The sequence below is a fragment of the Mesorhizobium sp. B2-5-3 genome (assembly GCF_006441005.1).
Taxonomy (GTDB): Bacteria; Pseudomonadota; Alphaproteobacteria; order Rhizobiales; family Rhizobiaceae; genus Mesorhizobium.
On the sequence record NZ_VFUS01000001.1, the window covers coordinates 721533 to 832798 of the forward strand.

Annotated in this window: 112 protein-coding genes, 1 tRNA gene and 1 pseudogene (2 of these 114 cut by a window edge); 55 read left to right on the forward strand and 59 right to left on the reverse strand. The window is 64.0% G+C overall.

What is annotated here, in order from left to right; genetic code table 11:
• The 5 genes in view from FJ867_RS03725 to FJ867_RS03745 are tightly spaced (at most 9 nt apart) and all read right to left on the reverse strand, a layout consistent with a single transcriptional unit that may run on beyond the window.
• A protein-coding gene (locus FJ867_RS03725; protein WP_140685621.1) for an NAD(P)/FAD-dependent oxidoreductase crosses the window boundary here: on the reverse strand, window positions 1-258 show its 5' end (the start). 855 nt of this gene lie to the left of the window's left edge; 258 of the gene's 1113 nt are visible here — the first part of the coding sequence; it begins with the start codon at window positions 256-258; its stop codon lies beyond the left edge, outside the window.
• Between the two features lie 9 nt (window positions 259-267).
• Window positions 268-1446 carry an N-acetylglucosamine-6-phosphate deacetylase gene (nagA, locus tag FJ867_RS03730; protein ID WP_140816584.1) on the reverse strand — a complete coding sequence of 393 codons (1179 nt, stop codon included), beginning with the start codon at window positions 1444-1446 and terminating at the stop codon, window positions 268-270.
• A complete protein-coding gene (locus tag FJ867_RS03735; RefSeq protein ID WP_140491611.1) occupies window positions 1443-2495 on the reverse strand; it encodes an SIS domain-containing protein in 1053 nt (350 codons plus the stop codon). The genes nagA and FJ867_RS03735 overlap by 4 nt, the downstream gene beginning before the upstream one ends.
• Complete coding sequence (locus tag FJ867_RS03740; RefSeq protein ID WP_140491609.1) at window positions 2492-3274, reverse strand: GntR family transcriptional regulator; 783 nt, start codon at window positions 3272-3274, stop codon at window positions 2492-2494. Before FJ867_RS03740 ends, FJ867_RS03735 begins: the two co-directional genes overlap by 4 nt.
• Window positions 3271-4149: an N-acetylglucosamine kinase gene (locus FJ867_RS03745; RefSeq protein WP_140491607.1), complete on the reverse strand. Its 879-nt coding sequence runs from the start codon at window positions 4147-4149 to the stop codon at window positions 3271-3273. Before FJ867_RS03745 ends, FJ867_RS03740 begins: the two co-directional genes overlap by 4 nt.
• A gap of 199 nt (window positions 4150-4348) precedes the next feature.
• Here FJ867_RS03745 and FJ867_RS03750 point away from each other — a divergent pair, with 199 nt between their 5' ends.
• The 6 genes from FJ867_RS03750 (at window position 4349) to FJ867_RS03785 (ending at window position 11201) form a co-directional block, all read left to right on the forward strand.
• The gene (locus FJ867_RS03750) at window positions 4349-5299 is read left to right on the forward strand and encodes an N-acetylmuramic acid 6-phosphate etherase (RefSeq protein WP_140816586.1); all 951 of its coding nucleotides are present in this window, start codon (window positions 4349-4351) and stop codon (window positions 5297-5299) included.
• 117 nt (window positions 5300-5416) lie between these two features.
• Window positions 5417-6676 carry an ABC transporter substrate-binding protein gene (locus FJ867_RS03755; RefSeq protein WP_140491603.1) on the forward strand — a complete coding sequence of 420 codons (1260 nt, stop codon included), beginning with the start codon at window positions 5417-5419 and terminating at the stop codon, window positions 6674-6676.
• A 246-nt stretch (window positions 6677-6922) separates the two neighbouring features.
• Window positions 6923-7852, forward strand: a complete 930-nt coding sequence (locus tag FJ867_RS03760; protein ID WP_140524307.1) for a sugar ABC transporter permease — start codon at window positions 6923-6925, stop codon at window positions 7850-7852.
• A 226-nt stretch (window positions 7853-8078) separates the two neighbouring features.
• Complete coding sequence (locus FJ867_RS03770) at window positions 8079-8918, forward strand: carbohydrate ABC transporter permease (RefSeq protein WP_140551691.1); 840 nt, start codon at window positions 8079-8081, stop codon at window positions 8916-8918.
• Window positions 8915-9976, forward strand: coding sequence for a Gfo/Idh/MocA family oxidoreductase (locus FJ867_RS03775; RefSeq protein ID WP_140514220.1), 1062 nt, complete (start codon window positions 8915-8917; stop codon window positions 9974-9976). The genes FJ867_RS03770 and FJ867_RS03775 overlap by 4 nt, the downstream gene beginning before the upstream one ends.
• 226 nt (window positions 9977-10202) lie before the next feature.
• Entirely contained in the window at window positions 10203-11201 is a 999-nt protein-coding gene (locus FJ867_RS03785; RefSeq protein WP_140816588.1) for an ABC transporter ATP-binding protein, read from the forward strand.
• 187 nt (window positions 11202-11388) lie between these two features.
• On the opposite strand, the gene FJ867_RS03790 is transcribed toward FJ867_RS03785, so the two are convergent.
• The 5 genes from FJ867_RS03790 to FJ867_RS03815 form a co-directional block, all read right to left on the reverse strand.
• Entirely contained in the window at window positions 11389-12234 is an 846-nt protein-coding gene (locus FJ867_RS03790) for a fumarylacetoacetate hydrolase family protein (RefSeq protein WP_140514225.1), read from the reverse strand.
• 169 nt (window positions 12235-12403) lie between these two features.
• Window positions 12404-13135: an SDR family oxidoreductase gene (locus FJ867_RS03795; RefSeq protein WP_140514227.1), complete on the reverse strand. Its 732-nt coding sequence runs from the start codon at window positions 13133-13135 to the stop codon at window positions 12404-12406.
• A gap of 179 nt (window positions 13136-13314) precedes the next feature.
• A complete protein-coding gene (locus tag FJ867_RS03800) occupies window positions 13315-15687 on the reverse strand; it encodes an aldehyde dehydrogenase family protein (RefSeq protein ID WP_140655207.1) in 2373 nt (790 codons plus the stop codon).
• Window positions 15688-15910: 223 nt separating this feature from the next.
• The gene (gene deoC, locus FJ867_RS03810; protein WP_140655210.1) at window positions 15911-16951 is read right to left on the reverse strand and encodes a deoxyribose-phosphate aldolase; all 1041 of its coding nucleotides are present in this window, start codon (window positions 16949-16951) and stop codon (window positions 15911-15913) included.
• Between the two features lie 199 nt (window positions 16952-17150).
• Window positions 17151-17978 (reverse strand): ferredoxin--NADP reductase, encoded by an 828-nt coding sequence (locus tag FJ867_RS03815; protein WP_140816590.1) that lies wholly within the window; start codon window positions 17976-17978, stop codon window positions 17151-17153.
• 222 nt (window positions 17979-18200) lie between these two features.
• Here FJ867_RS03815 and FJ867_RS03820 point away from each other — a divergent pair, with 222 nt between their 5' ends.
• The 5 genes and pseudogenes from FJ867_RS03820 to FJ867_RS29350 all read left to right on the forward strand — a co-directional run.
• Complete coding sequence (locus FJ867_RS03820) at window positions 18201-20285, forward strand: hydantoinase/oxoprolinase family protein (protein WP_140816593.1); 2085 nt, start codon at window positions 18201-18203, stop codon at window positions 20283-20285.
• A gap of 1 nt (window position 20286) precedes the next feature.
• The gene (locus FJ867_RS03825) at window positions 20287-21972 is read left to right on the forward strand and encodes a hydantoinase B/oxoprolinase family protein (RefSeq protein WP_140685615.1); all 1686 of its coding nucleotides are present in this window, start codon (window positions 20287-20289) and stop codon (window positions 21970-21972) included.
• A gap of 105 nt (window positions 21973-22077) precedes the next feature.
• Complete coding sequence (locus tag FJ867_RS03830; RefSeq protein WP_140514236.1) at window positions 22078-22284, forward strand: hypothetical protein; 207 nt, start codon at window positions 22078-22080, stop codon at window positions 22282-22284.
• Window positions 22285-22288: 4 nt separating this feature from the next.
• On the forward strand, window positions 22289-22498 hold the full coding sequence (locus tag FJ867_RS29345; RefSeq protein ID WP_318013800.1) for a hypothetical protein: 210 nt from the start codon (window positions 22289-22291) through the stop codon (window positions 22496-22498).
• Window positions 22499-22513: 15 nt separating this feature from the next.
• Window positions 22514-22861, forward strand: a pseudogene (locus FJ867_RS29350) (Fic family protein); the annotation flags it as partial.
• Window positions 22862-22870: 9 nt separating this feature from the next.
• Here the strand turns inward: FJ867_RS29350 and FJ867_RS03840 are convergent.
• From FJ867_RS03840 to FJ867_RS03850, 3 genes are all read right to left on the reverse strand, one after another.
• Window positions 22871-23527: a methionine ABC transporter permease gene (locus FJ867_RS03840; RefSeq protein ID WP_140524291.1), complete on the reverse strand. Its 657-nt coding sequence runs from the start codon at window positions 23525-23527 to the stop codon at window positions 22871-22873.
• Entirely contained in the window at window positions 23508-24596 is a 1089-nt protein-coding gene (locus FJ867_RS03845; protein WP_140491567.1) for a methionine ABC transporter ATP-binding protein, read from the reverse strand. The genes FJ867_RS03840 and FJ867_RS03845 overlap by 20 nt, the downstream gene beginning before the upstream one ends.
• Window positions 24597-24667: 71 nt before the next feature.
• Window positions 24668-25522 (reverse strand): MetQ/NlpA family lipoprotein, encoded by an 855-nt coding sequence (locus tag FJ867_RS03850; RefSeq protein WP_140491565.1) that lies wholly within the window; start codon window positions 25520-25522, stop codon window positions 24668-24670.
• 748 nt (window positions 25523-26270) lie between these two features.
• Between FJ867_RS03850 and FJ867_RS03855 the strand changes: the two genes are divergently transcribed.
• The 7 genes from FJ867_RS03855 to FJ867_RS03885 all read left to right on the forward strand — a co-directional run bounded on the left by FJ867_RS03855 (window position 26271) and on the right by FJ867_RS03885 (window position 34333).
• Entirely contained in the window at window positions 26271-27365 is a 1095-nt protein-coding gene (locus FJ867_RS03855; RefSeq protein ID WP_140816595.1) for a transporter substrate-binding protein, read from the forward strand.
• Window positions 27362-27979, forward strand: coding sequence for an ANTAR domain-containing protein (locus FJ867_RS03860; RefSeq protein WP_140491561.1), 618 nt, complete (start codon window positions 27362-27364; stop codon window positions 27977-27979). The genes FJ867_RS03855 and FJ867_RS03860 overlap by 4 nt, the downstream gene beginning before the upstream one ends.
• A 19-nt stretch (window positions 27980-27998) precedes the next feature.
• Complete coding sequence (locus tag FJ867_RS03865; protein ID WP_210239460.1) at window positions 27999-28865, forward strand: ABC transporter permease; 867 nt, start codon at window positions 27999-28001, stop codon at window positions 28863-28865.
• Window positions 28862-29782, forward strand: coding sequence for an ABC transporter permease (locus FJ867_RS03870; RefSeq protein ID WP_140491557.1), 921 nt, complete (start codon window positions 28862-28864; stop codon window positions 29780-29782). Before FJ867_RS03865 ends, FJ867_RS03870 begins: the two co-directional genes overlap by 4 nt.
• Before the next feature lie 34 nt (window positions 29783-29816).
• On the forward strand, window positions 29817-31460 hold the full coding sequence (locus FJ867_RS03875) for an ABC transporter substrate-binding protein (RefSeq protein ID WP_140816597.1): 1644 nt from the start codon (window positions 29817-29819) through the stop codon (window positions 31458-31460).
• Complete coding sequence (locus FJ867_RS03880) at window positions 31450-32394, forward strand: acetamidase/formamidase family protein (RefSeq protein ID WP_140491553.1); 945 nt, start codon at window positions 31450-31452, stop codon at window positions 32392-32394. Before FJ867_RS03875 ends, FJ867_RS03880 begins: the two co-directional genes overlap by 11 nt.
• Before the next feature lie 163 nt (window positions 32395-32557).
• The gene (locus FJ867_RS03885; protein WP_140816599.1) at window positions 32558-34333 is read left to right on the forward strand and encodes an ABC transporter ATP-binding protein; all 1776 of its coding nucleotides are present in this window, start codon (window positions 32558-32560) and stop codon (window positions 34331-34333) included.
• A gap of 85 nt (window positions 34334-34418) precedes the next feature.
• On the opposite strand, the gene ggt is transcribed toward FJ867_RS03885, so the two are convergent.
• From ggt to FJ867_RS03910, 5 genes are all read right to left on the reverse strand, one after another.
• A complete protein-coding gene (gene ggt, locus FJ867_RS03890; RefSeq protein ID WP_140563703.1) occupies window positions 34419-36005 on the reverse strand; it encodes a gamma-glutamyltransferase in 1587 nt (528 codons plus the stop codon).
• A gap of 48 nt (window positions 36006-36053) precedes the next feature.
• The gene (locus FJ867_RS03895) at window positions 36054-36854 is read right to left on the reverse strand and encodes an ABC transporter permease (RefSeq protein ID WP_140559092.1); all 801 of its coding nucleotides are present in this window, start codon (window positions 36852-36854) and stop codon (window positions 36054-36056) included.
• Complete coding sequence (locus FJ867_RS03900; RefSeq protein WP_140524273.1) at window positions 36851-37777, reverse strand: ABC transporter permease; 927 nt, start codon at window positions 37775-37777, stop codon at window positions 36851-36853. Before FJ867_RS03900 ends, FJ867_RS03895 begins: the two co-directional genes overlap by 4 nt.
• A complete protein-coding gene (locus tag FJ867_RS03905; protein WP_140524271.1) occupies window positions 37777-38859 on the reverse strand; it encodes an ABC transporter ATP-binding protein in 1083 nt (360 codons plus the stop codon). The genes FJ867_RS03900 and FJ867_RS03905 overlap by 1 nt, the downstream gene beginning before the upstream one ends.
• 69 nt (window positions 38860-38928) lie before the next feature.
• Window positions 38929-39969, reverse strand: coding sequence for an ABC transporter substrate-binding protein (locus FJ867_RS03910; protein ID WP_140559090.1), 1041 nt, complete (start codon window positions 39967-39969; stop codon window positions 38929-38931).
• Between the two features lie 218 nt (window positions 39970-40187).
• On the opposite strand from FJ867_RS03910, the gene FJ867_RS03915 reads away from it, so the two are divergent.
• Window positions 40188-40889, forward strand: coding sequence for a GntR family transcriptional regulator (locus tag FJ867_RS03915; protein ID WP_181168309.1), 702 nt, complete (start codon window positions 40188-40190; stop codon window positions 40887-40889).
• Window positions 40890-41030: 141 nt separating this feature from the next.
• Entirely contained in the window at window positions 41031-41588 is a 558-nt protein-coding gene (locus FJ867_RS03920) for a TMEM175 family protein (RefSeq protein WP_246670963.1), read from the forward strand.
• A 158-nt stretch (window positions 41589-41746) separates the two neighbouring features.
• Here the strand turns inward: FJ867_RS03920 and FJ867_RS03925 are convergent, their stop codons facing one another.
• The 5 genes from FJ867_RS03925 to FJ867_RS03945 form a co-directional block, all read right to left on the reverse strand.
• On the reverse strand, window positions 41747-42487 hold the full coding sequence (locus tag FJ867_RS03925) for a carboxymuconolactone decarboxylase family protein (RefSeq protein ID WP_348640072.1): 741 nt from the start codon (window positions 42485-42487) through the stop codon (window positions 41747-41749).
• Between the two features lie 63 nt (window positions 42488-42550).
• The gene (locus tag FJ867_RS03930; protein ID WP_140514268.1) at window positions 42551-43009 is read right to left on the reverse strand and encodes a cupin domain-containing protein; all 459 of its coding nucleotides are present in this window, start codon (window positions 43007-43009) and stop codon (window positions 42551-42553) included.
• 56 nt (window positions 43010-43065) lie between these two features.
• The gene (locus FJ867_RS03935; protein WP_140514270.1) at window positions 43066-44082 is read right to left on the reverse strand and encodes a zinc-dependent alcohol dehydrogenase family protein; all 1017 of its coding nucleotides are present in this window, start codon (window positions 44080-44082) and stop codon (window positions 43066-43068) included.
• 15 nt (window positions 44083-44097) lie between these two features.
• Window positions 44098-44448, reverse strand: a complete 351-nt coding sequence (locus FJ867_RS03940; protein ID WP_319023022.1) for a cyclophilin-like fold protein — start codon at window positions 44446-44448, stop codon at window positions 44098-44100.
• Window positions 44449-44561: 113 nt separating this feature from the next.
• Window positions 44562-45752, reverse strand: coding sequence for an MFS transporter (locus tag FJ867_RS03945; RefSeq protein WP_140816601.1), 1191 nt, complete (start codon window positions 45750-45752; stop codon window positions 44562-44564).
• A 167-nt stretch (window positions 45753-45919) separates the two neighbouring features.
• Here FJ867_RS03945 and FJ867_RS03950 point away from each other — a divergent pair, with 167 nt between their 5' ends.
• Entirely contained in the window at window positions 45920-46813 is an 894-nt protein-coding gene (locus tag FJ867_RS03950; RefSeq protein ID WP_140554653.1) for a LysR family transcriptional regulator, read from the forward strand.
• Between the two features lie 61 nt (window positions 46814-46874).
• On the opposite strand, the gene FJ867_RS03955 is transcribed toward FJ867_RS03950, so the two are convergent.
• The 4 genes from FJ867_RS03955 to FJ867_RS03970 all read right to left on the reverse strand — a co-directional run bounded on the left by FJ867_RS03955 (window position 46875) and on the right by FJ867_RS03970 (window position 50220).
• A complete protein-coding gene (locus FJ867_RS03955; RefSeq protein WP_140491522.1) occupies window positions 46875-47306 on the reverse strand; it encodes a nuclear transport factor 2 family protein in 432 nt (143 codons plus the stop codon).
• 27 nt (window positions 47307-47333) lie between these two features.
• Complete coding sequence (locus FJ867_RS03960; RefSeq protein ID WP_263496401.1) at window positions 47334-48290, reverse strand: alpha/beta hydrolase; 957 nt, start codon at window positions 48288-48290, stop codon at window positions 47334-47336.
• A gap of 142 nt (window positions 48291-48432) precedes the next feature.
• Window positions 48433-49422, reverse strand: coding sequence for an alpha/beta hydrolase (locus FJ867_RS03965; protein ID WP_210242304.1), 990 nt, complete (start codon window positions 49420-49422; stop codon window positions 48433-48435).
• Between the two features lie 393 nt (window positions 49423-49815).
• Window positions 49816-50220: a hypothetical protein gene (locus tag FJ867_RS03970; protein WP_224680503.1), complete on the reverse strand. Its 405-nt coding sequence runs from the start codon at window positions 50218-50220 to the stop codon at window positions 49816-49818.
• 201 nt (window positions 50221-50421) lie between these two features.
• Here FJ867_RS03970 and FJ867_RS03975 point away from each other — a divergent pair, with 201 nt between their 5' ends.
• The 3 genes from FJ867_RS03975 to FJ867_RS03985 all read left to right on the forward strand — a co-directional run bounded on the left by FJ867_RS03975 (window position 50422) and on the right by FJ867_RS03985 (window position 53658).
• Complete coding sequence (locus FJ867_RS03975) at window positions 50422-52335, forward strand: DUF4396 domain-containing protein (protein ID WP_140816603.1); 1914 nt, start codon at window positions 50422-50424, stop codon at window positions 52333-52335.
• Window positions 52336-52488: 153 nt separating this feature from the next.
• Window positions 52489-52863 carry an avidin/streptavidin family protein gene (locus FJ867_RS03980; RefSeq protein WP_140628607.1) on the forward strand — a complete coding sequence of 125 codons (375 nt, stop codon included), beginning with the start codon at window positions 52489-52491 and terminating at the stop codon, window positions 52861-52863.
• A 141-nt stretch (window positions 52864-53004) separates the two neighbouring features.
• On the forward strand, window positions 53005-53658 hold the full coding sequence (locus tag FJ867_RS03985; protein ID WP_140491514.1) for a hypothetical protein: 654 nt from the start codon (window positions 53005-53007) through the stop codon (window positions 53656-53658).
• Window positions 53659-53723: 65 nt separating this feature from the next.
• Here the strand turns inward: FJ867_RS03985 and FJ867_RS03990 are convergent, their stop codons facing one another.
• The 4 genes from FJ867_RS03990 to FJ867_RS04005 all read right to left on the reverse strand — a co-directional run bounded on the left by FJ867_RS03990 (window position 53724) and on the right by FJ867_RS04005 (window position 55908).
• Window positions 53724-54017, reverse strand: coding sequence for a muconolactone Delta-isomerase family protein (locus FJ867_RS03990; protein ID WP_140662461.1), 294 nt, complete (start codon window positions 54015-54017; stop codon window positions 53724-53726).
• 73 nt (window positions 54018-54090) lie between these two features.
• Window positions 54091-54363 (reverse strand): DUF1127 domain-containing protein, encoded by a 273-nt coding sequence (locus FJ867_RS03995; RefSeq protein ID WP_224519053.1) that lies wholly within the window; start codon window positions 54361-54363, stop codon window positions 54091-54093.
• A gap of 93 nt (window positions 54364-54456) precedes the next feature.
• A complete protein-coding gene (locus FJ867_RS04000) occupies window positions 54457-54696 on the reverse strand; it encodes a DUF680 domain-containing protein (RefSeq protein ID WP_140554644.1) in 240 nt (79 codons plus the stop codon).
• A gap of 300 nt (window positions 54697-54996) precedes the next feature.
• Entirely contained in the window at window positions 54997-55908 is a 912-nt protein-coding gene (locus tag FJ867_RS04005; RefSeq protein WP_140514286.1) for a LysR family transcriptional regulator, read from the reverse strand.
• Between the two features lie 121 nt (window positions 55909-56029).
• Between FJ867_RS04005 and FJ867_RS04010 the strand changes: the two genes are divergently transcribed.
• Together FJ867_RS04010 and FJ867_RS04015 are read left to right on the forward strand one after the other, a co-directional pair.
• The gene (locus tag FJ867_RS04010; RefSeq protein WP_140816605.1) at window positions 56030-57184 is read left to right on the forward strand and encodes an HlyD family secretion protein; all 1155 of its coding nucleotides are present in this window, start codon (window positions 56030-56032) and stop codon (window positions 57182-57184) included.
• Between the two features lie 131 nt (window positions 57185-57315).
• Complete coding sequence (locus FJ867_RS04015; protein WP_140816668.1) at window positions 57316-58899, forward strand: MDR family MFS transporter; 1584 nt, start codon at window positions 57316-57318, stop codon at window positions 58897-58899.
• 270 nt (window positions 58900-59169) lie between these two features.
• On the opposite strand, the gene FJ867_RS04020 is transcribed toward FJ867_RS04015, so the two are convergent.
• Window positions 59170-59246: transfer RNA gene (locus FJ867_RS04020), tRNA-Arg, on the reverse strand.
• Between the two features lie 225 nt (window positions 59247-59471).
• Window positions 59472-60959: a HAMP domain-containing sensor histidine kinase gene (locus FJ867_RS04025; RefSeq protein ID WP_140551653.1), complete on the reverse strand. Its 1488-nt coding sequence runs from the start codon at window positions 60957-60959 to the stop codon at window positions 59472-59474.
• Between the two features lie 301 nt (window positions 60960-61260).
• Between FJ867_RS04025 and rpmH the strand changes: the two genes are divergently transcribed.
• The 5 genes from rpmH (at window position 61261) to yihA (ending at window position 65137) form a co-directional block, all read left to right on the forward strand.
• The gene (rpmH, locus tag FJ867_RS04035; RefSeq protein WP_008833937.1) at window positions 61261-61395 is read left to right on the forward strand and encodes a 50S ribosomal protein L34; all 135 of its coding nucleotides are present in this window, start codon (window positions 61261-61263) and stop codon (window positions 61393-61395) included.
• Window positions 61396-61409: 14 nt separating this feature from the next.
• Window positions 61410-61763, forward strand: a complete 354-nt coding sequence (rnpA, locus tag FJ867_RS04040) for a ribonuclease P protein component (protein WP_140816607.1) — start codon at window positions 61410-61412, stop codon at window positions 61761-61763.
• 14 nt (window positions 61764-61777) lie between these two features.
• Entirely contained in the window at window positions 61778-63598 is a 1821-nt protein-coding gene (yidC, locus tag FJ867_RS04045) for a membrane protein insertase YidC (protein WP_140816608.1), read from the forward strand.
• 244 nt (window positions 63599-63842) lie between these two features.
• Complete coding sequence (locus FJ867_RS04050; RefSeq protein ID WP_140582794.1) at window positions 63843-64481, forward strand: CatB-related O-acetyltransferase; 639 nt, start codon at window positions 63843-63845, stop codon at window positions 64479-64481.
• On the forward strand, window positions 64478-65137 hold the full coding sequence (yihA, locus tag FJ867_RS04055; RefSeq protein ID WP_140491494.1) for a ribosome biogenesis GTP-binding protein YihA/YsxC: 660 nt from the start codon (window positions 64478-64480) through the stop codon (window positions 65135-65137). The genes FJ867_RS04050 and yihA overlap by 4 nt, the downstream gene beginning before the upstream one ends.
• A gap of 17 nt (window positions 65138-65154) precedes the next feature.
• On the opposite strand, the gene FJ867_RS04060 is transcribed toward yihA, so the two are convergent.
• Entirely contained in the window at window positions 65155-65889 is a 735-nt protein-coding gene (locus FJ867_RS04060) for a TetR/AcrR family transcriptional regulator (protein WP_140514299.1), read from the reverse strand.
• Window positions 65890-66016: 127 nt separating this feature from the next.
• On the opposite strand from FJ867_RS04060, the gene FJ867_RS04065 reads away from it, so the two are divergent.
• Window positions 66017-67201, forward strand: a complete 1185-nt coding sequence (locus FJ867_RS04065; RefSeq protein WP_140816610.1) for an HlyD family secretion protein — start codon at window positions 66017-66019, stop codon at window positions 67199-67201.
• 22 nt (window positions 67202-67223) lie between these two features.
• Window positions 67224-68816, forward strand: coding sequence for a DHA2 family efflux MFS transporter permease subunit (locus FJ867_RS04070; RefSeq protein WP_140491487.1), 1593 nt, complete (start codon window positions 67224-67226; stop codon window positions 68814-68816).
• A 181-nt stretch (window positions 68817-68997) separates the two neighbouring features.
• On the opposite strand, the gene msrB is transcribed toward FJ867_RS04070, so the two are convergent.
• The 4 genes from msrB to FJ867_RS04090 all read right to left on the reverse strand — a co-directional run bounded on the left by msrB (window position 68998) and on the right by FJ867_RS04090 (window position 71708).
• Window positions 68998-69501, reverse strand: a complete 504-nt coding sequence (gene msrB, locus FJ867_RS04075; protein WP_140662448.1) for a peptide-methionine (R)-S-oxide reductase MsrB — start codon at window positions 69499-69501, stop codon at window positions 68998-69000.
• Window positions 69502-69693: 192 nt separating this feature from the next.
• Window positions 69694-70251 (reverse strand): fasciclin domain-containing protein, encoded by a 558-nt coding sequence (locus FJ867_RS04080; protein ID WP_140551640.1) that lies wholly within the window; start codon window positions 70249-70251, stop codon window positions 69694-69696.
• 222 nt (window positions 70252-70473) lie between these two features.
• The gene (locus FJ867_RS04085; protein WP_140524237.1) at window positions 70474-71172 is read right to left on the reverse strand and encodes an anti-sigma factor; all 699 of its coding nucleotides are present in this window, start codon (window positions 71170-71172) and stop codon (window positions 70474-70476) included.
• On the reverse strand, window positions 71169-71708 hold the full coding sequence (locus tag FJ867_RS04090) for a sigma-70 family RNA polymerase sigma factor (protein WP_140662446.1): 540 nt from the start codon (window positions 71706-71708) through the stop codon (window positions 71169-71171). Before FJ867_RS04090 ends, FJ867_RS04085 begins: the two co-directional genes overlap by 4 nt.
• 146 nt (window positions 71709-71854) lie before the next feature.
• Here FJ867_RS04090 and FJ867_RS04095 point away from each other — a divergent pair, with 146 nt between their 5' ends.
• Both FJ867_RS04095 and argB read left to right on the forward strand, forming a co-directional pair.
• Window positions 71855-73348, forward strand: coding sequence for an amidase (locus FJ867_RS04095; RefSeq protein WP_140524235.1), 1494 nt, complete (start codon window positions 71855-71857; stop codon window positions 73346-73348).
• 166 nt (window positions 73349-73514) lie between these two features.
• Window positions 73515-74408: an acetylglutamate kinase gene (argB, locus tag FJ867_RS04100; RefSeq protein WP_140816612.1), complete on the forward strand. Its 894-nt coding sequence runs from the start codon at window positions 73515-73517 to the stop codon at window positions 74406-74408.
• Between the two features lie 25 nt (window positions 74409-74433).
• On the opposite strand, the gene FJ867_RS04105 is transcribed toward argB, so the two are convergent.
• Together FJ867_RS04105 and FJ867_RS04110 are read right to left on the reverse strand one after the other, a co-directional pair.
• Window positions 74434-74892: a RidA family protein gene (locus FJ867_RS04105; RefSeq protein WP_140559074.1), complete on the reverse strand. Its 459-nt coding sequence runs from the start codon at window positions 74890-74892 to the stop codon at window positions 74434-74436.
• Between the two features lie 323 nt (window positions 74893-75215).
• Entirely contained in the window at window positions 75216-75692 is a 477-nt protein-coding gene (locus tag FJ867_RS04110; RefSeq protein WP_140491470.1) for an Lrp/AsnC family transcriptional regulator, read from the reverse strand.
• 137 nt (window positions 75693-75829) lie between these two features.
• On the opposite strand from FJ867_RS04110, the gene phhA reads away from it, so the two are divergent.
• On the forward strand, window positions 75830-76666 hold the full coding sequence (gene phhA / locus FJ867_RS04115) for a phenylalanine 4-monooxygenase (protein WP_140728795.1): 837 nt from the start codon (window positions 75830-75832) through the stop codon (window positions 76664-76666).
• Between the two features lie 41 nt (window positions 76667-76707).
• Here phhA and FJ867_RS04120 read toward each other — a convergent pair whose 3' ends face one another.
• A complete protein-coding gene (locus tag FJ867_RS04120; RefSeq protein WP_224519054.1) occupies window positions 76708-77328 on the reverse strand; it encodes an Lrp/AsnC family transcriptional regulator in 621 nt (206 codons plus the stop codon).
• Window positions 77329-77643: 315 nt separating this feature from the next.
• Here FJ867_RS04120 and FJ867_RS04125 point away from each other — a divergent pair, with 315 nt between their 5' ends.
• From FJ867_RS04125 to FJ867_RS04135, 3 genes are all read left to right on the forward strand, one after another.
• A complete protein-coding gene (locus FJ867_RS04125) occupies window positions 77644-78408 on the forward strand; it encodes a transporter substrate-binding domain-containing protein (RefSeq protein WP_224519058.1) in 765 nt (254 codons plus the stop codon).
• Window positions 78409-78586: 178 nt separating this feature from the next.
• Window positions 78587-79891, forward strand: coding sequence for an FAD-binding oxidoreductase (locus FJ867_RS04130; protein ID WP_140816613.1), 1305 nt, complete (start codon window positions 78587-78589; stop codon window positions 79889-79891).
• On the forward strand, window positions 79888-80862 hold the full coding sequence (locus tag FJ867_RS04135) for an amino acid ABC transporter permease (RefSeq protein ID WP_140559070.1): 975 nt from the start codon (window positions 79888-79890) through the stop codon (window positions 80860-80862). The genes FJ867_RS04130 and FJ867_RS04135 overlap by 4 nt, the downstream gene beginning before the upstream one ends.
• A 212-nt stretch (window positions 80863-81074) precedes the next feature.
• On the opposite strand, the gene FJ867_RS04140 is transcribed toward FJ867_RS04135, so the two are convergent.
• The 3 genes from FJ867_RS04140 to FJ867_RS04145 form a co-directional block, all read right to left on the reverse strand.
• Window positions 81075-82514 carry a GMC family oxidoreductase gene (locus FJ867_RS04140; protein ID WP_140816615.1) on the reverse strand — a complete coding sequence of 480 codons (1440 nt, stop codon included), beginning with the start codon at window positions 82512-82514 and terminating at the stop codon, window positions 81075-81077.
• Complete coding sequence (locus FJ867_RS28650; RefSeq protein WP_181165184.1) at window positions 82511-82681, reverse strand: hypothetical protein; 171 nt, start codon at window positions 82679-82681, stop codon at window positions 82511-82513. Before FJ867_RS28650 ends, FJ867_RS04140 begins: the two co-directional genes overlap by 4 nt.
• 189 nt (window positions 82682-82870) lie before the next feature.
• Complete coding sequence (locus tag FJ867_RS04145; protein ID WP_140491457.1) at window positions 82871-83632, reverse strand: GGDEF domain-containing protein; 762 nt, start codon at window positions 83630-83632, stop codon at window positions 82871-82873.
• Window positions 83633-83792: 160 nt separating this feature from the next.
• On the opposite strand from FJ867_RS04145, the gene FJ867_RS04150 reads away from it, so the two are divergent.
• Window positions 83793-84503, forward strand: coding sequence for a pyrimidine 5'-nucleotidase (locus FJ867_RS04150; protein WP_140491455.1), 711 nt, complete (start codon window positions 83793-83795; stop codon window positions 84501-84503).
• Between the two features lie 116 nt (window positions 84504-84619).
• Here FJ867_RS04150 and FJ867_RS04155 read toward each other — a convergent pair whose 3' ends face one another.
• Window positions 84620-85465: an LOG family protein gene (locus FJ867_RS04155; protein ID WP_140491453.1), complete on the reverse strand. Its 846-nt coding sequence runs from the start codon at window positions 85463-85465 to the stop codon at window positions 84620-84622.
• A gap of 143 nt (window positions 85466-85608) precedes the next feature.
• Between FJ867_RS04155 and dapD the strand changes: the two genes are divergently transcribed.
• The 3 genes from dapD (at window position 85609) to FJ867_RS04170 (ending at window position 87228) form a co-directional block, all read left to right on the forward strand.
• Window positions 85609-86463, forward strand: coding sequence for a 2,3,4,5-tetrahydropyridine-2,6-dicarboxylate N-succinyltransferase (gene dapD / locus FJ867_RS04160; protein ID WP_140491451.1), 855 nt, complete (start codon window positions 85609-85611; stop codon window positions 86461-86463).
• Window positions 86464-86534: 71 nt separating this feature from the next.
• Window positions 86535-86858 (forward strand): DUF805 domain-containing protein, encoded by a 324-nt coding sequence (locus tag FJ867_RS04165; RefSeq protein WP_140491449.1) that lies wholly within the window; start codon window positions 86535-86537, stop codon window positions 86856-86858.
• Entirely contained in the window at window positions 86851-87228 is a 378-nt protein-coding gene (locus FJ867_RS04170; RefSeq protein WP_224646216.1) for a DUF805 domain-containing protein, read from the forward strand. Before FJ867_RS04165 ends, FJ867_RS04170 begins: the two co-directional genes overlap by 8 nt.
• Window positions 87229-87301: 73 nt before the next feature.
• Here FJ867_RS04170 and FJ867_RS04175 read toward each other — a convergent pair whose 3' ends face one another.
• Window positions 87302-88339, reverse strand: coding sequence for a 2-dehydropantoate 2-reductase (locus tag FJ867_RS04175; protein WP_140491444.1), 1038 nt, complete (start codon window positions 88337-88339; stop codon window positions 87302-87304).
• Window positions 88340-88468: 129 nt separating this feature from the next.
• On the opposite strand from FJ867_RS04175, the gene dapE reads away from it, so the two are divergent.
• Both dapE and FJ867_RS04185 read left to right on the forward strand, forming a co-directional pair.
• Complete coding sequence (gene dapE, locus FJ867_RS04180; RefSeq protein WP_140816617.1) at window positions 88469-89662, forward strand: succinyl-diaminopimelate desuccinylase; 1194 nt, start codon at window positions 88469-88471, stop codon at window positions 89660-89662.
• Between the two features lie 5 nt (window positions 89663-89667).
• Window positions 89668-90297: a transporter gene (locus FJ867_RS04185; protein ID WP_140816619.1), complete on the forward strand. Its 630-nt coding sequence runs from the start codon at window positions 89668-89670 to the stop codon at window positions 90295-90297.
• Here the strand turns inward: FJ867_RS04185 and truA are convergent.
• From truA to def, 4 genes are read right to left on the reverse strand one after another with little or no spacing between them, the layout of a single operon-like run.
• On the reverse strand, window positions 90285-91034 hold the full coding sequence (gene truA, locus FJ867_RS04190; RefSeq protein WP_140524228.1) for a tRNA pseudouridine(38-40) synthase TruA: 750 nt from the start codon (window positions 91032-91034) through the stop codon (window positions 90285-90287). The two genes, FJ867_RS04185 and truA, sit on opposite strands and share 13 nt — an antisense overlap.
• 23 nt (window positions 91035-91057) lie before the next feature.
• Window positions 91058-91564 (reverse strand): N-acetyltransferase, encoded by a 507-nt coding sequence (locus FJ867_RS04195; protein ID WP_140514323.1) that lies wholly within the window; start codon window positions 91562-91564, stop codon window positions 91058-91060.
• Window positions 91561-92496: a methionyl-tRNA formyltransferase gene (gene fmt / locus FJ867_RS04200; RefSeq protein WP_140816621.1), complete on the reverse strand. Its 936-nt coding sequence runs from the start codon at window positions 92494-92496 to the stop codon at window positions 91561-91563. Before fmt ends, FJ867_RS04195 begins: the two co-directional genes overlap by 4 nt.
• Window positions 92497-92502: 6 nt before the next feature.
• Entirely contained in the window at window positions 92503-93033 is a 531-nt protein-coding gene (gene def / locus FJ867_RS04205; RefSeq protein WP_056573548.1) for a peptide deformylase, read from the reverse strand.
• Between the two features lie 103 nt (window positions 93034-93136).
• Between def and FJ867_RS04210 the strand changes: the two genes are divergently transcribed.
• Complete coding sequence (locus FJ867_RS04210; protein WP_140554631.1) at window positions 93137-94423, forward strand: DNA recombination protein RmuC; 1287 nt, start codon at window positions 93137-93139, stop codon at window positions 94421-94423.
• Window positions 94424-94442: 19 nt separating this feature from the next.
• On the opposite strand, the gene FJ867_RS04215 is transcribed toward FJ867_RS04210, so the two are convergent.
• Entirely contained in the window at window positions 94443-94847 is a 405-nt protein-coding gene (locus tag FJ867_RS04215) for a GFA family protein (protein ID WP_140491431.1), read from the reverse strand.
• 123 nt (window positions 94848-94970) lie between these two features.
• Complete coding sequence (locus FJ867_RS04220; RefSeq protein ID WP_140524219.1) at window positions 94971-95924, reverse strand: cation diffusion facilitator family transporter; 954 nt, start codon at window positions 95922-95924, stop codon at window positions 94971-94973.
• Window positions 95925-96197: 273 nt separating this feature from the next.
• Here FJ867_RS04220 and FJ867_RS29260 point away from each other — a divergent pair, with 273 nt between their 5' ends.
• Both FJ867_RS29260 and sugE read left to right on the forward strand, forming a co-directional pair.
• On the forward strand, window positions 96198-96323 hold the full coding sequence (locus FJ867_RS29260) for a hypothetical protein (RefSeq protein ID WP_140491427.1): 126 nt from the start codon (window positions 96198-96200) through the stop codon (window positions 96321-96323).
• Between the two features lie 233 nt (window positions 96324-96556).
• Window positions 96557-96871 carry a quaternary ammonium compound efflux SMR transporter SugE gene (gene sugE / locus FJ867_RS04230; protein ID WP_140491423.1) on the forward strand — a complete coding sequence of 105 codons (315 nt, stop codon included), beginning with the start codon at window positions 96557-96559 and terminating at the stop codon, window positions 96869-96871.
• Window positions 96872-97053: 182 nt separating this feature from the next.
• Here the strand turns inward: sugE and FJ867_RS04235 are convergent, their stop codons facing one another.
• Window positions 97054-97482 carry a DUF6481 family protein gene (locus FJ867_RS04235; RefSeq protein ID WP_140491421.1) on the reverse strand — a complete coding sequence of 143 codons (429 nt, stop codon included), beginning with the start codon at window positions 97480-97482 and terminating at the stop codon, window positions 97054-97056.
• 220 nt (window positions 97483-97702) lie between these two features.
• Here FJ867_RS04235 and FJ867_RS04240 point away from each other — a divergent pair, with 220 nt between their 5' ends.
• The 4 genes from FJ867_RS04240 to FJ867_RS04255 all read left to right on the forward strand — a co-directional run bounded on the left by FJ867_RS04240 (window position 97703) and on the right by FJ867_RS04255 (window position 101426).
• Window positions 97703-98761 (forward strand): LLM class flavin-dependent oxidoreductase, encoded by a 1059-nt coding sequence (locus FJ867_RS04240; protein ID WP_140816623.1) that lies wholly within the window; start codon window positions 97703-97705, stop codon window positions 98759-98761.
• A gap of 151 nt (window positions 98762-98912) precedes the next feature.
• Window positions 98913-100079: an AI-2E family transporter gene (locus tag FJ867_RS04245; protein ID WP_140554629.1), complete on the forward strand. Its 1167-nt coding sequence runs from the start codon at window positions 98913-98915 to the stop codon at window positions 100077-100079.
• A 73-nt stretch (window positions 100080-100152) separates the two neighbouring features.
• The gene (locus tag FJ867_RS04250; RefSeq protein ID WP_140655300.1) at window positions 100153-100401 is read left to right on the forward strand and encodes a hypothetical protein; all 249 of its coding nucleotides are present in this window, start codon (window positions 100153-100155) and stop codon (window positions 100399-100401) included.
• A 23-nt stretch (window positions 100402-100424) separates the two neighbouring features.
• Window positions 100425-101426 carry an LLM class flavin-dependent oxidoreductase gene (locus FJ867_RS04255; RefSeq protein WP_140554627.1) on the forward strand — a complete coding sequence of 334 codons (1002 nt, stop codon included), beginning with the start codon at window positions 100425-100427 and terminating at the stop codon, window positions 101424-101426.
• A gap of 48 nt (window positions 101427-101474) precedes the next feature.
• Here FJ867_RS04255 and FJ867_RS04260 read toward each other — a convergent pair whose 3' ends face one another.
• Window positions 101475-102494 (reverse strand): LacI family DNA-binding transcriptional regulator, encoded by a 1020-nt coding sequence (locus tag FJ867_RS04260; protein ID WP_140491411.1) that lies wholly within the window; start codon window positions 102492-102494, stop codon window positions 101475-101477.
• Window positions 102495-102715: 221 nt separating this feature from the next.
• Between FJ867_RS04260 and FJ867_RS04265 the strand changes: the two genes are divergently transcribed.
• Genes FJ867_RS04265 through FJ867_RS04275 form a run of 3 tightly spaced genes read left to right on the forward strand, consistent with a single transcriptional unit; the run spans window position 102716 to window position 106571 of the window.
• Window positions 102716-104299 carry a sugar ABC transporter ATP-binding protein gene (locus FJ867_RS04265; RefSeq protein WP_140816624.1) on the forward strand — a complete coding sequence of 528 codons (1584 nt, stop codon included), beginning with the start codon at window positions 102716-102718 and terminating at the stop codon, window positions 104297-104299.
• Window positions 104296-105606 carry an ABC transporter permease gene (locus tag FJ867_RS04270; RefSeq protein ID WP_140673668.1) on the forward strand — a complete coding sequence of 437 codons (1311 nt, stop codon included), beginning with the start codon at window positions 104296-104298 and terminating at the stop codon, window positions 105604-105606. Before FJ867_RS04265 ends, FJ867_RS04270 begins: the two co-directional genes overlap by 4 nt.
• Window positions 105603-106571, forward strand: coding sequence for a substrate-binding domain-containing protein (locus tag FJ867_RS04275; protein WP_140491405.1), 969 nt, complete (start codon window positions 105603-105605; stop codon window positions 106569-106571). Before FJ867_RS04270 ends, FJ867_RS04275 begins: the two co-directional genes overlap by 4 nt.
• A gap of 200 nt (window positions 106572-106771) precedes the next feature.
• Here the strand turns inward: FJ867_RS04275 and FJ867_RS04280 are convergent, their stop codons facing one another.
• The 5 genes in view from FJ867_RS04280 to FJ867_RS04300 are tightly spaced (at most 2 nt apart) and all read right to left on the reverse strand, a layout consistent with a single transcriptional unit that may run on beyond the window.
• On the reverse strand, window positions 106772-107233 hold the full coding sequence (locus FJ867_RS04280) for a MarR family transcriptional regulator (RefSeq protein WP_140493433.1): 462 nt from the start codon (window positions 107231-107233) through the stop codon (window positions 106772-106774).
• The gene (locus FJ867_RS04285; protein WP_140554625.1) at window positions 107230-107814 is read right to left on the reverse strand and encodes an amino acid synthesis family protein; all 585 of its coding nucleotides are present in this window, start codon (window positions 107812-107814) and stop codon (window positions 107230-107232) included. The genes FJ867_RS04280 and FJ867_RS04285 overlap by 4 nt, the downstream gene beginning before the upstream one ends.
• A complete protein-coding gene (locus tag FJ867_RS04290; RefSeq protein WP_140628833.1) occupies window positions 107807-108688 on the reverse strand; it encodes a UPF0280 family protein in 882 nt (293 codons plus the stop codon). Before FJ867_RS04290 ends, FJ867_RS04285 begins: the two co-directional genes overlap by 8 nt.
• A 2-nt stretch (window positions 108689-108690) precedes the next feature.
• Window positions 108691-110232, reverse strand: a complete 1542-nt coding sequence (locus FJ867_RS04295) for a 6-hydroxynicotinate reductase (protein WP_140816626.1) — start codon at window positions 110230-110232, stop codon at window positions 108691-108693.
• Window positions 110229-111266, reverse strand: partial view of a molybdopterin-dependent oxidoreductase gene (locus FJ867_RS04300; RefSeq protein WP_140816627.1) — the 3' portion only. Its footprint extends 1788 nt past the window's final position; the window shows 1038 of its 2826 coding nt (coding positions 1789-2826); the start codon falls outside the window, past its right edge — the gene reads right to left on this strand; the stop codon is at window positions 110229-110231. The genes FJ867_RS04295 and FJ867_RS04300 overlap by 4 nt, the downstream gene beginning before the upstream one ends.

Sequence of the window (111266 nt, forward strand, 5' to 3'; positions counted from 1 at the left end):
GCGTCGATGGCCGATGCCACGCTCGCGGCAATAGGCATAGAGCCGTTCGCGTCCTTCGACGCAGAAACGCGTCTTCAGGCTTCCGGGCGCGTAATAGAGCCCGGCATGAACGACTTCCGAATTGCGCGAACTGGTAACGGTGCCGATCGAAGCGGCCTTTTCGACCACCAGCACTTCGCGGCCCGACAAGGCGAGCGCCCTGGCAATGGCGAGCCCGACGACGCCGGCCCCGGCGACGACGCAATCGACGTCAGCCATGGCCGGCTTTCACCGTTGCCCGCCGGCGCTGGTCGAAAAAACCCTGTCGCCGCCGATCCAGACGGTTTTGATGTCGAGATCGTTCGAAAGCGAAACGATGTCGGCGGCGGTGCCCTTGGCGAAGCGGCCGAGCCGGTGCGATTGGCCGATCGCCTGCGCCGGATAAAGAGAGGCCATGCGCAAGGCCTCGGAAAGCTCCACGCCCACACTGCGGTGAGTGAAGCGCACAGCCGAGATCATGTCGAGATCCGCGCCGGCCAGCGTTCCATCGGCAAGCCGCAGGCTGCCGTTCTTGCGGTAGATGGTGCGGCCGTTGAGCGTGAAGGAGGTCATGTCGGTGCCGATCGTCGCCATGGCGTCGGTGACCAGCACGATCCTGCCCGGCCCCTCTTTGGCCCGCAGCGCTATTGCGATGGTGGCGGGATCGACATGGATGCCGTCGGCGATCAGTCCCGCGGACAGGCCGCCGATGTCGATGGCGGCGCCCGCCAGTCCCGGCTCCCGGTTGCCGATCTGGCTCATGGCATTGAACAGATGCGTGACCACGCTGGCGCCGGCCTCGGCGAAGGCTTTGGCCGTGGCGTAGCCGGTGTCGGAATGGCCGAGGCTGACGATGATGCCAGCCTTGGCCAAGGCGGCCACACGGGCCGCCTCGACGGATTCGGGTGCGATCGTGGTGAGCAGCACCGGGAGCTTGCCTCGCGCCGCGATCAGCATCGCCTCGTCCTTGTCCGTCATCGGCCGGATCAGCGCCGGGTCATGCGCACCCTTGCGGGCGATCGACAGATGCGGACCTTCCAGATGCAGCCCGAGAAACCCCGGCACTTTCCGCAGTGCCGACGCCTCGCCGGCGGCGATCGCCGCGGCGGTGATATCAGCCGTATCGGTGATCAGCGTCGGCAGCAGTGCGGTGGTGCCGAACGGCGCATGCGCCCGGCAGATGGTCTCGATCGAGGCGACATCGGGATGATCGTTGAGCATGACGCCGCCGCCGCCATTGACCTGGATGTCGACGAAGCCCGGCGCCAGCATGCCGCCGCCGGTGTCGACGCGGCGCATATCCGCGGCAAGCGCGCCGGTGGGCAGGATGGCCTCGATCAGACCGTCGCGCACGACGAGGGCATGACCGTCATGCCAGTCGTCGCCGTCGAAGATACGGGCGCCAGTCAGGGCGAAACGGTCGCTCATACGGTCTCCGTCACCTTGCGAAGGTTGCGCGGCGTATCCGGGTCGAGGCCGCGGTGGCGCGCAAGGGCCTCGACGAACACGTAGAAGGACACGATCAGCGTCAGCGGATCGGTCAGTGGATGGCCGGTGGCGACATGCGGCAGGCGTGTGGCCTTGTTCGCCAGCATCGAGGTGACGAAGACCGGCGCCCCCTTGGCCGCCAGGCTGTCGGCGGCTTCGGCCACGGACGGTTCGGATGCGTCGCGCGCGGCCAGGGCCAGCACCGGAAAATCGGGGCCGATCAGCGCCAGCGGGCCATGCATGACTTCGGCAGCACTGTAGGCCTCGGCATGCATGCCGCAGGTTTCCTTGAATTTCAGCGCCGCTTCGTTAGCCATCGCCGCGGATGGGCCGCGGCCGAGGATGAACAGCGACTTCTGCTTTTCGATCGTTTCGACGAGCACGCTCATCCAGTCGCAAGCGATCGCCTTGCCGAAATGCTCGGGCAAGCGGGCAAGCGCCTTGAGAAGCGCTTCGTCGCCGGTGGAATGCGCCATCAGAGCAAGGCCGGCGACGGCGGAATTGACGAAGGTCTTGGTCGCCGCGACGCTGCGCTCGGGCCCGGCCAGGATGTCGATCGCATGGTCCGAGGCGCGCGCCAGCGGTGAATCGGCGGTGTTGGTGACGGCGATGGTCAGCGCGCCACCTGCCCGTGCGGTTTCGGCCATGGCGACGATGTCGGGGCTCTTGCCCGACTGCGAGATGGCCAGGCACGCGGAGCCGCCGAGCCTGAGCTTGCGGCCATAGATCGAAGCGATGGAAGGGCCGACCGAAGCCACCGCAAGACCGGCGGTGAGTTCGACCGCGTATTTCATGAAAGTAGCGGCATGGTCGGACGAGCCGCGCGCCACAGTGACGACGAAATGCGGGTCGCGCTCGCGAATGCCGCGGCCGGCTTCGGAAAGTACGGCACCGGAACCGTCGAGCAGGCGGGCGACGGCTTGCGGGATCTCCTCGATCTCGCGCCGCATATGGGTCGGCTCCGTCGATTTGTTCGGCTCGGTCGTCATGGGCGGCCCTCTTCGCTCGGCCCTGTCAGCCGCAGTTCGGCGACGAAATCATAAGCGTCGCCCCTGTAGATGGAGCGGGTGAACTCGATCACCTTGCCGCTCGCCAGATAGGAAATACGCTCGATGTGCAGGCCGGCAATGCCCGGCGGCACTTCGAGCAGGCGCGCGTCGCCGTCGCCGAGATTGGCGGCCGAGATGCGCTGCACCGCGCGCACCGGCCTGTTGCCGGTCAATTCCAGGGCTGCGTAGAGCGAGGAGCCAATTCCAGCGGGGTCCGGCAGCACGCTGGCCGACAGCGAGGCGCGCTCGATCGCCAGCGGCGTGTCGTTGGCGATGCGCAGGCGCGCCACGCGCGCCACCAGTTCGTTCGACGAAAGGCCGAGCACCATCATCTCGTCGGGCGAGGGCGCGTAAAGGCCGCGGTCGAGCCAGGCCGAGCGCACAACCATGCCACGCCGCGCCATGTCCTCGGTGAAGGAGGTCAGCCGCGACAGCGACTGCTCGACCCGCTCCATGCGCGGCGCCACGAAGGTGCCGGAGCCGTGGCGCTGGACCAGGATGCCGCCCTTGACGAGGTCCTGCACCGCCTTACGCACGGTGACGCGCGAAATATCGGCCTTGATGGCGATGTCGCGCTCGGAAGGCAGCGCGTCGCCGGGCCCGATCAGGCCGCGATTGACGGCATCCTCAATGCTTTTGCGCAGTTGTAGGTAGAGCGGCGCACCGCTTTGCGAGGACTGTTTCAGCGCGGCGAAGATCTGGTCGGCGGCGTCGCTCATCGAGCCGCTCCCCTCGGCGCGAACAGGCGGACCGCCATCTGCACGGCGCCGCCGAGCGCATCGTCGAGCGGCTCCCGAAGCAGCGCCCGATAGCGTGCAGACAAGCGCGGCGCGTAGAGCGGCGCCAGCCCGCCGAGCAGGCAGAGCGGCGCGTCTGCCGCCAACTCCAGCGCGCCAAGCGAGGCCTCGACATCGGCGACCGCCTTGTCGAGGATCCAGTTGGCGACCGCGTCGCCTTTTTCGGCATGTTCGAACACTTTGGGGGCGAAGCCGCCGAAATCGCCGGGCTTGGCATTGGTGGTGAACTCGACCACATCCTCCGGATTGTCGCGGAACACGGCCATCATGCTATCGGTCAGCGGCGTGCGCGCTCGCACGCCATCATGGGCAAGCAGGGTCTGTTCGAGCAGGTCGCGGCCGATGCGGGCGCCGCTGCCCTGGTCGCCGACCTGGAAGCCCCAGCCGCCGATGGCACGCGACTTGCCGTTCTTGCGCGCCATGTAGGCGGTGCCGGTGCCGAGGATCGCCATGGCGCCGTCGCCGGAACCGACCGCGCCTTCCAGCGCGATTTCGGCATCGGTTTCGACGCGGCTGGTGCTGAACGGCAGGATCGCCTCGAGCTGCTGCCGGTAGGTGCCGACATTGGCGCCGGCGAGGCCGAGAATGGCCGGTGTTTGCGGGATCAGGTCCGGATCCTGGCCAGCCGCGACAAAGGCTTGCCGCGCCGCCTCGACGATGTTCGACCGGGCGCCGGTCAGGTCGGTGCGGATGTTGGCGGCGCCGCTTTTGGCGCGGCCGAGCACCGTGCCGTCCGCCATTGCCAAGGCCGCCCTGCAGCTGGTGCCGCCGCCATCGATGCCAAGCACGAATTTCACGTGATTTCTCCTCCAGGCCGATAATACCAATAAAATACCAATAGCCAAGGGTTAATTTCCGCTGCAAAAAGATTAGAGCGTATTTCACTGAAAAACTTGGCCATTTACCTGCGCCAGCGATTTCGGTGCGGCGAATTCGTTAATGCGTGTGGACAAGTGGTATTTTTTTGGTATTGTTTTCCGAATTGGAGGAATTGGGATGGCCGAAACGCGCACCGAAGCGCTGCACAGGAATGCCGAGGGGCTGGATATCCAGGCTCCCGAAGCGATCCTTGCTTCGCTGGCCGATGCGCAGGTCGAGGCGGCGAAGACCGTGCGCAACGCCATTCCCTCCATCGCCGAAGCGGCCGAGATCATCACCGGTAGCCTGAAGGGCGGCGGCAAGCTCGCCTATGCCGCGGCCGGCAGCTCCGGCCTGATGGCGCTTGCCGATGCGCTGGAACTGCCTGGCACCTTCGGCATCCGTCGCGACCGCATCGCCATCCTGATCGCCGGCGGCGATGAGGCCTTCAGAACGCTGGCCGGCGGCCCCGAAGACGATAAAGAGGAGGCCGCGACAGCGGTCGCCAACGCCGGCATTGGCAAGGGCGACTGCCTGATCGCAATCTCGGCCAGTGGTACGACGCCCTATGCACTGCGGGCGATCGAGGAAGCCGCCCGTCGCGGTGCGGCCACCATCGGCATCGCCAACAACCGGGACTCGGCTCTGCTGCGTCTGTCTGGAACCGCCATCCTGCTCGAAACGCCGCCGGAAGTGATCGCCGGCTCGACGCGCATGGGCGCCGGCACGGCCCAGAAGATCGCCCTCAATATGCTGTCGACGCTCGCCGCCATCCATCTCGGCCATGTCCATGACGGCTACATGGTCAATCTCATGGCCGACAACAGCAAGCTGCGCGACCGCGCGGCGCGGATCGTCGCGGCCATCAGCGGCGGCAGCCGCGACGACGCGGCCCGCCTGCTCGAAAAGAGCGGCGGTGCGGTCAAGACCGCCATTCTGCTTGCCGCCGGCGCCGACAGCGCCGACACGGCGCAGAAGATACTGGAAGAGGCCGGCCAGAAGCTGCGGCCGGCCCTTTCCGCGCTGGGGCATGATCCCGAAAAGTGGAGACCGCTTTTCGGAAAAGATCATGCTCGAACAAAGAAATAGAGCCTGTTTCATCCCGGTGTCCATCGGGGTGAAACAGGCTTGCGAGGGGAGCAAGGGGCGCAACGCCTCTGTTCTCATCAAAACCGAACCTGAAAAAGGTCAACAGGGAGACTGAGCATGACAACGAAACTACTGACGGCACTGCTTCTGGGCACCAGCATTCTCGGCTCCGCCGGGGTGGCTTACGCCGAGGACGTAACGCTCAACATCGAAAGCTGGCGCGGCGACGACCTTGCCATCTGGAAGGACAAGCTGATCCCGGCTTTCGAAGCCAAGAACCCCGGCATCAAGGTGGTGTTCGCGCCCTCGGCGCCGACCGAATATGACGCGGCTCTCGGCGCCAAGCTCGCCGCCGGTTCGGCGGGCGACCTCATCACCTGCCGCCCGTTCGACAAGTCGCTCGAGCTGTTCAAGAAGGGCAATCTCGCGGACCTCTCCTCGCTGCCGGGCATGGACAACTTCTCGCCGGTGGCCAAGTCCGCCTGGCAGACCGACGACGGCAAGGCGACCTTCTGCGTGCCGATGGCGTCGGTCATCCATGGCTTCATCTACAACAAGGACGCCTTCGACAAGCTCGGCATCAAGGTGCCGGAGACCCGTGACGAGTTCTTCGCCGCGCTCGACAAGATCAAGGCCGACGGCACTTACATCCCGATGGCGATGGGCACCAAGGATCTCTGGGAAGCCGCGACCATGGGCTACCAGAACATCGGCCCCAACTACTGGAAGGGCGAGGAAGGCCGCGCGGCCCTCATCAAGGGCGAGCAGAAGCTGACCGACAAGGACTGGGTCGCGCCCTATGAGGAACTGGCCAAGTGGAAGCCCTATCTCGGCGACGGCTTCGAGGCGCAGACCTATCCGGACAGCCAGAACCTGTTCACGCTCGGCCGCGCCGCCATCTACCCGGCCGGCTCGTGGGAAATCGGCCTGTTCAACACTCAGGCCCAGTTCAAGATGGGTGCCTTCCCGCCGCCGGTCGAGAAGGCCGGCGATACCTGCTACATCTCCGACCATACCGATATCGGCATGGGCCTGAATGCGGGCTCCAAGCATGCGGATGCGGCCAAGACCTTCTTGTCCTGGGTGGCCTCGCCGGATTTCGCCACCATCTACGCCAACGCGCTGCCGGGCTTCTTCAGCCTGAACTCCTCGCCGGTGAAGATGGAAGACCCGCTGGCGCAGGAATTCGTCTCCTGGCGCGGCAAGTGCAAGTCGACGATCCGCTCGACCTACCAGATCCTGTCGCGCGGCACGCCGAACCTCGAGAACGAGACCTGGGTCGAATCGGCCAATGTCATCAACGGCACCGATACGCCGGAAGCCGCTGCCAAGAAGCTGCAGGACGGCCTCGACAGCTGGTACAAGCCCGCCAAGTAAGGCTCTGGCAATGAGCTGGGCCGTTCCAGTGGACGGCCCAGCGTTTTTCGATAGCATCGACTGCGAAGGACGGCGCCGCCCCTTATCCGCCTGCCGGCAGCTTCTCCCCGTACAGTGACGGTGAGAAAGGGAGTTGCCGCAACGCTGGCGACCCCTCTCTCCGTTCTTCACCGGGAGAGGGTCGGGATGAGGGGCAGCGCTGTGGTCGAAAGCATTTCCCAGACCTGATCGGCGGGGACCGAACTCATGGCCGCACAAGCACGACCGAAAAGACCGATCCGCTGGCATATCGCCGTCTTCCTGGCGCCGGCGGTGCTCGTCTATACGGCGATCATGATCCTGCCGCTCGCCGGCACTTTGCAGCTGTCGCTGTTCCGCAACATCGAGCAATCCCAGGTCTTCGTCGGGCTGGCAAACTTCCGCACCCTGTTCGGCGATCCAAACTGGTCGGTGAATTTCTGGAACGCGCTGCGCAACAATGTCTGGTTCTTCATCATCCACATGCTGGTGCAGAACCCGATCGGCGTACTGCTGGCCGCACTTCTGTCCAGCCCCAGGCTGCGCTTTTCGGCCTTCTACCGCACGGCGATCTTCGTGCCGACCATCCTGTCCTTCGTCATCGTCGGCTTCGCCTGGAAGCTCATCCTGTCGCCGCTATGGGGCGTGGCACCGCACATGATGGACCTGGTCGGCCTTAAAAGCCTGTTCACGCCATGGCTCGGCAAGGAGCAGTATGCGCTGACCGCGCTTAGCCTGGTCTCGGTGTGGCAGTTCGTCGGCATCCCCATGATGCTGATCTACGCCGCGCTGCTGTCGATCCCCAATGAGGTCATAGAGGCGGCGGAATGCGATGGCATCACCGGCCTGTCGCAGTTCTGGAAGATCAAGCTGCCGCTGATCCTGCCCTCGATCGGCATCATCTCGATCCTGACCTTCGTCGGCAATTTCAACGCCTTCGACCTGATCTACACCGCGCAGGGCGCGCTCGCCGGGCCGAATTATTCGACCGACATTCTCGGCACCTTCCTCTACCGCGCATTCTTCGGCTTCCAGCTGCAGGTCGGCGACCCCAACATGGGCGCGACCATCGCCACGATCATGTTCCTGATCATCCTCGGCGGTGTCTGCGTCTACCTCTTCCTCATCCAGACGCGCCTGCGTCGATATCAGTTTTAGGGGGCGATATGTCGAGCTTGAGCACCCCCCTCTGTCCTGCCGGACATCTCCCCCGCAAGGGGGGAGATCAGCTGTTGTCACGGCCTTCGCCAGCCACCAGCGATGCAGGAGATGTGTCGGCGCCAAAGCTGCCAATCTCCCCCCTTGCGGGGGAGATGGCCGGCAGGCCAGAGGGGGGTGGCTGGGTGCTGTTCCTCGGCAAAGTAGCTCCTCAGGAGACCATCCAATGAGCACCGCCACCCGTTCGCTGCCCCGCACGATCGGCGCCCATGCGGTCCTGTTGACCTACACGGCGATCGCGCTGTTCCCGGTGATCCTGGTCATCATGAATTCGTTTAAATCCCGCGCCGGCATATTCGGCGCGCCGCTGACACCGCCGACGCCAAAGACCTTCGACCTGATCGGCTATACCACGGTGATCGGCCAGGGCGATTTCATCCACTACTTCCAGAACAGCCTCGTCGTCACGGTCGCCTCGCTGTTCTTCGTGCTGCTGTTCGGCGCCATGGCTGCCTTTGCGCTGTCGGAATACCGCTTTCGCGGCAATACGCTGATGGGCCTCTATCTGGCGCTGGGCATCATGATCCCGATCCGGCTGGCCACCGTCGCCATCCTGCAATTGATGGTGGCGAGCGGGCTGGTCAACACGCTGACGGCGCTGATCCTGGTCTACACCGCGCAAGGCCTGCCGCTGGCTGTCTTCATCCTTTCGGAATTCATGAAGCAGGTGTCCGACGACCTGAAGAACGCCGGCCGCATCGACGGCCTGTCGGAATACACCATCTTCTTCCGGCTGGTGCTGCCGCTGGTGCGGCCATCGATGGCGACAGTCGCAGTGTTCACCATGATCCCGATCTGGAACGATCTGTGGTTCCCGCTGATCCTGGCGCCGTCGGAAGAGACCAAGACTGTGACCCTCGGCGCGCAGCTCTTCCTCGGCCAGTTCGTCACCAACTGGAACGCCATCCTGGCCGCGCTCTCGCTGGCGATCATGCCGGTGCTGATCCTCTACGTCATCTTCTCGCGGCAGTTGATCCGCGGCATCACGTCAGGAGCCGTCAAGTGAATTCGCAATCGCCCCTTCGCGTCGTCGCCGCCGGCCTCGGCAATATGGGCCGCAGCCATGCGCTCGCCTATCACACCAATCCGGGCTTCGAGATCGCCGCGTTGATCAACCGCTCCGACGTGCCGCTGCCGGATGGGCTGTCGGGCTACGGCATCAGGCGCTCCTTCGACGATGCGCTGCGCGACGAAAAGCCCGATGTCGCCTGCATAGCCACTTATTCCGACAGCCACGCCGACTATGCGGTGAGGGCGTTCGAGGCCGGCTGCCATGTCTTCGTCGAAAAGCCCCTGGCGACGACGGTGGCCGACGCCAGGCGCGTCGTCGCGGCCGCCAAGGCCAATGGCAGGAAACTGGTGATCGGCTACATACTGCGCCACCACCCGTCCTGGATCAGGCTGATCGCCGAGGCGCGCAAGCTCGGCGGCCCTTATGTCTTCCGCATGAACCTCAACCAGCAGTCCTCTGGCCATACCTGGGAGACGCACAAGCAATTGATGCGCACGACCTCGCCGATCGTGGACTGCGGCGTGCATTATCTCGACGTCATGCTGCAGATCACCGACGCCAGGCCGGTCGAGGTGCGCGGCATGGGCGTGCGGCTGACCGAGGAGGTGGCGCCCACGATGTACAATTACGGCCACCTCCAGGTGCTGTTCGATGACGGCTCGGTCGGCTGGTACGAGGCCGGCTGGGGACCGATGATTTCGGAGACCGCGTTCTTCGTCAAAGATGTCATCTCGCCGACGGGCTGCGTGTCGATCGTCATGAAGGAAGGCGTTAAGTCCGACGACATCGACACTCACACCAAGACGTCGACTATCCGCCTGCACAGTGCGAAAACCGGCGCGGACGGCAAGTTCGCCAAGCCAGACGAGATGCTGTCGATGGAGGGCGAACCCGGCCACCAGGATCTCTGCGATCTCGAACAGGCTTTTGTCCTCAAGGCGATCCGCGAGGATATCGATCTCACCCGCCATATGGACGACGCCGTGAAATCGCTCGCCGTCTGCCTTGCCGCCGACGAGAGCGTGCGCAGCGGGAAGGCGGTGCGATTGTGAAAAGGGAGCTAGCGGCAGGGGTTGCGGTCTACGGCGCCCCCCTCTGGCCTGCCGGCCATCTCCCCCTCAAGGAGGGAGATCAGCTGTCGGCATGGCCTTCGCCAATCACAAACGTCAAAAAGAGTGTTTCAGCGTCAAAGCTGCCAATCTCCCCCCTTGAGGGGGAGATGTCCGGCAGGACAGAGGGAGGTGCCCTGGCGCCCACTCATCAATTTGGAGGACTGCCGTGGGCTCGCTGAACATCGAGAATGTGAAGAAGGCCTTCGGCCCGGTCGAGGTGCTGAAGGGCATCGACCTCGAAGTGACGGATGGCGAATTCGTCGTCTTCGTCGGCCCCTCGGGCTGCGGCAAGTCGACTTTGCTGAGGGTGATCGCCGGGCTGGAGGATTCGACCTCGGGCCGGGTGGTCATCGATGGCGCGGATGTCTCGGCCACGCCGCCGGCCAAGCGCGGCATCGCCATGGTGTTCCAGACCTATGCGCTCTATCCGCATCTGACGGTCAAGAACAATATGGGCCTTGGCCTCAAGCAGGCCGGCACGCCGGCGTCCGAGATCGACCGCCGCATCGGCATCGCCTCGTCCATGCTGTCGCTTGAGCCCTATCTGGAAAGGCGTCCCGCGGAACTCTCCGGCGGCCAGCGCCAGCGCGTCGCCATCGGCCGCGCCGTGGTGCGCGAGCCAAAGCTGTTCCTGTTCGACGAGCCTTTGTCCAATCTCGACGCGGCACTGCGCGTCAACACGCGGTTGGAAATCGCGCAGCTGCATCGCCGCCTCAAGGCGACGATGATCTACGTCACCCACGACCAGGTCGAGGCGATGACGCTGGCAGACAAGATCGTGGTGCTCAATGCCGGGAAAATCGAGCAGATCGGCGGACCGATGGAACTCTACAATTCGCCGGCGAACGAATTTGTCGCGGGCTTCATCGGCTCGCCGAAGATGAACTTCATCGACGGCGCCAGGCTTGGGGAAACCGCCAAGAGCATCGGCGTGCGGCCGGAGCATCTGACTGTCGACCCGAAATCCGGCGCCTGGAAAGGCACGGTCGTGCATGCCGAGCACCTCGGCGCCGACACCAATCTCTATCTCGACTGCGAGAAGGCCGGGCTGATCACCGTGCGCATTTTCGGTGTTTATGACGCCGAGCCGGGGGCGACACTTTATGCAACGCCGGATCCAGCGAAGACCTATCGGTTTGGCGCGGATGGGAAGGTGCTGAAGTAGTATCGCAACATAGGTTGGCGCTGCCCCTCATCCGCCTGCCGGCACCTTCTCCCCGTATAGTGACGGGGAGAAGGAAGATAGCTCCAGCGCCGGCGATTGGCGAAAGCAGCAACGACAGCGTCCTTCTCCCCGTTCTACGGGGAGAAGATGGCGGCAGCCAGATGAGGGGCGGCGCGACTCGTGAAAGTTATGCGTCAGCCCTGAACGTCTGCTTCTGCTGGCCCAACCCTTCGATGCCCAGCTCCACCACGTCGCCGGCCTTCAAGAACACCGGCGGCTTCATGCCCAGGCCGACACCGGGCGGCGTGCCTGTCGAAATGATGTCGCCAGGATGCAGCGACATGAACTGGCTGAGATAGGACACAAGATAGGCGACGCCGTAGACCATGGTCTTCGTCGAGCCGTTCTGCATGGTCTTGCCGTTGACGGTCAGCCACATCTTCAGGTTCTGCGGATCCGAGACCTCGTCCTTGGTCACCAGCCATGGGCCGGTCGGGCCGAACGTGTCGCAGCTCTTGCCCTTGGTCCATTGGCCCTGGCGCTCGGCCTGGAAGGCGCGCTCGGAGACATCGTGCGCGACGCAGTAGCCGGCGACATAATCGAGCGCATCGGCCTGGCTGACATATTTTGCCGTTTTGCCGATGACCACGCCCAGCTCGACCTCCCAGTCGGTCTTCTCCGAGCCGCGCGGGATCAGCACGTCATCGTCCGGTCCGACGATGGCCGAGCTGGCCTTCATGAAGATGATCGGCTCCGGCGGCACGGTGGCGCCGGTCTCGGCGGCGTGGTCGGAATAGTTGAGGCCGATGCAGATGAACTTGCCGGTGCCGGCAACGCAGGCGCCGAGCCGCGGCTTGCCGGAAACCGCCGGCAGCGACTTTGCGTCGAGCTTGGACAGCATCTCCAGCGAGGCCGGGTGAAGCGTGGTGCCGGCAATGTCGGCGACATGGGCGGAGAGGTCGCGGATCGTCCCATCCGCATCGAGCAGGCCGGGACGTTCGCTCCCCACCTCGCCATAGCGCAGCAGTTTCATTTAGACCCTTCTCCTGGTTGCGGCCTCGCGGCCTTTTGCAAACTCTTCACCGAAACGAATGGCTCCCGTTTGGGAAGCCGGCGGACCGTACCACCGGCCTGATCCAGGGCAAGCGCGGACACCATATAGTGATCGCCGGTGAGCGGGATTTTCAGACTCCTCGATCCGGTCAGATCGACCAGCCACCATCGATATTGTAGGCCTGCCCGGATGTGTAGGTGGCGCCGGCCAGATAGACGGCCAGATCGGCGATTTCCTCCGGCGTGCCGAGCCGGCCCATCGGCTGGCGCGCGATGAAGGCGGCGCGCGCGGCTTCATAATCGCCCTGCGCGTGCATGCGATCCTGCAGCGACGGGCTTTCCACCGTACCGGGGCAGATGGCGTTGCAGCGTATGCCCTTGCCGACATAGTCGGCCGCGACTGCCTTGGTCAGGCCGATCACCGCAGCCTTGGTGACACCATAGGCGAAACGGTTCGGCACGCCCTTCTGCGAACTCGCCAGCGAGGCCATGTTGATGATCGACCCGTCTGCGCGCTCCAGCATGCCGGGCAGCACGGCGCGGATGGTGCGGATCATGGCGCGAACGTTGAGGTTGAGAGCGAAATCGAGATCGCTGTCCTTCATCTCCAGGATCGAGCCGGAGTGGACGAAACCGGCGCAGTTGAACAGCACGTCGACGCGGCCGATCCCGGCGAAGGCGGTGTTGACCGCCTCGTCATTGAGCACGTCGACCTTGCGTGTCTTGATCCCGGCAGTCTTGGCGAGTTCCGCCAGCAGCGTTTCGTTGATGTCGGTGGCATGGACGGTAGCTCCTGCCTTGGCGAAGGCGAGCGCGCTTGCCTTGCCGATGCCTTGCGCCGCTGCCGTGATGACGACGACCTTGCCTGCCAGATCCGCCATGCTGTTCTCCTCCTGGGTTAACTGCCTTTATCGGCGGCCTGCGAAGGCGTCATGTGACAGTCACAGGCCATGATGTGGCCTGCTCTGTCAGTTCACAGATAAAGATGTTTTTTCTCGTTAAAGAACATAAGCCCGAGCGTCAAGCCCGAACCCGATCTCCATCGTGACAGCATGGAACGTCAGTCGCCGTAGGGCACCCAGACGTTCTTCACCTCGACGGCGCGGCGCAGCAAAACATCGCCAGCGGCTTCTTCCGAGGCCCAGTCGAGGCTACGGCCATTGCCGCTCCAGATACGTTTGAGGTTGCCGACGGACTCGACCTCCGCCTTGGCGCAGGTGTCGGCATCGGCGAACAGCCAGAGCCCATCGACATCGTCATGCTTGGCCAGCACGCCGGCAAGTTCGGCCGTGCGTCCGGTGACGATGTTGATGGCGCCGGCAGGCACGTCGGAATATTCGATGACCTGATACAAGTCGGTGGCGAGCAGCGGATAGCGCTCCGAAGGCACCGCGACCACCGTGTTGCCCATCGCCAGCGCCGGCGCGACCAGCGAGATAAACCCGAGTAGCGGCTGACTGTCGGGCGCGACGATGCCGACGACGCCAACCGGCTCATGCAAGGCCAGCGTCACCGCCCGTGCCGGCGGCTGGTGCACGCGCCCCTCGAACTTGTCGGCAAGTCCGGCATAGAGAAACAACCGCTCGATCGACTGGTCGACCTCGTCGCGTGCCGCCTTGGCGGTCGCGCCCGTGAGCTGGACGAGACGGGCGGCGAACTCCTCCGCCCGGCCGGAGAGGTTTTCCGCCAGATAGTAGAGCACCTGTGAGCGGTTGTAGGCGGTCGCCTCCGGCCAGCTCTTGCAGGCCCGCGCCGCGGAGACGGCATCGCGTATATCCTTGCGGTTGCCCAAGCCGACTTCGCCGGCAAGCTTGCCCTTGGCGGTGACAACCGCCAGCGAGTAGTTGCCATCGGGCCGAACCTGTTTGCCGCCGATGAACAGTTTTGCCGTCCGGTCGATTGCTGCGCCATCGGCCTGTTCAACGGGTTGTGCCGAGACTGTCGCCGGCTTGATGACCAGGCCGAGCGGCAGCTTTGCCGTGAGATATTCGAACATGCCTTCGCGCCCGCCCTCGCGGCCGAAACCGCTCTCGCGATAGCCGCCGAAGCCGCAGGCGGCGTCGAACATATTGGTGCCGTTGACCCAGATCACGCCGGCCTTCAATTGCGGTGCGACGTGCAAAGCGAGGTTGACGTTTTCGCTCCACACCGAAGCGGCAAGGCCATAGCGGGTGTTGTTGGCGAGCTCGATTGCTTCCTCGGTGTTGCGGAACGTCATGGCCGCTAGAACGGGGCCGAACACTTCTTCCTGGGCGAGAACATTAGCCGGCGAAACGCCGGTAGCGAGGGTCGGCAGATGGTAATAGCCGGATGAGGGCAGCGCCGCATCCGGCTGCCAGCAGACCGCCCCCTGTTTTGCGCCCTCGGCGACCAGGCCCTTGACGCGATCGAGCTGCGTCAGATCGACCAGCGGGCCGATATCGGTGTTCTTGTCGAGCGGGCTGCCGACGCGCAACCGGCTCATTCGCATCTTGACCTTGGCAATCAGCGCCTCGGCGATGCCTTCCTGCACCAGCAGCCGCGAACCGGCGCAGCAGACCTGTCCCTGGTTGAACCAGATGCCGTCGACCAGACCTTCGACGGCGCTGTCGAGATCAGCGTCCTCGAACACGATGAAGGCCGACTTGCCGCCAAGCTCCAGCGACAGCTTCTTGCCCGAGCCGGCGGTAGCCTTGCGGATGATCTTGCCGACTTCGGAAGACCCGGTGAAGGCGATCTTCTGGATGCCGGGATGGTTGACGATGGCCGCACCCGCTTCCGGGCCGCCCTGCACGATGTTGACGACGCCTTTCGGCACGCCGGCGCGTTCGCAGATTTCGGCGAACAGGATGGCTGTCAGCGGCGTGAATTCGGCCGGCTTCAGCACCACCGTGCAGCCGGCGGCAAGTGCCGGCGCGATCTTCCAGGCCAGCATCAAGAGCGGAAAGTTCCACGGGATGATCTGGCCGACGACGCCGACGCCCTTCTGGCCGGGGAAATCCCTGTCCAGCGCCTGCGCCCAGCCGGCATGATGGATGAAGTGGCGGATCGCCAGCGGCACGTCGATGTCGCGGCTCTCGCGGATCGGCTTGCCATTGTCGATCGTCTCAAGCACCGCGAACAGGCGTTGGTGGCGCTGCATGGCGCGGCCGATGGCATAGAGCACTTTGGCCCTGGTATAGCCCGAGGATGCCGACCATTTCGGCAGCGCTTTCGCGGCCGCCGCGACCGCCGCGTCGATGTCGGCGGCTCCGGCATCCGAGACCTTGGCCAGCAGCTTGCCGGAAGAAGGCTCGCTGGTCTCGAAGGTCTTGCCGCTGCCAGCCGCCTTCCAGGTGCCGTCGATGAACAATGCCTTGGAAAAATCGCGCGCGGCAAGCCAGGCGTCGGCCTCGTTGCGGGCTTCCGGCGCCGGACCGTATTCCATAGCGTGATAGCGTTCGAGAATGTTCATGGGGCCCTCCAGATAATTGCCTCGGCAAGCGCTCTGTCGCGCCCCCCTCTGTCCTGCCGGACATCTCCCCCACAAGGGGGGAGATTGGCAGTTTCAGCGTGTCGCTGCCCTTGCGACGTTGAAAATGGACGAAAACAAGGAAGCGCGTGATCTCCCCCCGTGTGGGGGAGATGTCCGGTAGGACAGAGGGGGGCGCCGTAGGGCTCCACGTTCGAGCCCTGACTCAAGCCATCGCGTGGCGGTGATTGGCCGAATAGTGCCCGGTCAGGTGATGCTCGAGCTGCCGCTCGATGTCTGTCAGCAGGCTCGAGGCGCCGAAGCGGAACAGCTCCGGTTCCAGCCATGGCCGGCCGAGTTCTTCCTTCATCAGCACCAGCCAGTCGAGCGACACCTTGGCGGTAGAAATGCCGCCGGCCGGCTTGAAGCCGATGAGATAGCCGGTCTCCTCGAAATAGGCCCTGATGGCGCGCACCATGGCAAGGCCGACGGGCAGCGTGGCGTTGACGCTTTCCTTGCCGGTCGAGGTCTTGATGAAATCGGCGCCCGCCATCATTGCCACCATAGAGGCCAGCATCACATTGCGCAGCGTGGCGAGGTCGCCGGTGCCGAGAATGACCTTCAGATGCGCATCACCGCAGGCAGCGCGCATCGAGACGATCTCGTTGTAGAGCTCGCGCCATTTGGCCCCGAACACCAGGCCGCGCGGGATGACGACGTCGATCTCGTCGGCGCCGTCGCGCACCGAGGCCTCGATCTCCTGGAGGCGGGTCGACAGTGGCGCAAGACCATGCGGGAAGGCGGTGGAGACGGCGGCGACATGGATGCCGGTGCCGCGCACGGCGTCGACCGCGATGGCGACGAACGGATGATAGACGCAGACGGCGGCCGGGCGGATGGGTTCGCCCGCAATGCCCAGGCCCTCAGCGATGTCGCGGCGCAGCGGATTGATCGCTTTGGCGCAAAGCCGGCGCACGCGCTCTTCCGTGTCGTTCGAGTTGAGCGTCGTCAGGTCCATGCAGGCTATCGCCCGCAGCAGCCAGGCCGCCTGGTTGTCGGCCTTGATCGAGCGCCGCTTGGTCAGGCTGGCGACGCGCCGTTCCAGCGCCGAGCGGTTGACGCTGCGCACCGACTCCAGAAAGCCGAGGTCGAGCTTCATGCCGGGATTGCGCGCGATGCGATGATCCAGCGGGAGGGCGGTGTTGGCGGCGGCGCGCGCCGGCAGCGGCATCACCTTGGCCTCGGCCTCGCGGATTGTGCTGCTCATCTCCTGCCCTTTCACTCAGCTTGTGTCTTGGTGTGTATCGTCTTCCCAAACCGCTCGGCACTTTTGGGCGACACGCACGAAGATAGCCCGCGAAGCCGCGCTTCACGAGTCCTCAAGCGAGGATAGCTGAAAACGGCCGCGAAAGCAGCTAATTTTTGACCAGAAGGTCAAAAGCTCGATTGCCGGAGAAGAGCAGGCCTCAGCCGACGAAGGCGCGCTCGACGACAAAAGTCGAGGGATGGCTGAGCGAGCCTTCCTGGAAACCGAAGCTCTCGGCCATTTCCTTGACGTCCTTCAGCATATGCATCGAGCCGCAGATCATGATGCGGTCGGTCTCGGGATTGAGCTTCTCAATGCCGAGATCGCTGTAGAATTTGCCGGAGCCGATCAGCGCGGTGATGCGACCCATGCGCGCCGACTCCTCGCGGGTCGTGGAGTTGTAAAGCGTGACACGGCCGCCGGTCAGTTCGCCGATCAGCGGGTCGCTTTCGAGCGTCGCCACCAGTTCCTGGCCATAGGTCAGCTCGGCATTGTCACGGCAGGTGTGGGTCAGGACCAGCTGCTCGAATTTTTCATAAGTGTCAGGGTCACGCAGCAGGCTGGCGAAGGGCGCGATGCCGGTGCCGGTGGAGATCATGAACAGCCGCTTGGCCGGCGTCAGCGCGTCGACCACCAGCGTGCCGGTCGACTTCTGGCGCATGATGACGGTGTCGCCGACCTGGATCTTTTGCAACTCCGAGGTCAGGGGGCCGTCCGGTACCTTGATGGAAAAGAATTCCAGCTCTTCGTCCCAGGCCGGGCTGGCCACCGAATAGGCGCGGAACACCGGCTTCTCGGCATTGGGCAGGCCGATCATGACGAATTCGCCGGAACGGAAGCGCAGCGACTGCGGACGGGTGATGCGGAACGAGAACAGCCGGTCGGTGTAGTGCTTCACCGAGACCACGGTTTCGGCATAGACATTGGCTGGAATCGGAAATTGCAGCGGGCGGGCGCCGGCGGTGTTGAACGCGGATGTGGTGTTCATCAAATCCAACCTTCTGGCCCAACTCACGAACGCGGGCGCCAAACCTTATTCCTGCGCGCCCGGACCGTTCAGGTTCCGGCGTGCTGCTCGCACACTCCAAAGCGGTAAGCTCTTGTGTCCGTAATTTATTAGTATACAAACGATATTTGCGTCAAGATGCCGCCGTAAAACACCTTTCCAAACTGTGACATATCCGTAGTCCCAGCATTTCGGGTTTCGACAATGAAAGAGAATTTTTCGGTGCAGCCGCCGGATTCCCTGGGCAGTGTTGTCGCCGGCATCGACGTCGGCGGAACCTTCACCGATCTGCTTCTGATTGATGGCAAGGATGGCGGGCGGGTACATATCGCCAAGACGCCCACGACCGTCGACAACCAAGCCTTCGGCGTCGTTTCGGCGCTCGATACCACCGGCTTTCCGATCGACGGCATCGATCTTATCGTGCATGGCACGACGACAACCACCAACGCGGTGCTCGAACGCCGGCTGGCGAAGACCGGCATGATCACCACGCGCGGCTTTCGCGACGTGATCGAGCTCGGCCGGCGCACGCGGCCGCAGCCCTATGGCATGACCGGCACCTTTGTTCCGGTCATCCCGCGCAACCTGCGGCTCGAAGTGTCCGAGCGCGTCGAGGCGTCGGGAGCGGTACGCATGCCACTCGACGAAGCCGAAATGCGCGAGGCGGTGAAGGCGCTGATCGATGCCGGCTGCGAATCCCTGGTCATCCACTTCCTGCATTCCTACGCTAACCCTTCGCACGAGCGGCGCGCCGCCGAGATCGCCGCCGAACTCTGGCCGAACGACTACATCACCGCGGGTCATGCGCTGCTGTCGGAAGCGCGCGAATTCGAGCGCGGCGTCACCGCCTCGGTCAACGCTTCGGTGCAGCCGATCCTCGAGCGCTATGTCGAGCGGCTGCGCAAGGAACTCGCCGACAAAGGCTACGCCCGCGACTTCCTGATCATGAACGGCAATGGCGGTATGATCTCGGCCCGCTTCGTCACACGTGAATCGGCCAAGACCGTGATGTCCGGCCCGGCCTCGGGCGTCATCGCCGCCGCCTACACGGGCAAGCGCGCCGGCTTCGAAAACCTCGTCACCTACGACATGGGCGGCACCTCGACCGACGTGGCGCTGATCCGCAACGCCGAACCGGCGGTTTCGAACGAGATCGAGATCGAATACGCCATGCCCATCCATGTGCCGATGGTGGCGGTGCACACGGTCGGCGCCGGCGGCGGCTCGATCGCGCGCGTCGACGCGGCAGGCCTGATCCAGATCGGCCCGGAAAGTGCCGGCGCCAATCCCGGCCCGATCTGCTACGGCCGCGGCGGCCTGGAGCCGACCATCACCGACGCCAATCTGGTGCTCGGCAGGCTGGCGCCGAAGAAGCTGCTTTCCGTCGACAATCCGGTCACATCAGAGCGTGTCACCGGCATTTTTGCCGACAGGATCGGCAGGGCGACGGGCTTGTCCGGCGTCGAAGCAGCCGGCGCGGTGCTCAGGCTCGGCAACATGAAGATGGCCGGCGCCATCCGCATGGTGTCGGTGTCGCGCGGTCACGATCCGCGCGATTTCGCGCTGTTCGCCTTCGGCGGCGCCGGCCCGCTGCACGCCACCGCTCTGGCGCGCGAACTTGGACTGCCCCGGGTGCTGGTGCCGGCACGGCCCGGCATCACCAATGCGCTCGGCTGCGTCGTCGCCGATCTGCGCCATGATTTCGTCAACACCATCAACCGGCCGGTAGGCGTTCTTGATGAAAGCCAGCTCCATCGGGTTTTGGAACGGCATCGAAACGAAGGCGAGGAGCTGATCGCCAAGGAGGCGGTGAAACCGCAGACCATCCGCGTCACCCATTCCGCCGACATGCAGTTCGTCGGCCAGACCCACATCATCAACGTGCCGCTGCCGTCCTCGTCGGTGACCCGGCAGGAGCTGCAGGCGCTGTTCGAAAAGGCCTATTTCGCGCGCTTCAAGGTCGAGCTGCCGGAAATCCGCGCCAATCTGGTCAACTTGAACACCTCGGTGACGGGTTCCAGGCCGGCGATCGATCTGTCGCGGCTGATCGACCCCGCCGGGCGGGCAAAGACGCTCGACGAGGCCCGGCGCGAGATCCGGCCGGTCTGGTACAGCGGGCGCTGGCATGACACGCCCGTATACGCACGCGAAGAACTGCCGCTCGATGCGGTCATCGAAGGGCCCGCGATCCTCGAACAGATGGACGCTACCACGGTGCTCGAACCCGGCGACCGTGCCCGCTCGGACGCCGACGGCAACATCATCATCGACATTGGCGAGGCCTGAGATGCAAAAGCTCGACGCCATCACGCTCTCGGTTCTTCAGGCAGCCCTGCAGCAGGTCTGCGATGAGATGGACCTGACCTTTTCCCGCGCCGCCTTCTCACCTGTCATTGCCGAGGCCAATGACCGCTCCGACGGCATCTATTCGGCCGTCGACGGCTCGCTGATCGCGCAAGGCAGCCAGGGCCTGCCGGTATTCGTCGGCGTCATGCAATATTCGACCAGGACGGTGATCGAGATGATCGCCGACGGCCGCTGCCTGGCTCCGGAGCCGGGCGATATCTACATCGTCAACGATCCCTATCTCGGCGGCACGCATCTGATGGACGTGCGCTTCGTCATGCCGGTCTACCGGGACGGCAAGATTTTCTGTTGGCTGTCCAACACCGGTCATTGGCCCGACATTGGCGGTTCGGTGCCCGGCGGCTTCTCGGCTTCGGCGACGGCGGTCGAGCAGGAAGGCTTGCGGCTGCCGCCGGTCAAACTGTTCAAGAAAGGCGTACTCGACCCGGAGATCTACGCCATCATCTGTTCGAACATCCGCGTCGCCGACCAGCGCATCGGCGACATCAGGGCGCAGGCTGCCGCACTGCTGATCGGCCAGGATCGGCTCAATGGAATTCTGGATCGTTACGGAGACGAAACTGTTGTCGAGGCGATCGCAGAACTGCGCCGCCGCGCCGCCGAGCAGATGCGCGCCAACATAGCGGCCATTCCCGACGGGACGTACCGCTCGAAGGCCTTCGTCGATTCCGACGGCGTGGTCAACGAGCCGCTGACCATCGCGCTCACCGTCGAGAAGAAGGACGACACCCTGACTTTCGATTTCGCCGGCTCGTCAAAGCCCTGCGCGGGGCCGATGAACAGCGTGCTGGCGACCACCTTGTCCTCGGTTTATCTCGCCATGCGCCATATCTTCCCCGATGTGCCGATCAGCGCCGGCGCCTTCGAGCCGCTCGAGGTCAAGCGGCCGGAGGGTACCTTCCTGGATGCCAGATATCCCCGCCCGGTCTCGGGCTGCGCCGCGGAAGTGTCGCAGCGCATCGCCGAGGCGGTGTTTGCGGCCATGGTGCAGGCGCTGCCCGACAAGGTAACGGCGGCGCCCGCCGGCTCCAGCGGCAATTTCGCGCTCGGCGGCAACGATCCGGCGCGCGGCCGCGACTATGTCATGTACCAGATCTCTGGTGGCGGCTATGGCGGCAATGCCGGCCATGACGGGCTGACCAATGGCTGCTCGACCATCGGCATCTCCAAGTCGCCGCCGGTCGAGATCATGGAGCAGGCCTTTCCGGTGCTTTACCGTCACTATGCGTTGCGCGAGGGCTCGGGCGGCGCCGGCAAACATCGCGGCGGCTTTGGCCTTGCCTACGAGGTCGAGATCCTGCGTGGAGAAGCCCGCGCCTCCTTTGTCATGGACCATGGCCGCTTCGGCCCGCAAGGCGCGCTCGGCGGCCGGGATGGCGAGCCCAACACGGTGGCCGTCATCCACGACGGGAAGGAACATGTGCCGCCGCACCTCTCCAAGGAGCAGGACATCGCGCTCAAGGCCGGTGACCGCGTCCGCGTCGGTACGCCGGGTGGTGGCGGCTACGGCGATCCGCGTGAGCGCGATCCGGAACTGGTGGCTCAGGACGTCAGGCTTGGTTATTATACGGCTGAACAGGCCAGGGATTTGTTCGGCGCCGCATGAACTCGCTGGCGCCTTGTTCGACCCGGAGGAGTAAGGCCGCGGCCTGGTCCGGCTTGCTCGGAAATCGTTTTGGCCTCTCCTGCGGGTCCATGATATGATTTGCGAATGAAGTATCTTAATTCAAGAACCGGCCGCTCAGCCAAGACGGGTCATTTCGTGCTGACGAGAGCGCATGGCGAGAAAATCAGCGCTGTCGAAGGTATGAAGTTGTCGTCCCGCATGGCGAAAATACTCAACCATGGTGTGCGGCAAGGGTTGTCCGGTGACGAGCGGCGCTCGCTGATCAAAGAAGAAATCCGCAAAAAGAAATAGGCCGTTGGTCTACGCTGCCGAGTTCGATCCACTCTGCTACCCCGGCACGACCGTGCTTATAAATCTGCTTGATATCCGCGAGCAGACAGAGCTCGATGAGGTCGAGCTCGCCTTGTTCCTGACTCGCGCGGACGAGCCCCTTCCGGCAGGCGAACTCGACTACCGTCACTATCTCCACCTGCATCGGCACCTGTTCCAAGACGTGTATGCTTAGGCCGGTCAGCCGCGCACCATCCGGATCGGCAAGGGTGGCAGCTGGTTTTGCTATCCCGAGCACATCGCCAGCGAGATGGTTCGGGTGTTCCGTGAACTTGGCGACCCCGACTCCTTGGCAGACCTAGACAGCCTCGGTTTTGCGAGGCACGTGGCCCACATCGTTGCGGAGGTCAATGCCGTTCATCCTTTTCGCGAAGGCAACGGCCGTACCCAACTCACCTTCCTTGCGATGCTTGCTGAACATGCGGGCTTCACATTCAACGCCGATATCCTGGAGCGACGCGTTATTCAGGCGATGATTGACAGCTTCGGTGGTTCCGAGGCGCCGCTTCAAACGCTTATCGAAGACATCATCGCGTAGCTCAGCCGCTCACCCCCTCCGGTCCAGCTTCGCCGCCAGCCGGTCGCCCACCCACTGGATGCCGCAGACCAGGATGATCAGCACGATCACCACGGCGATCATCACTGACGTCTCGAACCGCTGGTAGCCGTAGCGGATGGCGAGGTCTCCGAGGCCGCCGGCGCCGATCGCGCCGGCCATGGCGGAGGCGCCGACCAGCGTCACCAGCGTCACGGTGAAGCCCGCGACGATGCCTGGCAGCGCTTCCGGCACCAGCACCTCGCGGATGATCGTCCAGCGATTGCCGCCCATGGCGCGCGCCGCCTCGATCAGGCCATGGTCGACCTCGCGCAGCGACACTTCGGCGATGCGCGCGTAGTAGGGCGTGGCGGCGATCGACAGCGGCACGATCGCCGCCCAGGTGCCGATCGAGGTACCGACGATCAGCCGCGTCACCGGGATCAGCGCCACCAACAGGATGATGAACGGCACCGAGCGGAAGCCGTTGATGACCGCCCCCAGCACGCGATTGACCCAAGGACTTTCGGCGATGCCGCCGCGTTCGGTGGCGATCAAGGCGAGACCAAGCGGCAGGCCGAAAACCAGCGAGATGAGGCCGGAAGCGGCCGTCATCAGCACCGTCTCCCAGATCGACCGCAGCAGAAGCTCAAACAGGATCGGCGACATGGCCAAGCACCTCCACCCGCGCCTGGCGCGATTTCAGGAATGCGATCACTCGCGCGAGATGGCTTGCATCGCTGCCGGGGACAGACAGGAACAGTGTGCCCACCGGCTGCTGCTGGATATGGTCGATGCCGCCATGGACGAGGCGGAACGTGCCAGGCACGAGCGTCGCGAGATCGGACAAGAGCGGGCTTTGCGCGGCCTCCCCGGCCACATCCACGCGCAGGATCGTCTCCGCGCCGGTCGCGGGCAGCAGCCGGGCCAAGAGCTCGGCCGGCAGTTGCGGCCGGATGGCGCCAAGCAGGCTTTTCGTGATCGGCGACCGCGGCTCGGCAAACACCGACCAGACCGGGCCTTGCTCGACGAAGCGCCCGGCGTCGATCACCGCCACGCGGTCGCCGATCGAGCGGATCACCTCCATCTCATGGGTGATCAAAAGGATGGTCAGGCCAAGCTGCCGGTTGATGTCCCTCAGCAAGGCGAGGATGGACCGCGTCGTCTCCGGGTCAAGCGCGGAGGTGGCTTCATCCGACAACAGCAGCGCCGGCCGCGCGGCCAGCGCCCTGGCGATGCCGACGCGCTGCTTCTGCCCACCCGACAGCGATGCCGGATACGCCTTTGCCTTCTCCGACAGGCCGACCAGTTCAAGCAGTTCGGCGGCGCGGCGCAGCCGCTCCGCCTTCGGGCGGCCCTCGATCTTGAGCGGCAGCGCCACATTGTCCTCGACGGTCTTGGCCGACAAAAGGTTGAAATGCTGGAAGATCATGCCGATGCGCCGCCGCAGCGGCTGCAGGTCGCGCTCGCCGAGCCGGCTGATCTCGCGGCCTTCGATGAAAACCTCGCCGGAATCCGGCCGCTCCAGTCCGTTCAGGCAGCGGATCAGCGTCGATTTGCCGGCGCCGCTGCGTCCGATGATGCCGAGGATCTCCCCCTTGCGCGCGGTCAGCGAAATGCCGTCGAGCGCCGCCGTCGCGCCGAAGCGGCGCTTCAGGTCGACGAGCCGCACCACGTCTTGCGGCGGTGGGCCTGTGCCCTCCATGGCTTCTGCGGTTGCTGAGAAATGCTGGTTCATGCGCGGATCCCGAATACGATCGCGGCCCGCGCACCGCGCGGACCGCCTTCATGTCAAATGCACTAACAGCCTCAATAGGCGCTGAGGCCGGTGCCCTTGTAGACCTTGTCGAACTCGGCTTTCACCGCCTCGTTCTGGTAGGAGGCGACCAGCGTCTTCACCCAGGGCTCGTTCTCATTGCCAACCTTGACCGCGATGAAGTTGCGGTAGGGGTTGTCGGCGATAGGCTCCTGCGCGATACGGTTTTCCGGTGTCAGGCCGCTCTTCAGCGCCCAGTCGGTGTTGACCACGGCGGCATCGAGATCCTCGACGGAGCGGCCGACAATGCCGGCGTCAAGCTCCTTGATCTCGACCTTCTTCGGGTTTTCCGCGATGTCGGCGGTGGTGGCGAGAATGCCGGTGCCGTCCTTCAGTTTAATCACGCCCTCGTTCTGCAGCACGCGCAGCGCCCGGCCTTCATTGGAGGGATCGTTCGGCACGCCGATCACCGCGCCCTCGGGCAGGTCGGCGATCTTCGTATATTTCTTGGAGTAGAGGCCGATCGGCCAGACGCCGGTATAGCCGACGCGCACGATGTGGTAGCCCTGTGTCTTGATCTGGTTGTCGAGATAGGGCTGGTGCTGGAAGGCATTGGCGTCGATCTCGCCGCGTTCCAGCGCCTCATTGGGCTGGGTGTAATCGTTGAAGACCACGGTTTCGATGCTGAGGCCCTTTTGCGCCGCCTGGGCGACGACGACGCGCCAGACATCCTCGTCCTCGCCGCTGATGATGCCGACCTTGATCGCCTTCTTGTCCTCGGCGAACGAAGCGCTGGGCGCAATCAGCCCGGCGACCGCGACCGCCGAAGCGAAAAGCAAGCCAAGACCCGCGCGGCGGTTGAAATATGACGAGAGGGAAGACGACAAGGTGTTCCTGAAATCGGACATGATGGATCTCTGCGGTTGCGAAGTCACAAGCCGGGCGGAACGCCAAGCCTTGTCCAGATCATCAGAAACTCTAGGGATATTATCAAAGAACCGCGTTCCCGGTTCGCCCGGAAGCCCGGAATATTCTCTCAAAATTTTCTGAACGGCGAGCACGGTAGCCTAGCCGCCGCGCCAAACGGGCCGCAGCGCCGCGGTTGAGCTGACGAACGCACTTTCCCGTAGTGTCCCGGTTGCGATCTGGCCGGTCTGCTGGCGCATTCCGCTCTGAATCCCTATATGCCTAGAGGAAAGCACAGGAGATTTCATGATAGCCAAATACACAACCGCTGAAGAAATGGCTCAAACCGTAGGCGTTGAGCCGACAGCATTCCGTGAAGCGCTACGCAGTGCTAAGTTTCCCCGTAAACGCGGCACTGACTGGGAAGTGACAATCGGCGGCCCGGCATACTCAGGAATGCGTACCGTCCTAGCATCTCTCATACGGCGCAAGGCGGCCTGATTCCGACCGGTCCAAAAGGTCACATGTTCTTTTCAATCGCGCCGCTTTTCCATAGGAGTTTGGCTAGGATCGCGACAAGCGCGGCGTCTAATTTCAAACTGAGACACTACCCACTTTCCCGCTTGACTGCGTGGTGGCACGGAATAGTTTAGGCTGAAAATACCGGCCCTGATCGCCGGGCGGCAAGAATGCCTCGTATGCCTCGCCCTCCGGCGGTGGCTGCGGGGCATTGTTATTTTGGGGATCTGTTTGAAACGGCGTATCGAGATCGGCATCCTCTATTCCCGCTCGGGAAGCTACCAGCTCGTCTCCGATGCGTGCCGGACGGGCGCCATGCGCGCCATCGCCGACACCAATGCCGACCGCGGCTCGGGTATCGAACTGATGCCCGTCGAGCGTGACCCGCAAAGCAATGCCGATCGCTATGCGACGCTCTGCGAGGACATCTTCAAGACCAGCAGCGCCCGCCATGTCGTCGGCTGCGTCACTTCCTGGAGTCGCAAGGAGACCATTCCGGTGCTGGAAAAAGCCGGCGGCATGCTCTGGTACGCCTGCCCCTATGAAGGCTTCGAGGCCAACGAGCACGTCGTCTACATGCACGCTTGCCCAAACCAGCATCTGGTGCCGCTGATGGCCCATGTCGTGCCCCGCTTCGGCGCCAACGGCTTCCTGCTCGGCTCGAACTACATCTGGGGCTGGGAGATGAACCGCGTGGCGCGCGACCTGATCGCGGATGCCGGCGGCAAGGTTCTGGGCGAGCGCTATCTGCGCATAGGCGAGACCGACGTGTCGCGGCTGATCGCCGAGATCCGGGCGACGCGGCCGAACTTCGTCCTCAACAACCTGATCGGCACCTCCTCCTACGCCTTCCTGGCGGCCTACCGCGACCTGGGCGTTGAGGACCCGGCCTTCAGCCCCGAGGTGTGCCCGATCATCTCCTGCAACCTCACCGAGGGTGAGCTGCCGGCGATCGGCGAAACCGGCAAGGGGCATTTGTCGGTCGGGCCGTATTTCGCGCCTCGCCCGGCGGCCTTCGCCTCGTCTTTCGAGGCCTCCGCCTATGCCTCCGTGCAAGTGATGGCCGACGTGCTCTCGCGTGATCCCGACGCCGGTCCGGCGGAATTTTCCAAGGCCTTCGCCGAACGGCGCTTCTCCACCCGGCTCGGCCCGATTGCTATCGACGCTCATTCCCAGCACGCAACGCTGCCGGTAATCATCGGCCGGATCGCCGACGGCTTCTTCGAGGTCGTCAGCCGGCAGCACGAGGTCGCGCCCGATCCGTACCTGTCACGCTACGACCCCGCCACGACATTCGGCCGGCCGCGCCTGAGGGTGGTGTCGTGACCAGGCCATCGCGCATCCCGAATCTCGGCGGCGCCAGGGCATTCATCCTGCATCGCCCGCACCCGACCGTGCAGGCCATCACCAGGCAGTTGTCCGCCATCGGCCTGGTCACCGTCGACTGCTGGCCCGAACTGCCGCCTGAAGCGCTGGCCGCCGATTTCGTGTTCTTCGACGCCGATCTCGGTTTCGACGAGCAATTCCCGTGGAAGGCCGGCGAGGCGCCGATGCCGCTGGTGGCGCTGATCGGTTCGGAGGCGCCCGGCCGCATCGAATGGGCTCTCTCGCACAAGGCCGATGCGCAGCTCCTGAAGCCGGTCGGCACCGCCGGCGTCTACAGCGCGCTGCTGATCGCAAGGCAGAGTTTCGAGGCGCGAAAACATTTGGCCGGCGAGATCGCCTCGCTGCGTCAGCGTGTCGCCGAGCGCCAGACCATCGTGCGCGCCGTCGCGGCACTTTCGAAAGGCGCCGACGACGATCGCGCCTACGCGCAGCTGCGCTCGCTGGCGATGAGCTGGCAGATCAGTGTCGAGGATGCGGCGCGCCGCATCGTGGCAATGACCAATGAGGAAGTAACGGGTGAGGAAGGCGGCGATGACCACTCCTATCGCGCCTGACCTCCCGGCGGCCGCACGCATGCCGGTCAAGTCGCGCGCCGGCGTCTGGCGCCGGCTGGTCAAACGCCGCCTGGCGCTGCTCGGTCTGTTCATCGTCGCCATCGTCCTTGCCGGCGCGATCCTCGCGCCATGGCTGACCGGCTATGACCCGAATGAGCAGATGTTCGACGGGCTGACGCTGGAAGGCTCGCCCTTGCCGCCTGACGCAAAATTCTGGCTGGGCACCGATCTGCTCGGCCGCGACCTGTTGACCCGCATTCTCTACGGCGCCCGCACCTCGCTGATCATCGGCATCGCCGCCAATGGCGTGGCGCTGTTGATCGGCACGCTAGTCGGCGTCACGGCGGGTTATTTCCGCGGCTGGATCGGCAGCGCTCTCATGCGCTTCACCGATCTGATGATGGCGTTTCCGGCGCTGCTGCTCGCCATTTGCCTGGCGGCAGTGTTCGAGCCAAGTCTCTGGATCGTCGCTCTGGTCATCGCGCTGGTCAACTGGGTGCAGACCGCGCGCGTCATCTACACCGAAACCTCTTCGCTCGCCGAACGCGAGTTCATCGATGCCGAACGCACCATCGGGGCGAGCGCGCCGCGCATCCTGTTTCGCCACATCCTGCCGCATCTTCTGCCCACCATCATCGTCTGGGGCACGCTCGGCATCTCCACCACGGTGCTGCTGGAAGCGACGCTCTCCTTCCTCGGCATCGGCGTGCAGCCGCCGACGGCCTCCTGGGGCAACATCATCTTCGAGAACCAGACCTACTTCCAGGCGGCACCCTGGCTGGTGTTCTTCCCGGGTGCGGCGATCCTGGCGCTGGCGCTGGCCTTCAACCTGATCGGCGACGCGCTGCGCGACATCCTCGATCCGACGCAAAGGGGCCGGGCATGATCGCCTATCTCGGCCGCCGCCTGATCCAGTCGCTGCTCATCCTGCTCGGCGTCTCGCTGATCACCTTCGCGCTGCTTTATTTGCTGCCTGCCGACCCGGTGCGCCAGATCGCCGGCCGCAGCGCCACGCCGCAGACGGTCGAGAACATCCGCCAGCAGCTCGGCCTCGACCAGCCCTTCGTGGTCCAGTACTGGCACTATCTCACGAAGCTCGCCAGCGGCGATCTCGGCCGCTCCTACATCCAGCGCTCCGAGGTCACCGAGCTTATCGTCTCGCGGCTGCCGGCGAGCCTGCTCCTGATGGTCGGCGCCATCCTGTGCGAATTGCTGATCGGGCTCAGCATGGGCCTGATCGCCGCCGTCAAGCGCGGCACCGCCACCGACCAGACGCTGATGGTCGCCTCCTTCGTCGGCGTCTCGGCGCCGCAATTCGTCGTCGGCCTGCTTTTGCTCTACGTGTTCGCCGTGCGGCTGGGCTGGTTCCCGATCGGCGGCTACGGCACCTGGCGCCATCTGGTGCTGCCCTCGCTAACCATGGGCATTCTCGGCGCCGGCTGGTACGCGCGCATGATGCGCTCCTCGATGATCGACGTGCTGCGCCAGGATTATGTGCGCACCGCCCGCGCCAAGGGCCTGGCCCGCCGCGCCATCCTGTTCCGCCATGCGCTCCCCAACGCCATCCTGCCGGTCATCGCCATGATCGGCATCGATATCGGCATCTTCATGGGCGGCATCGTGGTGGTCGAAAGCGTGTTCGGCTGGCCAGGCATCGGCCAACTCGCCTGGCAGGCGATCCAGCGCGTCGACATTCCGATCATCATGGGCGTCACCCTGGTGTCGGCCTTCGCCATCGTGCTCGGCAATCTCTTGGCCGACATCATCGCCCCGTTCATCGATCCCCGCATCAAGCTCAGATGAAACCAGAAAACCAACAGAGAAAGGGAACATAACAATGAAAAAGCTTCTCGCATCCACCGTGGCCGTATCGGCGCTGGCGCTGATGCTCGGCATGACGAGCGTCCGCGCCGAGGACGCCGTCGATCCCAACGCCAAGCAGGGCGGCGCCATCACCATCACCTACAAGGACGATGTCGCGACCCTCGATCCGGCGATCGGCTATGACTGGCAGAACTGGTCGATGATCAAGAGCCTGTTCGACGGGCTGATGGACTACGAGCCGGGCACCACGAACCTCAAGCCCGATCTCGCCGAAAGCTACGAGATCTCGCCCGACGGCAAGACCTTCACCTTCAAGCTGCGCCATGGTGTGAAATTCCACAATGGCCGCGAAATGACCGCCGAGGACGTGAGATACTCGCTCGACCGCGTCACCAACCCGAAGACGCAGAGCCCCGGCGCCGGCTTCTTCGGCTCGATCAAGGGCTATGACGATGTCGCCGCCGGCAAGGCGGAGACACTATCGGGTGTCACCGTGGTCGACCCCTATACCGTCAAGTTCGAGCTGACCCGGCCCGACGCCACCTTCCTGCATGTCATGGCCATCAACTTCTCGCATGTCGTGCCGAAGGAAGAGGTCGAGAAATACGGCGCCGATTTCGGCAAGCATCCGGTCGGCACCGGCGCCTTCAAGCTCGCGGAGTGGACGCTCGGCCAGCGCATCGTCTTCGAGCGCAACGCGGACTACTGGCATAAGGGACTGCCGCATCTGGACAAGATCACCTTCGAAATCGGCCAGGAGCCGATCGTGGCGCTGCTGCGCCTTCAGAAGGGCGAGATCGACGTGCCCGGCGACGGCATTCCGCCGGCCAAGTTCCAGGAGGTGATGGCCGATCCCGAGCAGAAGGCGCGCGTCGTGGAGGGCGGGCAACTGCACACCGGCTACGTCACCATGAACACCACCATGGCGCCGTTCGACAATGTGAAGGTGCGCCAGGCGGTCAACATGGCGATCAACAAGGCGCGCGTCGTGCAGATCATCAACAACCGCGCCGTGCCGGCCAACCAGCCGCTGCCGCCGTCGATGCCGGGCTACGACAAGGCGTACAAGGGCTATCCCTATGACGTCGCCAAGGCCAAGGCGCTGCTGGCCGAAGCCGGCCATCCCGACGGCTTCGAGACGCAGCTTTTCGCCATGAACACCGATCCCAATCCGCGCATCGCGCAGGCGATCCAGCAGGATTTGGCGGCGATCGGCATCAAGGCCAGCATCCAGTCGCTCGCCCAGGCAAACGTCATCGCCGCCGGCGGCGACAAGGCCGGCGCGCCGATGATCTGGTCCGGCGGCATGGCCTGGATCGCCGACTTCCCGGACCCATCGAACTTCTACGGTCCGATCCTCGGCTGCGCCGGCGCGGTGCCTGGCGGCTGGAACTGGTCGTGGTATTGCAACAAGGACCTCGACGCCAAGGCGGCCGAGGCCGACTCGGTGGTCGACCCAGCCAAATCAGGCGAGCGCGACAAGATGTGGAGCGCCATCTACGACAAGGTGATGGAGGACGCGCCCTGGGCGCCGGTCTTCAACGAGCAGCGCTTCACCATGAAGTCCGCGCGCATGGGCGGCGCCGACAACCTCTATGTCGACCCGGTCCATATCCCGATCAACTACGACAATGTGTACGTAAAAGATGTGCAATAACTGCGACTACACCATCCACGGACGCCATCACCATTTCGGCTGGGACAATTCCTTTGCCCCGGCGCAGCGCGTGGCGCCCGGCTCGACCATCGAGTTTCAGTGCCTCGATTCCTCCGGTGGCCAGCTCAAGCCCGACAGCACCGTCGCCGACATCGCCAAGCTCGACTTCGCCGGGATCAACCCTGTCACCGGGCCGATTTTCGTCGAGGGCGCCGAGCCGGGCGACGCGCTGAAGGTGACGATCGAGATGTTCAAACCGTCCGGCTTCGGCTGGACGGCGAACATTCCAGGTTTCGGCCTGCTCGCCGACGACTTCAAGCAGCCGGCGCTGAACATCTGGAAATACGATGCCGCCTCGCTGGAGCCGGCCTTGTTCGGCAAGAACGGCCGCGTGCCGCTGAAACCCTTCGCCGGCACCATCGGCAACGCGCCGGGCGAGATGGGCCATCACTCGGTGGTGCCGCCCCGCCGCGTCGGCGGCAATCTGGACATTCGCGACCTCGCCGCCGGCACAACGCTCTATCTGCCGGTGGAGGTGGCCGGCGCACTGTTTTCGGTCGGCGACACGCATGCCGCGCAGGGCGACGGCGAGGTCTGCGGCACGGCGATCGAAAGCCCGATGGACGTCGTGCTCAAGCTCGACCTGGTCAAGGACGCCAGGCTGAAGATGCCGCGCTTCACCACGCCGGGCCCGGTGACGCGTCATCTCGACACCAAGGGCTACGAGGTGACCACCGGCATCGGCCCGGACCTGATGACCGGCGCGAAAGAGGCGGTCGCCCAGATGATCGACCTGCTCGCCGGCCGTTACCAGATCGATCCGGTCGAGGCCTATATGCTGGCCTCGGTCTGTGGCGATCTCAGGATCAGCGAGATCGTCGACATGCCGAACTGGGTGGTGTCGTTCTACTTCCCGCGCTGCGTGTTCGAATGATGTTCGGTCGGCGCTGCACCCCCACCCCGCTGCTTCGCAGCGACCCTCGCCACAAGGGGGAGAGTAAAAAACCGGCGCCCTACCTCCCCCTTGTGGGGAGGTCGGACCGAAGGTCCGGGTTGGGGGCGCCACAGAATAAATCCCTTGCAGGTTTGCGTCTGCAATGACCTCAGCCACCGAAACAATTCTCGACATCGCCAATCTCTCCGTCTCCGTGCGTGGCGAGGACGGCGAGCGCGACGTCGTCTCCAACCTCTCTCTGACGCTTTCACGCGGCGAGACGCTCTGCATCGCCGGCGAATCCGGCTCCGGCAAATCGATGACCGCGCTGGCGATCATGCAACTACTGCCGCGGCCCGCCGCGCGCATATCTTCGGGCACGATCCGCCTTCTTGGCGGGGATGCGGGCGACACCGATCTCACAGCGCTCGACGAGCGCCGGATGCGCCGCATCCGCGGCGACCGCATCGCCATGATCTTCCAGGAGCCGATGACCTCGCTGAACCCGGTGCTGTCGATCGGCCGCCAGCTCACCGAATCCATCGAGGCGCATACCAGCCTCTCGCCCGCCGAGGCCCGAAGCCGCGCCAGCGAGGCGTTGAAGGCAGTGCGCATTTCGGAAGCCGAAAGCCGGCTGAAACAGTTTCCGCATGAGCTGTCCGGCGGTATGCGCCAGCGGGTGATGATCGCCATGGCGCTGGCGCTGGAACCCGACGTGCTGATCGCCGACGAGCCGACGACTGCGCTCGACGTCACCGTGCAGGGCGAGGTTCTGGAACTGCTGCGCGACCTGCAGCGCCAGCACGGCACCAGCGTCATCCTCATCACCCACGACATGGGCGTGGTCGCCGAAATGGCCGACCGCGTCATCATCATGCGGCATGGCCGCATGGTCGAGGAAGGCAAGACATCGGACATTTTCGCCAGGCCGCAAGCCGAGTACACACGCGAGCTGCTCGCCGCCGTGCCGCGCATCGGCACTGGCGCCGGCCGCCAGAAATCGAAAGAGATTGCCGAGCCGGTTGCGCCGGCGAACGTCGCCGATGTCACCGATCTGCATGTCCGGTTCGACCTGCGTGGCGGCTTCTTCGGCCGGGTCAACCGGCGCGTCCATGCCGTCGAAGGCGTCAGCTTTTCGATCGCGCCCAACGAAACGCTGGCGCTGGTGGGCGAGTCCGGCTGCGGCAAGTCGACCACCGCCAAGGCGCTGGCCGGACTGGTGCCTTATACCGGCGACATCGTCATCGGCGAACGCAACCTGTCGGGCCTCGGCCGCGACGAGCGCAAGGCGGTGCGCCGCGACGTGCAGATGATCTTCCAGGACCCCTACGCTTCGCTCGACCCGCGCATGCGCGTCGGCGATCTCGTCGCCGAGCCGCTGGTCATCCATGGCGTCGCTTCGAAGGAAGAGCGCAGGGAGCGGGTGGCGGCATTATTCGAGCGTGTCGGCCTGTCGGCCGGCCAGATGGAGCTCTATCCCCACGAATTCTCCGGCGGCCAGCGCCAGCGCGTCTGCATCGCCCGTGCCCTGGCGCTCAGGCCGAAGCTGATCATCGCCGACGAAAGCGTTTCGGCCCTCGACGTTTCCGTGCAGGCGCGCGTGCTCGACCTGTTGAAGGAATTGCAGCGCGAATTCGGCGTCGCCTACCTCTTCATCTCCCATGATATGGCCGTAGTCGAAAACATCTCCGACCGCGTCGCCGTCATGTATCTCGGCCAGATCGTCGAAATGGGCACGCGCGACCAGGTTTTCTCCAACCCGCGCCACCCTTACACCAGGCGGCTGATCGAAGCTGTGCCGGTGCCCGATCCGGCGAAGCGCAGGAGCCGGTTCGCAAGGCTGGACCAGGAGATACCGAGTGCGACGCGGAGGCTGGGCGAGAGCCCGCAGAGGCTGGCGCTGAGCGATGTCGGAGGCGGTCACCTGGTGGCGGGGTGAGGGTATGCTGCTCATGTGGGGCGGCGCCGACGCTTGCTGCGGCAACTGCAGCCAAATCCGGGCCGCGACGGCTGTCCCGATCCCATCAATACCCAAGCGCCATTCCGTCCTTGCGTGGATCCGACGCCCCGGTCAGCGTTCCCTTTTCCCAGTCGATCAACACCGCCTGGCCGCCGCCGAGCGGATGGTGCGGCTGGGTGATGGCATGGCCGCGGCGGCGCAGGCCTTCGATCGCATCAGCGGGAACACCGCGCTCGGCCTCCACCATGCCGTCATTGTAGAACACTCGCGGCGCATCGAGCGCCTGCTGCGGATCCATGCCGAAGTCGAGCATGTTGGTCAAAAGATGGACGTGACCGAACGGCTGGTAGCCGCCGCCCATGACGCCGAACGGCATCACCACGCGGCCGTTTCGCGTCGCCATGCCGGGCATGATCGTGTGCATCGGCCGCTTGCCGGGCGCGATGGCGTTCGGATGCGCCGGGTCGAGGCGGAAGCTCGAGCCGCGGTTCTGCAGCACCACGCCGGTCTTCGGGCCGACGACGCCGCTGCCGAAGGAATAATAGGTCGAGTTGATGAAGGAGACCGCGTTGCGGTCGCGGTCGACGATGGAGATGTAGACCGTGTCGCTGCCGGGCAGCTGCACATCCGGCAGGTGCGTCATGGCACGCTGGCGGTCGATCTCGGCGCGCAGCCGCTCGGCATAGGCGGCCGACAGAAGCTCTTTTACCGGCACCGGCACATGGTCCTGGTCGCCGAGGAAACGGTCGCGGTCGCGGTAGGCCAACCGCCCCGCTTCGATCTCCAAGTGCAGGCGCTCGGCGCCGCCGGGGTCGAGCTCGCCGAGCCTGAGCCCCGACAGCACATTCAGCATCACGAGCGCCGTCAGCCCCTGATTGTTCGGCGGCATCTGGTGGATCTCGTGGCCGCCATAGGAGACGCTGACCGGCGCTACATAATCGCCCTTGGTCGAAGCGAAATCCTCAAGCGAATGCAGTCCGCCCAACGCCCTGAGCCGGCTCACAATGTCGTCGGCCACGGTGCCTTCATAGAACCCGGCGCGGCCATGCCTGGCAATGATGCGTAAGGTGGCGGCAAGCTCCGGCTGCCGGTGCACGTCGCCGGCCCTGGGCGCCTCGCCGCCCGGCAGGAAAATGCGCGCGGCGTGCTCGTCGGCCGACAGGTCGGTCTCCGGTTCGGCCCAGTCGAAGGCGACGCGGTCATGCACGACATAGCCGTTCTCGGCATAGTTGATCGCCGGCGCCAACACCTCTGCAAGGTCCTTGCTGCCATGGTCTTCCAGCAGCCTGCACCAGGCGTCGATCGCGCCGGGCACGGTCACGGCATGCGGTCCCTGTTTGGGAAGTTCGCTGAAGCCTTTGTCGCGATACCAGTCCACGGTCGCCTTGGCGGGCGCCCGGCCGGAGCCATTGAAAGCCAGCACGTGTCCCTGCCCCGCGGGGCAATAGAGGACAAAGCAGTCGCCGCCTATGCCGGTCGATTGCGGCTCGACCACGCCCTGCACGGCGGCGGCGCAGACAGCGGCGTCCATGGCATTGCCGCCGGCGCGCAGCATGTCAATGGCTGCAAGCGTCGAAAGCGGATGCGAGGTCGCGGCGATCGCTTCGGTGGCACGGACCGGCGAGCGGCCGGGAAACTGGAAATCACGCATTCTGTCCGAATATCTCCTGGTCACTTGAAGCCAATTGGTCCGGTGAAATCAATGCCGTCTGCCGAAGATCTGCGCCACCGACAAGAGCACGACCGACAGCACGATCAGGCAGGTCGAGATGGCAGCGATCGTCGGGTCTATCTGGTCGCGCAGGGCGTTGAACATGCGGCGCGTCAAGGTCGTCGTCTCGCCGCCCGAGATGAACAGCGAAACCACCACTTCGTCGAAGGAGGTGATGAAGGCAAACAGCGCGCCCGAGACGATCGAGAAGCGGATCTGCGGCATGGTAACTTGCCAGAAGGCGGCTACGCGTCCGGCGCCCAGGCTGCGCGCCACGCGCTCCTGGTTCATGTCGTAGGAGCGCAGGCCCGAAAGCACCGTCAGCACCACCAGCGGCAGCGCCTGCACCGTATGCGCGATGACCAGGCCGGTCAGCGTGTTGTTCAGCCCGATGCGCGCGTAGAGGAAGAAAGTGCCGATGCCGATCAGGATCACAGGTACGATCAGCGATGCCGTCATCAGTGCGTTGATGCTGCCGTTGAAGCGCAGCGTGCCGCGATTGATGGCGTAGGCGGCGGCCGTGCCGAGCGGCGTCGCCACCAGCGCTGTCATAACGGCCACCTTGACCGAGACGACCGTCGCGTCGCGCCACTCCGGCGACTGGAAGTAGGTCTGGTACCAGCGCAGCGACCATTGCTGGGGCGGAAACTGCAGCAGCGTCGAATCCGAAAACGACATGATGACGATGATGACCGACGGCGCGATCAGGAACAGCAGCACGAGGCCGCCCAGCGCATAGAGCCACAGACGTTGCCGGTGCGAGATCGGCAGGCCGACATCTCCACTCATCGCGAACTCCACACACCTGTGGCGCGCGCGCCGAGCAGCCACTGGAACAGGCCGAGCAGCGCCAGCGTGACCGCGAGCAGCACGACGCCGAGCGCCGCGCCGGCGCCCCAGTTGGAATAGAGACTGGTGGTCTGTTCCATGCGCATCGCCCACATGACAACCTTGCCGCCGCCCATCAGCGCCGGCGTGACGAAAAAACCGAGGCACAGCACGAAGACGATGACCACGCCCGAGGCGAGGCCGGGCAGCGACAGCGGAAAGAAGATCTGCCGGAAGGTGGCGACGGGGCCGGCGCCCAGGTTCATCCCGGCGCGCAGGCAGTCGGTGTCGATGGTCTTCATCGAGGCGTAGAGCGGCAGCACCAGGAACGGCAGCAATATATGCGTCATGCCGATGACGACGCCGGAAAAATTGTTGGCCAGCGGCAGCGGCTGGCTGATGACTCCGAGGTCGATCAGCCAGCTGTTGATCAGCCCCTTGCGCTGCAGGATCACCAGCCAGGCATAGGTGCGCACCAGCACCGATGTCCAGAACGGCAGGATGACGAAGATCAGGCAGATCGACGCCGCCCGGCGCGGCAATTGCGACAGCATATAAGCCAAGGGATAGCCCAGCAGCACGCAAGCGGCGGTGACGATGAAGGCGACCTTGAAGGTGGTGAGGAAGGTCTTGATGTAGGAGGTCTGCTCGAAAAAGCGCGCATAGTTGGCCGCGCTCAAGACGCCGGCCTCGTCGAACAGCGACAGCCAGAACAGCCAGCCGATCGGCACGATGATGATGGCAAAGACGAGGAACAGGCTTGGCGACAGCAGCGCCAACAGCCGAAACTGCTCGCGCCGCGCATCGGCGCGCAACGCATGCGCGTTCAGGTCCTGGGTCATGGCGCCAATTGCCTCGTCCATCGTGGCGGTTTGCACGCTCATCAGTCCGCCGCCACCAGGATCGTATCCTGCGCATCGAGGCCAAGCGCGATCGGCTGCCCGGAGGCCGGCAACCTGGCCAGCACGTCGCTGCGGCAATAGTCGCGCAATGTCAGCTGCCTGCCGTCGCGCAGCACGGCGTAGCAGACGAAGCTGTCGCCCTGATAAATCACGTCACTGAGCGTCGCGCTGAGCACGTTGACGCCCTTGGCCGGCTCTGCATTTGACAGCAGCCGCAGCTTTTCCGGCCGCACCACCATCAGCTGCTGGCCCGATGCCGGCGCCGGCGCCGCGGTGTGGATTTGCCTGTCCTCGTACCAGACCGAACCGCTGCGGCATTCGACGGGAATGAAATTCGATTCCCCGATGAAGCCGGCGACGAACCGGGTGCGCGGCGCGGCGTAGAGAATTTCGGGCTTGTCGAGCTGCTCGATGCGCCCGGCATTCATGACGGCGATACGATCCGACATGGTGATCGCCTCGCGCTGGTCGTGCGTGACATAGACAGTCGTCATGCCAAGCCGCCGATGCAGGGCGCGCAGTTCGATCTGCATGTGCTCGCGCAAGCCCTTGTCCAACGCCGACAGCGGCTCGTCCATCAGCACGATGCGCGGCTCGAACACGATGGCGCGCGCCAGCGCCACGCGCTGGCGCTGGCCACCGGAGAGCTGGTCGACGCGCCGTTCGCCGAGGCCCTGCAACTTCACCAACTCCAGCGCTTTCTCGACGCGTTCCACCGTCTCGGCGGCCGGAACGCGGCGCTGCTTCAGCGGAAAGGCGATGTTGTGGAAGACGTTCATATGCGGGAACAGGGCATAGTTCTGGAACACCATGCCGATATTGCGCCTGTGCGGCGGCGTGGTGATGATCTCCTCGTCGCCGACCTTGATTGAGCCGGCATTGGCCCTGACGAATCCCGCCAGGATCATCAGCAGCGTCGTCTTTCCGGAGCCGGAAGGGCCGAGCAACGTCAGGAATTCGCCGGCCGCGACGTCGAGATTGAGGTCGCGCAGCACCGATACGGAGCCAAAACGTTTCTCTATCGCGCGCATGCCGATCGGCAGCGCGGATGGCGCAATGGACAAGATTGTTTTCTCCTGGGCAGGACTCCAAGAAGCAGGGCCAGGCGGCCCCGCAATGTCAGGGTTTCCGGTCTATTGCTGGATCAGATTGTTGAACTTCTCCGTCGCCTCGACGAGGTTGTCGCGCCAGAACTCGGCGTCCTGCAGCACCTGCTTCTTGACGTTCTCAGGCGACGAGTTGATGTCCTTGATCCGCTCCGGCGGGATCTTCCCGGTCTCGAACGCCTTCTCGTTGACCGGTCCGTTGTCGACATAAAGCGGCAGATTGGCCTGTAATTGCGGACTGACGAACATCGCCAGCGCCTTCATCGCGACCTCCTTGTTCTTGGCGCCCTTGGGAATGACCATGCAGTCGGCGGTGAGTACGCCCTGGTCGAAGGAGAAGCTGACCGGCGCGCCTTCCTTCTTCAAGGTGCCGGCGCGGCCGTTCCAGATGCTTGCCATGTCGACCTCGCCGTCCTTCACCAGTTGCATGGCCTGCGCGCCGGAAGTCCACCAGGCATCGACATGGCCACGGATCTTGTCGACCGATTTCAGCGCGCCGTCGATGTCGACAGGATAGACCTTGTCGATCGGAATGCCGTCGGCGAGGGCTGCAACGCTAAGCGTCTCCGTCGCCTGACTGCTGCTCAGTGCGCGCCGTCCGGGAAACTTCTCCACATTCCAGAAATCGGCCCAGGTCTTGGGGCCTTTGTCACCGAACACGTCGGTCCGGTAGACGAGTACCACGGAGGTGTAGGAGATGCCGACCCAGTCGTCATGCACGAGCTTGGGATCGATGCCGCTCTTGTCGATGAGGTTGTAGTCGAGCTTTTCGAAAAGCCCTTCCTTCGAGCCGCGCGCGCATTCGTCGGCGCCGAGCTCGGTGATGTCCCACTTCACCGCGTTGCCTGTCACCTGCAGGCGCACGTCATCGAGACCGTTGGTGGTGTCTTCCTTGATGGTGATGCCGAGCGCATCGGCGGTCGGCTTGAAGAAGGCCTTGGCCTGCGCCTCCTGATAGGTGCCGCCCCATGAGGCGACGGTAATGGTGTCGCCTGCCGCGGCGGGCGCCGTGACCGTGGCCATGAGGCCCGCTATGGCAACGACGCTAATGCCTTTGGTGCTGTTCATTTCGGTTCTCCAACCGGTGTTCCCATTGTTTTTGATTTCGCATGCGATTTTGTATACAATTTTGAGTGTAGCTCGGGGATCAGCGAAGTCAACACCGCTCGGCGGGGCCTTGGGGCCACCGACCCGGGGCCGGGGAATGGCAAAACGCGCCGATTTTGAATACAGCTACGCGCGAAACACATCGATTTCCGGCACGGACCGGAGACTGGATACGGAACTTGGCCAAGGAAACAAAAAACACGCTGCGCGACTCGGTCTATTCCGCGCTCAAGGCAATGATCGTGACCGGCCAGATCCCGCCGGGCGCGCGCGTCACCGAGAGCGACATTGCGGCAAAGCTGAATGTCAGCCGCACGCCCGTGCGCGAGGCCTTCAACCGCCTCGAGCGCGACGGGTTGGTCACCGGCCGGCCGCGGCAGGGCTACGCCGTCACCGAGTTCGACATAAACATGTTCCGCGAGGCCTTCGACATCCGCGAACTGCTCGACGGCCACGCCACCGAACTGGCGGCGGCTGCGGCCACCGAGAAAGACAAGGCGCGGCTGCGCGCCATGCTGGCCGAATGCGAGAGGCTGGCCGCCATTGCGGATCGAACCACAAGGGAAAAATTCCAGGAGCTTGAAGTCGGCATCGATCTGCACCGCGTCATCGCCGAAATCAGCGGCAATGCCATGCTGCACGGCATGCTGTGCGGCATCCTCGACAGGTGCCAGCACTATGTCTGGACGGAACTGCTGTGGCTCGACGAATGGAAGATCGCCCGCGACGAGCATGCCGAGATCGTCGAGGCGATCTGCGCCGGCGACGCCAAGCGCGCCGGCGCCCTGGCGCGCGCCCATGTGCGCGGCTCGCGCGAGAACGTGCTGCGCCTGCTGCAGGCCAAATCGGATTACCAGAGCTTTCTGGCCAAGGCGTCGTGAGCGGGGTTGGACTTGGCGCGAAGCAACGCGTTAGCGATCTCGACTGGGCAGCCATGGATATTGCGGGTGGCGATGCTACCATAGGCCGGACGAACCTCGACAAGGACACTCCAGGTGCTTCCCTCGACAGGGCTTGAGCGATTGAGCGCATTTTCGGATGGCGTGTTCGCCGTCCTTATCACCGTGCTCGTGCTTGACCTGCGTCCACCGGAGGTGCCGACCTTCACCGCGTTGCTGGCCTTGTGGCCGACATGGCTGAGCTACGGCGTGAGCTATCTCTTCATCGCCATCGTCTGGGCGAATCACCATCATCTCCTGCGCCACGCCACGGCGGCGACGACCAGCCTGATGTGGTACAATTTCGCGCACCTGTTTTCGGTGTCGCTGCTGCCGTTGGCAACCGCGTGGATGGCGGTCAGCGAGCTGGCCCCGCAGCCGGTGGCGTTCTACGCGGTCGTCTTCTTCCTGGTGAACCTGACCTACATTCTCCTGATCCGGGAACTCATCGACCCGATGCCGGCCGACACCGTTCCGCTCAAGGTGCGCAAGGTCATGCGCATCCGCTCGATGGTGACGCTGTGCCTTTTCGGCTTGGCGGCGGTCGTCGCCCTGAAATACCCGATCGCCGGACTGGCGATCTGTTGCTGCTGCCTGACGGTCTATCTCCGGCCGGAAGCGCCGGGATCGCGCGCCGGCTGAGCACAATGTCAGGTCATGCCGCCCGCGTCGGCTTTCGGCCTCGATCCGCCAGACCGCCCTGAATTTGCGCTGGGCAGTCTCCAGATGCTCGCCGCATCGCCACTTGGCCGCGTCAGGCCGCGCGGCTCGAACGGCAGGGTCGTTACGGTCGAAAATGATCAGTCGGCGGAGCGCTTCTCGAATACGGAGCGTGCGACCGGGGCTGCCGAGAAAGCGTTTGGCCATCCCGCGTAATAGGCGAGATGACTGATCACCTCCGAGGCCTCGGCGCGCGTCAGTCCATTATCCATGGCCCTGTTGAGATGATAGGGAATCTGCTCCACCTGACCGGCGGCGACCAGCGCGCTGACCGTCACCAGGCTGCGGTCGCGCGGCGCGAGATCGGGACGCAGCCACAGGTCGCGAAACAGCACTTCCGTCGTGTCGCGCACCAGGCCCGGCGACGCCGGTCCCGTGCCTTGCTCGACCCGTGCGGCACGATCGGCCTCCGCCTTTTCGTCGAGCGGCAGCAAATCGACGACAGCCTTGGGGAGCTGGTCCGACCCGATGCCGCGTGCCTCGAACACCGCTTTGGCGATCGCCGTGGCTGCCATCGCGTTGCCCCACCCGGCATAGAAGGCAAGATGCGTGATCATCTCCGAGATCTCGGCCGGCTTCACGCCACTGTCGAGGGCGAGGCTCAACTGCTCCGGCAGGAGTATGCCCTGGTTGCGGGTGACCACCGCCGCGATGGTGACGATGCTGCGATCGCGCCGCGACAGGCCGGGGCGCTTCCAAACGTCATTGGCAAGCTTGTCCGTCGCATAGCGCGCAAGGGCGGGCGAGACGGCCTGCACATCCTCTGGAGGCAGGCTGCCGGTCTGCGATCCCGTCTGCGCCGCAGCGTCGGCAGCCCCCATCGACAAAGCGAGTGCGAGAATGGTTGAAGGTTTCATGATGATGCCTTTCGTTCCTGCGTACGGTCAGCGGTATTGCTCGTCGGAGACAGGCTCCAGCCAGTCGACATTCTTGCCGTCATGCATGTAGCTCAACGCGATATGGGCCATCGGGCTGGTGGCGGTCGCGCCATGCCAGTGCTTCACCCCGGCGGGAATCCAGACGACGTCGCCTGGATTGATGACGAGGGCCTCCTTGCCGTCTTCGCGAATCCAGCCTTGGCCTGATGTGACGATCAGCAACTGACCGGCAGGATGGGTGTGCCAGACGGTGCGCGCTCCGGGAGCAAAGTTCACCAGCCCTGTGCTTGCGCGCGTTATCTCGGTGGCGGGAAACAGCGCAGTGATGACCGCTTGCCCGGTAAAGTTTTCTGCCGCTCCGATCATCGCCGGCGTGCTGCCGTTTGTCCGGATTTCGATGCCCTGCGCTTGCACGGGCATACCTCCCGCCACACTCGCGGCCGTTGCTGTCAGGATTTTCTTCATTTTGGTCTCCTTAAGGTTCGCTCCCCTGCATTTGTGGGCTGAACGCAGTGCGGCGCTTACAGACGAAGCAGCGTCTTGATCGCCCGCCTCTCATCCATGGCGCGGTAGCCCTCGGCGACATCGGCCAGCGGCAGGGTCAGGTCGAAGACCTTGCCGGGATTGATCTTGCGCTCCAGCACCAGATCCATCAGATGCGGAAGAAAACGGCGCACGGGCGCGGGGCCGCCGAGCAGGCTCTTCTGGGCGAAGAAGAGGCCCTGGCCGTCGAGCTGGACGCCATGCGGCACGCCGACGAAGCCGATCGAGCCGCCGGGGCGGGCACAGTTGATCGCCTGCATCATGGATTCCTGCGTGCCGACGCATTCCAGCACGGATTCCGCGCCGACGCCGCGGGTCAGATCCTTGATCCGCGCCACGCCGTCATCGCCGCGCTCCGAAATGATATCGGTGGCGCCGAATTCGAGCGCGAGATCCTGGCGCGTCTTGTGACGGCTCATGGCGATGATGCGCTCCGCGCCCATCTGCTTGGCCGCGAGCACGCCCATCAGCCCGACCGCGCCGTCACCCACGACGACCGCCGTCGCGCCGGGCTCGACGCGCGCGGCGTCGGCGGCATACCAGCCGGTGCCAAGCACATCCGATGCCGCCAGCAGGCTCGGGATCAGATCGTCCTCGGGCATGCCGGGGGTGGCGACCAGCGTGCCGTCGGCAAGCGGCACGCGCAGCATCGGCGCCTGCGCCCGGCTCATGAACTCGCGCTGCTCGCAGGACGAGGGGAAGCCGAAGCGGCAATGCGGGCAGGTGTTGTCGGAGGTGCAGAACGAGCCGACGACGAACTGGCCGGGCTTCACCGTTCTCACCGCGCTGCCCACTTCCACCACCACGCCGCAATATTCGTGGCCCATATGCATCGGTTCGTTCAGCGGCTGGAGCCCGCGATAGGGCCACAGGTCGGAGCCGCAGATGCAGGTGGCCGAGAGCTTGAGGATGGCGTCGGTGGGATGAAGGATTTCGGGCTCCGCCACTTCCTCGCAGCGGATGTCGCCGGCACCGTAAAGAACTGTTCCGAGCATGGTTTTCTCCTTGAGCTATGTCAGGCGTTCTATGCGTATGTTGAAGCGTCCGCCGCGCAGCAGCGGCGCGATACCGCTGTCCAGCCGGCCGAGCCGGATCAGGCCGCGCGAATACCGGTAGGGGCCATAAAAGAAGATGAGATTGCCCCAGGGCGCGTAGTAGGCGATGTCGCCGATGGCCTCATTGTCGAACGGGCCGCTGCCCTCGAGCCGCAATTTGCGCGGCAGGTAGCCGATCTTCTCGACGGATGCGTAGTCTTCCAGTGTCAGATCGAGCGGTAGCATCGCGGCGAAATCCTGCGCGCTCGGATTGTCGAACAGGGATGCCGTCAGGCGCATTGCGTCCACTTCAATAGCAATCCTCATCAACGGTTTCTCCTGTCCGTCCGTTCCGCCGGCTTGGCCTGGCGCGGCGGAGGGTGCGAACGCGGCTGCCAGTGCGGCGGCAACCGCGGTGCGGCGCGTCATGTGGCTGCGTGTCATGGTGCGCCCTTGGAGTGGTCATGGGCGGCTGCCGCCGCGGCCAGCGCGGATCCCACAAGCAGCACCGCGCCGAGTGCGAAGGGGCTTCGCCAGCCGAGCGTGTCCAGCAGCAGGCCGCCGCCCGCCGCGCCGAGCGTGATGGCGAACTGGATGACGGCGACCTGCAAGCCGCCGCCGGCTTCGGCATCGTCGCGCAGCGCGCGGCTCAGCCAGGTGCCCCAGCCGACCGGCGCCGCGGTTCCGAAAAAGCCCCAGCCGACGAGCAACGCGGTGACGGCCACCGGCATCGATCCAAGCACGATCAATGCGACCGCCAACAGCGCCATGGCCAGCGGAATGATGATGACGATGCTGTAGAGCCGCGTCTTGAGCAGCCGGCCTATGGTCCAGGTGCCGGCGACGCCTGCTAGTCCCATCACGAGCAGGATCGCCGAGAGCGCCGAAACGCCGACACCGGTCACGGTTTCCAGGAAAGGCCTGAGATAGGTGAAGAGCGCGAACTGGCCCATGAAGAGCAACAGGATCGAGGTCATGCCGAGCGCGACCTGACGGCGCAGCAGCAACCGGAGGACATTGCCCGACGCCTTGCGGCCGCGTGGCGGCAGCGCAGGCAGGCTGAAGCTTTGCCAGACAAGGGCAAAGAGGGCCAGCGGCACCACGAGGAAGAACGCGCCGCGCCAGCCGACATAATCGCCGAGCAGGCTTCCGAGCGGCGCCGATATGGTTGCCGCGATGGCGTTGCCGGCGTTGATCATCGCCAAGCCCTCGGACACGGAGTCCTCCGGCACGAGGCGCATCACGATCGCGGTGGACATCGACCAGAAACCGCCGATGGCAATGCCGAGCAAGACGCGGCCGATCATCAGCACGGCATAGTTGGGCGCAAAGGTCACCACCAAGCCGGACACGGCGAGCAGCAGCGAGAACGACGTCAGCACCAGCTTGCGGTCGATATGCCGCGTCAGGCCGGCGATGAACAGGCTGGTGACGACCGCGAAGATGCCGGAGACCGAGATCGCCTGTCCCGCCCGGCCTTCGGTGATGCCGAGCCCGTCGGCGATCGGCGTCAGCAAGCTGACCGGCATGAACTCGGAAGCGATGAGGACGGCGACGCAAAGCGTCATCGAGAACACCGCACCCCATGCTGCCCGAGGCTTCACCAGCCTGTCGTCGTAAGTCGTTTCCATCAGCCGTCACCACGCACAAAAAGCCGGCCGCCGGAAAACGCATCGGCGGCCTGTTCGCGACAGGAGATAGCGCCGGACTATTGGAATGATTAGCGGCTGAAAGTCGCTTGAACTTATCGATGCAGGCCATAAATAACGTCGGGCCGTATTCAGCGGGGCAGAAGGCCATGCGCGAAAACTTCAACGATCTTCTGTGGTTCCTGATGGTGGCCGAGGAGCGCAGTTTCACCAAGGCCGCCGCCAAGATCGGTATTACTCAATCGACCCTCAGCCACACCATCAAGCGGCTCGAAACGCGCCTGGGCCTGCGGCTGCTGGCGCGAACGACGCGCAGTGTCTCGACGACCGAGGCGGGGGAGCGGTTGCGTCAATCCCTGGCACCGCGCATCGTCGATATCGAAACCGACATCGCGGCGCTGACGGCCTATCGCGACAAACCCTCGGGGACCGTGCGCATCACCGTCTCCGATCATGCGCTCGAGCAGCTGGTCTGGCCGAAACTGCGGCCTGTCCTTGCCGACTATCCCGACATCAAGCTCGAATTCAGCCGGGACAACGGATTGCGCAACATTGTCGAGGATGGTTTCGATGCTGGCGTGCGGCTTGGCGAAAGCGTGGAGAAGGACATGATCGCCGTGCGCATCGGGCCGGACTGGCGACTTGTTGCCGTAGGCTCGCCGGCCTACATCGCCGGACGTGGCGTGCCGAAGGCGCCGCAAGACCTGATCGGCCACAATTGCATCAACCTGCGCATGACCAGCGCCGGTGGCCTCTATGCCTGGGAATTCCAGAAGGCCGGCCAGGCTCTGCGCGTCCGCGTCGATGGCCAGCTCGTGTTCAACTCGACCCTGCCGATGGTCGACGCCGCGATTGCCGGCTACGGGCTTGCCTATGTGCCCGAGGATCTGGTCACGGCGCATGTTGCCGCCGGACGGTTGCAACTCGTGCTCGACGATTGGTCGCCGAAATTCGCCGGCTATTACCTATACTATCCAAGCAGTCGCCAGAACTCGCCGGCCTTCAAGGTCATTGTCGACGCGCTTCGAAAACACAGCCAATGATGGCCACCACACAGAAGCCGAGGACGGGGCTGAGCACAACCGGGAATGGGAGCGGCGGACCTCAGATGATGCCGTGCTTCTTCAGCAGCGCCTGCTCATCGCCCGACACCCATCCGAATATCTTCGGCTCGCCGTCGAGTTTCCGGACAAGGTAGTGAACGTCGAAATCTATCTCGACGTCCGCTTGACCCTTGCGGGCATAGGTCGCGGTCCACGCAACATGGGCAACGCAATGATGCTCGTCGATCGGCGAGATGCCGATGTCGCGTATCCGCATCTCTTTCGTTCCGATTGCCCGGTAGTGGGCATAGCCCTGAGCCATGACTTGCTTGAGTTGATCGTCGTTCTTTCCGGTCACGACGCCGGCAGGCGAGGCGGCTATGAACTCCGACGTGTAGAGCGACGCGGCCTCATCCATATCCATGCCGCCGCCAAGCGACTCCTTGAAAAACCGCTGATAGCGTTCAAAAAATCTCTTTACGCTCATCTCCATGATTTCCGCTCCGGTCGTGTCCTCGGATCAGCGCTGTTCCCGCACGCTCCGGAGGAAATGGATCATCGCGGCGTTGACCTCGTCCGGGCGTTCCTGCTGGGTCCAGTGCCCGCAGCCGGGCAGCATCAACTTGTCGCGGAGTTGCGGGACGAAATTTCCGAGATTGGCCAGCAGCTGATCCATTCCGGGGAAGGCGACAACCAGATCGCGGTCGCCTGCTATATAGAGGGCGGGGACCTTGATCCGCGCGCCCGCAAAGGGCGCCATCAGCTCCCAGTTCCGGTCGATGTTGCGGTACCAGTTGAGACCTCCGGCAAAACCGGTGCGCTGGAACTCGCCGGCGTAGAAATCGAGGTCGCCTTGGCTGAGCCAGGGCGGCAGGCCCGGCGGTGCCTCGACGGCTTGCAGGAAACCTCCATCATGTGGAACCATGCCGATTCCACCCGCGCTCGTGCCCGAGGCATCCCCCGATGCGGCGTAAAGCATGGCCCGCACCGTGGTCCGGGGGTCCCGCTCCAGCTCGGCTTCTGCAATGCCGGGTTGCTGGAAATAGAGCTGGTAGAATTGCGAGTCCGTCGTTCGCGGCATCACGCTGGTTGGGCGCACCTTGGCCCGCGGCCGGAACGGCACGCTGAGGCCGATGACGGCTTGGAATCGGTCCGGGCGCATCAGCGCCGCGTGCCAGGCGACGACGGCGCCCCAGTCGTGGCCGGCGATGATGGCGGTCGGCGCTTCGAGGGCGTCGAGAAGGCCCACCATGTCGCCGACCAGATGGAAGAGCGTATACTGTTCGACCGCCTCCGGCCGATCGCTCCTGCCATAGCCCCGCATGTCGGGGGCGACGGCGTGAAAGCCCGCCGCCGCGAGCGCACTCAATTGATGGCGCCACGAATACCAGGATTCGGGAAAGCCGTGGCACAAGAGCACCAAAGGGCCATCGCCCTGCTCCGCGACGTTGAGGCGGATGCCGTTGGTCTCGACCATTCGCTGTGTCGGTTCGCTCACGGCTGCTTCTCGTGCTCGTGTGTCAGCCTCAGTTTATTAATGGCTGGCGGCGGAGGCCGCAACGAGTGACTGTCTCAGGAACGATCAGGGCGATGAATGTCCAAAGCGGATGATCACCGCACTATTTCGCTCCGCGATAGATTTGACTGAAGAAGGCGACCAGCTCCTTGGTGAGGAACTCCGGGTGTTCGTCGGGCAGCCAGTGCCCGGTGTCCGGTGCGACACCGCCGCGCACGTTGATGCCGAGGTCCTTCGCCATGGCGAGTTCCGTCATGCCGTTGCTCTTGTCGCCGGCAAGCGCCAGGATAGGCATCGGCAGTCTGCGTTTCTCAAATTCGGCGAAACGGCGCTCGTCTTCGGGAAAGGCGCGATAGAGCTCGAAGCCGGCACGAAGCCCTCCTGGAGCGGCGTAGGCCCTGGCATAGACCGCTATGTCCTCGTCGGCGACGTGCCTGTAGGCGCGCTTCAGATAGAAATCCCGGATGAACGGGTATTCGTGGCCCGCGACCAACATTTCGGCGATGTCGCGCTGCTGGAACAGCCCGAAATGCCAAAGCTCCGGATCGGGCTTGTGCTTCGCCTCGTTCCATGCGGCGGTGGCCGGAATCGGCACGTCGAGCATCACCAAACTCGCGACCTCGTCCGGCCACTGCGCGGCGTAGGCATAGGCGACCATCACGCCGATGTCGCGCCCGACCAGATCGACCTTGGTCGCGCCGAGCCCGTGGACAAGGGCGCGAATATCGGCGGCCATAGTCGCTTTGTCATACCCGGCGAGTGGCTTGTCGGATTCTCCCGCACCGCGATAGTCGACGGCGACGACGCGGTAGCCGGCCTTCGCCAGCGACGGCATCACATTCCGCCATGTATACCAGGTCTGCGGCCAACCGTGCAGCAGTACCACGAGCGGGCCGGTGGCGCCGCCGCCGATGACATAGTGGAGCCGGGTACCGTTCGCGTCGATATAGCGGTGCTGGAATTGCGCCTCAAAGCCGGGTGGCAGGCCGGTTTGCTGCGTTTCAACAGAGGTTGCGTGCTGCTGTTCTTGCGCGGGTGCGGGGGCGCAGAGCGCGGCAAAGGTCAGCGCCATAGCTGTGACGAGGCACCGCATTCGAGTAGGTCCCTTTAACGTTTGCACGCAGTCCAGCCACGTTGGCCATGAACTCGACCGGCAGTTCATGAACGACGGCGGCGCCGTCTGTCTCGTTCAGCTTCGAGTCGATCCCAAGCTGCTCCAGCGCCGAAGCGATCCGATGCGTGCGCCCGTCGAACAGCTTTCCTGATCCGGCTCTTTCGCTGGATGAAATGATCCTGAATCTCCGGCGTGACCTTGTCCGTCAGCGGGCGTCGTCCGGCCAAACCCCCACGCGCGGGAAAGGTTCCCCCGTGAGCGCCAGGAGGCGTCGCCTGCTAACAGACAACGGTGCGACACTGTTCGTCAATTGGCGGCCTGCTGGTTGATTGTCTTGCAAAAAAGGGCGCGCCGGCGCGGTCGCAGCCATTCTCATTTCACCCTTTGCCGGAACCTGGAATGGCAGCGGTTGGCGAAGGTGATCTCCACGCGGTCGCCCTCGAAGGCTTCGATCAGCGGGCCCGGGCTCACACAGTTATAGGCGAGGATCGGCGTGTCGAGCCTCTCGGCGAACCTCGCGACGGCCGGCTCCGCCGCCAGCCTCGCCTTGAACAGGCCTGGCCGATCAGTTTCGTTGGCAAGCAGCGGCAGGTCGCGCAACGCCTGGCCGTCGGGCAGGGTAACAGCGTCTTGCCTCATCGCGGCCATGTCGTGGCCGGCATGGCCGCCCATATCCATGCCGGGCATCGACATGTCGTCCATCTTCGTCTGCGCCAGTGCGCGCGGGCTCGCCAGAACCGTCGCCAGGCCTGCCGCCAGAAAACCGCGTCGATGCATTTTTTGCTCCTTGCGCCCGATGGAAAGGCCTCGCCGGAAGACCTCGCTCCGACCCTAGAGGTTCCAGTAGCTGGAAGGTCAAGCGGGATCGAGCCGTCGGCGTATGAGAGGAACAGACGGGATCGTATCCGCCACGACCGCGTTCATCCGCAGGAGGGCACAACCTGCCGTTTTATCTGACGACGCAAAGAGGCCGAATCCATGCTTATCCAACCGATCGACTATTTTCTGGTCGCCTGGTTCATGCTCGCCCTGGCCTCGACGCTCTATGTCGGCGTTGACCAGTACCGCAACAATCCTGAGCCGGTGGTGATGAAATGGGGCTTCATCCTGGTGACGCTCTATATGGGCCCGCTCGGGCTGCTGCTTTACGTGCTCGCCGACAAGGAGCCGCGCCCGGGCGAGCATGAAGCCTTCACCAGTCCGCTCTGGAAGCAGGGCGTCGGCTCGACCATCCACTGTGTCGCCGGCGATGCGACGGGCATCATCCTTGCCGCGGTCGTCACCGCCACGCTCGGCCTGCCGATGTGGCTCGATCTCATCGTCGAGTATCTCGCCGGCTTCGCGTTCGGCCTTTTCATCTTCCAGTCGCTGTTCATGAAATCGATGATGGGCGGCAGCTATTGGGAAAACGTGCGCAAGAGCTTCCTGCCCGAGTTCATTTCGATGAACTTCATGATGGCCGGCATGGCGCCGGTCATGAGCTTCCTGATGATGGGCCGCGACATGCGCGCCATGGAGCCGACCGAGCTGCTGTTCTGGGGCGTGATGTCGCTCGGCGTCATCGCCGGTTTCGCGCTTGCCTACCCCGCCAATGTCTGGCTGGTTGCGCGCGAGTTGAAGCACGGCCTGATGACCGAGCGCCCGCCGGAGGCCGGGAAAGACAACCAGGAGCCCGCTGCCAGGAGGCAGCATGCGCAGACGCAAATGCGGCAGGCCGGTGGCCATGGTCATCGCGAGCATGGCCACGACACGGGTTCCCACAAAAGCAAGGGCGGCCATCAGACGCGGTCGGACGCGACCACGCCGCAGATCGCCGCGCTCGGCGTGGTGTCGCTGATTGCGCTTGGTGTTGGCATGGCCGCTCCGGCGAACTGGCTGAACCTCAGGCTTTCGGCCCGCGACGTCGGCGGGGTGATCATGCCGCAGGGCATGATCATGGACCGCGACACCCCGGCCGACGCCATGCGCGACATGGCGGCGGCCGATCCGCGCCTCGTCACCGCTTCATACGACCTCGCCACCAAGGGCGACCAGGATCTGCCGTTCCGAATGGAGAACGGCGTGAAGGTGTTCGAGCTGAAGCCCTCGGTGATCCGCTGGCAGATCCTGCCGGACGTCGCGGTCGATGCCTATGCCTATAACGGCCAGATTCCCGGCCCGCGCATCCACATCCGGCAGGGTGACCGCATCAGGGTCAACGTGACAAACGATCTGCCTGAGGAAACGACCGTGCACTGGCATGGCCTGATCCTGCCCAACCAGATGGACGGGCCGGCCGAGATCACGCAGGCCCCGATCGAGCCGGGGCAGACCTATTCTTACGAATTCACGGCCACCCAGCACGGCACCTATTTCTACCATCCGCACGCCAAGCCCGACCGCACCCAGGCACTCGGCCTCTATGGCGCCCTGATCATCGATCCCGCCAACCCCGCCGATGAGGTCGCCGCCGACCATGACTACGTCATCGAGTTGCAGGAATGGCTGGTGCGAGAGGGGCTGACCTATCCCTCGATGCCGATGGACGGCGGCATGCCGAACTTCTTCACCATCAACGGCAAGGCCTATCCCTCCACCGAGACGATCCGCATGAAGGTCGGCGAGACCCTGAAGGTTCGCTTCATCGGCACCAACAACGGCTTCATCCATCCGATGCACATTCATGGCGGACCATTCGAGGTCGTCGCGCGCGACGGCGAGACCATTCCCCCTTCGGCCCGCTTCCTCGCCGACACCATCAATGTCGGTCCGGGCCAGCGCTATGATGTCGTCTGGACGGCGCGGCGACCCGGCAAATGGCTCATCCACTGCCACATTCCGCACCACACGACGAACAACAATGTTGAGCAAAAGGGCGGCGGCGGGCTGATGGTCGTCATCGACGTCAGCTGACGCGGGAGCCGGAATTGGCGCTGTTGCGGCATCAGAGCCGCACATGGCCCGGTGACCGTTGCCGAGAGTTGGCCTCGACGCCCAGCGACGCAGGCAGCCTCGGAACACGGGCGGGCCCTGCACGTTGATCCCGAACCGCTCGTGGAGTGCACCATGCCAGATTGGATCGGGACTTGGCGAAACCAATACGGCTCGACCGTCATCATCGAGGACGATGCGGAAGGCGTCATCCGCGGCATGTTCAGGACGGCGTTGGAAGACAGCAGTTTCTTTGGTCAGGAACTTTCGATCCATGGCGCTGCTTGCGGCGACGTAATCGGCTTCACGGCTGCGGGACAGGGCAAGGCCGGGCCTGCGGCCGTGAGCTACACCGGTATTCTGAGGGAAAGTAAGCTCGAGATGCTTTGGCATACCGTTGCAGGGCAGACCCTTACCGCATCGGCGGAAGGGGCGCCTGCCAGGATGGTCAGAGTTGGGGCATGGCGCGCCTTCGGGACCAGCCTGGATGTGTTCGAGCGCGTGGAATGACCAACCCCTCGGGCCGGCGTGATCCCATGGGCGGCTACGGAAGGCCGCCGGGCCCGCATGGGATATGCGCGACTGAAAGTGGCTTGCCGATCCTGAGCGATTTCGGCGGCGTTGTGGTCGAGCCGACCGGAGGACGATGGGATGGCCGAAGAAGGCAACGACGCGCAGGTAGTCCTGCAGTGCATGACAACCGAGCACTTTGTGCTGCAGACCGCCCGCGCGGCCACGATTCAGGAGGCAAATCAGCGCGCCAATCTGTTCCTCACGTCGGTCTCAAGCGCGGCGATCGCGCTGTCATTCGTCGCGCAAGTCACGAAAATGGGTACGCCGTTCGTGCTGTTCAGCCTGATCTTGCTGCCCTGCGTTTTCTTCATCGGCCTGGTCACCTTCGTCCGCGCCGTGCAGGTCGCCATCGAGGACATGGTGCACGCCCGTGGAATGGCGCGGATCCGGCACTACTACGTCGAAGTCGCGCCCGCCATGCAAAGCTACCTCGTTCATTCCACGCATGACGATCGCTCGGCGGTGCTCGTGGACAAGGGGCTCAGCCCATCGCCGTTGCAGTATTTCATGACCACGGCCGGAATGGTGAGCGTGATCAGCAGCGCCATCGCAGGTGTCTTTACGGGCATAGCCGCCACAGCGGCAGCCGGCGCCGGAATGGCTCTCGGTGTGGCAGCCGGGATGCTCGCCTTCGCTGCAAGCGTGTTCGTGCTGCGCAGCTACCACCTGCGGGCTTGGGCGGCGGCCGAGCAAAGACTGACGGTTCTTTTCCCAGGCACGCGCGGGGAATGAAGCTCTGCGGAGCCAGGGATCGCTTGGCCGAGGTCCCATATGCCATGAATGCCTTGTGACATCTTCTATTGCCGCGGCCCAAAGCCTCTATATGGCCGTAGCGGAACAATGGAGGCCGTTTCCTGCATGCCGCTTTTGAACAGCGGAAGGGCATCGAGCACCGAGCGAACCTCTTCCTCCGTTTCGGCCTCCATGAGAAGACAAGCGCCGCCCATGTCGCCGCGGTTCCAGATTTGTCGCACGGTGCTCGCCATGAAAAGTCGGCGAACGCCTTCGGCTTCGGCTTCCAGTCTCTCGGGCGTGTAGTCCGCGTCGTTGAAGCTTTCCGTCCGCCGACGTGTCAAGACCATGAACTGCATGTTCTTTCTCCTGTTGATGAAGGTAAGGCTTTCCGGTTTGTCCCGGTGGGTGCTTGATGCCTGTCATGGTTATTTAGCGACCATCGGCTGGAACAGGGCGGAAAGGATCGGTTTTCCAGTCTCGGCCGGCAACGTCGGCGCGAGAAAGACCGATGTCTTGCAATTGCGAGTCCGTGAGTTCCATCAGCATGCGGCGGCTCCGGCGCCTTTCCATACCGGCTTCGACCCAGACCAAGATCGCCGCGACGCGCGCCATCAGAATCTGTAGAGCCTCGACTCCACGCCGCCGCGGTGCACTCCTTGTTTCGGCCCGCTCCAAGGCGGCGCCGTTGACGACTGCGTCCATCGCATTTCTCCTTTTTTCGCGACCGGTCGAACCCCGAGGCGAAGGCGGCGAATGAGCCCGCTGCTTTGGGGGTTCGGCGGCCGGAGCCGGTGTCTAACGGTTGCCGAAAAGGTCCCGGCGACGCTCGACCGCCTGATCCTGCGCGATGGCCGCATTGGAGCCCGCATTGAGCAGTTCGTAGGCTGCACTATGCGCGATCGAGGACGTGTGGGTGTTGTCGAGCTGTTCCCGGGCAATCGCATTGATGTCGGAACCGCCGACATTCGGGTTCTCGGCGAGTGCGGCGCCAGTGATGGCCAGGAACGCGGCGGTGGCAAGAGCGATCTTTTTCATGGAAATCTCCTAAGGTTGAGTTCTGGACTTGGGTTCAAGAACAGGTCCTTGCCTGTTCGCCAAGACGATGCATCTTGGGCCCACTCATGATAATCATCGAAGATTGGGAAGGATCATCCGCCAAGAGCGGATAATAGGATCATGAGCGGGTGCGCTGCCTCAGCGCTGACCCCTCCCGGATCGAGGATTTTGCCATGTCGGTGCTGGCAATCGCTCCGGCCCTTGCCCGCATGTGGCCGGCCAGAAGATCAGAAGGGACATCAGCCCGCCGACTTTCCGGCGCGGACGGTGGACTGCTGTTCAGTACTTCAATTCCATCCATCTGCGGTGTTCGGCAAAGCGCTCGGCCAACAGATCGATGAAAGTCCTGACCTTGGCCGAGACATGGTGACGATGCGGATAGAACGCGTTGATCGCGAACTCGACTCCTGAATATTCCTCCAGCACCCGGACAAGGCGCCCGGCGCTCAGGTCGTCGGCCACGAGGAAGGGCGGCGGTATGAACAGACCGCGGCCGTCGAGAGCAAGGCGTCTGAGCGTCTCCTGGCTGTTGGTCAATAAGTTGCCATCGACGCGGACGGAAACGGGCTCGCCGTCGGGGTCCTCGAAACGCCACTCGTTACCGAAAGGATATGACGCATGGCGCATGCAATTGTGGCGTGCGAGGTCATCGGGCCGACGCGGTGTTCCATGGCGTTCGAAATAGCCGGGCGAACCGCAGACGATGTTGCGCCATGAGGTCAGCCGCCGGACGATCAGGCTTGAATCGGGAAGCGGCAGCGAACGCACGTCAAGGTCGAAGCCCTCCTCCACCATGTCGACCATTCTTTCGCCGACGGTGAGATCGACCGAAACAGCCGGATAAAGGTTGACGAATTCGGAAACGATCGGCGCCAGAAAACGGATGACGCTCATGCTGGAATGAAGGCGAAGCGTGCCTTGCGGCGTCGCCTGAAGTGCTCCCGCGACGCGGTCCGCCTCCTCCAGATCGGCGAGGATCTGCGAGGAACGCTGATAGTAAGCCTGGCCGATCTCGGTCAGGCTCACCTTGCGGGTGGTGCGATTGAGAAGCCGAACGCCGAGCCTGTCCTCCAGCGCCTGGACGTGGTTGCTGACCATCGTCGTCGACATGTTGAGGCGTCGGGCCGCCGCGGAAAAGCCTCCGCATTCCACAACGCGGCCAAACACCGTCAAGCTCGTGAGCCTGTCCATTTCGATTATCCGCTCTTAATGGATGATCCTTCCGTTCTTTCCTCGATTATCACATCAAGATTGCCGTTGCATCGTCCTTGCACCAATCGGCCACTCGGCCCGACTGTGAGAGGAGATTACGATGACCGTAAGCGTCAACCCCGCCACCTTGGAATACCCGGTTGAGGTAAAACCCGCGCGGCGGTCCCGCAAGACGATGATCAAACGCACCGTTGTCGGGTTGGGTCTGGTGGCCGGCCTGACCGCGGCTGCGCTCTACGGCTATGACTATTGGACGGTCGGGCAGTATCTGCAATCGACCGACGATGCCTATGTCAAGGCCGACTATACGACTGTCGCGCCGAGGATCTCGGGCCACATCGCCGAGGTGCTGGTCGAGGACAACACTCACGTCAAGGCGGGCCAGGTTCTGGCCCGCATCGACGACCGCGACTTCAGGACCGCGCTCGACCAAGCGCAAGCCAATGTCGAAGCAGCCGAAGCGACGCTGCATCACCTCGACGCCCAGATCGGCCTGCAGCATTCGGTGGTCGAACAGCAAAAGGCCAACGTCGCCGCAACCGAGGCGAAGCTCAAATTCGCGCAGCAGGAGGGTGATCGCTATAAAACCTTGCTGAAAAGCGGCTACGGCACCAGCCAACGCGCCCAGCAGGCCGCGGCGTCCCTTGGCGAAAACGAAGCCCAACTGCAGAGGGATCGCGCCGCACTGGTTGCTGCCCGCAAAGCAATCGACGTGCTCACGACTGAGCGCGGCAAGGCGGAGGCCGAGCGCGACAGCAGCCAGGCCGCCCTGCGTCAGGCGAAACTCAATCTCTCCTACACCACGATCACGGCACCCGTCGACGGCACCGTCGGGGCCCGTTCGCTTCGCGTCGGCCAGTATGTGCAGGCCGGCACGCTGCTCATGGCGGTGGTGCCGCTGAATGCGGTCTATGTCGTAGCCAATTTCAAGGAAACACAGCTCACCCATGTGCAGAGCGGACAGCCGGTCGAGATCGCCGTCGACGGCTTTCCCGGCGTGGCACTCAAGGGCCGCGTCGACAGTGTGTCGCCGGCCAGCGGTCTCGAGTTCGCGCTGCTGCCCCCGGATAACGCCACCGGCAATTTCACCAAGATCGTGCAGCGCATCCCGGTGAAGATCGCGATCAACGACGGCAGGCTCGCCGGCAAGCTGCGCGCCGGCATGTCGGCCGAACCGACGATCGACACGAAGGCAACCATCCTGGCCGAACGGGGTGAACCGGACAGCGGCCGCCGGATCATCGCCGGCTGGTAACTCGTAGCGGCTGCGCGAGGTTCTCCGGGACCTCGCATGCTGGCAGCCGCGCCAATGTCTCACGCGCGCTTCGTCAAACAAGGAATTCAGCCGTGCCCGCAACCCTCACCACCAACCCCACGCCTGCGCCGATGGCAGCCAAAGCATCGAGCCTGGCGCCGACCGATGCCTCTTCCGCCTCGCTCAAGACCTGGATCGCCGTCATTGGCTCGACGCTCGGCGCCTTCATGGCGGTCCTCAACATCCAGATCGTCAACGCATCCCTCGCCGACATTCAGGGCGCCATCGGCGCCGGCATCGACGACGGCGGCTGGATATCGACCGCCTACCTGGTGGCCGAGATCGTCGTCATTCCTCTCACCGGCTGGCTGTCGCGGGTCTTTTCCATCCGCGTCTATCTTCTGGCCAATGCAATCCTGTTTCTCGCCTTCTCTGTTGCCTGCGCCTTCGCGCAAAACCTTCAGCAGATGATTGTTCTGCGTGCTTTGCAGGGCTTTTGCGGCGGCGTGCTGATCCCGGTCGCCTTCACCATCACCATAACCCTCCTGCCCAAGGCGAAGCAGCCGATCGGATTCGCCCTGTTCGCGCTGTCGGCGACCTTCGCACCGGCCATCGGACCGACAATCGGTGGCTATCTCACCGAGAACTGGGGCTGGCAGTTCATCTTCTATGTCAACTTGGTCCCCGGCGCGCTGATGGTCGGCATGCTGTGGATGTCGCTCGAAAGGGCGCCGATGCAGCTTTCGCTGCTGCGCCAGGGCGACTGGGCCGGGATCATCACCATGGCGATCGGGCTCGGCGCCTTGCAGACCGTGCTCGAGGAGGGCAACAAGGACGATTGGTTCGGCTCGCCGTTCATCGTGCGGCTGTCCTTGATCGCCCTCGTCGGCCTCTCGCTTTTCCTGTGGATCGAGTTGAGAAGCGAAAGGCCCTTGCTTAACCTCAGACTGTTCGCCCGCTGGAATTTCGGGTTCTCCATCCTGGCCAGCTTCCTGCTCGGAATTGCGCTCTACGGGGCGGTGTTCATCCTGCCCGTCTATCTCGCGCGCATCCAGGGTTACAACGCTCAGCAGATCGGCATGGTGCTGGCCTGGACAGGCCTGCCGCAACTGGTGCTGATCCCGCTGGTGCCGCAGTTGATGAAGCGTTTCGACATGCGCATTATCGTTGCCTTCGGCTTTGCGCTGTTCGCGGCGAGCAATTTCATGAACATCGAAATGACGGCGGCCTACGCGTCGGAGCAGTTCTTTTGGCCGAATGTCGTCCGAGCCGTCGGTCAGGCGCTGGTCATGGTACCCCTGGCTGCGGTCGCTACGGCCGGCATCCAGCAGGAGAATGCCGGCTCTGCCTCCGCATTGTTCAACATGATCCGGAATCTCGGCGGCGCCGTCGGGATCGCCATGCTGCAGACTTTTCTGACCAAGCGCGAGCAGTTCCACTCCAACGTGCTGGTGCGGTCGGTGTCGCTGTTCGAAGAGAGCACTCGCGCGCGCATCGAGCATCTGACCCGGTACTTCCTGGCGCATGGCGCCGGCGATCGCGCAGCCGCGATGCACAAGGCCGTCATCGCCATCGGACAGATGGTGCGCAAGCAGGCTTTCATCATGGCTTTCAGCGACGCGTTCCATCTGCTCGGAGCAGCCCTTGTCGTCGCGTTCTTCGCCACGCTGCTGTTGCGCAACCCGGGCCATATCGAGGCGGGTGGCGCGCACTGAAAGATCGGAAAGAAGAACTACAATGATTTCAATCCCGAACTACGCCAGCGCGGCCCCGGAATGTGAGTCTGTCACGTGCACCGCCAGGAAACTCAGCAAATTTCGAATGCTTGGCAGAGACTGTGCCGTTCCAAGTAGGGCACTTTAGCCCATAGTGCGATTTTGGCACCGGCTGCCGCCGTCTTGCCAAAACCGGCTGAATTCCGAAAATCAAGCCAGTGGCGTCGCGCTGGAAACGCCTGGAAGTCTATTGATTTCAATAGGATAAAATGGCGCGCCCGAAGAGATTCGAACTCCTGACCCCCAGATTCGTAGTCTGGTGCTCTATCCAGCTGAGCTACGGGCGCGCATCAGGTCATGCTTTCCATGACCCCGCGATCCGATCCTCGAGGACCGGCCGCGAATGTGTGCAGTTCCCTAGCGACTGAATTCGCGAAAAGCAAGCCGATCCGGCAAAAGTTTTGTCGTCGATGCGTCATCCGCTGGATCCGGCCGGAAATCGGGTTGTTCGAAGCGGCATTCAGGGCGAAGGGGGCCGGACCGGTTTGCGGGCGAAACAGCGCCCAAGCCTGTCAGGCCGGGCGGCGCAGCCCGTTGCGGGCCTGGTCGAGCCGCACCGGCTGGTCGGGAATGGTGACGGCGAAGGTGGTGCGCCCGCCGATCGATTCGACCAGCTCCACCGTGCCGCCATGCGCGCGGATCAGTTCATGCGCGATCGCCAGACCAAGCCCGGTGCCGCCGCTGCGCGCAGAGCCGCGGAACGCCGCGAACAGGTTCTCGCGCGCCTTCGGCGGAAGGCCGGGACCGGTGTCGGTCACGACGATGCGGCTGACGCTGCCCATGCGCTCGGCCGAAACCGCCAGCCGGCGCACCACGGCGCTCTCCGTGTCCGCCGCCATCGCCTGCACGGCGTTGCGGCACAGATTGGTGAGCACGCGGAACAACTGGTCGGAATCGGCGTCCACCTCGAACGCCTTTTCGACCGCGTTGATGAACTCGATGCCTTCCTCGATGTCGAGCAGGCCGTGCACGTCCTCGACCAGCTGGCGCAGCCGCACGCGCCGGCGCGAAGGCGGCGGCTCCTGCGTACGGCCGTAATGAAGCACGCCTTCCGAGTAGGAGACCGCACGGTCGAGCGCACGCAGGAGCTTCGGCGCGAAGGCCTGCACGGTCGGATCCTTGACCTGGCGCAGGCGGTCCGAAATTAGCTGCGCCGAGGCCAGGATGTTGCGCATGTCGTGGTTGATCTTCGACACGGCGAGGCCGAGGTCGGCCAGGTGCTTCTGCTCGGTCAGCATCTTCTGCAGCCGCTCCTGCATCTGCGACAGCTCGCGCTCGGCCACCCCGATCTCATCGGCGCGAGCGGCGGGATGAATGATCCGGCTGGGGTCGTCGGGGGCCTGCGAGAAGGACAGCATGGAGCGCGTCATGTTGCGGATCGGTCCGATCATGATCAGGTCGATCGCGGCATAGACCAGCATGGCCGTGAACAGCGAGATCAGCAGCGAGACGAAGGCGACGTTGCGCGAATAGATAAGCATCGCCTTGCGCAGGCTGTAGTCCGGCATGATCAGCTCGAACTCCTTGTCGCTGTCGCCGACCGGCCCGAAGACGCGCAGCATCCGGTTGCCGCCGAAAAACAGCGTGTCGAGCGCGCCGGTCATGCCCTTGACCATGCCGACGCTGGCGAGGTCGATGTGCTCGTCGACCTGCGGCGGCATATCGGCCACCACAAGCAGCCGCGACACGCCGCCGTCGCGCACCGCGATCGCCTTGGCGCCGATCGCCATAAGCACGTCGTTCTGCGCCGTGCGCGACAGCGAGGTCGGTTCGCCCTGCACCAGCACGATCGATACGGCCGCGGCGGTACTCAGCCGCTCCTTGAGCCAGGCCAGCCGGTAGCTGGCGATCCAGGGCAGGAAGATGAGCACCTCGGCCAAAAGCACGAAGACGATGGTCAACAGCAGCAGTTTTGTCGACAGGCCGCGCGACAAGGGTACGCTGCGGACGGCGGCTGGCGCTGGTCCTGTCCCTTCCTCGGCGTGCGTGGTTTCGCTCATGCGGTCCTGTCTTCACAATCGCTTGATCAGCCCAGATTAGGCGATTGCGGCTTTTTTGCCAATTTCCCCCTTGGTCGGAGAGATATAATTGCCGCCGAAAGTGCGCATCCCGGGCCCGGCGACACCGGCCCGGCACCGGCCCGGCACCGGATTGACTTCCAAAACCCTTCTTTCTATAAGCCCGCTCATGCTCGGGCCATTCGTCCCGGCGCGGTTTCGATCGCGCCAAAGCCGGCCCGGCAAAGCTCCTGTTACAGAGTGACAGAATCAAGAAGGGCCGCACCCCGCGGTATTAAAACAAATGAAGCGTACCTACCAACCGTCCAAACTCGTCCGCAAACGCCGGCACGGTTTCCGTGCCCGCATGGCCACCAAGGGTGGTCGCGGCGTCGTCGCAGCTCGCCGCAACCGCGGCCGCAAGCGGCTCAGCGCCTGAGCGAGACAAGATCGTTGCCCGCAACCGGCAAGCCAGTGGGACAAAATCCCAAGCGGCTTCTGAAACGCGCGGAATTCCTGGCCGTCCGCCGTGGTGAAAAACGTCGCGGGCCGTTTTTCCTCGTCGAGGTCCTCGACCGCGGCGACGGCGGCGCGCCGCGCGTCGGCTACACCGTCACCAAGAAGGTCGGCAACGCGGTCGTGCGTAACCGCGTCCGGCGGCGGCTGAAAGAGGCCGTGCGCACCCATGCGGCCGATGACATGATGCCCGGCAATGATTATGTCATCGTCGGGCGCGATGATGCGCTCCGCGCCCCGTTCGGCCAGTTGAAGGCCGAACTCTCCCGCCGACTTCGCGGAACACGATAGGCCAAGGGCTCTCGATGGAAAACAACCGAAACTTCTTCATCACCATCGCGCTATCGGTGCTGATCCTGACCCTGTGGCAGGTTTTCTACATGAACCCGCGCGTCGAACAGCAGCGCGAGGCGGCGCGCGTCGAGCAGCAGCGCGTGGAAGAGCAGAAGAAGGCGGCGGAGACAGCCAATCCGGGCGCGGCAACGCCAGCGCCGGCCGGCACCGCTCCCGGTGCCATCCCCAACGCGCCCGGCGGCGACACCGTCACCGCGGCCAGCCGCGACCAGGCGCTGGCGGCTTCGAAGCGCGTCAAGATCGACACGCCGAGCCTGGAAGGCTCAATCAACCTGACCGGCGCCCGTCTCGACGACCTCAAGCTCAAGCACTACACCGAAACCGTCGACAAGAATTCGCCCAAGATCGAACTGCTCAACCCTTCGGAGTTGCCCAGCGGCTACTTCGCCGAGATCGGCTTTGTCGGCAACGACAAGACGGGCACGGTACCGGGCGCGAATACGGTGTGGAACGTCGAAGGCAATCCGACGCTGACCCCGTCGACGCCGGTGACGCTGACTTACACCAGTGACAAGGGGCTGACCTTCAAGCGCACCTTCTCTGTGGACAGCGACTACATGTTCACTGTTTCCGACGAGGTGCGCAATTCGGGTTCGGCCCCGGTTACGCTATCGAATTACGGCCGCGTCACGCGCTACGACAAGCCGGCAGTCGCCAGCACCTACGTGCTGCATGAAGGCCTGATCGGCTTCACCGGTGCGGAAGGCCTGCAGGAACACAAATACGCGTCCATCGAGAAGGACAAGGAAGTCAAGCCGGGCAAGTCGACGGACGGCTGGCTTGGCATCACCGACAAATATTGGGCGGTGACGGTGGTTCCGAGCGAGAAGCAGCCGTTCCAGCCGCGCTTCGGCTATTTCGTGGACGGCCGCCACCGCTACCAGTCCGACTTCCTCACCGACCCGATCAATGTCGAGGCCGGCCAGTCGGCAACCGTCGAGACCGAGGTCTTTGCCGGCGCCAAGGAAGTCGCCAAGATCAATGCCTATGCCGAAGACCGCCACATCAAGCGGTTCGACCTGCTGATCGACTGGGGTTGGTTCCACTTCATCACCAAGCCGATGTTCTGGCTGATCGACACGCTCTACAAATTCCTCGGCAATTTCGGCCTGGCGATCCTCGCCACCACCGTCATCGTCAAGGCCATCTTCTTCCCGCTCGCCAACAAGTCCTACGCGTCGATGGCGAACATGAAGAAGGTGCAGCCCAAGATGCTCGAGATCCGCGAGAAATACGCGGACGACAAGATGAAGCAGCAGCAGGCGATGATGGAGCTGTACAAGACCGAGAAGATCAATCCGCTCGCCGGCTGCTGGCCGGTGGCATTGCAGATCCCGGTCTTCTTCTCGCTCTACAAGGTGCTCTACATCACCATCGAGATGCGCCATGCGCCGTTCTTCGGCTGGATCCAGGATCTGGCCGCGCCCGATCCGACCTCGATCTTCAACCTGTTCGGCCTTGTTCCGATCACGCTTCCGCACATGCTGATGATCGGCGTCTGGCCGCTGATCATGGGCGTCACCATGTTCCTGCAGATGCGCATGAACCCGACGCCGCCGGATCCGACGCAGGCCGCGATCTTCACCTGGATGCCCGTCATCTTCACCTTCATGATGGCTGGTTTCCCGGCCGGGCTTGTCATCTACTGGGCCTGGAACAACACGCTGTCGATCCTCCAGCAAGGCGTGATCATGAAGCGCCAGGGCGCCAAGATCGAACTGTGGGACAATCTGGTGGCGCTGTTCCGCAAGAAGCCCTCTCCGGCGGAATAAAGCCTCATTCTTCGCTAAAAAGCCCGGTCGCCCGGGCTTTTTCTTGTGCGCCGGCATCGGTCCACGTCCGCCCGCGATGGGCGAAACTGCAAACGCGCGGCACCGTCCGATCCGGCAAATGCGCTTGTCCACCATCGAAGACTCGCTCCCGGGGCGATTGGTGCTATACGGCGGATTACGCTACTTTGACGAGGTGTGCGCCGACGCGGGACGCGTCCGCCAGCCAATTCCCGGACGAACCGCCATGACCGGACCCAATCCCGACATCAAGCACCCGATCCCGATGCACACGCGCGTCGGCTTCCTCAAGGCACTGGTGAGCGCGCCCAACATCGAGATCGGCGACTTCACCTATTATGACGATCCGGAAGGGCCGGATAAATTCGCCGAGAAATGCGTACTGCACCACTATTCCTTCATCGGCGACAGGCTGATCATCGGTAAGTTCTGCGCCATCGCCGAAGGTGCCCGCTTCATCATGAACGGCGCCAACCACGCCATGTCCGGTTTTTCGACCTATCCGTTCAACATTTTCGGCCATGGCTGGGAAAAGGGTTTCGACCCCGCCACATGGTCGAAGGAGGTGCGCGGCGACACGGTGGTCGGCAACGATGTCTGGATCGGCATGGAGGCAGTGATCCTGCCGGGGGTGCAAATCGGCCATGGCGCCATCGTCGCGGCGAAGTCCGTGGTCACGCACGACGTGCGTCCCTATGCCATCGTCGCCGGCAACGCGGCCAAGGTCGTCAAGATGCGTTTCGACGACAGGACGGTCCGGCGGCTGCTGGCGGTGGCCTGGTGGGACTGGCCGGTGGACAAGATCAGCCGCAACCTCGATGCCATCAGGGGCGCCGATATTTCTCTTCTGGAGACAGCAGCTTGAACGCTCAATACAGCACCACGATCGGCACGGACCTGTTTACCCGCGGGTGGATCTTCATCCGCGGCGTGCCCGCCATGAAGTTCCTGCCGCCGGAAGGGCCGCCGGAAATCGCCTTTGCCGGCCGCTCCAACGTCGGCAAGTCGTCGCTGATCAACGCTCTGGTCAACCAGAAGGGCCTGGCGCGCACCTCCAACACGCCGGGGCGCACGCAGGAACTCAATTATTTCGTGCCGGACGGATTTTCGGGGGAGGGCGCCGACCTGCCGCCAATGGCGCTGGTCGACATGCCGGGCTACGGCTATGCCACCGCGCCCAAGGAAAAGGTCGACGATTGGACGAAGCTGGTCTTCGACTATCTCAAGGGCCGTGTCACGCTGAAGCGGGTTTATGTGCTGATCGACGCCCGCCACGGCATCAAGGCCAAGGACGACGAGGTGCTGTCGCTGCTCGACAAGGCGGCGGTTTCGTACCAGGTCGTGCTGACCAAGACCGACAAGATCAAGGCCGCCGGCGTTCCGCGGCTGATTGAGGAGACGCTTGCCAAGATCAAGAAGCGACCGGCGGCGTTTCCTTTCGTGCTGGCGACGTCATCGGAAAAGGCCGAGGGCCTGGAGGAACTGCGCGCCGCGATCGTGCTCGCGGCCAATGGCGGCTAGCGGCACAAAAAGCCGGGTTAAGCCTTCGCCTCCAGGGCGATCATCTTGTGGCTTTCCTCCGCGGCAAGCATTTCGGTGCCATAGGCCTTCAGGAACATGTCGACGCCCGACCTGACGATATGGTCGATTTCGTCCTGGTTCGGAGCCTTGGCGCGATAGGCGAAGATGCACTGCCGGAAAAGACCGGCCAGGCAGAGTTCTGTGAACTGATAGGCGGCAAGGTCGACATCGTCGATCTTGAGCAGGCCACGGTCGATGGCGGCATTGAGGAAGGTCACGACCTTGTCGTGGCCGCGTTTGGGGCCGCGTTCGTAAAACCGCGCGCCCATGTCGGGTATCCTGTCGGAGGCGCCGATCACCGTGCGCTGGGCCTGGATGACCTTGGCCGAGGTGATCTTCATGGACAGGACCTTGCCGAATTTCACCAGCGTCTCGCGCAGGTCGTCGGCACGGTCGAGCACGTCATACATGTTCTTGAAGATCGTGCCGCGCTCTTCCTCGATCAGCGCCTCGAACAGCTCTTCCTTGTTGGCGAAGTAGACATAGATGGTGCCTTTCGAAACGCCGGCTTCCCGCGTGATGTCGTTCATCGAGGCCGCCTCAAAGCCCTTGTCGATAAAGACCCGGCGGGCGCCATCGATGATCTGGCTGCGCTTGACCGGATCCTGTCCGGCTGCCGGGCGGCCGCGGCGCAAGCCGTCCAGCAGGTCGCCGCAATTGTCGTTTTCGACGTCGGGCGTTGTGTCGGCCATTAAAGTCACACCTCGAAAATAATTCGAACCAAGCGGTTCGATTGCCTCTTGATATGGTCCTCTTTAGGCGCTATGTCAACGGCCGGATCGAACCGAACGGTTCAGTATTATAACTTAGAGAGATGTCATGTCCTCGAACGCGCCGTCCACCGCCGAAGTCCGTCCTTTCCCCAACGCCAAGGTCGCCCCGGCGACGGAAGCACCGGAAGTTCCCGTCCACCCAGTCGCCGCGCCGCCTCTGGCGGAAACTCCGGCGAAGAAGAAGCGTTCCGTGCGCTCTTTCCTGCTGCCGATCATCGGCGTCGCACTGCTCGGCGCCGGCGCCTGGTACGGCTACGATTACTGGACCACCGGCCGTTTCATGATTTCGACCGACGACGCCTATGTCCAGGCCGACATGGCTTTCATTTCGCCCAAGATCTCCGGCTATGTCGATCAGGTCAAGGTCAGCGAGAACCAGCAGGTCAAGGCCGGCGATCCCCTGCTGACGGTCGATGACGGTGATTACAAAATAGCGGTCGCCCAGGCCGAGGCGCAGATCGCCACGCTGGCCAGGACGCTCGATCGCATCGATGCGCAGACCAAGGCGGCGCAGGCCTCCTTGCAGCAGGCGCAGGCCGCCAAGACCGCCGACCAGGCCGCGGCGGCCAATGCCGCGCGCGCCCAGCAGCGCGCCGCGCAACTGCTCAAGACCCATGTCGGTACGCAGGCGCAACTCGACGACGCCCAGACGGCGCTCGACCAGGCCAACGCCGCTCTCGTCGGCGCCGACGCGCAGATCGCCGCAGCACAGGCCAATATCGGCGTGCTGGAGGCGCAGCGTGCTGAATCGGCAAGCACGCTGGCATCCTTGCAGCTCAGCCGCGACAAGGCCGCGCGCGACCTTTCCTTCACTGTGCTCAAGGCGCCCTATGACGGCGTCGTCGGCAACCGTTCCGTCGAGCAGGGCGACCTCGTGAGCCCCGGCCAGAAGCTCGCCGTCATCGTCCCGATGAACAAGCTCTACATCGTCGCCAACTTCAAGGAGACCCAGCTTGCCCGGCTGGTGCCCGGCGAAAAGGTCAGGATTTCGGTCGATGCCATCGACGGCGAGCGCATCGAGGGCACCGTCTCCTCGCTGGCGCCGGCCTCGGGTGCCGTGTTCTCGCTGCTGCCGCCGGAAAACGCCACCGGCAACTTCACCAAAGTGGTGCAGCGCGTCCCGGTCCGCATCGACGTGCCGGCCGATGCCCTGAAGAGCGGCAGGCTGCGCGCCGGCTTAAGCGTCGTTGTCGCCGTCGACAGCCGCACCGCGCCGGCCGCGATCAACTGAGCGCGCTCCGGGGAGCAACGCCATGGCCACCGCAACCCTGACCGCAGGAGCGCCGCCGGCGAGGCCGGCAGTGCCTGACACCATCTCGACGCGGCGCGTCATAGCCTTCCTGGCGATGGTGTTCGGCATGTTCATGGCCATCCTGGACATCCAGATCGTCTCGGCCTCGCTGGCCGAGATCCAGGCTGGCCTGAGCGCCAGTTCCGACGAGATCCCTTGGGTGCAGACGGCCTATCTGATCGCCGAGGTGGTCATGATCCCCCTGTCCGGCTTTCTCAGCCGGATGCTGTCGACGCGTGTTCTGTTCACAATTTCGGCGGCGGGTTTTACCGCCGCAAGCGCGCTCGCCGCGACCGCCACCAACATCGACCAGATGATCGTTTACCGCGCCATCCAGGGTTTTATCGGCGGCGGCATGATCCCCAGCGTCTTCGCGGCCGCCTTCACCATCTTCCCGCCGTCGCGCCGTGCCGTCGTGTCGCCGATGATCGGCCTGGTGGCCACCCTGGCGCCCACCATCGGTCCGACCGTCGGCGGCTATATCAGCCACGCAATGTCCTGGCACTGGTTGTTCCTCGTCAATGTCGTGCCCGGCATCCTGGTGACGACGGCGGCCTGGTCGCTGATCGATTTCGACAAGCCCAACCTCAAGCTGTTCTCGAAGTTCGACTGGTGGGGCCTTGCCGGCATGGCGGCGTTCCTCGGCTGCATGGAATATGTGCTCGAGGAAGGCCCGAACAATGATTGGCTGCAGGATCAGGCGGTGTTCATCTGCGCCGTCGTCATGACCTTCGGCGCGGTGCTGTTCTTCTGGCGGGTGTTCACCGCCGAGGAGCCGATCGTCGATCTCAAGGCGTTCAGCAATATCAACTTCGCCTTCGGCTCGCTGTTCTCCTTCGTCATCGGCATCGGGCTTTACGGTCTCACCTATCTCTACCCCGTGTTCCTCGGACGCATCCGCGGCTACGATTCCATGATGATCGGCGAGGCGCTGTTCGTCAGCGGCCTGGCGATGTTCTTCACCGCACCGGTCTCGGGCATCCTGTCGAACAAGATGGACCCGCGCCTGATGATGATGATCGGCTTCTTCGGCTTTGCCACCGGAACCTGGTGGATGACGCATCTGACCGCCGACTGGGATTTTTACGAGCTGCTCATCCCGCAGATCCTGCGCGGCTGTTCGATGATGCTGTGCATGGTGCCGATCAACAACATCGCGCTCGGCACGCTGCCGCCCGAGCGGCTGAAGAATGCATCGGGCCTGTTCAACCTGACCCGTAATCTCGGCGGTGCCGTCGGCCTCGCCCTGATCAACACGGTGCTGATCGACCGCAACGCCTTCCACTATGCAAGGCTCTCCGAGCACGTGCAGTGGGGAAGTGCGGCCGCCCAGCAGAAGCTTCAGAACATGACGCTCAATTTCGAGCAGACCGCCGGCCTGGATGCGGCCAGCGCGGCGATCTCGAAATTGTCGGGCATGGTCCAGCAGCAGGCGGCGCTGCTGTCCTTCATGGACGTGTTCTACATGCTGACGGTGCTGTTCGCGACGCTTGGCCTGTTCACCATGATGATCCGCAAACCGGCGGCCGCCGGCGGTGGTGGCGGCGGGCACTGACACCAGGGCAGTACCGGGAGAAACGATTTGCGTCCGGAATCGCGCTGAAAGCAAGGAAACAAAGCAAGGAAACACGGGCAGCCGTTTCGGGAAGCTCCTCCAGTCCACGCCCGAAATGACTGACCGCTAAAAAACTCCGGGTCGCAAGCCCGGAGTTTTTTCATATCGCGGCCGCATGGTCTCAGGCTGTGGCGGGCTTGAAGCTCAGCGCCACGCCGTTGATGCAGTGACGCAGCCCGGTCGGCGGCGGGCCGTCGTCGAAGACATGGCCCAGATGGCCGCCGCAGCGGCGGCAGTGGACTTCGGTGCGAGTCATGCCGAGCGACCGGTCCTGCGTCTTGCCGACGGCGTTGGCGATCTCCTGCCAGAAACTCGGCCAGCCGGTGCCGGAATCGAACTTCGTCTCGGAGGAGTAAACCGGCAGGTCGCAGCCGGCGCAGGCGAAGACGCCCTTGCGGTGCTCGTTGAGCAATGGGCTGGTGCCGGGATATTCGGTGCCTTCCTTGCGCAGCACGTCGAAGGCCGCGGGAGACAGGATCGCGCGCCATTCGGCATCGGTCTTGGTGACTTCGAAGGTCTCCGCCGCACGTGCATCCTGCGATCCGCCCATGCGCAGCAGAGATGCCGTGCCGGCGGCTACGCCGATGGCGGCGGCGCCGCTCAAGAGAAAGTCGCGACGGTTCATGGCCTATCCTCCTGCTGTCTGTTTGCCACATTCGACGCTCGGCTGAAAATCAAAAGCCGTTGAGGGCCGAACGTTACCCGCACCAGCCTCCTGGATGGAGCCACAGTGCGTAGCGGACGCCTGCCGGCGCAACGCGGAGCCGCGCACCGGCAGGAGAGCCTTGCTGCCTGTTCGCCGGCAGCGAGCCGTTCGTTACATCTTCGGCAAAAGAACCTTGTCGATGACGTGGATGACGCCATTGGACTGCCTGACGTCGGCAATCGTCACATGGGCGACGTTACCGTTCTCGTCCGTGACGGTGACCTTGCCCTTGTCGGCCTTGAGCGTCAGCTCGCAGCCGCCGGCGGTCTTGACCACATGCGCGCCGCCATCGGCCTTGGCCATCTTGGCGACGTCGGCGGCCATCGCTTTCGCCGCGATCACATGGCACGTCAGGACCTTGGTCAGCTTGTCCTTGTTCTCGGGCTTGAGCAGCGTTTCGACCGTGCCGGCCGGAAGCGCTGCAAAGGCCTCGTTGGTGGGAGCGAAAACAGTAAAGGGTCCGGCGCCCTGCAGCGTGTCGACCAGGCCCGCTGCCTTGACGGCAGCGACCAGCGTCGTGTGGTCCTTCGAATTGACGGCGTTCTCGATGATGTTCTTCTTGGCGTACATGGGTGCGCCCCCGACCATCGGATTGGCGGCATAGGCGATGGTGCCGAGCGCTGAGAGGCCGATCGTACCGGCGAGCAAAAGGGTGGCGAGTTTACGCATGATGTAAGTCTCCTCGGGTTGTTTTCCCCATCATTGGGAACGCGAGGAGATACGGGCCATGAAAAACTTAGTTTCGCTTTCTATGAAAGAATTCTTTTCTTCCGAATGAGGTCCAGTGATTTCGGTGGATAGGCTGATCCAACCGCGGGAATTTGGTCCGCGGTTATCTTCGCAAAAATAGACTTCACTATTTTGTAAGGCGACGGTCCGGGCGGGGAGCCATCAGATGCCCTTCAGGTCGCCTGCCGCGACCACCGGTCCCGTCGGCTGGCCGGTCGGCGAACCGCCTGAAGGCTCGAGGCTGACCGCCAGCACGGCGCCCTGCGCAAGTTTCTGCTGCACGGCCGGCGAAACCGCCACATGCGCAGCCTTCCCGGCCGGGATGACGCCCATCGAAACCGGCGCGTTCTTGCCCACGATCACCCACAGTTCGAAGTCCTTGCCGGAGGCCCGCTCACCGGAAACGTGCGACAGGCCGACTTCATGATGCGCCGCGTCATAGACGACGAGGTATCTGACGTCGCTGCCTTCGGCGGCCAGCGAGGCGACAAGCTGTGGTTGTTGGAGCGGCGGGTTGATGAAAGGCAAGGCGATGTAGATCGCCAGCGCCGCGATGGCGGCGGCGGCAAGGCCGCGCCAGAAGGCAAGGCTCGACCATAGGCCGGCGCGAGGCTGCGAGGCGAACAGCCGGCGATCGATCGCCTCCTTGACCCTGATCGGAGGTTCTGTCCCGGGATAGGCGACGGCCAAGGGCGAAAAATGGGCCTCCCAGGCATCGACAAGCCGAGCGAATGCGGCGTCGCCATCGATGCGGCGGGACGCAATCTGGCGTTCTTCCGCTGTCAGGACGCCAAGAACGTATTCGGCGGCGAACAGGTCGTCGCCTCCACGTTCCGGTCCGTCGTCGTCCACCAGCGTCATCTTTCCAGACACTCTCTGAGCTTCAGCAGGCTGCGTCGCAGCCAGGTTCGCATCGTGTTCAGCGGCACGCCGTGACGCTCCGCCAGTTCGGCATAGCTCTCGCCGTTCAGATAGGCGCCCCGGACAGCCGCTGCCCGTCCCTTTTCCAATTCCTCGAGACAATGGTGGATGCGCTCGGACTCGCCACCTGCCACGGTCATGGCCTCTGGTCCCGGCGCCGGATCGGCCACATCGAGCGCGGCATCGATGTAGGCGGCAGGTTCCCGCCGCGCCCTGATACGATCGATCGCATGGTTGCGCGCGATGGCCACCAGCCAGGAAATCGGGCTTAGATCCGAGACGGCGAAACGGTCCGCCTTCGTCCATATCTTGACGAAGACCTCCTGAAGCGCCTCTTCGGCATCTCCCCGGTCCTTCAATACACGAAGGCAAACACCGAAAAGTTTCGCGCTGGTCTGCCGGTACAGCAGATCGAACGAAGCCCGGTCCTTCATCGAAGTCCGGACAATCAGATTGCTGATCTCCTGTGGCGTCATGTCGGCAAATTAGGGGATTGCGATGTATTTGCAACGGCGCAAATTTCCGTACACCCAAAGCTTTCCGCACCGCGCCGCACTCGTTCCATCGCTCGATTGCCAACGGATTGGCCGCTGGTTACCTTGCCTGGATCGGGGGAGCGCGCATGTCGGTCGAACGAGTGCTGTGGGAAGAAGACGCCACCGGCCTTGCCACGTTGGTGCGCAAGGGCGAGGTTTCGCCGGTCGAACTGGTCGACGCGGCGATCGCGCGCGCCGAGGCCAGCCGGCCTGAAATCAATGCCACGGCCGAGACACTCTACGATGCGGCGCGCAGCCGGGCGAAGGGCATCGATCGTTCCCTACCGCTGGCCGGCGTGCCCTTCGCCATCAAGGATCTCGGCATCGCCATCAAGGGCGTGCCGTCGCATGGCGGCAGCCGCATCCCCGCCTGGATGCCCGAGGTCAGTTCGGTGCTGACCGAACGCTATCTCGCCGCCGGACTGACACCCATCGTCACCTCGACATCGCCCGAACACGGGCTGCGGCTGATGACCGAATCAAAAGCCTTCGGCATCACCCGCAATCCCTGGAACACCGGCCACACCAGCGGCGGCTCGTCCGGCGGCGCTGCGGCACTGGTCGCCGCCGGCGTCGTGCCGGTGGCGCATGCCTCAGATGGCGGCGGCTCGATCCGCGTGCCTTCTGCCTGCACCGGGCTGGTCGGTCTCAAGACCTCGCGCGGCCGCGTCCCGCTGTCGCCATTGGTGAGCGAAAGCTGGTACGGCATGGTGGTCGACCATGCCGTCACCCGCTCGGTGCGCGATTGCGCCCTGCTGCTTGACCTCACCCATGGCCCCGACCCGCTCGCACCCTATGTCGCGCCGCCGCCGAAGGGTGCGTTCGCCGCGGCTGCCGCCCGCGATCCCGGCAAGCTCAAGCTCGCAATGTACCGGAACTCTCCGCTCGGCCTGCCGATTTCGGCCGAGACGCTGAAAGCGCTCGATACCGCGGTGGCGCTCGCCCGCGAGGGCGGCCACAGCGTCGAGGAAATCGATTTGCCCTCCATCGGTCGCGACTTCTTCGCCGATTTCTGCAGAACGGTTGCCTCGGCTGTCGCAGGCATGTTGCGGGCCGAGGCGGTGCGCGTCGGCCGCACCGTCACCGGCGACATCGAGCGCGCGACGCGGGTGCTCGGCCGACTGGGCGAAATGGTCTCGGCCGGCGAGACCTATGCCGGCTTGCAGCGGCTGCATGCCGCCTCGCGGCAACTGATTGCGGAGACGGCGCGTTACGACGCCGTGCTGATGCCTGTTATCGCCCACCCGCCGCTCGCTTGCGGTGCGATGGACCCGAAGGGTGCCGACGAGCTCATCGAGAATATGCTCGACAAGCTTCGCCTCACGGCGCTGCTCAGGATCGAACCGCTGTTCGGCCAGTTGATGGACAAGAGCCTGTGGTTCACTCACTGGCCGGCGATCCAGAATGTCAGCGGCCAGCCTTCCATCGCGCTCCCTGTTTACGTCACCGAAGCCGGCCTGCCGCTCGGCGTCCAGGCCGCGGGCCGCCCCGGTGACGAGGAGACGCTTTTGTCCCTGGCCGCGCAGATGGAGAAGATCTCCGGTTGGCTTGGCCGCAGGGCGCCGCTTATGGTGCCTTAAGTGATGACGAGGTCGTGAGCCGCCCGAATATGACAGCAAAGCCGTTTGCGGCCCGCGTCAATTCCCGCTAAGACGCCGCCGTCTTTACCTGATGCATGTCGCCAAAAATGCGCAGCGGTTTTGGGGCAACGACAGGCATGAAATCAAAAGCCAGGGAACCACGCCGATGACGGACATCGCCGCCACCGCCGAAATGCAGGCCGCCCTGCTGTCGCGGGCGCTGCCCTACATGCAGCGCTACGAGAACAAGACGGTGGTGGTGAAATATGGCGGCCACGCCATGGGCGACAGCGAACTCGGCAAAGCCTTCGCGCGCGACATCGCGCTGTTGAAACAGTCCGGCGTCAACCCGATCGTCGTCCATGGCGGCGGGCCGCAGATCGGCGCCATGCTCAACAAGATGGGCATTGAATCCAAATTCGAGGGCGGCCTGCGCGTCACCGACCAGAAGACGGTCGAGATCGTCGAGATGGTGCTGGCGGGCTCTATCAACAAGGAGATCGTCGCACTCATCAACGCCGAGGGCGAATGGGCGATCGGCCTGTGCGGCAAGGACGGCAACATGGTGTTCGCCGAAAAGGCGCGCAAGACCATGATCGACCCGGACTCCAACATCGAGCGCGTGCTCGATCTCGGCTTCGTCGGCGAGCCGGTCGAGGTCGACCGCACGCTGCTCGACCTTCTGGCGCGCTCCGAGATGATCCCGGTGCTGGCACCTGTGGCGCCCGGCCGCGATGGTCACACCTACAACATCAATGCCGATACCTTCGCCGGCGCCATCGCCGGCGCCTGCAAGGCCTCGCGTCTTCTGTTCCTCACCGATGTGCCGGGCGTGCTCGACACGGACAAGAAGCTGATCGACGAGCTGACGGTCGCCGAGGCCAAGGCGCTGATCAAGGACGGCACGGTGTCGGGCGGCATGATCCCGAAGGTCGAGACCTGCATCGAGGCGATCGAGCGCGGCGTCGAAGGCGTCGTCATCCTCAACGGCAAGACGCCGCATTCGGTGCTGCTTGAACTGTTCACCGAGCACGGCGCCGGCACGCTGATCGTGCCCTGACATTTGTGGGCTGTCGCGCCGGACGCTAGTCCGGTAGAGCGGCGATCGCCACGATCTCGATGACGAGATCGGGATGCGCAAGTGCGGCAACCCCGATTACCTCCGATGGCGGCGGATTGTTGTAGCTGCAGTGCTTCGGGCAGTGCGCGGCGAAGAATTCGTCCATGACGTCCAGCCGGAAATTGGGGGAACTCAGAACGCCGCCGTCCGGAAATGGTCCTTTGACATATTGGGTGATCTTGACGAGATGCTCGAGCGAGCTGCCAAGCTCCTCCAGGTCCGATTTGATGGTCGTCAAAATGGAGCGCCATTGCGTCGCCGCGTCCCCGACGGCGCCACCTTTGCCCGTCGACGGGTCGTAATCTTCGGCCGTGCCCGTATTGCCGGCGAGAAAGACATAGCCCCTGGCGCCGCTGACGACGGTGCCTTTTCCCCAAGGCATCAGCCGGCCCTCTTTCATCTTTTTATGGGTGACAAGCTCCATCGCTTCCTCCTGCCGGACACCCTCTGCTTCCAGGAAGTAGCGCGCAGCCTGATAACGGCCAGCGTGAAAAAGTCAGGCGCGGTGCGAATGCATGGCCGCGAGCACGGCAGGTTTCCATGCCGTCCGTTCGAACACCATCGATTGCTCTTCCGCGTCCTGTGGCGCGCTCCGGAAATCGGCCATCTTTCATCCGGCCATCGCGCGTCAGAAATCCCTAGACTCGCGGACCAGAGCCGCCGTCCATCTCCGTATACCAGCGCATGGAGAACGAGCTTCATGGCGGGACCTCTTCATGGGTGATCCGCCCATGCTGGCCGGCGCCATCACCGCCGCAGATGTCCGAGCGGCACGTGGCCGGGTCCCTTGATGTTCTGCAGCACGAGCTGCGTGTGGACGTCGCGCACACCGTCGAGCCGCATCAGCCGGTGCATGACGAAGGCGTTGAGTTCGTCGACCGACGGCACCATGACATGCAGCAGGAAGTCGTGGTCGCCGGTCATCGTCCAGCAGGATGATACCTCGTCCATGCGTTGGACCGCGGCGATGAAACTCTCGGGCGAACCGTCGCTGTGGCTGACCAGCCGCACCTGGATGAACACCTCGACCGTCAGGCCGACGGCACGGCGGCTGAGCACGGCGGCAAAGCCCTTGATGATGCCGGCCTCCTGCAGCGCCTCGAAGCGCCGCGCGCAAGGTGTCGTCGACAGGCCGATCTCCTGCGCCAGTTCGGAGACCGGCTTGCGTCCGTCGCGCTGGAGGATATCGAGCATCTTGATCTCGAAATCGTCGAATTGAGGCATTTTCACTCCGCTATGGCATATTCCGAGTGGATGTTATCCAAAAATCCTCATTCCGGCCATCACCAAAACCGATTTGCCTCCGCAAGTCCGGTTAACTTCGGGCACATCCGGAATTCAAGATTGGCGAGGAGAAAACCATGACGACAATGAGCGTTGCCGAATATGCCCGCGACTGCGCGGCTCAAGGGTTGCGCGGCGACTACTCGGTCTGCCGTGCCGATTTCACCGTGGCGCAAGGCTATGACTACAGCGCCGAGGAACAGGCGGTCTGGCGCACACTGTGCGACCGCCAGACGAAACTGACGCGCAAGCTCGCCCACCATTCCTATCTCGACGGCGTCGACAAGCTCGGCCTGCTCGACCGCATCCCGGACTTCGACGAAGTCAGTGCCAAGTTGCGCAAGCTCACTGGCTGGGAGATCGTCGCCGTGCCAGGGCTCATCCCGGCCGCGCCCTTCTTCGACCATCTCGCCAGCCGCCGTTTCCCCGTCACCAACTGGCTGCGGACGCAGCAGGAGCTCGACTACATCGTCGAACCCGACATGTTCCATGATTTCTTCGGCCATGTGCCGGTGCTGTCGCAGCCGGTCTTCGCCGACTTCATGCAGATGTATGGCCAGAAGGCCGGCGACATCATCGCGCTCGGCGGCGACGAAATGATCAGCCGGCTCTACTGGTACACGGCCGAATACGGCCTCATGCAGGAGAGTGGTCATCCGCTGAAGGCCTTCGGCGCCGGTCTGATGTCATCCTTCACGGAGTTGCAGTTCGCGGTCGAAAGCAAGGATGCGCACCATGCGCCTTTCGACCTGGAAACGGTGATGCGCACTGGCTACGAAATCGACAAGTTCCAGCGCGTCTATTTCGTGCTGCCGTCCTTCGACGCGCTGCGCGACACATTCCAGACCGCTGATTTCGGGGCGATCGTCGCTCGCCGCATGGGCGAGCCCGCACTCGACCCGGCGACTGTGTAGCCGGATTTGGATGGGCAGGGGCGAGCGAAACCTCGCCCTTCCTACAGTGCGGCATAGATGTTGCGATTGAACTTCGTCTCCATCACCACATGCGATGCGGTTTTGACGATGCCGCTGATTTCATTCAGCGCATTCACTTCCCGGTTCAGCTTCTCGAGCGTCTCGGCCGCGACATGGATGATCAGGTCCCACTCGCCGGTTATGGCATAGACCGCCTGGATCGAAGGCATCGCCTTGATCTTCCTGGAGACGTCAGGGTAGCTCTTGTTGTTCAGGGCGGCGAAGGTGAAACAGTGGACGGAATTCTGTGCCGCCTCCTTGGTCAGCCGCACCGCGTAGCCTTCGATGACCCCGCCCGCCTCGAGCTTTTGTATGCGCTCCTGCAAGGCAGTCCGGGATACGCCGAGCTGACGCGCCAGTGATGCGACCGGCTCACGCGCGTTCTTCTGCATCAGCGCGAGCAGCTGGCGATCTTTTTCGGTCAATTCCACAATCAATCCTCTCCTTCGATCCGCCCTGGAACCCGTCCAATCGCTCGGCGCGATCCTATCGGCTGAACCACCGCCGCGACAATCCTCAGGAACCGCCGGTGCAGGCTGCGCAAGGCGCAAATATCCGGCATTTTGCCGCCTCACGGCACGTAATGACTGCATGGCTGCCATTATCCGGCATTTCGCCGGGTGGAACCCTGCTTTTCGCGACCTGAGTGTCAACTGTCACAAACGCCAGTCCATGAGGGGGAACAGCTTCGGCTGCGATGGACGCAAATCGACACCGAGCCGCGTTGGACTTGCATCCGCAAGCCGAACGCCACGGTACGCCGCGGAGACGTCGCGGACGAGGCCGATCGAAACAACCACTGGTGCCCGACGCAGGTACCGTCATTTCAGCTGCATCCATAAGGGAGGATAACTTTGAAAAAACTGCTCGATTTCGCCATTCTTGCCGTCGCGACATTCGCGATCACGACGGCGGCCATGGCCGGAGAAACTTTGGATCGCGTCACGTCGAAGAAGGCGATGGTCGTCGCCACCAACGCCGCCTGGCCGCCGCAAAGCTTTCTCAATGACAGCAACGAGCTCGCCGGCTTCGACATCGATGTCTCGCGCGAGATCGGCAAACGGCTGGGGGTCGAGGTCTCGTTCGAGACGCCCGACTGGGCGACCCTGACCGGCGGCCGCTGGCAAGGGCGCTACGACCTCGGCGTCGGCTCGGTCACGCCGACCAAGGCCCGTTCCAAGGTGATCGATTTTGTCGGCATCTATTACTACAGCCCCTATGTCTACGTCGTGCACAAGGACAGCACCGCGAAGTCGGTCGCCGATCTCAACGGCAAGGTGATCGGCGTCGAGACGGCCACCACCTCGGAGGATTTCATCCGCCGCAAGCTTGAGATCGACGCGCCCGGCCTGCCTCCCGTCGAATACAAGCTGGAGCCCGGCGAGATCCGCACCTTCGCCGATTCCATGCTTCCCTTCGATGACCTGCGGCTTGGCGACGGCGTCCGCCTGAATGCCGTGATCGCGCCGGAGCAGACGGCGCAGAACGCCATCAAGAACGGCTATCCCGTGAAGATCCTCGAAGGGGAATATGCCTTCCGGGAACCGCTCGTGGTCATCGCCGAGAAGAACGATCCCGAGTGGACCGCAAAGGTTTCGGGCATCATCGCCGAGCTGAAAAAGGACGGCACGCTCGCCGCGCTGACCACGAAATGGTACGGCAAGGACTACAGCGCCAAATGACGTTGGATTGCCCGCCGGCTGCCGCTCGGCGACCGGCGGGCATCACGTGTCAGATGCCGGAGCGGTGCAGCGTTTAAAACAATCGCCACCCCTCTCTAAACCTTTGTTCTTGCGCAATTCCCCAGGGAAAAGCGCTACGCGCTTTTCCTGACGAGCGGGATGCAGTTGAAAGTCGCCGATGGCCTATCCGGACACCTACTACGCCCGCACCATGATCGACCGGAAGATCAGGCCCCCGCTCCGCGGCGAGGCGCACTGTGACGTGGCCGTCGTCGGCGGAGGACTGGCCGGCCTGACCACGGCGTTGCAGCTGTCGCGCTCCGGGCTGCGCGTCGCTGTGCTGGAGGCCCACGTCGTCGGTTTCGGCGCCTCCGGCCGCAATGGCGGCTTCGTGACGCCTGGCTTCGCCACCGGCGACGACACCATTGCCGCGCGTGTCGGCAAGGAGGCCGCCCGGCAACTGCACCGGCTGTCGATCGAGGGCGTCGAATTCGTGCGTCACACCATCGAGGCGCTCGACATATCGGCCGCCATGCCGCGCGACGGGCTGGTCAGCGTCCTGCGCTACGACGATGGCGACGCGCTCAAGGCCTATGCCGACCAGACGGCGCGCGACCACGGATACCAGCTTCAATATCTGCGCAGAGAAGACGTCCGTTCGGTGCTGAAATCGGCTCGCTATTACCAGGGCCTGCGCGACCCGAAAGCCTTTCACATCCATCCGCTTAATTATCTGCGTTCCGTGGCCGATGAGATCGAGCGGCTTGGCGGCAGCATCCATGAGAGCTCCGAAGTCGTGCAATGCGATCTGTCGGGGCCGCAAAAGATGCTGCGCACGCGAGAGGGCACGCTTCGGGCACCGCGCGTCGTGCTGGCTACCGGCGGCTACACCGGCCCGGTATTCAGTCAGCTCCACCGCGCCTTCCTGCCCATCGCGACCTATGTGATGGTTTCCGAGCCGGCGCCGCGCCTGATCGCGCAAGCCGTTGCGACCACGGACGCGGTCGGCGACAACCGACGGGCCGGCGACTATTATCGGCTGGTCGATGGCGGCAATCGCCTTTTGTGGGGCGGGCGCATCACCACGCGCGCCGCTTCTGCCTACGCGCTGGCGCGCGAATTGCGCCGCGAGATGATCGGTACCTATCCGCAGCTTGCGGACCTCAAGACCGAACTGGCCTGGTCCGGATTGATGTCCTATGCCCGTCACCTGATGCCCCAGATCGGCGAATTGCAGCCGGGCGTCTGGTATTGCACGGCTTTCGGCGGCCATGGTCTCAACACCACGGCCATCGCCGGAAAAATCGTTGCGGAAGGCATTCTGGGCGTTTCGGACCGGTACCGGCAGTTCGCGCCATTCGGATTGAGCTGGGCCGGCGGCGCCGCCGGCCTGGCGGCCGCGCAGCTCACCTACTGGAAATTGCAGGCGCAGGACTGGTGGCGAGAACGTCATGCCGCCACGAAAGACAAGGTGACGGCATGATCGGCAGGCTGATGCTCTTCTATCCGGGGATCACCCGCCGCGCAGTGGGGGCGCTCGTGCTGGCGCTGTTGGCCGCCGGCCTTTACGCGATGGGCATCAAGTCAAGCTGGATCGGCTCGGTGATTCCAGTTGCATCCGGCTGGCTGCAGGCCAACCCTGCCCTGTCGCGCGCGCTTTCCGCAGTGCTGATCGCGCTCATTGTGCTGGTGAATTGCAAGCTGCTGCTGCTTTTGCCCCGGCGGCAGCAGATCGTCGGCGTCTGGATCGAACTGTTCGTGCTCCTGATGCTGTTCTTCTATTCCTTCGACCTGTCGCTTGCCTTCATCGCCAGGAAGATCGGCTTCCTGATCACCCAGGGCGTCACCACCACGCTCTACATTTCGGCGATCTCGATCCTGATCGCGACAGCCATCGCACTTGTCGGCGCCATCGCCAAACTGACCGGAAACGGCATTGTGTACGGGCTGGCCACTTTCTACACCTCGTTGTTCCGCGGCCTTCCTTTGCTGATGCAGATCTACATCATCTATCTCGGCCTGCCGCAGGTCGGTTACGTGATCGGCGCGGTGCCGGCCGGCATTCTGGCGTTGTCGCTGTGTTATGGCGCCTACATGACCGAGATCTTCCGCGCCGGCATCGAAAGCATTCCGCGCGGACAGAGCGAAGGCGCCACTGCGCTTGGACTGAGCCCCGGCCAGACCATGGCGCTGGTCATCCTGCCGCAGGCCATGCGCGTCATCATCCCGCCGACCGGCAACCAGTTCATCGCCATGCTGAAGGACTCGTCCCTGGTGTCGGTCGTCGGCGTCTGGGAGATCATGTATCTCGCCCGCACCATGGGCCAGACGGAGTTCCGCCATATCGAGATGCTGATCACCGCCTCGATGATCTACTGGATCCTGTCGATCACGCTGGAGTTCGGCCAGGCTTATCTCGAACGGCGTTTCGGCCGGTCGGAGCGGCGGGCGTAGGAGCAATACCAGGAAAACTGCTCACGGTTTTCCGTCCAGAATAGCGTGAGGCAAAGAGCTGGGAGCTCGGCGATCCCTCAAGCGCTGAAGCGCTCGCTGGCTGCCGCCGTGGTGCTGGTGCGCATCGCCATAAACGGCTTTTAAGCCGCTCCGGCGCCATCATGTGACGCGGCCTTGCCGGGATGAGGTGATTTCGCGGGGCTGCGGAACGATCAGGCGGCGACCACCTTGCCGAGATGCTCGCCGAGCCGGCAGGCCAACGCCGTGATCGTCGTCGTCGGGTTGCATTGGCCCGAGGTGCAGAACACCGAGGAGCCGCCGACATAGAGATTGTTCATGCCGTGCACCTTGCAATTGGCATCCACGACGCTTGTGGCGGCATCGGTGCCCATGCGCGTGCCGCCCATGTGATGGTGACCGGCCGTCTCCTCGTCCGTCGGGTAGTCGCCGCCATTCGAAATCCAATCGGCTATACGCACCCGGCCCAGGTTCTTCTGGGCTAACGTCGTCCCGAAAAGCCTCAGCCCTTCGAGCAGCGTGCGGCGCTCCAGGTCCGATTTCTTCCAGTGCAGCTCGATGCGCGGCACGCCGGCGTGGTCAACCACGGTCTTCGACAGCTCGACCCGATTCGAGGCCAGCGGCGCCTGCTCCCAGGCGACATAGAGCTGGGCCGCGCAGCGCAGGTTCTGGTTAAGCCTGCCCGATAGCCACTCCGCCATGTTGGGCGCCGTACAGGCGAGATCCGCGATCAGGTCCTTGACGCCGGGATAGGGCGTCTCGATCAGCCTGATGCCGAAATTCATGATCCGCAGCCGCTCCATCGCGGCCGGCATCGGCGAGAAGAAGGCCTCGTTCACCGCATCGACCTCGAATGCGCCATAGTCGGACAGGATGGCGTTGCCGCCCTGGAAGGTCGGGTGTTCCATCCAGTAGCGGCCAAGTGCCGTCGCGTTCGGCACGACGCCGCCATTGGAGCGCTGGTTCGACCATAAAAGCAGCCGCGAATTCTCCAGCCCCCCGGTACTGACGATAAAATAATCGGCGCTAAAGAAGCCGGCATCCTGCCCCTGCGACCACAGCCTGGCGCCCGTCACGCGTCTGCCGTCGCCGGCAAGCTCGGTGGCACAAGTGTTGAGCACGACAGCGATGTTCCTGCTCTTGTCGAGCTCGTCGGCGTATTTTTCAGCGAAGCGCACGGCACCGCTCTTGATCAGCTGCACCCAGCGGATGTCGTCCGAGACCGGCGCGTCCGGCCGGAAATCCGGCAGTTCCAGGATGTCGCGCACTTCGCCCAGATACGGTTCGATGTCGCTGCGCCGGATCGGCCAGCCCGTGTCCGGCACCCACGCCTTCGGCTCGAAATCCTGTTTGTCGAGCACGCGGCACCAGCCGGCCCAGTGGTTCGAGCTGCCGCCCATGAACCGCAGCCGGGTGATATCGAGATCGAAATAGAAATCGCCGACCGTGGTGCCGCGGTAGAAATCTTGCGAGGTGTCGCTGAACTCCCTGCCGCCGGCCTCCAGCACCACGACCGATATGCCGGCGGCGCCGAGCTTTCTGGCGATCGTGGTGCCGGCCGGGCCGGAGCCGAGAACGCAGACCCTAGGCGTGAAATTCGCGGCGCGAAACGCCTCATAACTGTCGAAGATCATGCCAGGTCGCTCCGCTTCAGGATCCAGCCATTGACCTCGACGATCTCATCGGGGGCGGCTTCGGAAGAACCCGCATCGGGCAATTTGCGGAACAGCGACAGGGCAGGCACCGCGATCAGCGTCTGCATGATCATTCGGCGCGATATCTTCTTGATAAGGAAACTCATGACAGGTCTCTCGACGGGGTCTCTATCCAGGCATGTTCCCTGAACATCCAGGCATGGTCCCTGAACGGCACATGCTTCATCATCGAAGCCAGAAGCGTGCCAAAACTGGTTGCAAGCCGGAACAATGCGCAGCCGAGTGCAAACAGGGTTAGAGACTCCTTAACAAGCCGATATGCTGGATCGGCCCGTTCAGGCCGCCTCGGAGATGTCGGTGTCGAGGATCACCAGGTTGCGTCCCCGATGTTTGGCCTGGTAGAGGCGCCGGTCGGCGGCCCGCATCAGCTCCGACACGCTGGCGCTTTCGTCGCAGAGGGTTCCGCCGATGCTGACGGTCAGCGGAATGGTCCGCTCGTCCACGGGCCGGAAGCGGATCAGCTCGACCTCGCGGCGGATGTGCTCGGCAACGCGCTTGGCTTCCCGTTCCGTGGCTCCGACCAGCAATGCGCCGAACTCCTCGCCGCCGATGCGGCCGAGGACGTCGCCGTCGCGCACCCCGCGCTTGATGGCGCTGGCGATCAGGAGCAGCGCGTCGTCGCCGGTCAGATGGCCGAAACTGTCATTGATCATCTTGAAATGGTCGGCATCGATGATCAGCAAGGCGCCGCGATCGGGCTTGTGCCGGGATCCGTTGAGCACGGCAAAGAAGCTTTCCCGGTTGAGCATGCCCGTCATGTCGTCGCGGCTGGCCTTTTCCGCCAGCCGGCGATGTGCTGCGGCAAGCTGGGCATGGGTGCGGGCAAGGTCGCGATGCGCCGACTTCAGCCTGTCGCTGTGCCAGAACGTGCTTGCGCAGGCCGCCCATGCAAGAACCAGCGGACACAATGTCGAGGTCAGCCAGATCATGCGGTTGACCGGGAATCCCATGGCGGGGACGATGATCAGGGTCAGAAGGAGCGAAACCGCGACGGAGACGAAAGCAATGGTGGCGGACTTCAGAATTATACTGCTCATCGCTGGCTCCCACTGGACCGCCTCTGTGCCAGCAAGCCCTGAAGGCCACCTTTCCAGGATGCCTAAAATTTGAACGGTGAGACTGTTCTGCCACTTTCGGCGCGTAGAAGTTGTGGATAAAGCCCCTTCAAGATCGTCCGTTTCGTGCCATAAGGGGCGCATGGCTACACACCCCGACCCCGCTCGCTTCGCCCATGTCACCGACTGGGTGTTCGACCTGGACAACACGCTCTATCCGCATCATTCGAATCTGTTCTCGCAGATCGACGTCAAGATGACCGCCTATGTCGGGGAACTGCTGTCGCTGCCGCGCGAGGACGCGCGCAAGCTGCAGAAAGAACTTTATCGGGAATATGGCACGACGCTGAACGGGTTGATGACGCGTCATGGCATAGACCCCGACGATTTCCTCGAGAAGGTCCACGACATCGACTATTCCTGGCTGGTGCCGGATCCCGTCCTCGGCACCGCCATTCGCCAGCTTCCCGGCCGCAAGTTCATCTTCACCAACGGCGACCGCAGGCATGCCGAGCGCACTGCGCGCCAGCTTGGCATCCTTGATCATTTCGACGACATCTTCGATATCGTCGCTGCCGGGCTCAACCCCAAGCCTGCGCGCCAGACCTACGAGAAATTCGCCGAACTTCACGCCGTCACCGGCCACAATGCGGTGATGTTCGAGGATCTCGCGCGCAACCTGTCCGTGCCGAAGTCACTGGGCATGACGACGGTCCTGGTGGTGCCGCGCAATTTCGAGCCGACATTCTCCGAAATCTGGGAGCGCGATCCGGCGCAGGAAGATGATGTCGACTTCGTCACCGACGATTTGGCCGGGTTTCTGACGGAGATAGTCGTGGGGATAAGGCAGTAGGGCAGTAGGGCAGTAGGGCAGTAGGGCAGTAGGGCAGTAGGGCAGTAGGGCAGTAGGAAGATGAGGGGCGCTCTCAGCCCTTGATTCTAGATATACTGCCTTACTGCCCTACTCCCTTACTCCCCTAACTTATAGAACCGGCTGACGATGCCCCAGGCCTCGTCGGCGGTGTCGACGAAATCGATGATGTCCTGGTCGCCGGGACTGATCGTGCCTTGCTCGGCGAGGAAGTCGAGATCGATCGCCCGTTTCCAGAAGGATTTGCCGAACAGGATCACCGGTACGCGCTCCATGCGCCCGGTCTGGATCAGCGTCAGCGTCTCGAAGAATTCGTCCATCGTGCCGAAGCCGCCGGGAAACACCGCGACGGCCTTCGCGCGCATGACGAAATGCATCTTGCGGATGGCGAAATAGTGGAAGTTGAAACAGAGTTCCGGCGTCACATAGGCATTGGGCGCCTGCTCGTGCGGCAGAACGATGTTAAGGCCGATAGAGGGCGCGCCGACATCGTCGGCGCCGCGATTGCCCGCTTCCATCACGCCGGGCCCGCCGCCGGTCACCACGACATATTCGCGGTAGTATGAACTGGCCGATTGCTGCGAGCACAGGCGGGCGAATTTGCGCGCTTCCTCGTAATATTTGCTGTTTTCCTCGAGGTTTTTCTTCTGCGTCTCGTTTTTGGCCGCCCAGGCCTCGCCGCCGGGTTCAGGCAGCCGCGCGCCCCCGAACAGGACCACGGTCGAGCGGATACCGCGCTCGGCCAGGATCATCTCCGGCTTCAGGAGTTCGAGCTGCAGCCTGACCGCGCGCAGTTCGCGCCGCGTCATGAAGTCGGGATCGTTCCACGCCAGGCGGTAGGTCTCGGCGCGCGTCTGCGGCGTGTCCGGCACGCTCCTGGCCCGCTCCAGATCCTCGTCCGAATGCGGCAGCGGCGTCCAGCCCGCCTTTTCCATGGGTGTCATGTCAGGTCCGTCCATTTCATTCACTTGCGCCGTCCCATGGCGCAGTCGCGATTGACCCCTACTCTGCCTTCACATAGGGTCCGCGCGATTTTCAAAACAGGTTAAGGCTCAGCCCCTTAACAGCCTGGTAATGGAGCGAATTCATGTCGAAGCCGGATCTGGCGAGCCTCGAAAAGACCATCGACAAGGCCTTCGAGGAACGTGACGCGATTTCGACGGCGACCAGAGGCGAGACACGCGACGCCATCCAGTCGGCGCTCGATCTGCTCGACCGCGGCACCGCCCGCGTTGCCGAGCGCCAGGCCGATGGCCAGTGGCATGTCAACCAATGGCTGAAGAAAGCCGTCCTTTTGTCCTTCCGGCTGAACCCGATGGAGATCATCAAGGGCGGTCCCGGCCAGGCCGTGTGGTGGGACAAGGTGCCGTCGAAGTTCGACGGCTGGAGCGCCGTCGATTTCGAGAAGGCCGGTTTCCGCGCCGTGCCGTCGTCGATCGTGCGCCGCTCGGCCTATGTCGCGCCGGGCGCCGTGCTGATGCCGTCCTTCGTCAATGTCGGCGCCTATGTCGATTCGGGCACCATGGTCGATACCTGGGCTTCGGTGGGCTCCTGCGCCCAGATCGGCAAGAATGTGCACCTGTCGGGCGGCGTCGGCATCGGCGGCGTGCTGGAGCCGATGCAGGCCGGTCCCACCATCATCGAGGACAATTGCTTCATCGGCGCGCGCTCGGAAGTGGTCGAAGGCTGCATCGTGCGCGAGGGCTCTGTGCTCGGCATGGGCGTCTTCATTGGCCAATCGACCAAGATCGTCGACCGCGCCACCGGCGAGATTTTCTACGGCGAAGTGCCGCCGAATTCCGTCGTCGTAGCCGGTTCGCTGCCGGGCAAGCCGTTTCCGAACAATGAGCCGGGTCCAAGCCTCTATTGCGCGGTCATCGTCAAGCGGGTCGATGCCAGGACCCGGTCCAAAACGTCGATCAACGAATTGCTGCGCGATTGATCTTTTTGGAAAGCGGGCGCACCTTCCGCCGGCGCGACGATCGGTCGCGCCGGTTCAACATGGAGGGTGGCATGGACTGGAGATGTCTGCTGACGAGCTTCGACGGCCGCATCGATCACGCCAAGTTCTGGGCCGGCATCGATATATTCATCGTCATCGGTATTGTTGCCTTCATTCTCGATGCGATTCTCGGCACGCGCTTCACGACCGCAGGCGGCGGCAGGATCGGCATCATCGGCATGCTCGTCGCGCTGGCGTCGATCTATTTCGCGATTGCTCTCTATGGAAAACGCTGGCACGACCGCGACAAGTCGGGCTGGTGGACGCTGATCGGTCTCGGCGTTCTCGAAGGCGCCCAGGGTGTCAATCAATATGGACGGGACCCGCTTGCCTGACAGATCCAACCTTACTTGGCTTTTCTTCAAGACATCGGGCCGCGTCAGCCGCGCGGCCTATTTTCTTGGTGGGCTGCTCGTGGCCATCATCCAGGCCTTCCCGCTCTATCGTTTCACGCTGGTGCCGGAAGGCTCGCCCGAGAGCAACATGTGGTCGTTCGTCTTCTTCATCGCCTTCATCGCCTCGCTGTGGTCGAACATCGCACTGGCGGTGAAGCGGCTGCACGACCTCGACAAGCCCGGCATCGCGGCGTTGATCCTGTTCGTGCCGGTCGTCTCGATCGTCGCCTTCGTCGTGCTTTGCCTGTTTCCGGGCAAGCCCGGACCCAACCGCTATGGCAAGCGCACCAATGCACCGGCCGAACCCTGAGCGCCCATCATCGCGATGCGCTACTGACGGTATGCATGAAAATGAAGGCCTGATCCGCGTCGCCTGAATTCATTCAGACGCGACGCGCTTCAGGCGCGGCGACCTGATCCGCGCCGAAACCGGACGATCCGCGGCCGGCCGCTTCCGCTTCACGCACCAGGGCGATGATTCGTCGGACCGTCGGCGCCGGCGTGCCCGCTTCTTGCGCCAGGCGAAGAACGGCGCCTTGCAAATCGCCGATCTCCGTCGGCCGGCCGCGCTGCAGATCGTCCCACATGGAGGAACGCGCCTCCGGGTCGATGGCCAGCATCCGCCGCGCCAGCAGCCTGAATAGCCAATCGGAGAGGCGGAGCACTATCGGCAACAGCGCCGGCCGCAAGCCGGCGATCCGCGCCGGCTCGATGCCCGACGCCTTCATGGCCTGGAGCGCCTCGTCGATCTGTCTTGCCAGGATCAGCCGCCAGCGCCGGTCGGCAAGCTCGCTCGCCAGCGGCAGGCCCGAAAGCGCCACCAGCGCATTGTTCAAATTCATCAAAAGCTTGCCCCACAGCACGGCTTTCATGTCGGCATGGACTTCAACCCGGAACCCTTCGACGCCGATAAGGCTGATCAGACCGGCATCGCTGTCCTCGATCATGACCTTGCCGTCGCTGGCGCGGTGGACACGCAGCGGTAATTCGCCGTCGGCCGATTGCACGACATTGAACGGCACCATGCCGGCCAGCACTGGTCGCCCGCCGACACCGGCGCGCAGCCTGTCGGCATTGTCGATGCCGTTCTGCAGGCTCACCACCACGGCGTCCGGCGGGGCGTGGGCGGCGATGAGCGCAGCCATCTCCCGCGTCGCGCCGCTCTTGACGGTGACCAGGATCACGTCCGCCTGCGGCAAGGCAGCGGCTGGTTCGGTGGTGACGGCAAGCGCTTGCGGCTCGAGGCCTCGATCGCGGCCCTCAAGGTCGCTGATCCGCAATCCGCCTTGCCGCAGAGCCGCCTCGACGCGCGGCCGGGCCAGCAGGATGACCTTGCGCCCGGCGAGCGCCAGACAGCCGCCGGCATAGCAGCCGATGCCGCCGGCGCCGGCAATGACGATTCTCTTGCCCCCGTTTGCCATCCTGTCGCTCCGCACCGGGCCCACGACTATACGACATGAAAACCATAATGTCGGCGGTATCGCCGGTCATAGGACTGGCCCCTACGTCTGGCCGTGACAGGCCTTCAGCTTTCGACTATCGCTTTTGCCATGACGCTGCCGACCGATCCCGCCGCAAACCTCGCCGCCCTCATCCGTTGCGCCTCCGTGACGCCGGCCGAAGGCGGTGCGCTGACCGCGTTGCAGACGATGCTGGAACCGCTCGGCTTCCTCGTCGATCGCCCGGTGTTTTCGGAAGACGGCACGCCCGATATCGAGAACCTTTATGCCAGGCGCTCCGGCAATGGCCCTCATCTGATGTTCGCCGGACACACCGACGTGGTGCCGGTCGGCGACGAAGCCGCCTGGACGCATCCGCCCTTCGGCGCCGAGATCGCCAATGGCGAGATGTATGGCCGGGGTGCGGTCGACATGAAGGGCGGCATCGCCTGTTTCATCGCCGCGGTAGCGCGCCATGTCGAGGCGAATGGCGGCCCGAAGGGCTCGGTCTCGCTGCTGATCACCGGCGACGAGGAAGGCCCGGCCATCAACGGTACCACGAAGCTGCTCGAATGGGCGGCTTCCAGGGGCGAGAAATGGGACGCATCGATCGTCGGCGAGCCGACCAACCCGGCTGCGCTCGGCGACATGATAAAAATCGGCCGGCGCGGCTCGCTGTCGGGCGACATCACCGTCAATGGCCGCCAGGGCCATGTCGCTTATCCCTTGCTTGCCGACAATCCGGTACGCGGGTTGATGAGCCTGGTCGATGCTTTGCTGCATCCCGTCTTCGATGAGGGCACGAAGGATTTCCAGCCGACCAATCTGGAGGTGACATCCATCGACGTAGGCAACCCGGCCACCAACGTCATTCCAGCCAAGGCAACCGCCACCTTCAACATCCGCTTCAACGACAGCTGGACCGCCGAGACCATACGGGCCGAAATCCACAACCGTCTCGACCAGGCGGCGGGCCGCAAGAAATACCGGCCCGGCAAGGAGATGCCGGTCGACTACGAACTCGTCTGGCGCGACCGGCCGAGCCATGTCTTCCTGACCCGCGACGACAGGCTGATCGAGACATTGAGCGGCTCGGTCAAGGCGGTGGTCGGCAGAGAACCGGCGCTGTCCACCTCCGGCGGCACGTCGGATGCGCGCTTCATCAAGGACTATTGCCCGGTGGTCGAATTCGGCCTGGTCGGCAAGACCATGCACATGGTCGACGAGCGCGTCGCCCTTGCCGATCTCGAGACGCTGACGCAAATCTATCAGCGCTTCATCGAAGACTGGTTCGGACGGGACTGAGCAGCATGCTTTCGGCGGACGAGACCCAAGTTTCGCTGACCGGCGCCTGGCGACTGATGCTCGGCAGGGCCGACGGCCTGCGTCTGCTCGACCTGTCTGCCGATGGTTTCTGGAATTCCTTTTTCGCCATCGTCGTCGCGGCGCCGGCATTGATCGTCGGCTGGGTCGGCATCGCCAACGAGATCGGCGATCCCGATGCCTTCGCGGGCCGCTTCAGCATGCTGTTGCGGCTGGCGACAGTCGATATCGGTTCCTGGGTGCTGCCTCTGGCCGCACTCGCTCTGGTCGCGCCGCGCGCCGGCATCGGCGGCCGCTTCGTGCACTATGTCGTGGCCTCGAACTGGGCTTCTGCCATCACCGCCTGGCTGATGCTGCCGTCCGCGCTGATCAGGCTTTTCCTGACCTCGGCGAGCCAGATCTCCAGCCTTGTGTCGCTGCTGTTGTTCGCGCTGTCGATGGTGCTGACCTGGCGCATGACCAACGCGACCATCGGCAGGGGGGCCGCAATCGGGACCGCTGTCTTCGTTGGCATGTTCATCGCTTCGCTGATCGTGCTGTTCGGGCTGCAGGCGCTGCTTGGCATCACGGTTCCGGACACCGGAGCTCAGAGCCTTTCGGGACTCTATCCGGGATAATCGACGCCGATCAGAAAAAGCCCGTCGGGCGGCGCCACCTGGCCGCAGGCGGCGCGGTCGTGCGCCTCGAGCGCCGCCTTGAGATCGCCGGCCGTCCATGCGCCTTCGCCGACGCGCTTGAGCGAGCCGACCATCGAGCGCACCTGGTTGTGCAGGAAGGAACGCGCCGAGGCTCTGACTTCGATCATGTCGCCCGAACGGCTGACGTCAAGACGGTCGAGCGTGCGCACCGGGCTCTCGGCCTGGCATTGCGTGGAACGGAAGGTGGTGAAATCATGCCGCCCGAGCAGCACTTTGGCTGCTTCGTGCATGGCAGCGGCGTCAAGCTGCTTCGGCACCCACCATACCTTGCCCTTTTCCAGCGCCGAGGGCGCGCGCCGGTTGAGGATGCGGTAGAGATAGTGACGGCCGATAGCCGAGAAGCGGGCATCGAAGCCGTCGACGACGGTCGTTGCTTTCAAGATCGCGATGCGGTTGCCGGCGGCCTGCAGATGCGCGTTGACGGCGTCGCGCACCTTGTCGTCCGGCCAGGCCTTGGCCAGGTCGACATGCGCCACCTGGGCCGTCGCATGCACGCCCGCATCGGTACGGCCGGCAGCGCGCAAGCGGACCTGCTGGCCGCAGAATTTTTCGATCGCCTGCTCGATCGCCTGCTGCACCGAAGGCTGGTCCGCCTGGTGCTGCCAGCCGGCAAACAGGCTGCCGTCATATTCGATGTCGAGGCGAAAACGCGGCATGTCGGGCGGCTATACGCACTCGCCTAGGCGGCGAGTGCGGTGAAGGCCGAGGCGTAGACCAGCCGGCCGGTTTCGGGAGCGTCGCCCCAGGCCAGCGCCTGCAGCGCCTCGCCCTGGTACTCGCTCTCGAATCCTTCGGCGCGCGCGTGGCTGTAGCCGAAACGGCCGTAGTAGGTGGGGTCGCCCAGCACCACGGCCAGCATCTCGCCGGCGTCGCGCAGGCGGATGTGAGCCTCGCGGATCAGCGCGCCGCCAATGCCGGTGCCGTGAAAGGAGGGCTCCACCGCCAGCGGCGCCAGTGCCACCGCCGGGAAATCCTTGCCGCCGGTGCGGGCGAAAAGCCGCGAAAACAGGATGTGGCCAACCACTTGCCCGTCTTCTTCCGCCACCAGTTCGACAACGGCGTCGCCGCCGGAAACCAGCGCGTCAACCAGCCCGGCCTCCGCCTGCTGGCCGAAAGCGTGTTCCTCGACGAGGCGGATGGCCTCGCGATCCCGCGGCGTCGCCGCGCGTATCGACATCATGCTCATGACAGTTTCATTCCTTTTTCGATCTTGGTCCCGCGCAGGAATTCTTGCGCGGCGGCGGGCCTTCCGCCCGCCCGTTGAACTTCGACCAGCCGGATCGCGCCCGCTCCGCAGGCGATCGTCAGGCGGTCGTCGAGAATTCCTCCCGGCTCGCCCACACCTTGCGCAAGCGTCGAGCGAAGCAGTTTCAGCCGTTCCACCCGGCCACCAATTTCAACCTCGCACCAGGCGCCGGGGAACGGCGACAGGCCGCGAATATTATTGTGAACTTCGGCCGCGGGTCGCGTCCAATCCACGTGCGTATCGGATTTATCGATCTTTTTGGCATAGGTCACCCCCTCAACCGCTTGGGCGGTGAACGCCAGGCTATTCCTTTCCAGCCGCGCCAGCGCTTCCACGATCAGTGCGGCGCTGACGCTCATCAATCGATCATGCAGATCGCCGGCGGTCATATCGGGTTCGATGACGCATTTTTCAACCAGCCCCACCGGGCCGGTGTCGAGGCCTTCTTCCATGCGCATGACCATCATGCCGGTTTCGCTGTCGCCCGCCATGATCGCCCGTTGGATGGGCGCCGCACCGCGCCACCGCGGCAACAGCGAGGCATGGCCGTTGATGCAGCCCAGTTGCGGCGCCTCAAGCACCGCCCTGGGCAGCAGCAGGCCGTAAGCCACGACCACGCCGATATCGGCTTGCAGCGCGCGAAAAGCTGCCTGTTCGGCCTCGCCCTTGAGCGACGTCGGCGTGCGCGTCTCGATGCCCAGCCGTTCCGCCTCGCGCTGTACCGGCGACGGCGTCAGCTCAAGGCCGCGCCGGCCGGCGGCTCGCGGCGGCTGCGTGTAGACGGCCGCGACCTCATGTCCGGCATCGGCAATCGCGCGCAATGTCGGCACCGAAAACTCCGGCGTCCCCATGAAAATGACGCGAAGGGGCATTGTCCCCTATCCCACCAGCTTGCCCGGAGCCTTGTCCTTGGCCAGCTTCTTGAACTTCTTCACCACCATGTCGCGCTTCAGCTTCGAAATGTGGTCGATGAACAGCACGCCGTTGAGATGGTCGATCTCATGCTGCAGGCAGGTTGCCATCAGCCCCTCGGCCTCCATTTCCTGCAGCTTGCCATCGCGGTCGAGATACTTGACCCGCACGGAAGCCGGGCGTTCGACCTCGGCATAATAGTCGGGAATCGACAGGCAACCTTCCTCGTAGACGGAGCGCTGGTCGGCGCTTTCCAGGATTTCGGGATTGATGAAGACATGCGGCGCCGGCGTCTCGTCCTCCTTGGCGAGGTCGATCACCAGCATGCGCAGCGGCTCGCCGATCTGGATCGCGGCCAGCCCGATGCCGGGCGCGTCATACATGGTCGCCAGCATGTCGTCGGCCAGTTTGCGCAAGGGCGCGTCGACGCGCTCCACCGGCTTGGAAACCTGGCGCAGGATGGGGTCGGGAAGAATGATGAGCGGCTTGATCGGCATGGCGTCTCACCTAAGACCTTGAATAAAGGGCGTCAACCGGTACGCCGGGGGATCGTTCACGTTTTGATCTGTGCTGGCCGGCCGAATCGTCTATGCTGTGTGCATGAACGACCTGACATCCATCCTTTCGGAACCTGTCGCCCGGCTTGGCGCGACCACGATCACGCTCGGCCATGCGCTGGCGTTCGGGGCCTTTGTGTTTCTTGGCCTGTTCGTGGCGCTTGTCGTCGCGCTGTGGCGCTCGGCCAAGGCGCGCGCCGTGGCCGCTGCCGAAGCCGCCGACCATGCCCGCGACGCCGAGGCGCGGATGGCCGGCATATTGCAAAGCCAAGCCGAGATGCAGGGCCGCATGGGCGCCATCGCGGAAGTCTTCGGCGCGCGGCAGGCGGAACTGACGCAATCGATCGGCCAGCGCCTCGATGCCATGACCGGCCGCCTCGGCCAGACCATGACCGAACAGACCAAATCCACTCATGAGAGCCTGGCCAAATTGCAGGAGCGGCTGGCCGTCATCGACACCGCGCAAGGCAACATCCAGTCGCTCGCCGGCCAGGTCGTGCAATTGCAGGCGATCCTCTCCAACAAGCAGACGCGCGGCGCCTTCGGCCAGTCGCGCATGGAAGCGATCGTCGCCGACGGTCTGCCGCACGGCGCCTACGAGTTCCAGGCGACCTTGTCCAACGGCAGCCGTCCCGATTGCCTGGTGAAGATGCCCAACGGCGCGCCGGCGCTTGCCGTCGACGCCAAGTTTCCGCTGGAAGCCTGGAACGCCATCCGCGCCGCCGAAGGCGCCGAACAGCAGAAGGTCGCGTCGCAGGCCTTCCGCCGCGACATCGAGGTGCATGTCCGCGATATCGCGGATAAATATCTGATCCAGGGCGAGACGCAGGATACCGCCTTCATGTTCGTGCCGTCGGAATCGGTGTTTGCCGAGATCCACGAAAATTTCGAGGCGGTGGTGCAGAAGGCGCACCGCGCCCGCGTCGTCATCGTCTCGCCGTCGCTCCTGATGCTGTCGATCCAGGTCATCCAGGCGATCCTGAAGGATGCCCGTATGCGCGAGCAGGCACACCTGATCCAGGGCGAGGTGATCCGGCTGATGGAGGATGTTTCGCGCGTCGACGAGCGGGTGCGCAAATTGCAGGGCCATTTTGCCCAGTCGGCCAAGGATATAGACGACATCCTCGTCTCGACGTCGAAGGTGACCAAACGCGGCCAGAAGATCGAAGCTCTGGACTTTGGGGCGCAGCCCGGAGGCGATGCCGACCCTGACATGGCGTCACCAGCCCCTGCGAAGCCGGAACCCGGCCCGCGCGTTGTCGATTCCCCACGCGTTGCCGATTCAAAGACCGGCCAGCTCAGGCTGAGGGTCGTCGAAGGCGACGAATGAGGCGCCGCACCGGACGGCGCTACTGCTCCTCCACTGTGGTCATGCCGTGAAATTCAGGTAGCCAGTGAAGCGCCGAGCGGTGCCATTTTTGCAGTGTCGGAATCAAATCCTGGCGTTGCCGCGCGGTTCCCACTCGAATGCCGTAGACCTTTGGGCCATCTCCGACCGACGTGGCGTAAAGGTGCGAACCGCAGTCGGCGCAAAAGGCCTGGACGCGCTTGGCGCCGCTTGCTACGGTCTTGATGTAGACCTTCGGTGTACCCTTTGTGATCCGGTAGTGATCTTCAGGCGCCGGAACGGTGACGCGAAAGGCCGTACCGGTCAACTGTTGGCAATCGGTACAATGGCAGATCGAGGTCTTTTCCGGTTCGACCTCCGCCTCATAGGTGATGGCACCACAATGACAGCCGCCGTCGATCTTCATAATCAGTCCTCCAAAACTCGATCGGCTGATTTTAGCGGCGCAGCGTCGCAAGGCAACGACGCGACGCTGGTCCAAGACATAATCCCGAGGAGTGGAATGTGGTTTCGAGACCTGCTCAAAACTCTACTCGGATGCCGATTCGATCAGCTTGCGCCGCTGTTCCCAGGTGCCTGTCGTCTGCGGCTTGACGAACAGCCGGGTGATCTCGGGCATTTCCTTCCTTAGCCGCGCTTCGAGGCGCTCGACGCAGGCTTCGATTTCCGGCGCGGACAGATGGTCCTCGAATTCGATGCTCAGGCCGGCAACGATTTCTTCCGGCCCCAGGTGGACGGTCAGGACGCCGTTCGCCCGCTGCACCGCCGGATCCTGCTGCGCGATCGCCAGCACTTCTTTCTGCACCGCGGGCGAAGCAGGCTCGCCGATGAGCAGCCCCTTGCTCTCGCGCGCCAGGAAGGCCGCGGTCGCACCCAGGATCAGCGCAATGCCGATCGAGGCGGCGCCGTCCAGTTCCGGCATCTCGAAAATCTCCGCCGCCAATATGCCGGCAAAGGCGACGATCAGGCCGAGAAGCGCGGCACTGTCCTCGAACAGCACTGTGTAGACGCTTGGATCCTTGCTCGATTGCACGGCCTGCAGCCAGCCCTGCTGGCCCTTCTGCCGGCGGAATTCCCTCAGCGCCACCAGCCATGAGCTGCCCTCGAACAGAAACGACAGGCCGAGCACGATGTAATTGACCCTGACATTGGCGGCCGGTTCGGGCGCAATGATGTGCGTCACGCCTTCGTAGAACGATACGCCGGCGCCGAGCGCGAAGACGAGAAGCGCCACGATGAAGCTCCAGAAGTAGAGCTCGCGGCCATGGCCGAGCGGATGCGCGCGGGTGGCCGGGCGTGCGGCGCGATGCATGCCATAAAGCAGCAGGCTGCCATTGCCGGTATCGACCAGCGAATGCACGCCTTCCGAAAACATCGCCGAACTGCCGGTGAAGAAGGCTGCGACGAATTTGGTCAGCGCGATCGCGAGATTGCCGGCGAGCGCCGCGTAAATGACCGTTCGAGAGCCGCCATGCCCCGCCATTGCTTCCCTGTCGTCCTGTCCGACACGCGAAGTCTAGAGTAATTGCAGGAAAAGTGGGAGCCGATTTCCTTGAGATCATGCTGCGGGCCCGCCGAAATTCCGCGGCCATCGCGACGCACCAACACCCCGTCCGTTCAAGTCGCTGCGCGCCGGTTCGGATTCATAAGGCCGCCGAAACAGGTTGCCGGTTTTCGCGGCCGTCACCGCGAACGGCCCTTGCCTACAGGCATTTCTCTTGTTTCACTTCACTTCCCGCAACTGGAGGAACGAATCATGGCAAAAGGTGCGATGAAGGCAGGCAAGGAGGCCCGCAAGCCAAAGAAGGACGCCAAGAAGCCGGCCGCTGCTCCCACGCTCAAGGCGCCGCCGGTCAAGGCAACGAGGCTCAAGGAAAAATAGTCGCGTGCCTCGGATGGAGTTCGCCGGCGGCGTTCGGAACACCGCCGGCAGTTTGTTGATCGGGCGTTAAGACACCCTATATCTGGTGCGGGGACGACCCCACATCTCCTGAAATCCGGTCGGGACGACCCGCCCACTGTCTGATAGGGCATCGGCTGCCGCGGTGCTCGGTCGATCGCGCATTGCATCGTCCTGAACGGACGTCGGTGCGATGCTTGGATGGAGCGTTCCCCATGTCATGGATTTTTCTGTTTTTCGCCGGCCTGTTCGAGATCGGCTGGGCAATCGGCCTCAAATATACCGACGGATTCACCCGCCTCGTCCCGACCGTGCTCACGGTCGCCTCGATGATCGTCAGCCTCACGCTGCTTGGACTGGCGCTGAAAGCGCTGCCCGTCGGCACCGCCTATGCGGTGTGGACCGGCATCGGCACGGTCGGCACGGCGCTGCTCGGTATCTGGCTGCTCGGCGAGCCGGCGACCGTCATCAGGCTCGCCTGCATCGCGCTCATCGTCTGCGGCATTATGGGGCTGAAATTCGCGGCGTAAAGCAATCCAGGAAGCGAAGCGGTTTTCCATCCGGAATTGCGTCGAAGCAAACAGAGCAATTTTGCGAAAGTCGCATCACGAACGGCGTCGGCAATCGCATGAATTGGCGCGCGGACAAACGCATGCAGGGCCGCTTCGCAGCGACCCTGATCCTCGAAGCAGCTTGCTCCGGCGGTCTGAGGCTAGCGGCCGGTAAAGCCTGGCGGTGTCCTGCCGGTGCGCGCCTTGCGCGCCGCATAGCGCGCGTCGCGCTTCGCCTTGCGCTCGGCCTCGTCGGCCAGCAGACGCGCGATGCGCTCGGCCTCTTCGGCTTCCCGAATCCTGGCTTCCGCCTGCGCCGCCTCTTCGGCCGCGACCCGTGCGGCTTCGGCTGCGGCCTCGCGCTCGGCCTTCTCGATTGCCTCGCGTGCCAGCCTTTCCTGCTTCAGCCTCGCCTTCTCGGCCTCGCGTATCTCACGCGCCGCAAGGATAGCCTTGCGTTCGGCCTGTCGCGCCAGCACCGCGGGATCGTCCGCCGCCGGCTTCGACTTGAAGCGCTCCAGAAGCGCCTTCTTTGCCTCGTTCGCGGCGTTGCGCCGCTCGAAAATGTCTTTTTCCCTGTAGATAGCCAAGTCCACTTCCCTGAAGTCAATTCGCGACGCTTACATACGCGCGAAAACCGGGAGTTCAAGCGCCAAAAAGGTATGCCAGCCATGAAATTCCGTGCTGTTGCAGCCGGGAGACGCCTTCGCGGCCGAAACGGACACGCACTGTTCGCAGTCAGACCCTCTGGTGGTGATACGGGCTGATCGCTACCTCTAGCGCGAAAATCAAACGCCAGGATGACACCAGATGGAACTCGGTCTCTACACTTTCGCCGACGTCAGCCCGCAGCCGGGCCCCGGCGCAATCGGCCCGCACGAGCGGCTGCGCAACCTGATCGAGGAGATCGAACTGGCCGATCAGGTCGGCCTTGACGTTTTCGGCCTCGGCGAGCATCACCGGCCGGACTATGCCGCGTCCGCGCCTGTCGTGGCTCTGGCCGCGGCGGCCGAGCACACCAAACGCATAAAACTGACCAGCGCCGTCACTGTCCTGTCCTCGGACGATCCGGTCCGCGTCTTCCAGCAATTCGCCACGCTCGACCTTCTTTCCGGCGGCCGGGCCGAAATCATGGCCGGGCGCGGCTCGTTCATCGAGTCCTTTCCGCTGTTCGGCTACAATCTTGAGGATTATGACGAGCTGTTCGCCGAAAAGCTCGACCTGCTGCTCGCCATCCGCGATCAGGTGAAGATCACCTGGTCGGGCAATCTGCGCGCGCCGATCAACGATCGCGGCGTCTACCCACGCCCCTTGCAGGAAAAACTGCCGATCTGGATCGCCATCGGTGGCACGCCGCAGTCCGCCGCCCGCGCGGGCGCGCTCGGCCTGCCGCTGGCGCTCGCCATCATCGGCGGCGAGCCGGCGCGGTTCGCGCCGCTGTTTGACCTCTACCGCGAGGCCGCCAGGCGCGCGGGCGCCGATCCGAAGGGTCTTGCCACCAGCATCAACGTCCACGGCTTCATCGCCGACACGACCGAGAAGGCGGCCGACGATTTCTATGGCCCACAGGCCGAGGTGATGAACCGCATCGGCCGCGAGCGCGGCTGGGGTCCGACCTCGCGGGCGCATTTCGACCAGTCACGCGGCCCGAGCGGCGCCTTGTTCGTCGGCAATCCCGAGCAGATGGCCGAGAAGATCGTCACCCAGCACAAGATCTTCGGCAACGACCGCTTCCTGCTGCAGATGGCGATCGGCATCATGCCGCATGCCAAGATCATGAAGGCGATTGAACTCTACGGCACCAGGGTGGCGCCGATCGTGCGCAAGGAAACGGCTGACGCCGTCCCGGCCCCGGCGCCTGCCGCGTAGTGTTGCACTTCCGCGAAAAATTGCGTGGGAACAATAACCGCGACGGCGGGCCTCGTGGGCTCGCCGTCAACGCCGGCTCACGGAACCTTGGACCGGCAGGGGCGTTTTCTCAGCGGTTGCGCCAATTGCGGTGCGCCGCCGAGGGACCGTGATGAAAGCTGACCCCACCGCTTCGGTCGCGGGCGTTTCCGAAGCAGAAGAGGCGCGCATCGCCGCCCGCGCCGACACGCATCTGATACGCTCGCTGCTCGTCGGCATCTTCATCTTCATGGCCATCTACGCGCTCTATTTCGCCCGTGCCTTCTTCATGCCGGTCATACTGGCCTTTCTGCTGGCATTGACGCTGACGCCGATCGTCAGGCTTCTGCGCAAGCGCGGCATACCCGAGGTGATTTCGGCGACGCTTCTGGTGCTTCTGTCCCTCTGCCTCTTCGCCAGCGCCGGCTACCTGCTGAGCGGCCCGGTGATCGATCTCATCAACAACACTTCGTCGATCGGCCAGCGGCTGACCGAGCGGCTGGCGCATTTGCGACCTCCGCTCGAGAGGATGATGGAGGTTACACATCAGATCGAAGGCCTCACCGAGACGTCGCAGGAGCCGGGCATACAGAAAGTCGCGGTAGCCCAGTCTGGCTTCCTGTCGTCGGCGGCCTCGAACATTCTTTCGGCGGGAACAAGCCTGACCATCATCTTCGTGCTGTCGCTGTTCCTGCTTGCTTCAGGCACGATGTTCTATGAAAAGATCATCCAGTCCTTCGCCAGCCTCACCGAGAAGAAGCGGGCGCTGCGGGTCGTTTACGACGTGGAACGGGAAATCTCGCACTATCTGCTCACCGTCACCATCATCAATATCGGCCTCGGCACGATCATTGGCGTTGGTCTGTGGGCACTCGGTATGCCCAACCCGCTCGTCTGGGGCGCCACGGCCGCTCTGCTTAATTTTCTGCCCTATGTCGGCGCCATGATCACGCTCATCGTGGTCACGATCATCGCGCTGATCAGCTTCGACACGATCTCCTATGCGTTGTTGGCGCCTGCCTTCCTGCTTTTGTGCGACATCGTCGAAGGCCAATTCGTAACGCCGATGGTTGTCGGCCGGCGGCTCGAGATCAACGCCGTGGCGATCTTCATCGCCATTGCCTTCTGGTCATGGCTATGGGGCTTTGTCGGCGCGCTGATGGCGGTGCCGCTGCTGGTCCTCATCAAGGTGTTCTGCGATCACTTCGATGGTCTGAGCCATGTCGGCAACTTCCTGGCGGCACAACATCTCTCGGCGGTGGAAGATGAGGCCACCGAGGAAGGTAAGGCTCCGGCATAAAGCCGCGCGTCTGGTTTGCGGCGCCTGGCTCGAATGCCTATATCCGGCCGGTCCAATGGTCGGTGCCCTTCCCATGAGCGATGCTTCCTTCGACCTCGACGACTGTTTCGCTCGCATCGGCCATGCCGGCTTGCGCGATGCGCGGCTGGGCGCGTCGCCAACATTTGGCGTCGACAGATCCGGGATTGCATTTCCTGTCCATCATCGCGGCAGCCCCGCCGAGCAGAAACGCATGGCCGCGGCCAGCGGATTTGCCGATGCGCTAGGGGGCGGCTTGGCATCCTCATTCCCGACCGCACGGCCTTCGAGGCAGGGTGCTTGAGATAAACCTCGTGGAGACCTGACATGGCAGCCCTTTCCGTCCTCGACCTGTCGCCGATCGTCGAAGGCAGCGATGCCTCGCAGTCGCTGGCCAATTCGCTCGATCTTGCCCGTCATGCCGAGCGGCTGGGCTACAAGCGCTATTGGCTGGCCGAGCATCATAGCATGCCGGGCATCGCAAGTGCCGCCACCTCGGTCGTCATTGCCCATGTCGCGGGCGGCACCAAGACCATTCGCGTCGGCGCCGGCGGCATCATGTTGCCCAATCACTCGCCGCTGGTCATCGCCGAGCAGTTCGGCACGCTGGCCGCCTTGTTCCCCGGCCGCATCGATCTCGGTCTCGGCAGGGCGCCCGGCACGGACATGAACACGGCGCGCGCCTTGCGCCGCAATCTCGAGGCCGGTGCCGACAATTTTCCGCAGGACGTCGTCGAGCTGATGGGCTATTTCGTGCCGGCGGAAGAGGGCCAGCGGCTGCGCGCCGTGCCGGGTGAAGGCCAGACCGTGCCGGTCTGGATCCTCGGCTCCAGCCTGTATGGCGCCCAGCTTGCCGCCATGCTCGGCCTGCCCTACGCCTTCGCTTCGCATTTCGCGCCGGCCGAGCTAGACCATGCGCTGGACATCTACCGCTCCCGCTTCCAGCCGTCGGAACAGCTCGACAAGCCCTATGTCATGCTCGGCCTCAACGTCTTTGCGGCGCCCACCGACACTGAGGCACGACTGCTGTTCACCTCGCTGCAGCAGGCTTTCGTCAATCTGCGCACCGGCCGCCCCGGAAAATTGCCACCACCGGTCGAGAATTATGACCGCGATCTCGATCCGATGGCCAAGTCCATGCTCGGCCAGGCGCTGTCCTGCGCCGTCGTCGGCTCGCCGGAAACGGTGCGGCAAGGCATCGACGCCTTCGTTCGCCGCACCGGCGCCGACGAATTGATGGTCACCGCGCAGATATTCGATCACGCGGCTCGGGTGAGGTCCTTCGAAATCTTGGCCGACGCCCACAAATCGCTGTCGCAAGCGGCGTGAGATTTCCAGCTCGGCGCTTGCCGATAGCGATTCAACCACTGAACCGCTCTACGCGCTCACGCTCTGCGCAACCGCTCCCAGCGGTCGGCATGAATTGCGGATCATCAGCCGGCCCTTGAGCACCAGCTTGCGCGGCGGCGCGTCGCGATTTCCGGCAAGGCGGTCGAGCAGCAAATTGGCCGCCTGTTCGCCGATCGCCTGCACCGGCTGTGCCACCGTGGTCAGTTGCGGGACAAACACGTCCGACCACGGAAAATCGTCGAAACAGGCGATCGAAACATCTTCCGGGCAGGACAGGCCGATATCGCGGATCGCCTTCATGGTGCCGATCACCATCGGATTGTTGGCGGAGAAGATCGCGCTCGGCCTGTCGTGCAGCGACAACAGCTGCATGGCCGCGTTATAGCCGTCGATCTCGTGAAAATTGCCGGAACGTACCAGCTCCTCGGCGACCGGCAGGCCGGCTGCCTGAAGCGCTTCGCGATATCCGGCCATGCGATCATGCATCGGTGAGATATCCGACGTTCCGGTGATGTAGCCGATGCGCCGGTGCCCGAGATGTATCAGGTAGGTGATGGCGTCGAACACGGCGCGCTGGTTGTCGAGCACCACGGCATCCGTGTCGACACCGTCGCAGATGCGGTCAAGCAGGACGACCGGCACGTTGGCGTCGTCGACGATGCGCTTGAGGATCGTCCCATCGCCGACGCGCGCCACGATCAGCCCGTCGACCATACGGTCGAGCAGCAGCCTGATCTGGTCGTCCTGGGTGTTGAGGTCCTCGTCCGTGCAGCACAGCATGACCGCATAGCCGGCGCGGTCGAAGGCCTGCTGGATGACTGACACGACATCGGTGAAGAACGGATTGGTGATGTGCGGGACAGTCAATCCAATGGTGCGCGTTGTGCCCATTTTCAGGCTGCGGGCGATCGCATTGCGCTTGTAGCCGATATCGCGGATCGCCTGCTCGATGCGCTGGCTGAGCTCCGGACTGACGGTCGCCGTGCCGTTGATCAGCGCCGAAACCGTGGCGACCGACACGCGCGCCGCTTCGGCCACGTGAAGCATGGTCGGCGCCGTCGATTTTCGCTGCCTTGTCTTGCTTGGCCCTGCCATTTTCGAAACGTTTCGCCGCCTCTCTATGCATCATACCTACGGAATATCGCGGTTTTTCGCAAGAATTGAAATGAGGTAATCTCACGTCACCAGATAGAAGCTTGACAGGATCGAAACGTTTAGAATAGCGTTCATGAGGGTCAGACGACGACGGAAGGGAGGCCGCCTTTGTCATGGAGCACGGAAATTCCATCGCGCGTCGGGATGTTGCGGCGGATCGTTCGGATGTCGTCCTAAGCGCTGAGCACGTATCCAAGAGCTTCGGCGGCATTGCCGCCTTGGTCGACGTCGGTTTCGAGCTGCGGCGCGGCGAAGTCCACGCCTTGATGGGCGAGAACGGCGCCGGCAAGTCGACGCTGATGAAAATCCTTTCCGGTGTCTACACCGGCTACGACGGCACGGTTCGCGTCGACGGCGTAGCCGCGAATTTTGCCGGCGTGCGCGACGCCGAGGCCGCCGGCATTGCCATCATCCACCAGGAGCTCAATCTGGTTCCCGAACTCAGCGTCGCCGACAACATCTTTCTCGGACGCGAGAAGCTGATCGCCGGGCTGATCGTCGACCGCAAGGCGAGCAGCCGCGCCGCCAGCGCCCTTCTGCAGCGGCTGGGCATCGAGCTCGACCCGGAAGCCCGTGTCGGCACCTTGCGCGTCGGCGAACAGCAACTGGTCGAGATCGCCAAGGCGCTGTCGATGTCGGCGCGCATCCTGATCATGGACGAGCCGACTTCGGCGCTCTCTCCAGCCGAATGCCAGAGGCTGTTCCGCATCATCCGCCAGCTTGCCGACAGCGGCGTCGCCATCGTCTACATCTCGCACCGCATCGACGAGGTCATGCACCTGGCGGGCAGGGTCACGGTGTTTCGCGACGGACGCCACGTGCTGACGCGGCCGATGGGCGAGCTCGACGAGAACGCCATCATTTCGGCAATGGTCGGGCGAGACCTGCTGGCCTCCTCGGAAGAGGAGCGCCGTTCCGGCGGCGAAATCGTGCTTTCCGTCGAGAACCTGTCGCTGACGAAACCCGACGCCCATGGCTGGCGCACCGTGATCGACGGAGTCAGCTTCGAACTCGCCGAAGGCGAGATCCTTGGCATTGGCGGGCTGCTGGGTTCAGGGCGCACCGAAATCCTGGAGGCGATCTTCGGCTCGAGCGATGGCCGCACCGGCGGCGAGATCCGGCTCGACGGCGCGCCGGTCGAGATCCGCTCGCCGCGCGATGCCAGGCGCCTCGGCATTGCGCTGGTGACCGAGGACCGCAAGACCCAAGGCCTGCATCTCCAGGCTTCCATTACAGACAACGTCGCATTGCCGCTGGTCGGATCGCTGGCGCGTTTCGGCATCCGTTCGCTGGCCGGCGAACAGGAGCTGGCGCGCCACGCGGTCCGGGCGCTCGGCATACGCTGCGGGGACATCGACCAGCCAGCCGGCACGCTGTCGGGCGGCAACCAGCAGAAGGTCGTCATCGGCAAATGGCTGGCGACACGGCCGCGCGTGCTTCTTCTCGACGAGCCGACGCGCGGCATCGACGTCGGCGCCAAGCGCGAGATCTACGATCTCATCTTCAAGCTTGCGCGCGACGGGCTGGCCATTGCCGTCATCAGCTCCGAATTGCCGGAACTGCTGCACCTCTCCGACCGCATTCTGGTGATGGCCGATGGCCGCCAGACCGGCATCCTTTCCCGCGATGCGGCGAGCGAGGAGGCCATCATGCGTCTCGCCGCGCCGCGCCGCACGATTTCGAGACCTGCCGCATGACCGCCTTGAAACTCCTGTCCCGCACCAAGCTCTATTGGGGCCTCATCGCCATCTTCCTGATCGGCGTGCTGGGCTCGCCGGTCAGCTCCAAGGGCAACAACATCTTCCTGTCCTACGGCAATCTGCTCGACGTGCTGCGCCAGGTGTCGACCACCGGCCTGATCGCCACCGGCATGACGGCGGTGATCATCACCGGCGGCATCGATCTTTCCGTCGGTTCGCTGATGGCCATCTGTTCGGTGGTCTGCGCCATGCTGCTGACGGTTCCGGGCGTGACGCCGGGAGTGGTGCTTGGCGTGCCCACCGTCGCCGTGGTGGCGCTCTGTCTCGGCTTTATCGTCACCCGCTTCATCTTCCTCAATCTCGAAAAGTCGCGCGCCGGCGCCGATGCCTCGCGCGACGCAAGGCTGGACCGCGCCCGCGGCCTGGTCACGCCGGCAATCGTCGGCGTGGTCCTGTGCTGTCTTTCCCTGTGGTACCTGCTGCCGCAGGTCGAGCCCAAATTCGGCGTCCTCGGCGTGCTGCTGGTCGCGCCATGCGTGGGCCTGCTGTTCGGTTCGCTCAACGGCTTCATCATCGTTGCCGGGCGGCTGCAGCCCTTCATCGTCACCCTGGCGATGATGGTGACGGCGTTGGGCATCGCCCGGCTGACCGCCGGCCAGAACAATGCTGTGCTGCCGGTCTATACCGGCTCGAACGCCACCGAGGATTTCGAGCTGCTGCGCTCGATGGTGTTCGGCGTCATTCCGATGCCCGGCCTGTTCTTCCTCGGCGCCATCCTGATCTATGGCGCGGTGCTGCGCTTCACGCCGTTCGGCCGCTATGTCTACGCCATCGGCGGCAATGAGGAGGCGGCCAGGCTTTCCGGCATCGCCGCCGGCCGGGTCAAGATCGTCACCTACGCCGTTTCGGGCCTGCTCGCCGGCATTGCCGCGGTGCTCTATGTCGCGCAGTACCGGCAAGGCAAGCCCGATGCCGGCGCCGGCCTGGAGCTCGACGCCATCGCCGCCGTGGTCATCGGCGGCACCAGCCTGATGGGTGGGCGCGGCAGCCTCACGGGGACATTCTGCGGCGTGCTGATCTTCGGGCTGCTGTCCAACATATTGCAGCTCCACAACATCAATTCGAACCTTCAGCTGGTGCTGAAGGGGATGATCATCATCGGCACAGTGCTCGTGCAGGAGCGCAATGCCGGTGATCTCCTAGCCTATCTGCGCCTGCCCGGAGCGGCGCACAAGGAAACGGCCGCGGCAAAACGGCCGTCGCAAGAGACCCGGTCTCTCAATCTCGGAGGAAACAAGAAATGAAACGACGTGACACGCTGAAGCTTGCCGCCCTTGGCGCGGCATTGCTGACCACCACCGCGCTGCTCTCCACCGGCCACGCCATGGCCCAGGACAAGAAGTGGAAGATCGGCTTCTCGCAGGTGACGACCATCGAGCCTTGGCGCGCGCAGTTCAACAAGGACATACTGGCCGAGGCCGCCAAGCACCCCGAGGTCGAGCTGATCATCACCGACGGCGAGGACAAGACCGAGAAGCAGGTTGCCGATGTCGAGAACCTGATCCGCCAGGAGGTCGATGCGCTCTTGGTGTCGCCGAAGGAATCGGCCGGCCTAACCGGCGTCGTGCAGCAGGCGATCGACGCCAAGATCCCGGTCTTCGTGCTCGACCGCAATGTCGACACCAAGGACTACACCCAGTTCGTCGGCGGCGACAACAAGCTGATCGGCCGCGCGGCCGGCGAATATGCCGTCGAGCTGCTCGGCGGCAAGGGCAAGGCATCGGGCAATGTCGTCGAGATCTGGGGCGGCATGGGCACCCAGCCGGCGCATGACCGCCATGACGGCTTCCATGAGTTCACCGACAAGGAGCCGGGCATCAAGTACCTGCTCGACCAGCAGTCGGGCGACTGGAAGCAGGACCAGGCCTATAATCTGATGGCCAACGCGCTGAAGAGCAACGAGAAGATCGATCTCGTCTACGGCCACAACGACCCGATGGCCTATGGCGCCTATCTTGCCGCCAAGGATGTCGGCCGCGAGAAGGACATCAAGTTCATCGGCATCGACGGCCTGCCCAACGAAGGCGTGCAGATGGTGAACAAGGGCGAGCTGACGGCGACCTTCACCTATGTCACCCCGGGCGCCGAGGGCCTTCGGCAGGCGATCAAGTTCCTCAATGGCGAGAAGGTCGAAAAGACCATCACCTTGCCGACGCAGAAGATCACCAAGGAAAACGCCGCCCAGGTGCTGAAGGACAACGGCCTCTGAGATTTCGCCGGAGATAAGCGGCGCCCGTCCTCTCCCCCGTCGATCGGGGGAGAGGTGTCGAGCGAAGCTCGACGGAGTGGGAGTCGACCCTTGGCGCGGTGCAGGAAGATTCTTGCGCCCTGGTCCCCTTTCAATATCCGTTGGCGGCGGTTGCCAGGTGGTTCCCCTCCGGAGGGAGAGGAAAGGACCTCGTCGCCGGCCTACGCCAATTTCGCCAGCAGCTTCATGAAGGTGGCGATCTCCCTGGCCGTGAGCGGTGCCAAGGTTTCCTCGGTAATCTCGCGCGCCAGCGGGATCAGGCGTTCGATCGCCTCGCGCCCTTCGGCGGTCAAATTGACCAACAGCCGCCTCTTGTCGCCCTCGTGCTTGGAGAGCTCGACAAGGCCGCGCGCCTTCAGCCGGTCGATCACGCCCTTCACCGTCGCCGCATCCATGGCGATCAGCGTGCCGAGCTGGTTCTGCGAAGTCTCGCCGACATCGCGCAGCTTGGCCAATGCCGCGAATTGCGGTGGCGTCAGGTCGCCGATATGGGCAGCGAAGATCGAGACGTGGCGCTGATGCGCCTTGCGCAGGATGAAGCCGACCTGCTCCTGCAGGTGGTAGTCCTGATCGTCCGCCTCCTCGACCTCGACCAGCTTCAGCAGATTGTCCTCGCCGCTCACCGCAGCCCGTCCCATGCCTTGATGTCGTCGGCGGCCAGGCCGCCCATGCGATTGTGCACGCGCGGACCGCAGGTCATGGCGAGGCAGAACAGGATCTCGTCGGGACGCGGTCCGTCGCTGACGCCGACTTCCATCGCATCGAAATGGCTGCGCACATAGGCCGCGTTGATGTGGCCGAGAGGCACATCCAGCCGCGAGCCGAAGGCGCCGACCTTCTTGGCCGACGGCACGATCGCCTTGGCGTCGCCGAGCCGCTCGCGCATGGCGTAGCCGCCCGGCACATGCCAAAGCGCGCCATGCTCGAGTTCGCCCGAGATGCCGACGAGGGCGCCTTTGCCATAGCCGTCGATCTGCTTCACGTCGCCACCCAATGCCGCGATCAGCCGGTCGGCAAGCAGCAGGCCAAGCGGCTTCAGATCGTCCATGGCGCTCTGCAACTCCTCGACATAGCGCCCGGCGAACGGGTTCTTCACCAGTGCCATGGCGGCGGCACGGCGGCGCGGCACCTTGGCCACCGGCCCGCCCTCATGAAAGATCTCTTCGGTCAGCACCACGATCTTGCGGATCGGAAACTCAGGCATGGGCAACTTCCTTCCCTGGACTTTTGTCGGGCGCGGCAAGCGCCATTGAGCCCTCGATGCGGGTCTGGCCGGCGAGGAATAGCGCCGACGCGGCGATCAGTCCCCTGCGGCGGAAATCTTCGGCGACGGCAAGTCCGCTGTCCAGCGCCGTGGCAATCTCTTTGGCAGAAAGCGGCCCGACCTCTTGCGTCACCAGCCTGTCGCCAAGGTCGTTGTCCGGCGCCAGATCACGCGCGGGCACACGCCGAATAGCGGGATGGTTGGCCAAGTCGACGGCATTGGCGATCAGGGTCGCCGCGGCATCGGCCTCTGCGCCGGTCCTCGCCAGCACGGTGACGGCGTCGGCGATGCCCAGGGAAAACGAGCGCCCGCGCCAGCCACTGGTGGCAACGCCTTGCACGCCGTCCTCGGCGCTGATGACGATGCGGTCGGCAAGGCCATGGCCGGTGCCGGCAATGGCAAGAGTGATCGACTGGCCGGCACCGAGATGAAGCGCGCTGTCGCCACCGTTGTTGACATAGGCGCGATCGAGTTTTCGCCCAGCAATCAGTGCGGCAAGTATTTCGTCGGCTACCGAACCGGCGACGGCTGCCATCGGCGTGATGAAGTCGTCCGCCAATGGGGTAACTGCCGCTTCCATGCGCCGCGCCGTCGAGCCGGCGAAGGCGCGCGGGCGCAACGTGGCCGGCCGGCGCAACTCGGGCAATTCCTCCACCAGTTCCGGCAGGATGGTCTGGAATCGCGCCACGGCCTGCTCATAAGCTCGCCGGCATTCGCCTGGTGTCCCAAAGGCCTCGACGATCAGGTCGATCGGCCCGTGATTGAGGTGTAGCCGCCTGCCATCCCCGAGCCAATGCGCTTGCGGGCCGTTCATCGTCACGCGGCCCCGTTCGCGGGCGTGCGCCGCAACTGCGCCAGCGGCGGCCATGGATTGCCGGCCGGCGCACCGCCGCCCCGGCGCGCGTTCAGGTACTCGCCGCCTTTGGCGACGACATCCTCGACGCTGCGGATCTCGGCTTCGTAGCCGCCGAGCCTGATATAGTCGTCGCGGCGCAGCGTGAATTCGATCGGCGCCACCAGCGCCGGCGTCGGCACATAGCCGAAGGCGCCTTCCGGCACACGCGTCACATCCACCATCAGCGTGATGCCGCCGCCCGGCCAGACATAGACCGGCGCGCCGCCGACCGTCACATAGGTAGTCAGGCCCTGTACGGAACGCGTCAGGTTGACGGGATTCTCGGTGACGCCGGCGCGCAGCGAACCGCCGGCGCCGCCGATGAACAGCACGGTGCACAGCGCCGGTTCGCAATTGTCCTCGATCAGCCTGACCGACTTTTGCAACCGTTCCGGGAACGGCTTTTTGACAGGCTTCAACTGGTCGTCGAGTTCGTAATAGGCGAACTGCTCGCCGGTGGTCGAAACCATCAGCAGCGACAGGCCGGGCCGCGCGCCCTTCTTGGCATTCCATTCGCCCAGGATCGACAGCGGGTCGGATATGCTGGTGCCGCCCCAGCCGAGGCCGGGCTCGGAGACCTTGAAATAGCGCCCAGGCGTCGAGCGGCGGCCGATGATCTTTATCCCCGTGTCCTGCCAGCCCAGCACCTTGCCGGCCTGATGCTCGGAGATGACGCCGGTGATGTGGTCGTCGACCACCACCACCTCGTCGACCAAGCCGCGCCATTGGGTGGCGAACATGCCGATGGTCGCCGACCCGCAGCCGACCCGCATGCGGTGCTCCTGCTTGCCGTCGATGACAGGCGGTTTGCCGGCTTCGACTGTTATCGTGGCTCCGCCGTCGATGCTCAGTTCTACTGGCTTGCGGTTGCACAGATCGAGCAGCGCATCGCAGGTGGCGCGGCCTTCGGCCTTGGAGCCGCCGGTCAGATGATGCACGCCGCCCAGCGACAGCATCTGCGAGCCATATTCGCCTGTCGTGACATGACCGATCGCCTCGCCTTGCGACCGCACGACAGCCGTTTCGGGTCCGATATGACGGTCGGTGTCGATCTTCACCTTGACGCCGCAATAGGAGAAGATGCCCTCCGTGACGACGGTGACGAGATCGACGCCCTCGACCTGCTGGCTGACGATGAAGGGCGCCGGCTTGTAGTCGGGATAGGTGGTTCCTGCCCCGATCGCCGTGACGAAGCGGCGGCCGGTGTTGACCAGTTCGCCGTCCCAGGCCTCGCCCTCGGCGACGAAGGGCACGACAGCGCCGCCGATCTCGGCGGTATGATCGAGAATGGTCAGCGGGTCCATGCGCACGATCCGGCCGCCGGCATTGCCGTAGCGGTCGCAAGCGCCGGTGCGGCCATCTGATATGTAGCACATCACAGGGCAGGCATCGCAGCGGATCTTCTCCGCCATCAGCTTCTCGCCGGGATCATGGGTTTCGAAGCGTTCGGCAAGCTCGCTCATCGGCATGCCTCCTTCTCGCGGATGGCGGCGCGGATGCGCGTCGGCGTTGCCGGAACTTTTGTGACCAGCACACCAGTGGCATGGCGGATGGCGTTGAGGATCGCCGGCGCCGTCGGGATCAGCACATGTTCGCCCAGGCCCTTGGCGCCGAACGGCCCCTCCGGGTCTGGCACCTCGATCAATATCGTCTCGATCGGCGGCACGTCGCCGATGGTCGGAATGAGATAATCGTGCAGATTCTCGGTGCGGCCGGGAATAAACTCTTCCATCAGCGCCATGCCGATGCCTTGCGCGATGCCGCCCTCGATCTGGCCCTCGGCCAGCAGAGGGTTGATCGCCTTGCCGACATCGTGCGCGGCTGTGATCTTGACCAGCTTGACCGTGCCGAGCTTGAGGTCGACCTCGAGCTCGGCGATCTGCGCGCCGTAACCATAGACCGCATAGGGCTTGCCCTGGCCCTTGGCGTCGAGCGGCAGCGTCGGCGGGTCGTAGGTCTCCTCGGCGCGGAAGACGAAGCCGTGGATATCCGCTTCGAGTGTGCCAAGATCGACACGGCGGACCGCCTCGCCCTCACGGATGACGATCGCCGGACCTTCGAGCTGAAGCGACGCTTTTTCCGAGACATTGGCAAAGCGCAGGATTTTTTCGCGCAAGGCGCGGCCGGCCTTCTCGGCCGCCTTGCCGGTGACGAAGGTCTGGCGCGAGGCCGAGGTCTTGCCGGCATCGGGAGTGATCGCGGTGTCGGCGTTTTTCAGCCGGAACCTTTCCAAGGGCAGGCCGAGCGCGTCGGCGCAGATTTGCGTGATGACGGTGTTGGAGCCCTGGCCGATGTCGACCGCGCCCTGGTGCAGGATGATCTCGCCTGAAGCCGCGATGCCGACCCGGATGGTCGATGGATTGGGCAGCGAGGTGTTGCCGCAGCCGTACCAGCAGGAGGCGATGCCGACGCCGCGCTTTTTATCCGTGTTGGCACTGTTGAAGGCATCCGCGTCAGCCACTGCACGCGCCCAATGCGGCCGCAGGGCATCGAGGCA

Excerpts from the sequence above, each read along its gene's own strand:
- phhA (WP_140728795.1), top strand. The coding sequence starts at position 75,830 with ATGACGACAATGAGCGTTGCCGAATATGCCCGCGACTGCGCGGCTCAA.
- FJ867_RS03750 (WP_140816586.1), top strand. The coding sequence starts at position 4,349 with ATGGCCGAAACGCGCACCGAAGCGCTGCACAGGAATGCCGAGGGGCTG.
- FJ867_RS04295 (WP_140816626.1), bottom strand. The coding sequence starts at position 110,232 with ATGAGCGAGCTTGCCGAACGCTTCGAAACCCATGATCCCGGCGAGAAG.
- FJ867_RS04010 (WP_140816605.1), top strand. The coding sequence starts at position 56,030 with ATGACCGTAAGCGTCAACCCCGCCACCTTGGAATACCCGGTTGAGGTA.
- FJ867_RS03935 (WP_140514270.1), bottom strand. The coding sequence starts at position 44,082 with ATGCTCGGAACAGTTCTTTACGGTGCCGGCGACATCCGCTGCGAGGAA.
- FJ867_RS03845 (WP_140491567.1), bottom strand. The coding sequence starts at position 24,596 with ATGAACCAGCATTTCTCAGCAACCGCAGAAGCCATGGAGGGCACAGGC.
- FJ867_RS03945 (WP_140816601.1), bottom strand. The coding sequence starts at position 45,752 with ATGGAAACGACTTACGACGACAGGCTGGTGAAGCCTCGGGCAGCATGG.
- FJ867_RS04120 (WP_224519054.1), bottom strand. The coding sequence starts at position 77,328 with ATGGCAGCCATGCAGTCATTACGTGCCGTGAGGCGGCAAAATGCCGGA.
- FJ867_RS03790 (WP_140514225.1), bottom strand. The coding sequence starts at position 12,234 with ATGAAACTGCTGCGCTATGGCGAGGTGGGGAGCGAACGTCCCGGCCTG.
- FJ867_RS03840 (WP_140524291.1), bottom strand. The coding sequence starts at position 23,527 with ATGTCGCCGATCCTGTTTGAGCTTCTGCTGCGGTCGATCTGGGAGACG.
- FJ867_RS04095 (WP_140524235.1), top strand. The coding sequence starts at position 71,855 with ATGTCGGTCGAACGAGTGCTGTGGGAAGAAGACGCCACCGGCCTTGCC.
- yidC (WP_140816608.1), top strand. The coding sequence starts at position 61,778 with ATGGAAAACAACCGAAACTTCTTCATCACCATCGCGCTATCGGTGCTG.
- msrB (WP_140662448.1), bottom strand. The coding sequence starts at position 69,501 with ATGAACCGTCGCGACTTTCTCTTGAGCGGCGCCGCCGCCATCGGCGTA.
- FJ867_RS03985 (WP_140491514.1), top strand. The coding sequence starts at position 53,005 with ATGGCCGAAGAAGGCAACGACGCGCAGGTAGTCCTGCAGTGCATGACA.
- FJ867_RS03900 (WP_140524273.1), bottom strand. The coding sequence starts at position 37,777 with ATGAGCGTGCAAACCGCCACGATGGACGAGGCAATTGGCGCCATGACC.
- nagA (WP_140816584.1), bottom strand. The coding sequence starts at position 1,446 with ATGAGCGACCGTTTCGCCCTGACTGGCGCCCGTATCTTCGACGGCGAC.
- FJ867_RS03760 (WP_140524307.1), top strand. The coding sequence starts at position 6,923 with ATGGCCGCACAAGCACGACCGAAAAGACCGATCCGCTGGCATATCGCC.
- FJ867_RS04275 (WP_140491405.1), top strand. The coding sequence starts at position 105,603 with ATGAAACGACGTGACACGCTGAAGCTTGCCGCCCTTGGCGCGGCATTG.
- argB (WP_140816612.1), top strand. The coding sequence starts at position 73,515 with ATGACGGACATCGCCGCCACCGCCGAAATGCAGGCCGCCCTGCTGTCG.
- FJ867_RS04155 (WP_140491453.1), bottom strand. The coding sequence starts at position 85,465 with ATGACACCCATGGAAAAGGCGGGCTGGACGCCGCTGCCGCATTCGGAC.
- FJ867_RS04285 (WP_140554625.1), bottom strand. The coding sequence starts at position 107,814 with ATGCCTGAGTTTCCGATCCGCAAGATCGTGGTGCTGACCGAAGAGATC.
- FJ867_RS04215 (WP_140491431.1), bottom strand. The coding sequence starts at position 94,847 with ATGAAGATCGACGGCGGCTGTCATTGTGGTGCCATCACCTATGAGGCG.
- FJ867_RS04185 (WP_140816619.1), top strand. The coding sequence starts at position 89,668 with ATGCTTTCGGCGGACGAGACCCAAGTTTCGCTGACCGGCGCCTGGCGA.
- deoC (WP_140655210.1), bottom strand. The coding sequence starts at position 16,951 with ATGAGCAGCACAATCCGCGAGGCCGAGGCCAAGGTGATGCCGCTGCCG.
- FJ867_RS03820 (WP_140816593.1), top strand. The coding sequence starts at position 18,201 with ATGAAAGAGAATTTTTCGGTGCAGCCGCCGGATTCCCTGGGCAGTGTT.
- FJ867_RS03960 (WP_263496401.1), bottom strand. The coding sequence starts at position 48,290 with ATGGTCGAGACCAACGGCATCCGCCTCAACGTCGCGGAGCAGGGCGAT.
- FJ867_RS03950 (WP_140554653.1), top strand. The coding sequence starts at position 45,920 with ATGCGCGAAAACTTCAACGATCTTCTGTGGTTCCTGATGGTGGCCGAG.
- FJ867_RS03910 (WP_140559090.1), bottom strand. The coding sequence starts at position 39,969 with ATGAACAGCACCAAAGGCATTAGCGTCGTTGCCATAGCGGGCCTCATG.
- FJ867_RS03735 (WP_140491611.1), bottom strand. The coding sequence starts at position 2,495 with ATGACGACCGAGCCGAACAAATCGACGGAGCCGACCCATATGCGGCGC.
- FJ867_RS04105 (WP_140559074.1), bottom strand. The coding sequence starts at position 74,892 with ATGGAGCTTGTCACCCATAAAAAGATGAAAGAGGGCCGGCTGATGCCT.
- FJ867_RS03975 (WP_140816603.1), top strand. The coding sequence starts at position 50,422 with ATGCTTATCCAACCGATCGACTATTTTCTGGTCGCCTGGTTCATGCTC.
- FJ867_RS04090 (WP_140662446.1), bottom strand. The coding sequence starts at position 71,708 with ATGACGCCACAGGAGATCAGCAATCTGATTGTCCGGACTTCGATGAAG.
- FJ867_RS03940 (WP_319023022.1), bottom strand. The coding sequence starts at position 44,448 with ATGAGGATTGCTATTGAAGTGGACGCAATGCGCCTGACGGCATCCCTG.
- FJ867_RS04165 (WP_140491449.1), top strand. The coding sequence starts at position 86,535 with ATGGACTGGAGATGTCTGCTGACGAGCTTCGACGGCCGCATCGATCAC.
- FJ867_RS03925 (WP_348640072.1), bottom strand. The coding sequence starts at position 42,487 with ATGGGGGCTGCCGACGCTGCGGCGCAGACGGGATCGCAGACCGGCAGC.
- FJ867_RS03755 (WP_140491603.1), top strand. The coding sequence starts at position 5,417 with ATGACAACGAAACTACTGACGGCACTGCTTCTGGGCACCAGCATTCTC.
- FJ867_RS04005 (WP_140514286.1), bottom strand. The coding sequence starts at position 55,908 with ATGGACAGGCTCACGAGCTTGACGGTGTTTGGCCGCGTTGTGGAATGC.
- FJ867_RS03965 (WP_210242304.1), bottom strand. The coding sequence starts at position 49,422 with ATGCGGTGCCTCGTCACAGCTATGGCGCTGACCTTTGCCGCGCTCTGC.
- FJ867_RS03895 (WP_140559092.1), bottom strand. The coding sequence starts at position 36,854 with ATGAGTGGAGATGTCGGCCTGCCGATCTCGCACCGGCAACGTCTGTGG.
- ggt (WP_140563703.1), bottom strand. The coding sequence starts at position 36,005 with ATGCGTGATTTCCAGTTTCCCGGCCGCTCGCCGGTCCGTGCCACCGAA.
- FJ867_RS03830 (WP_140514236.1), top strand. The coding sequence starts at position 22,078 with ATGAAGTATCTTAATTCAAGAACCGGCCGCTCAGCCAAGACGGGTCAT.
- rpmH (WP_008833937.1), top strand. The coding sequence starts at position 61,261 with ATGAAGCGTACCTACCAACCGTCCAAACTCGTCCGCAAACGCCGGCAC.
- FJ867_RS04255 (WP_140554627.1), top strand. The coding sequence starts at position 100,425 with ATGGCAGCCCTTTCCGTCCTCGACCTGTCGCCGATCGTCGAAGGCAGC.
- FJ867_RS04080 (WP_140551640.1), bottom strand. The coding sequence starts at position 70,251 with ATGCGTAAACTCGCCACCCTTTTGCTCGCCGGTACGATCGGCCTCTCA.
- dapE (WP_140816617.1), top strand. The coding sequence starts at position 88,469 with ATGACGCTGCCGACCGATCCCGCCGCAAACCTCGCCGCCCTCATCCGT.
- FJ867_RS03970 (WP_224680503.1), bottom strand. The coding sequence starts at position 50,220 with ATGCATCGACGCGGTTTTCTGGCGGCAGGCCTGGCGACGGTTCTGGCG.
- FJ867_RS03995 (WP_224519053.1), bottom strand. The coding sequence starts at position 54,363 with ATGGACGCAGTCGTCAACGGCGCCGCCTTGGAGCGGGCCGAAACAAGG.
- FJ867_RS03880 (WP_140491553.1), top strand. The coding sequence starts at position 31,450 with ATGTGCAATAACTGCGACTACACCATCCACGGACGCCATCACCATTTC.
- FJ867_RS03800 (WP_140655207.1), bottom strand. The coding sequence starts at position 15,687 with ATGAACATTCTCGAACGCTATCACGCTATGGAATACGGTCCGGCGCCG.
- FJ867_RS04210 (WP_140554631.1), top strand. The coding sequence starts at position 93,137 with ATGAACGACCTGACATCCATCCTTTCGGAACCTGTCGCCCGGCTTGGC.
- FJ867_RS03770 (WP_140551691.1), top strand. The coding sequence starts at position 8,079 with ATGAGCACCGCCACCCGTTCGCTGCCCCGCACGATCGGCGCCCATGCG.
- FJ867_RS04270 (WP_140673668.1), top strand. The coding sequence starts at position 104,296 with ATGACCGCCTTGAAACTCCTGTCCCGCACCAAGCTCTATTGGGGCCTC.
- FJ867_RS03815 (WP_140816590.1), bottom strand. The coding sequence starts at position 17,978 with ATGAACACCACATCCGCGTTCAACACCGCCGGCGCCCGCCCGCTGCAA.
- dapD (WP_140491451.1), top strand. The coding sequence starts at position 85,609 with ATGTCGAAGCCGGATCTGGCGAGCCTCGAAAAGACCATCGACAAGGCC.
- FJ867_RS04065 (WP_140816610.1), top strand. The coding sequence starts at position 66,017 with ATGTCCTCGAACGCGCCGTCCACCGCCGAAGTCCGTCCTTTCCCCAAC.
- fmt (WP_140816621.1), bottom strand. The coding sequence starts at position 92,496 with ATGCCCCTTCGCGTCATTTTCATGGGGACGCCGGAGTTTTCGGTGCCG.
- FJ867_RS04135 (WP_140559070.1), top strand. The coding sequence starts at position 79,888 with ATGATCGGCAGGCTGATGCTCTTCTATCCGGGGATCACCCGCCGCGCA.
- FJ867_RS04245 (WP_140554629.1), top strand. The coding sequence starts at position 98,913 with ATGAAAGCTGACCCCACCGCTTCGGTCGCGGGCGTTTCCGAAGCAGAA.
- FJ867_RS03955 (WP_140491522.1), bottom strand. The coding sequence starts at position 47,306 with ATGGAGATGAGCGTAAAGAGATTTTTTGAACGCTATCAGCGGTTTTTC.
- FJ867_RS03980 (WP_140628607.1), top strand. The coding sequence starts at position 52,489 with ATGCCAGATTGGATCGGGACTTGGCGAAACCAATACGGCTCGACCGTC.
- sugE (WP_140491423.1), top strand. The coding sequence starts at position 96,557 with ATGTCATGGATTTTTCTGTTTTTCGCCGGCCTGTTCGAGATCGGCTGG.
- FJ867_RS04290 (WP_140628833.1), bottom strand. The coding sequence starts at position 108,688 with ATGAACGGCCCGCAAGCGCATTGGCTCGGGGATGGCAGGCGGCTACAC.
- FJ867_RS03885 (WP_140816599.1), top strand. The coding sequence starts at position 32,558 with ATGACCTCAGCCACCGAAACAATTCTCGACATCGCCAATCTCTCCGTC.
- FJ867_RS04240 (WP_140816623.1), top strand. The coding sequence starts at position 97,703 with ATGGAACTCGGTCTCTACACTTTCGCCGACGTCAGCCCGCAGCCGGGC.
- FJ867_RS04265 (WP_140816624.1), top strand. The coding sequence starts at position 102,716 with ATGGAGCACGGAAATTCCATCGCGCGTCGGGATGTTGCGGCGGATCGT.
- FJ867_RS04000 (WP_140554644.1), bottom strand. The coding sequence starts at position 54,696 with ATGAAAAAGATCGCTCTTGCCACCGCCGCGTTCCTGGCCATCACTGGC.
- FJ867_RS04015 (WP_140816668.1), top strand. The coding sequence starts at position 57,316 with ATGGCAGCCAAAGCATCGAGCCTGGCGCCGACCGATGCCTCTTCCGCC.
- def (WP_056573548.1), bottom strand. The coding sequence starts at position 93,033 with ATGCCGATCAAGCCGCTCATCATTCTTCCCGACCCCATCCTGCGCCAG.
- FJ867_RS04145 (WP_140491457.1), bottom strand. The coding sequence starts at position 83,632 with ATGAGCAGTATAATTCTGAAGTCCGCCACCATTGCTTTCGTCTCCGTC.
- FJ867_RS04125 (WP_224519058.1), top strand. The coding sequence starts at position 77,644 with ATGGCCGGAGAAACTTTGGATCGCGTCACGTCGAAGAAGGCGATGGTC.
- FJ867_RS04175 (WP_140491444.1), bottom strand. The coding sequence starts at position 88,339 with ATGGCAAACGGGGGCAAGAGAATCGTCATTGCCGGCGCCGGCGGCATC.
- FJ867_RS03795 (WP_140514227.1), bottom strand. The coding sequence starts at position 13,135 with ATGGCGGATCTGGCAGGCAAGGTCGTCGTCATCACGGCAGCGGCGCAA.
- FJ867_RS04220 (WP_140524219.1), bottom strand. The coding sequence starts at position 95,924 with ATGGCGGGGCATGGCGGCTCTCGAACGGTCATTTACGCGGCGCTCGCC.
- FJ867_RS04025 (WP_140551653.1), bottom strand. The coding sequence starts at position 60,959 with ATGAGCGAAACCACGCACGCCGAGGAAGGGACAGGACCAGCGCCAGCC.
- FJ867_RS04070 (WP_140491487.1), top strand. The coding sequence starts at position 67,224 with ATGGCCACCGCAACCCTGACCGCAGGAGCGCCGCCGGCGAGGCCGGCA.
- FJ867_RS04260 (WP_140491411.1), bottom strand. The coding sequence starts at position 102,494 with ATGCTTCACGTGGCCGAAGCGGCGCGCGTGTCGGTCGCCACGGTTTCG.
- FJ867_RS04195 (WP_140514323.1), bottom strand. The coding sequence starts at position 91,564 with ATGAGCATGATGTCGATACGCGCGGCGACGCCGCGGGATCGCGAGGCC.
- FJ867_RS04140 (WP_140816615.1), bottom strand. The coding sequence starts at position 82,514 with ATGATCTTCGACAGTTATGAGGCGTTTCGCGCCGCGAATTTCACGCCT.
- FJ867_RS03870 (WP_140491557.1), top strand. The coding sequence starts at position 28,862 with ATGATCGCCTATCTCGGCCGCCGCCTGATCCAGTCGCTGCTCATCCTG.
- FJ867_RS03990 (WP_140662461.1), bottom strand. The coding sequence starts at position 54,017 with ATGCAGTTCATGGTCTTGACACGTCGGCGGACGGAAAGCTTCAACGAC.
- FJ867_RS04150 (WP_140491455.1), top strand. The coding sequence starts at position 83,793 with ATGGCTACACACCCCGACCCCGCTCGCTTCGCCCATGTCACCGACTGG.
- FJ867_RS03875 (WP_140816597.1), top strand. The coding sequence starts at position 29,817 with ATGAAAAAGCTTCTCGCATCCACCGTGGCCGTATCGGCGCTGGCGCTG.
- FJ867_RS03865 (WP_210239460.1), top strand. The coding sequence starts at position 27,999 with ATGCCGGTCAAGTCGCGCGCCGGCGTCTGGCGCCGGCTGGTCAAACGC.
- FJ867_RS04110 (WP_140491470.1), bottom strand. The coding sequence starts at position 75,692 with ATGCCTCAATTCGACGATTTCGAGATCAAGATGCTCGATATCCTCCAG.
- FJ867_RS03930 (WP_140514268.1), bottom strand. The coding sequence starts at position 43,009 with ATGAAGAAAATCCTGACAGCAACGGCCGCGAGTGTGGCGGGAGGTATG.
- FJ867_RS03825 (WP_140685615.1), top strand. The coding sequence starts at position 20,287 with ATGCAAAAGCTCGACGCCATCACGCTCTCGGTTCTTCAGGCAGCCCTG.
- FJ867_RS04060 (WP_140514299.1), bottom strand. The coding sequence starts at position 65,889 with ATGGCCGACACAACGCCCGACGTCGAAAACGACAATTGCGGCGACCTG.
- FJ867_RS28650 (WP_181165184.1), bottom strand. The coding sequence starts at position 82,681 with ATGAGTTTCCTTATCAAGAAGATATCGCGCCGAATGATCATGCAGACG.
- FJ867_RS03740 (WP_140491609.1), bottom strand. The coding sequence starts at position 3,274 with ATGAGCGACGCCGCCGACCAGATCTTCGCCGCGCTGAAACAGTCCTCG.
- FJ867_RS03850 (WP_140491565.1), bottom strand. The coding sequence starts at position 25,522 with ATGTCCGATTTCAGGAACACCTTGTCGTCTTCCCTCTCGTCATATTTC.
- FJ867_RS29260 (WP_140491427.1), top strand. The coding sequence starts at position 96,198 with ATGGCAAAAGGTGCGATGAAGGCAGGCAAGGAGGCCCGCAAGCCAAAG.
- FJ867_RS04085 (WP_140524237.1), bottom strand. The coding sequence starts at position 71,172 with ATGACGCTGGTGGACGACGACGGACCGGAACGTGGAGGCGACGACCTG.
- FJ867_RS04050 (WP_140582794.1), top strand. The coding sequence starts at position 63,843 with ATGACCGGACCCAATCCCGACATCAAGCACCCGATCCCGATGCACACG.
- truA (WP_140524228.1), bottom strand. The coding sequence starts at position 91,034 with ATGCCGCGTTTTCGCCTCGACATCGAATATGACGGCAGCCTGTTTGCC.
- FJ867_RS04130 (WP_140816613.1), top strand. The coding sequence starts at position 78,587 with ATGGCCTATCCGGACACCTACTACGCCCGCACCATGATCGACCGGAAG.
- FJ867_RS04250 (WP_140655300.1), top strand. The coding sequence starts at position 100,153 with ATGAGCGATGCTTCCTTCGACCTCGACGACTGTTTCGCTCGCATCGGC.